This is a genomic window from Streptomyces sp. NPDC045287, assembly GCF_056432325.1.
Genome location: NZ_JBWKJG010000010.1, coordinates 135,157 through 249,874, shown reverse-complemented (window position 1 = coordinate 249,874; position 114,718 = coordinate 135,157). Strand labels below are relative to the sequence as shown.

106 protein-coding genes and 4 pseudogenes (1 of these 110 cut by a window edge) are annotated in these 114,718 nt (G+C 72.2%); 63 read left to right on the top strand and 47 right to left on the bottom strand.

From position 1 onward, the window contains the following. From AC07D6_RS18905 to AC07D6_RS18885, 5 genes are all read right to left on the bottom strand, one after another. A protein-coding gene (locus AC07D6_RS18905) for a hypothetical protein (protein ID WP_479045688.1) crosses the window boundary here: on the bottom strand, positions 1-238 show its 5' portion. Its footprint begins 446 nt before the window's first position; the window shows 238 of its 684 coding nt (coding positions 1-238); its start codon is at positions 236-238; its stop codon lies off the left edge, out of view. After that, the gene (locus AC07D6_RS18900) at positions 235-888 is read right to left on the bottom strand and encodes a DUF3631 domain-containing protein (RefSeq protein ID WP_479045685.1); all 654 of its coding nucleotides are present in this window, start codon (positions 886-888) and stop codon (positions 235-237) included. The genes AC07D6_RS18905 and AC07D6_RS18900 overlap by 4 nt, the downstream gene beginning before the upstream one ends. Further along, positions 885-1,385: a hypothetical protein gene (locus AC07D6_RS18895; protein WP_479045683.1), complete on the bottom strand. Its 501-nt coding sequence runs from the start codon at positions 1,383-1,385 to the stop codon at positions 885-887. The genes AC07D6_RS18900 and AC07D6_RS18895 overlap by 4 nt, the downstream gene beginning before the upstream one ends. Beyond that, positions 1,382-2,008 (bottom strand): DUF4913 domain-containing protein, encoded by a 627-nt coding sequence (locus AC07D6_RS18890; protein ID WP_479045768.1) that lies wholly within the window; start codon positions 2,006-2,008, stop codon positions 1,382-1,384. The genes AC07D6_RS18895 and AC07D6_RS18890 overlap by 4 nt, the downstream gene beginning before the upstream one ends. Positions 2,009-2,184: 176 nt before the next feature. Continuing rightward, the gene (locus AC07D6_RS18885) at positions 2,185-2,940 is read right to left on the bottom strand and encodes a DNA-methyltransferase (protein WP_479045680.1); all 756 of its coding nucleotides are present in this window, start codon (positions 2,938-2,940) and stop codon (positions 2,185-2,187) included. Between the two features lie 744 nt (positions 2,941-3,684). Here AC07D6_RS18885 and AC07D6_RS18880 point away from each other — a divergent pair. The 30 genes from AC07D6_RS18880 (at position 3,685) to AC07D6_RS18735 (ending at position 27,942) form a co-directional block, all read left to right on the top strand. Beyond that, positions 3,685-4,794 (top strand): C40 family peptidase, encoded by a 1,110-nt coding sequence (locus AC07D6_RS18880; RefSeq protein WP_479045678.1) that lies wholly within the window; start codon positions 3,685-3,687, stop codon positions 4,792-4,794. 158 nt (positions 4,795-4,952) lie between these two features. Then, the gene (locus tag AC07D6_RS18875; protein ID WP_479045765.1) at positions 4,953-5,255 is read left to right on the top strand and encodes a DUF6112 family protein; all 303 of its coding nucleotides are present in this window, start codon (positions 4,953-4,955) and stop codon (positions 5,253-5,255) included. Further along, positions 5,255-5,935, top strand: coding sequence for a hypothetical protein (locus AC07D6_RS18870; protein WP_479045676.1), 681 nt, complete (start codon positions 5,255-5,257; stop codon positions 5,933-5,935). Before AC07D6_RS18875 ends, AC07D6_RS18870 begins: the two co-directional genes overlap by 1 nt. A 29-nt stretch (positions 5,936-5,964) precedes the next feature. Beyond that, a complete protein-coding gene (locus AC07D6_RS18865) occupies positions 5,965-7,275 on the top strand; it encodes an SCO6881 family protein (RefSeq protein ID WP_479045674.1) in 1,311 nt (436 codons plus the stop codon). Positions 7,276-7,342: 67 nt separating this feature from the next. Continuing rightward, entirely contained in the window at positions 7,343-8,803 is a 1,461-nt protein-coding gene (locus AC07D6_RS18860) for an SCO6880 family protein (protein WP_479045671.1), read from the top strand. 25 nt (positions 8,804-8,828) lie between these two features. After that, positions 8,829-9,392: a hypothetical protein gene (locus tag AC07D6_RS18855; protein WP_479045669.1), complete on the top strand. Its 564-nt coding sequence runs from the start codon at positions 8,829-8,831 to the stop codon at positions 9,390-9,392. A 27-nt stretch (positions 9,393-9,419) separates the two neighbouring features. Continuing rightward, the gene (locus AC07D6_RS18850; RefSeq protein WP_479045667.1) at positions 9,420-9,848 is read left to right on the top strand and encodes a DUF6238 family protein; all 429 of its coding nucleotides are present in this window, start codon (positions 9,420-9,422) and stop codon (positions 9,846-9,848) included. Between the two features lie 16 nt (positions 9,849-9,864). Then, complete coding sequence (locus tag AC07D6_RS18845) at positions 9,865-11,388, top strand: ATP-binding protein (RefSeq protein WP_479045664.1); 1,524 nt, start codon at positions 9,865-9,867, stop codon at positions 11,386-11,388. Positions 11,389-11,603: 215 nt separating this feature from the next. Further along, positions 11,604-12,002, top strand: coding sequence for a hypothetical protein (locus tag AC07D6_RS18840; protein ID WP_479045662.1), 399 nt, complete (start codon positions 11,604-11,606; stop codon positions 12,000-12,002). An 11-nt stretch (positions 12,003-12,013) separates the two neighbouring features. Further along, positions 12,014-12,784, top strand: coding sequence for a glycosyltransferase family 2 protein (locus AC07D6_RS18835; RefSeq protein ID WP_479045660.1), 771 nt, complete (start codon positions 12,014-12,016; stop codon positions 12,782-12,784). Between the two features lie 5 nt (positions 12,785-12,789). Then, a complete protein-coding gene (locus tag AC07D6_RS18830) occupies positions 12,790-13,956 on the top strand; it encodes a hypothetical protein (protein WP_479045658.1) in 1,167 nt (388 codons plus the stop codon). Positions 13,957-14,039: 83 nt separating this feature from the next. After that, entirely contained in the window at positions 14,040-14,423 is a 384-nt protein-coding gene (locus tag AC07D6_RS18825) for a hypothetical protein (RefSeq protein ID WP_479045656.1), read from the top strand. A gap of 2 nt (positions 14,424-14,425) precedes the next feature. After that, entirely contained in the window at positions 14,426-14,734 is a 309-nt protein-coding gene (locus AC07D6_RS18820; protein WP_479045654.1) for a hypothetical protein, read from the top strand. A 57-nt stretch (positions 14,735-14,791) separates the two neighbouring features. Then, entirely contained in the window at positions 14,792-15,556 is a 765-nt protein-coding gene (locus AC07D6_RS18815; RefSeq protein WP_479045651.1) for a hypothetical protein, read from the top strand. A 233-nt stretch (positions 15,557-15,789) separates the two neighbouring features. Then, positions 15,790-17,064 carry an MFS transporter gene (locus AC07D6_RS18810; protein ID WP_479045649.1) on the top strand — a complete coding sequence of 425 codons (1,275 nt, stop codon included), beginning with the start codon at positions 15,790-15,792 and terminating at the stop codon, positions 17,062-17,064. Between the two features lie 44 nt (positions 17,065-17,108). Continuing rightward, positions 17,109-17,606, top strand: a complete 498-nt coding sequence (locus AC07D6_RS18805; protein WP_479045647.1) for a hypothetical protein — start codon at positions 17,109-17,111, stop codon at positions 17,604-17,606. Between the two features lie 106 nt (positions 17,607-17,712). Beyond that, entirely contained in the window at positions 17,713-18,132 is a 420-nt protein-coding gene (locus AC07D6_RS18800; RefSeq protein WP_479045644.1) for a hypothetical protein, read from the top strand. 96 nt (positions 18,133-18,228) lie between these two features. Next, positions 18,229-19,122 carry a relaxase/mobilization nuclease gene (locus AC07D6_RS18795; RefSeq protein ID WP_479045642.1) on the top strand — a complete coding sequence of 298 codons (894 nt, stop codon included), beginning with the start codon at positions 18,229-18,231 and terminating at the stop codon, positions 19,120-19,122. Beyond that, positions 19,119-19,769: a hypothetical protein gene (locus tag AC07D6_RS18790; protein WP_479045640.1), complete on the top strand. Its 651-nt coding sequence runs from the start codon at positions 19,119-19,121 to the stop codon at positions 19,767-19,769. Before AC07D6_RS18795 ends, AC07D6_RS18790 begins: the two co-directional genes overlap by 4 nt. A 25-nt stretch (positions 19,770-19,794) precedes the next feature. Further along, on the top strand, positions 19,795-20,565 hold the full coding sequence (locus AC07D6_RS18785; RefSeq protein WP_479045638.1) for a hypothetical protein: 771 nt from the start codon (positions 19,795-19,797) through the stop codon (positions 20,563-20,565). Continuing rightward, a complete protein-coding gene (locus AC07D6_RS18780) occupies positions 20,562-20,807 on the top strand; it encodes a hypothetical protein (RefSeq protein WP_479045636.1) in 246 nt (81 codons plus the stop codon). Before AC07D6_RS18785 ends, AC07D6_RS18780 begins: the two co-directional genes overlap by 4 nt. 40 nt (positions 20,808-20,847) lie before the next feature. After that, complete coding sequence (locus AC07D6_RS18775) at positions 20,848-21,234, top strand: hypothetical protein (protein ID WP_479045634.1); 387 nt, start codon at positions 20,848-20,850, stop codon at positions 21,232-21,234. Continuing rightward, the gene (locus AC07D6_RS18770) at positions 21,231-22,007 is read left to right on the top strand and encodes an SPDY domain-containing protein (RefSeq protein ID WP_479045632.1); all 777 of its coding nucleotides are present in this window, start codon (positions 21,231-21,233) and stop codon (positions 22,005-22,007) included. The genes AC07D6_RS18775 and AC07D6_RS18770 overlap by 4 nt, the downstream gene beginning before the upstream one ends. Continuing rightward, positions 22,004-22,180 carry a hypothetical protein gene (locus AC07D6_RS18765; protein ID WP_479045630.1) on the top strand — a complete coding sequence of 59 codons (177 nt, stop codon included), beginning with the start codon at positions 22,004-22,006 and terminating at the stop codon, positions 22,178-22,180. The genes AC07D6_RS18770 and AC07D6_RS18765 overlap by 4 nt, the downstream gene beginning before the upstream one ends. After that, the gene (locus AC07D6_RS18760; protein WP_479045628.1) at positions 22,177-23,001 is read left to right on the top strand and encodes an SPDY domain-containing protein; all 825 of its coding nucleotides are present in this window, start codon (positions 22,177-22,179) and stop codon (positions 22,999-23,001) included. Before AC07D6_RS18765 ends, AC07D6_RS18760 begins: the two co-directional genes overlap by 4 nt. Before the next feature lie 133 nt (positions 23,002-23,134). Next, entirely contained in the window at positions 23,135-23,668 is a 534-nt protein-coding gene (locus AC07D6_RS18755) for a hypothetical protein (RefSeq protein ID WP_479045626.1), read from the top strand. Positions 23,669-23,670: 2 nt separating this feature from the next. Continuing rightward, positions 23,671-24,423, top strand: a complete 753-nt coding sequence (locus AC07D6_RS18750; RefSeq protein ID WP_479045624.1) for an SPDY domain-containing protein — start codon at positions 23,671-23,673, stop codon at positions 24,421-24,423. 33 nt (positions 24,424-24,456) lie between these two features. Next, positions 24,457-26,241, top strand: coding sequence for a type IV secretory system conjugative DNA transfer family protein (locus tag AC07D6_RS18745; protein WP_479045621.1), 1,785 nt, complete (start codon positions 24,457-24,459; stop codon positions 26,239-26,241). A 172-nt stretch (positions 26,242-26,413) separates the two neighbouring features. Further along, entirely contained in the window at positions 26,414-27,241 is an 828-nt protein-coding gene (locus AC07D6_RS18740; protein ID WP_479045619.1) for a hypothetical protein, read from the top strand. 191 nt (positions 27,242-27,432) lie between these two features. Then, positions 27,433-27,942: a hypothetical protein gene (locus AC07D6_RS18735; protein WP_479045617.1), complete on the top strand. Its 510-nt coding sequence runs from the start codon at positions 27,433-27,435 to the stop codon at positions 27,940-27,942. 138 nt (positions 27,943-28,080) lie between these two features. On the opposite strand, the gene AC07D6_RS18730 is transcribed toward AC07D6_RS18735, so the two are convergent. Continuing rightward, positions 28,081-28,392 (bottom strand): hypothetical protein, encoded by a 312-nt coding sequence (locus tag AC07D6_RS18730; protein ID WP_479045614.1) that lies wholly within the window; start codon positions 28,390-28,392, stop codon positions 28,081-28,083. Positions 28,393-28,409: 17 nt separating this feature from the next. Between AC07D6_RS18730 and AC07D6_RS18725 the strand changes: the two genes are divergently transcribed. From AC07D6_RS18725 to AC07D6_RS18695, 7 genes and pseudogenes are all read left to right on the top strand, one after another. Continuing rightward, entirely contained in the window at positions 28,410-29,027 is a 618-nt protein-coding gene (locus AC07D6_RS18725; RefSeq protein WP_479045612.1) for a hypothetical protein, read from the top strand. Between the two features lie 40 nt (positions 29,028-29,067). After that, positions 29,068-29,526, top strand: coding sequence for a hypothetical protein (locus tag AC07D6_RS18720; RefSeq protein WP_479045610.1), 459 nt, complete (start codon positions 29,068-29,070; stop codon positions 29,524-29,526). A 100-nt stretch (positions 29,527-29,626) separates the two neighbouring features. Beyond that, a complete protein-coding gene (locus AC07D6_RS18715) occupies positions 29,627-30,481 on the top strand; it encodes an adenine nucleotide alpha hydrolase family protein (protein WP_479045762.1) in 855 nt (284 codons plus the stop codon). Beyond that, positions 30,478-31,767 (top strand): DNA cytosine methyltransferase, encoded by a 1,290-nt coding sequence (locus AC07D6_RS18710; RefSeq protein ID WP_479045607.1) that lies wholly within the window; start codon positions 30,478-30,480, stop codon positions 31,765-31,767. Before AC07D6_RS18715 ends, AC07D6_RS18710 begins: the two co-directional genes overlap by 4 nt. Continuing rightward, positions 31,767-32,906, top strand: a complete 1,140-nt coding sequence (locus AC07D6_RS18705; protein ID WP_479045605.1) for a DnaB-like helicase N-terminal domain-containing protein — start codon at positions 31,767-31,769, stop codon at positions 32,904-32,906. The genes AC07D6_RS18710 and AC07D6_RS18705 overlap by 1 nt, the downstream gene beginning before the upstream one ends. A gap of 14 nt (positions 32,907-32,920) precedes the next feature. Beyond that, the gene (locus tag AC07D6_RS18700) at positions 32,921-34,213 is read left to right on the top strand and encodes a DUF317 domain-containing protein (RefSeq protein ID WP_479045603.1); all 1,293 of its coding nucleotides are present in this window, start codon (positions 32,921-32,923) and stop codon (positions 34,211-34,213) included. Between the two features lie 846 nt (positions 34,214-35,059). Then, positions 35,060-35,812, top strand: a pseudogene (locus tag AC07D6_RS18695) (SDR family oxidoreductase). A 488-nt stretch (positions 35,813-36,300) separates the two neighbouring features. Here the strand turns inward: AC07D6_RS18695 and AC07D6_RS18690 are convergent. Continuing rightward, the gene (locus AC07D6_RS18690; RefSeq protein ID WP_479045601.1) at positions 36,301-37,473 is read right to left on the bottom strand and encodes an FAD-dependent oxidoreductase; all 1,173 of its coding nucleotides are present in this window, start codon (positions 37,471-37,473) and stop codon (positions 36,301-36,303) included. Between the two features lie 423 nt (positions 37,474-37,896). Between AC07D6_RS18690 and AC07D6_RS18685 the strand changes: the two genes are divergently transcribed. From AC07D6_RS18685 to AC07D6_RS18670, 4 genes are all read left to right on the top strand, one after another. Further along, positions 37,897-38,448, top strand: a complete 552-nt coding sequence (locus tag AC07D6_RS18685) for a TetR/AcrR family transcriptional regulator (protein ID WP_479045599.1) — start codon at positions 37,897-37,899, stop codon at positions 38,446-38,448. Continuing rightward, positions 38,445-39,977, top strand: a complete 1,533-nt coding sequence (locus AC07D6_RS18680) for an MFS transporter (protein WP_479045596.1) — start codon at positions 38,445-38,447, stop codon at positions 39,975-39,977. The genes AC07D6_RS18685 and AC07D6_RS18680 overlap by 4 nt, the downstream gene beginning before the upstream one ends. A 278-nt stretch (positions 39,978-40,255) precedes the next feature. Further along, complete coding sequence (locus AC07D6_RS18675) at positions 40,256-42,019, top strand: phosphatidylglycerol lysyltransferase domain-containing protein (RefSeq protein WP_479045594.1); 1,764 nt, start codon at positions 40,256-40,258, stop codon at positions 42,017-42,019. A gap of 263 nt (positions 42,020-42,282) precedes the next feature. Beyond that, positions 42,283-43,452 carry a cytochrome P450 gene (locus AC07D6_RS18670; RefSeq protein WP_479045591.1) on the top strand — a complete coding sequence of 390 codons (1,170 nt, stop codon included), beginning with the start codon at positions 42,283-42,285 and terminating at the stop codon, positions 43,450-43,452. 340 nt (positions 43,453-43,792) lie between these two features. On the opposite strand, the gene AC07D6_RS18665 is transcribed toward AC07D6_RS18670, so the two are convergent. After that, positions 43,793-45,187, bottom strand: a complete 1,395-nt coding sequence (locus AC07D6_RS18665) for a cation:proton antiporter domain-containing protein (protein ID WP_479045589.1) — start codon at positions 45,185-45,187, stop codon at positions 43,793-43,795. A 389-nt stretch (positions 45,188-45,576) separates the two neighbouring features. Between AC07D6_RS18665 and AC07D6_RS18660 the strand changes: the two are divergent. After that, positions 45,577-46,127, top strand: a pseudogene (locus AC07D6_RS18660) (hypothetical protein). Positions 46,128-46,351: 224 nt separating this feature from the next. On the opposite strand, the gene AC07D6_RS18655 reads toward AC07D6_RS18660, so the two are convergent. From AC07D6_RS18655 to AC07D6_RS18600, 12 genes are all read right to left on the bottom strand, one after another. After that, a complete protein-coding gene (locus tag AC07D6_RS18655) occupies positions 46,352-46,807 on the bottom strand; it encodes a TIGR02611 family protein (protein ID WP_479045587.1) in 456 nt (151 codons plus the stop codon). Between the two features lie 612 nt (positions 46,808-47,419). Further along, entirely contained in the window at positions 47,420-48,634 is a 1,215-nt protein-coding gene (locus AC07D6_RS18650; protein ID WP_479045584.1) for an FAD-dependent monooxygenase, read from the bottom strand. A 331-nt stretch (positions 48,635-48,965) separates the two neighbouring features. Then, a complete protein-coding gene (locus AC07D6_RS18645) occupies positions 48,966-50,321 on the bottom strand; it encodes a flavin monoamine oxidase family protein (RefSeq protein WP_479045582.1) in 1,356 nt (451 codons plus the stop codon). Positions 50,322-51,192: 871 nt separating this feature from the next. Then, complete coding sequence (locus AC07D6_RS18640) at positions 51,193-51,747, bottom strand: TetR/AcrR family transcriptional regulator (protein WP_479045579.1); 555 nt, start codon at positions 51,745-51,747, stop codon at positions 51,193-51,195. 488 nt (positions 51,748-52,235) lie between these two features. Beyond that, entirely contained in the window at positions 52,236-53,336 is a 1,101-nt protein-coding gene (locus AC07D6_RS18635; RefSeq protein ID WP_479045577.1) for a DUF475 domain-containing protein, read from the bottom strand. A gap of 32 nt (positions 53,337-53,368) precedes the next feature. Further along, on the bottom strand, positions 53,369-53,860 hold the full coding sequence (gene rraA, locus AC07D6_RS18630; protein ID WP_479045575.1) for a ribonuclease E activity regulator RraA: 492 nt from the start codon (positions 53,858-53,860) through the stop codon (positions 53,369-53,371). 56 nt (positions 53,861-53,916) lie between these two features. Beyond that, the gene (gene otnC / locus AC07D6_RS18625) at positions 53,917-54,561 is read right to left on the bottom strand and encodes a 3-oxo-tetronate 4-phosphate decarboxylase (RefSeq protein WP_479045573.1); all 645 of its coding nucleotides are present in this window, start codon (positions 54,559-54,561) and stop codon (positions 53,917-53,919) included. Beyond that, positions 54,558-55,829: a 3-oxo-tetronate kinase gene (gene otnK, locus AC07D6_RS18620; protein ID WP_479045571.1), complete on the bottom strand. Its 1,272-nt coding sequence runs from the start codon at positions 55,827-55,829 to the stop codon at positions 54,558-54,560. The genes otnC and otnK overlap by 4 nt, the downstream gene beginning before the upstream one ends. A gap of 90 nt (positions 55,830-55,919) precedes the next feature. Then, on the bottom strand, positions 55,920-57,002 hold the full coding sequence (locus tag AC07D6_RS18615) for an isocitrate/isopropylmalate dehydrogenase family protein (protein ID WP_479045568.1): 1,083 nt from the start codon (positions 57,000-57,002) through the stop codon (positions 55,920-55,922). Positions 57,003-57,052: 50 nt separating this feature from the next. Beyond that, a complete protein-coding gene (locus AC07D6_RS18610) occupies positions 57,053-57,889 on the bottom strand; it encodes a sugar phosphate isomerase/epimerase family protein (protein WP_479045566.1) in 837 nt (278 codons plus the stop codon). Then, positions 57,886-58,590, bottom strand: a complete 705-nt coding sequence (locus tag AC07D6_RS18605) for an aspartate/glutamate racemase family protein (RefSeq protein ID WP_479045563.1) — start codon at positions 58,588-58,590, stop codon at positions 57,886-57,888. Before AC07D6_RS18605 ends, AC07D6_RS18610 begins: the two co-directional genes overlap by 4 nt. Before the next feature lie 239 nt (positions 58,591-58,829). Next, a complete protein-coding gene (locus tag AC07D6_RS18600; RefSeq protein WP_479045560.1) occupies positions 58,830-59,543 on the bottom strand; it encodes a FadR/GntR family transcriptional regulator in 714 nt (237 codons plus the stop codon). Between the two features lie 351 nt (positions 59,544-59,894). Here AC07D6_RS18600 and AC07D6_RS18595 point away from each other — a divergent pair, with 351 nt between their 5' ends. From AC07D6_RS18595 to AC07D6_RS18585, 3 genes and pseudogenes are all read left to right on the top strand, one after another. Beyond that, positions 59,895-61,187, top strand: coding sequence for a CitMHS family transporter (locus AC07D6_RS18595; RefSeq protein WP_479045558.1), 1,293 nt, complete (start codon positions 59,895-59,897; stop codon positions 61,185-61,187). Between the two features lie 395 nt (positions 61,188-61,582). Then, complete coding sequence (locus tag AC07D6_RS18590) at positions 61,583-61,975, top strand: DUF6087 family protein (RefSeq protein WP_479045556.1); 393 nt, start codon at positions 61,583-61,585, stop codon at positions 61,973-61,975. Positions 61,976-62,153: 178 nt separating this feature from the next. Beyond that, positions 62,154-62,525 (top strand): annotated as a pseudogene (locus tag AC07D6_RS18585) (TIGR03618 family F420-dependent PPOX class oxidoreductase); the annotation flags it as partial. A 151-nt stretch (positions 62,526-62,676) separates the two neighbouring features. Here AC07D6_RS18585 and AC07D6_RS18580 read toward each other — a convergent pair. The 3 genes from AC07D6_RS18580 to AC07D6_RS18570 all read right to left on the bottom strand — a co-directional run bounded on the left by AC07D6_RS18580 (position 62,677) and on the right by AC07D6_RS18570 (position 66,613). Then, on the bottom strand, positions 62,677-63,528 hold the full coding sequence (locus AC07D6_RS18580) for a DUF5655 domain-containing protein (protein WP_479045554.1): 852 nt from the start codon (positions 63,526-63,528) through the stop codon (positions 62,677-62,679). A gap of 375 nt (positions 63,529-63,903) precedes the next feature. Further along, a complete protein-coding gene (locus tag AC07D6_RS18575; protein ID WP_479045551.1) occupies positions 63,904-64,551 on the bottom strand; it encodes a recombination directionality factor in 648 nt (215 codons plus the stop codon). A gap of 496 nt (positions 64,552-65,047) precedes the next feature. Then, positions 65,048-66,613, bottom strand: coding sequence for a recombinase family protein (locus AC07D6_RS18570; protein ID WP_479045549.1), 1,566 nt, complete (start codon positions 66,611-66,613; stop codon positions 65,048-65,050). A gap of 65 nt (positions 66,614-66,678) precedes the next feature. Between AC07D6_RS18570 and AC07D6_RS18565 the strand changes: the two are divergent. Together AC07D6_RS18565 and AC07D6_RS18560 are read left to right on the top strand one after the other, a co-directional pair. Beyond that, a pseudogene (locus AC07D6_RS18565) lies at positions 66,679-67,626 on the top strand (MsnO8 family LLM class oxidoreductase); the annotation flags it as partial. A gap of 193 nt (positions 67,627-67,819) precedes the next feature. Next, complete coding sequence (locus tag AC07D6_RS18560; RefSeq protein ID WP_479045547.1) at positions 67,820-68,419, top strand: NAD(P)H-dependent oxidoreductase; 600 nt, start codon at positions 67,820-67,822, stop codon at positions 68,417-68,419. Between the two features lie 389 nt (positions 68,420-68,808). Here the strand turns inward: AC07D6_RS18560 and AC07D6_RS18555 are convergent, their stop codons facing one another. The 4 genes from AC07D6_RS18555 to AC07D6_RS18540 all read right to left on the bottom strand — a co-directional run bounded on the left by AC07D6_RS18555 (position 68,809) and on the right by AC07D6_RS18540 (position 74,900). Further along, positions 68,809-70,956 carry a laminin G domain-containing protein gene (locus tag AC07D6_RS18555; RefSeq protein WP_479045545.1) on the bottom strand — a complete coding sequence of 716 codons (2,148 nt, stop codon included), beginning with the start codon at positions 70,954-70,956 and terminating at the stop codon, positions 68,809-68,811. 461 nt (positions 70,957-71,417) lie between these two features. Beyond that, positions 71,418-72,164: a succinate dehydrogenase/fumarate reductase iron-sulfur subunit gene (locus AC07D6_RS18550; protein WP_479045543.1), complete on the bottom strand. Its 747-nt coding sequence runs from the start codon at positions 72,162-72,164 to the stop codon at positions 71,418-71,420. Continuing rightward, entirely contained in the window at positions 72,161-74,167 is a 2,007-nt protein-coding gene (locus AC07D6_RS18545; RefSeq protein WP_479045541.1) for a fumarate reductase/succinate dehydrogenase flavoprotein subunit, read from the bottom strand. Before AC07D6_RS18545 ends, AC07D6_RS18550 begins: the two co-directional genes overlap by 4 nt. Position 74,168: 1 nt before the next feature. Next, positions 74,169-74,900: a succinate dehydrogenase cytochrome b subunit gene (locus AC07D6_RS18540; RefSeq protein WP_315881557.1), complete on the bottom strand. Its 732-nt coding sequence runs from the start codon at positions 74,898-74,900 to the stop codon at positions 74,169-74,171. Positions 74,901-74,997: 97 nt separating this feature from the next. Here AC07D6_RS18540 and AC07D6_RS18535 point away from each other — a divergent pair, with 97 nt between their 5' ends. Further along, a complete protein-coding gene (locus AC07D6_RS18535; RefSeq protein ID WP_315881556.1) occupies positions 74,998-75,885 on the top strand; it encodes a LysR family transcriptional regulator in 888 nt (295 codons plus the stop codon). 22 nt (positions 75,886-75,907) lie between these two features. Here AC07D6_RS18535 and AC07D6_RS18530 read toward each other — a convergent pair whose 3' ends face one another. Then, positions 75,908-78,076: a putative bifunctional diguanylate cyclase/phosphodiesterase gene (locus tag AC07D6_RS18530; RefSeq protein WP_315881555.1), complete on the bottom strand. Its 2,169-nt coding sequence runs from the start codon at positions 78,074-78,076 to the stop codon at positions 75,908-75,910. Continuing rightward, the gene (locus AC07D6_RS18525) at positions 78,073-78,885 is read right to left on the bottom strand and encodes an SAM-dependent methyltransferase (RefSeq protein ID WP_315881554.1); all 813 of its coding nucleotides are present in this window, start codon (positions 78,883-78,885) and stop codon (positions 78,073-78,075) included. Before AC07D6_RS18525 ends, AC07D6_RS18530 begins: the two co-directional genes overlap by 4 nt. Positions 78,886-80,085: 1,200 nt before the next feature. Here AC07D6_RS18525 and AC07D6_RS18520 point away from each other — a divergent pair. Both AC07D6_RS18520 and AC07D6_RS18515 read left to right on the top strand, forming a co-directional pair. After that, the gene (locus AC07D6_RS18520) at positions 80,086-80,850 is read left to right on the top strand and encodes a bestrophin-like domain (RefSeq protein ID WP_315881553.1); all 765 of its coding nucleotides are present in this window, start codon (positions 80,086-80,088) and stop codon (positions 80,848-80,850) included. Positions 80,851-81,014: 164 nt separating this feature from the next. Beyond that, positions 81,015-81,536: a hypothetical protein gene (locus AC07D6_RS18515; protein ID WP_315881552.1), complete on the top strand. Its 522-nt coding sequence runs from the start codon at positions 81,015-81,017 to the stop codon at positions 81,534-81,536. A gap of 95 nt (positions 81,537-81,631) precedes the next feature. On the opposite strand, the gene AC07D6_RS18510 is transcribed toward AC07D6_RS18515, so the two are convergent. Next, entirely contained in the window at positions 81,632-82,117 is a 486-nt protein-coding gene (locus AC07D6_RS18510) for a hypothetical protein (protein WP_479045535.1), read from the bottom strand. 311 nt (positions 82,118-82,428) lie between these two features. On the opposite strand from AC07D6_RS18510, the gene AC07D6_RS18505 reads away from it, so the two are divergent. Then, positions 82,429-83,106 carry a class F sortase gene (locus AC07D6_RS18505; RefSeq protein ID WP_479045533.1) on the top strand — a complete coding sequence of 226 codons (678 nt, stop codon included), beginning with the start codon at positions 82,429-82,431 and terminating at the stop codon, positions 83,104-83,106. Between the two features lie 51 nt (positions 83,107-83,157). Here the strand turns inward: AC07D6_RS18505 and AC07D6_RS18500 are convergent, their stop codons facing one another. Both AC07D6_RS18500 and AC07D6_RS18495 read right to left on the bottom strand, forming a co-directional pair. Next, positions 83,158-84,033, bottom strand: coding sequence for a polysaccharide deacetylase family protein (locus AC07D6_RS18500; RefSeq protein WP_315879504.1), 876 nt, complete (start codon positions 84,031-84,033; stop codon positions 83,158-83,160). Positions 84,034-84,128: 95 nt separating this feature from the next. After that, positions 84,129-85,322, bottom strand: a complete 1,194-nt coding sequence (locus AC07D6_RS18495) for a CapA family protein (protein WP_479045529.1) — start codon at positions 85,320-85,322, stop codon at positions 84,129-84,131. Between the two features lie 314 nt (positions 85,323-85,636). Here AC07D6_RS18495 and AC07D6_RS18490 point away from each other — a divergent pair, with 314 nt between their 5' ends. The 3 genes from AC07D6_RS18490 to AC07D6_RS18480 all read left to right on the top strand — a co-directional run bounded on the left by AC07D6_RS18490 (position 85,637) and on the right by AC07D6_RS18480 (position 88,151). Beyond that, a complete protein-coding gene (locus AC07D6_RS18490) occupies positions 85,637-86,224 on the top strand; it encodes a sigma-70 family RNA polymerase sigma factor (protein WP_315879506.1) in 588 nt (195 codons plus the stop codon). Between the two features lie 193 nt (positions 86,225-86,417). Continuing rightward, on the top strand, positions 86,418-86,900 hold the full coding sequence (locus AC07D6_RS18485) for a hypothetical protein (protein WP_479045527.1): 483 nt from the start codon (positions 86,418-86,420) through the stop codon (positions 86,898-86,900). Between the two features lie 150 nt (positions 86,901-87,050). Next, a complete protein-coding gene (locus AC07D6_RS18480; protein WP_479045524.1) occupies positions 87,051-88,151 on the top strand; it encodes a carboxylate-amine ligase in 1,101 nt (366 codons plus the stop codon). 13 nt (positions 88,152-88,164) lie between these two features. On the opposite strand, the gene AC07D6_RS18475 is transcribed toward AC07D6_RS18480, so the two are convergent. The 9 genes from AC07D6_RS18475 to AC07D6_RS18435 all read right to left on the bottom strand — a co-directional run bounded on the left by AC07D6_RS18475 (position 88,165) and on the right by AC07D6_RS18435 (position 98,288). Beyond that, positions 88,165-89,367, bottom strand: coding sequence for a sensor histidine kinase (locus tag AC07D6_RS18475; RefSeq protein ID WP_479045522.1), 1,203 nt, complete (start codon positions 89,365-89,367; stop codon positions 88,165-88,167). After that, a complete protein-coding gene (locus tag AC07D6_RS18470; RefSeq protein ID WP_479045520.1) occupies positions 89,364-91,097 on the bottom strand; it encodes a sodium/solute symporter in 1,734 nt (577 codons plus the stop codon). Before AC07D6_RS18470 ends, AC07D6_RS18475 begins: the two co-directional genes overlap by 4 nt. A gap of 9 nt (positions 91,098-91,106) precedes the next feature. Further along, entirely contained in the window at positions 91,107-91,508 is a 402-nt protein-coding gene (locus tag AC07D6_RS18465) for a hypothetical protein (RefSeq protein WP_479045517.1), read from the bottom strand. Between the two features lie 136 nt (positions 91,509-91,644). After that, positions 91,645-91,929: a hypothetical protein gene (locus AC07D6_RS18460; RefSeq protein WP_315879512.1), complete on the bottom strand. Its 285-nt coding sequence runs from the start codon at positions 91,927-91,929 to the stop codon at positions 91,645-91,647. A 203-nt stretch (positions 91,930-92,132) separates the two neighbouring features. Further along, positions 92,133-92,879, bottom strand: a complete 747-nt coding sequence (locus AC07D6_RS18455; protein ID WP_315879513.1) for a LytR/AlgR family response regulator transcription factor — start codon at positions 92,877-92,879, stop codon at positions 92,133-92,135. 51 nt (positions 92,880-92,930) lie between these two features. Continuing rightward, positions 92,931-93,794 carry an amidohydrolase family protein gene (locus tag AC07D6_RS18450; RefSeq protein WP_479045514.1) on the bottom strand — a complete coding sequence of 288 codons (864 nt, stop codon included), beginning with the start codon at positions 93,792-93,794 and terminating at the stop codon, positions 92,931-92,933. After that, positions 93,791-94,756: an aldo/keto reductase gene (locus AC07D6_RS18445; RefSeq protein ID WP_479045759.1), complete on the bottom strand. Its 966-nt coding sequence runs from the start codon at positions 94,754-94,756 to the stop codon at positions 93,791-93,793. The genes AC07D6_RS18450 and AC07D6_RS18445 overlap by 4 nt, the downstream gene beginning before the upstream one ends. 112 nt (positions 94,757-94,868) lie before the next feature. Then, complete coding sequence (locus tag AC07D6_RS18440) at positions 94,869-97,004, bottom strand: SpoIIE family protein phosphatase (RefSeq protein ID WP_479045512.1); 2,136 nt, start codon at positions 97,002-97,004, stop codon at positions 94,869-94,871. A 75-nt stretch (positions 97,005-97,079) separates the two neighbouring features. After that, the gene (locus AC07D6_RS18435) at positions 97,080-98,288 is read right to left on the bottom strand and encodes a DUF6777 domain-containing protein (RefSeq protein ID WP_479045510.1); all 1,209 of its coding nucleotides are present in this window, start codon (positions 98,286-98,288) and stop codon (positions 97,080-97,082) included. Positions 98,289-98,479: 191 nt separating this feature from the next. On the opposite strand from AC07D6_RS18435, the gene AC07D6_RS18430 reads away from it, so the two are divergent. The 3 genes from AC07D6_RS18430 to AC07D6_RS18420 are packed head-to-tail and all read left to right on the top strand — an operon-like array spanning position 98,480 to position 101,336. Next, positions 98,480-99,337 (top strand): YndJ family protein, encoded by an 858-nt coding sequence (locus AC07D6_RS18430; RefSeq protein WP_479045508.1) that lies wholly within the window; start codon positions 98,480-98,482, stop codon positions 99,335-99,337. Further along, positions 99,334-99,885, top strand: coding sequence for a DUF1990 family protein (locus tag AC07D6_RS18425; protein WP_479045506.1), 552 nt, complete (start codon positions 99,334-99,336; stop codon positions 99,883-99,885). Before AC07D6_RS18430 ends, AC07D6_RS18425 begins: the two co-directional genes overlap by 4 nt. An 11-nt stretch (positions 99,886-99,896) precedes the next feature. After that, positions 99,897-101,336, top strand: coding sequence for a lipase maturation factor family protein (locus AC07D6_RS18420; protein WP_479045503.1), 1,440 nt, complete (start codon positions 99,897-99,899; stop codon positions 101,334-101,336). 234 nt (positions 101,337-101,570) lie between these two features. Here the strand turns inward: AC07D6_RS18420 and AC07D6_RS18415 are convergent, their stop codons facing one another. From AC07D6_RS18415 to panD, 5 genes are all read right to left on the bottom strand, one after another. Continuing rightward, entirely contained in the window at positions 101,571-101,738 is a 168-nt protein-coding gene (locus AC07D6_RS18415) for a hypothetical protein (RefSeq protein ID WP_315879520.1), read from the bottom strand. A 286-nt stretch (positions 101,739-102,024) separates the two neighbouring features. Continuing rightward, positions 102,025-103,491 carry an SDR family NAD(P)-dependent oxidoreductase gene (locus AC07D6_RS18410; RefSeq protein ID WP_315879521.1) on the bottom strand — a complete coding sequence of 489 codons (1,467 nt, stop codon included), beginning with the start codon at positions 103,489-103,491 and terminating at the stop codon, positions 102,025-102,027. Positions 103,492-103,542: 51 nt separating this feature from the next. Next, positions 103,543-104,322 (bottom strand): (2Fe-2S)-binding protein, encoded by a 780-nt coding sequence (locus AC07D6_RS18405; RefSeq protein ID WP_315879522.1) that lies wholly within the window; start codon positions 104,320-104,322, stop codon positions 103,543-103,545. A gap of 105 nt (positions 104,323-104,427) precedes the next feature. Further along, positions 104,428-105,708 (bottom strand): peptidoglycan DD-metalloendopeptidase family protein, encoded by a 1,281-nt coding sequence (locus AC07D6_RS18400; protein WP_479045499.1) that lies wholly within the window; start codon positions 105,706-105,708, stop codon positions 104,428-104,430. Positions 105,709-106,522: 814 nt separating this feature from the next. Continuing rightward, positions 106,523-106,948: an aspartate 1-decarboxylase gene (gene panD, locus AC07D6_RS18395; RefSeq protein ID WP_479045496.1), complete on the bottom strand. Its 426-nt coding sequence runs from the start codon at positions 106,946-106,948 to the stop codon at positions 106,523-106,525. 329 nt (positions 106,949-107,277) lie between these two features. On the opposite strand from panD, the gene AC07D6_RS18390 reads away from it, so the two are divergent. Then, a complete protein-coding gene (locus AC07D6_RS18390) occupies positions 107,278-107,724 on the top strand; it encodes a hypothetical protein (protein ID WP_479045493.1) in 447 nt (148 codons plus the stop codon). A gap of 292 nt (positions 107,725-108,016) precedes the next feature. Then, positions 108,017-108,721 (top strand): 4'-phosphopantetheinyl transferase family protein, encoded by a 705-nt coding sequence (locus AC07D6_RS18385; RefSeq protein ID WP_479045490.1) that lies wholly within the window; start codon positions 108,017-108,019, stop codon positions 108,719-108,721. Positions 108,722-108,749: 28 nt separating this feature from the next. On the opposite strand, the gene AC07D6_RS18380 is transcribed toward AC07D6_RS18385, so the two are convergent. Continuing rightward, positions 108,750-109,523 (bottom strand): thioesterase II family protein, encoded by a 774-nt coding sequence (locus AC07D6_RS18380; protein WP_479045488.1) that lies wholly within the window; start codon positions 109,521-109,523, stop codon positions 108,750-108,752. Between the two features lie 335 nt (positions 109,524-109,858). On the opposite strand from AC07D6_RS18380, the gene AC07D6_RS18375 reads away from it, so the two are divergent. From AC07D6_RS18375 to AC07D6_RS18360, 4 genes are all read left to right on the top strand, one after another. Further along, positions 109,859-110,077 carry an MbtH family protein gene (locus AC07D6_RS18375; RefSeq protein ID WP_479045485.1) on the top strand — a complete coding sequence of 73 codons (219 nt, stop codon included), beginning with the start codon at positions 109,859-109,861 and terminating at the stop codon, positions 110,075-110,077. A gap of 15 nt (positions 110,078-110,092) precedes the next feature. Further along, entirely contained in the window at positions 110,093-110,350 is a 258-nt protein-coding gene (locus AC07D6_RS18370; protein ID WP_479045482.1) for a phosphopantetheine-binding protein, read from the top strand. A gap of 197 nt (positions 110,351-110,547) precedes the next feature. Continuing rightward, entirely contained in the window at positions 110,548-111,507 is a 960-nt protein-coding gene (locus AC07D6_RS18365; protein ID WP_479045480.1) for a fatty acid desaturase family protein, read from the top strand. 35 nt (positions 111,508-111,542) lie between these two features. Then, positions 111,543-114,560, top strand: a complete 3,018-nt coding sequence (locus AC07D6_RS18360; protein WP_479045478.1) for a non-ribosomal peptide synthetase — start codon at positions 111,543-111,545, stop codon at positions 114,558-114,560. The last annotated feature ends 158 nt before the right edge of the window (positions 114,561-114,718 follow it).

Below are 114,718 nucleotides of genomic sequence, written 5' to 3'. Positions count from 1 at the left end.
CCAGCAGGGCGCTGTCGACGGGGTAGGAGCCCGACGACAGGCGCATCAAGACGTTGCGGTGGTAGGCGACCGCGCCCTCCGCGACCGCCAGTTCCCGGTGGGCGGTGGCGAGTTCGGCCCGCTCGCTGGTGAGCAGGCCGGCCTCGTGGTCGTGGTGCAGAGCGGCCAGGTCACCGACGGTCTGCTCGATCGGCCCGTCCAGGGCCGTCGGTGCCGAAGCGCGCGTGGGCGTGGTCATGCCGGCCGGCAGGCGCAATCGGCCGGGACGGCGGCCAGCAGGGCCGAGCGCCGGTAGGACTTCCGGCGCCGTCCGTGAGCCAGGGTGACGTCGCGGCTGGCGACCTCGTAGGGGCGCAGCAGTGCGGCGAGGCGGGCCTGGGTGAGGTCCGCGTACGCCCAGCGTCCTTCCGCGGTACCCGGCAGGCTGCGCAGCCCGGCGACGAGGTCGGCCGAGGACATGGCGTCCGGGGAACCGCAGGCGTCGAAGACGTGCAGGCAGGCGGCCACGACGCACGGCGCGGGACGCGGTCCGGTGTCGGTTGCGAGAAAGGGGTCTTGGGCCGGTGCGAGGTCCGCCTGCTCGTCCTTGACCGGGGTGGACGCGGTACAGCAGGCGTCCGCGCCCAGCAGACGTGCCACCTGCCGGCCTGCGTCGAGGCGCTCGACGAGCAGTGCCACCAGGTCCTCCAGTTCCTGCTCCGCGTCGTGTGCGTTTACCGGCAGGGGGCGGTCGGTGAGAGCGGCGAGTTCCTCATCCAGCTCCAGTTGCCGGGCCTTCGCCTCCAGCAGGGCCTGGTGGCGCGGGTGCGGTGCCGGGGCGGGCCCGAGCACGGCGGCGACCAGGACGTCGAGCAGGCCAAGGGGGGTGGCGAAGGTGGGGGGTGTCATCGACGGTGACCCTTCTGGACGGGAGCGAGTACGGGGGCCGGCACGGGCAGGTCCGGGACCGGGAACGGTGCGGCCTGAGCCTGGGGCACAGGGGTGCGGCCGTGCAGCTGGGGTGAACGGGAACGGGCCGCGTGGGCACGGGGGCCTACCGCGGGGCGGGGGCGGTTCACGCGGGACCGGACGGTGTCGTAGATGTCGTGGTGGGCGCGTGGGCGCACGGCGACGACGTGGATGTCGGTGGGGTGGCTGGATCCGGCCGGGGCGGGCCGGTGGGTGTAGACGATGCGCCACTGGGAGCGAGAGCCCAGGTAGAGCTTGCGGTAGCCGGTCAGTTCGGCGGTCAGTTTGCTGCCGGCCTCCCGGGCACGCACCACGTCCTGGATGCGGGCCAGGGCCACATCGCGCAGGTCGCCGGGAACAGCGAGCAGGTCGGTCAGGGCCTCGGGGTGGAAGGACAGTCCGAACGCCGCCGACGATGACTTCGGTGGAAGGGTCACGAGGCGTCCCCGCCCGGCGCCGAGGCGGCGGCCTGCTGCGCTTCGGCGTCGCGGGCGGCGGACCGCGCGGACGGGCCCGGGCCGCGCAGCAGGCGGTGCTCAGGCCGTTCCGGATCGGTCTGGCACGCGCTCAGGGGACCGCCGGGCGCTCGGACGTGGGCCATCGCGTGGGTGAGGAAGTCGCGGTGCCACACGAACATGCCGGAAGGGCCGGCCTCGGGTTCTTTGTGCTGCTGGTAGGCCATCCACAGCGCGTGCAGCCAGGCCACGACGTCGAGGTGCTCCTGCCACTGATCGCACCAGGGGGCGGCGGTGGTGATCTCGGCGCCGTAGACGTCCATGAGGTGGTCGTCCACCCAGTCGGTCAGCGCCGCGAGTTCGTCGTCGAACTCGTCGCCTTCGAGTTCCAGGATCGGCTTGGGGTCAGGCGGCGGGACCGGGGCGGTGAAGGCCGGCATGCCGGGGAACCCGGCGAAGGGCATGCTCGCGGCCATCGGGTCCGCGGGCGGGGCGGCGGCCAGGGTGTCGATCATGCGGGCCTGCTCGGCCGACTGATCCAGCAACTTGCGTACGGACGCCTCGATCGATTCGAGGTCGGCGTCCGGCAGGCGGACCGGTTCCATTTCCCCGTTATCGCGGGGCTCGGTGGATTCGGGCACGAAAAGGGATCTCCTTGCAGCCGGGGCCGGTAAGTCGGTGGCCCCGATGGTCCGGAGAATCTCCGGTTTCGGAAACCGGGGATCGGCCGCTATATTGCGCCCGCCCCCGGACGGCGAAATGCTCTACCGGGAGGTTCTGCTCAGGAGGTCAGAGCGAAGTCGTCCTGGGAGTGCACCTGCTGGACGGCCTCGGTGAGCCGGTCGGAGGCCACGGCCGTGTACTCCCTGGTCTTCTCGATGCCAATGAAATCCCGCCCCTCCAGCAGGGCCGCGACACCGGTCGAACCCGACCCGGCGCAGAAGTCGAGCACGGTGCCGCCCGGCGGAGCGATCCTGACCAGCTGCCTCATCACCTCGACCGGCTTCTGGGTGATGTGCTTGCGGGCCTTGCCCGAGGGCTGGGAGGCGCTGTAGAGGCCGGGCAAGTAGATCGGGTTCACTGAAGCGTCGATCTTGCCCTTGGCGCCCCAGACGATGTACTCGCAGTCCTGGCGGAACTTGCCCTTTTGCGGTCTGGCCTGCGGCTTGTGCCAGGTCAGCACCCCCAGCCACAGCCACCCGGCTGCCTGGAACGCGTCCGTCGTGGCCGGCAGCTGCCGCCAGTCGGTGAACAGCAGACCCGTGCCGCCGACCTTCGTCACGCGATGGGCCTCGGTCATGATCTGGGTCAGCCAGAGGGTGTACGAGCGCTGGTCCATGTTCTCGCCCGTGAAGTCCGGCAGTGCGTGCCGGGCGTCGGCGGAGACGTACTTCTGGCGGGCCGATCGGCTCGTGCGCTCCTTGGCGGTCCGCCCGCCCGAGTTGTACGGCGGGTCGGTGATGACGGAATCGACACAGCCGTCGGGCAGCGTCGCGAGCACGCTCAGCGCGTCGCCCTGGTGGAGGGAAAACGGCAAAAGGGAACCCCAATTCGGTGAGGGAAGCGGTGGGAATGCTCCAAACCGCGCACAGGCCCACAGCAGGACATGCCGATGGGCGCGCGGGGAGGCCCAAACTGTAGGTCACAATCCCCGGTCGAGACGCATCACGGGCCAAAACCCCGGAAAACTCGCGGGTCGTGGTCCGCGATTTCGGTGACCGGGGATTCGGGCTTACTGTCTTGTCACTGCCCGGCGGACACCGCCGATGGCGCACCCTCCCCCTTCCCCCTCTCCTGCCCAGAAGGCCCCTGTGCTCCGTCCGTGACCCCACACGCGGCCCGCACCGCCGCCCATCGCTTCCACCATCTACCTCAAACCCCTGACACAAAGGCCGCGCATGTACCGCCCCTGCTGACTTCACCCGCACGTCCAAGGCTGCCCGCCGGCGAAGGAGGTCCCCCTTTGATGTCCCGTCCGTAAGGCCCGTCGGCACGCCCGGCGCACCGCCCTGTTCCCGGCCCGCCCCGCGGGTCACATCCGGCCTGCCCGAGGAGGTCAGCCCATGTTCCGCCCGTAATCCCCTCACCCGGCCGGGTGCGTGAGGCAACGCGCGCCCGGCCCGGGGCCCCTTGATCCGGTTTCACCGCTCCGGCCGCACGGCCCTTCCCCTCGCACACCGTGCGGCCGGAGCTCCCACCCCCCGAGGAACTCTCCCGTGACCCGCTCCTTCCCGCCCCCGTGCGACCTCCTCGCAGCCCGCCGACCGGAGGCCGTCCGGGAGTGAAAGGCATCGTCGCCACGATCGGCGCGCTCTGCCTCTGCCCCTTCCTTCTCGTCGGCACCGCCGTGCTCGCCGCCGCCGCGGGCGACACCGCGGGCCCCGGCGCCTCCTGCGCCGCGGGTCCGGTCGACACCGCCGCCGTGCAGCGCCAGGTCGCCGCCGTCCTCGACGGCTCCGGTGGGCAGGACGTGCACGTCGAGGGTCTGGACCTGCCCGACGAGCAGATCCCCCACGCCCGCACCATCGTCGCCACCGGCATCACTCTCGGCGTCCCCGCCCGCGGCCAGATCGTCGCGCTGGCCACCGCCATCCAGGAGAGCCGCCTGCGGAACCTCGCCTACGGCGATCGTGACTCGCTCGGCCTGTTCCAGCAGCGCCCTAGCCAGGGCTGGGGCACCCCTGCCCAGATCCGCGATCCGGTCTACGCCAGCACCCGTTTCTACCAGGGCCTGTTGAAGGTGCCCGGCTGGCAGCAGATGACGATCACGCAGGCCGCACAGGCTGTCCAGCTCTCCGGTTTCCCCGATGCCTACGCCCAGTGGGAACCCCTCGCCCGCGCGCTGCGGCAGGCCATCGTCGCCACCCTCAAGGTCACAGGCCCCGCCGGCGGCCAGGAACCGGATGGTCCGCCGACCGACCCGTGCTCCCCGCTCGAAGACGGCAGCGGATCCGGCCCCATCCCCCAAGGGGCGACCCCCAAGGGCTACGCCATCCCCGCCGGCACCGACCCGCGGGCCAAGACAGCTCTCACCTGGGCGATGCACCAGCTCGGCACCCTCTACCAGTGGGGCGGCACCTGCACGGCGCCCCACGGGCCGGATCCGATGGGCCGCTGCGACTGCTCCAGCCTGGTCCAGCAGGCGTACAAGAAGGCCGGCATCACCCTGACCCGGACCACGTACACCCAGGTCAACGAGGGCGACGCCGTTCCTTTGAGCGCGCTGCACCCCGGCGACCTGGTGTTCAGCCGCGGCAGCGCCGCCCGCCCCGAGCACGTCGGTCTCTACGCCGGGCACGGCTACGTCATCGAGGCACCGCGCACCGGCAAGCCGGTCCGCTTCAGCACCCTCGCCGATTACGCCGCCCACAGCGCGCGCCGGGTCCTGTGACACCGCTCCGCCCGACAACCCCGTAAGGCACCGGGCGGACCGGGCCGCCTTCGCGCCGCACAGCGCCGTCCCCTTCTTCCTGTTCCCCGGCAGGACCTGCCCTGTCCTGCACATGCAAGGAGCGCACCACCATCACCCCCGCCACCTTCACCCCCTCCCTGTCCGAGCGCCTCGTCCACCTCGCCTACGACCCCGGCGTCTCTCCCCAGGGCGGCGGCCTGCCCGGCCTCAACGTCCTGCGCACCGTCGTCAACAGCATCAACCTCTTCGGCATCGTGGCCGTGGTCGGTGCGCTCGCCGTCAGCCTCGGCGTGTGGGCCTGGGGCCATCACACCGGCGGCCACCAGGCCGAAGCCAACGGGAAGAAGGGCGCGGTCGTCAGTGCGGGCGCGGCCCTCGGCCTCGGTGCCGCCAACGGCATCGTGGCCTTCTTCAGCGCGCTCGGTTCGCAGGTTCATTGATGAAGAAACGCTCCCTCGACGCTCTGGGCGTCGGCTGGCCGCCGCCCCGGCGCCTGGCCCTCGTCGCCGGTGCACTCGCCGTACTGCTGGTCCTCACCGGTGCCGTCGCCTGGTGGACCGGCCGCGGCCAGAACACCGACGCGCTCCCCGCGAAGGCCGGCCCGCCCGCGCTGCGGGAGAGCGCCTCCTCGCCCGGGCCGACATCGGGCTCGGACACCGCGCCGGTCGCCGGTCCACCGCCGATTTCCGACCCTCTCGCCTTCGCCCGGGCGAGCGCGGTGATGCTGTGGACCTTCGACGCCCGCACCGCCAGCCACGCCGACCAGCTCGCCGGCATGCGCGCCTGGATGACCACCGAATCCGCGTACGCGGACTGGGACTCCGTCCAGGCCCAGGTCCCCGACCCGGTGCTGTGGTCGCGGTTGAAGGACAACGGCCAGCACGCCAGCGCCACGACCTCCCAGGCGCACTTCCCCTCCGCGTTCAAGCAGGCCCTGGCCGAGGACCCGCAGGCCATCACCGAGGCGTACATCTACGCCGTCACCGTGCGCGGCAAGACGCACCTGGCCTGGTCCGGAGGCGGGGGCGGCGCCGAGGACCGCCAGATCACCCTCGCCGTCCAGTGCCGGCCCGGCAAGGACTGCCGTCTGGTCGCCGTGGCTCCGCGCGTCGCCCTGTAACCGCTTCCCCCTCGAAAGGACCGCCCGACGTGGGCTTCTGTGACCTGCCCGTCGCCGGCAGCCTCTGCAAGGCCGGCGACGCGATCGACTTCGCCTCCGATCCCGTCGGTGCGATCGGGGAGTGGATGGCGGAAAGCGCCGGCGACCTCGCCGCCGCTGCCGCGGACCTGGCCGCCAAGGCCATCGACCGGACCACCGACATCGACCTCGGCGCGGGATGGTTCCGCGCCAATTATGAGCTGATCCTCCCCATCGGCCTGGTCCTGCTGGTCGCGACGTTCTGCGCCCAGTTGGTGAGAGCCGCGATCAAGCGCGACGGCCAGGCCCTCACCCAAGCGCTGACGGGCACCGCGGAAGGCGCGCTGTTCGCGTTCTGCGCCATCGCCTTCACCACCGTCGCCGTCGAAGTGGTCGACGCCCTGTCCGACGGCCTGTTCGCGGCGGCCGGAACGGACATCTCCTCCGCCGTGCGGCGGATCGTCAAGGTCTCCCAGATCGGGGCCATCGCCGGATTGGGCTGGCTCGTCGCCGTCACCGCCGCCCTCGCAAGCGCGGTCGGAGCGTTCCTGTTCTGGTGCGTCATGATGGTGCGCAAGATCGGCATCCTCATCCTGGTGACGCTGGCGGTGTTCGCGGGAGCGGGCGGCGGCTGGGAGGTCGCCCGCCGCTGGCGGCGCGGCTGGCTTGAAGCCACCGCCACCCTCGTGGTGTCGAAACTGCTGATGACGATCATCTGCGTACTCGGCATCGCGGCGATGGGCAAGACCGACAGCAAGGACGGTGTCGCCGCCCTCGCCGACGTCGCCGCAGGCATGGTGATCATGCTGTTGGTGCTGCTCTGCCCGTACATGTGCTTCAAGTTCATCCACTGGGCATCCGAGAACACGGATGGCGAGGCGATCCACCGCGCCGGTGGCGCCGGAGCGCAGATAGCCCGCCAGCACGCCGAGAACATCGCGCGCAAGGCCACAGCCGCGGCGGCGACCGCCGGCACCGGCGGCGCGGCGGCCGGAGCTGCGGGCGGTGTCCAGGCCGCAGGAGGCGGAGGCTTCCCCGGCGACATCGCAGCCAACCCCACCGGCGGCATGAGCGTGGAGAAGGACGGTTCCGACGGCAACCCCGGAGACGACCTCCATGACCTGCTGAAACAGGCCGGACCCCCGCACGCCCACAACAGCACCAGCCAGGACGGCGGTCCGCCGAGCTGGAGCGGCGCCGACACCGGTGCCCAGCAGACCAGGTGGGTCCACAACGCTCCGTCCGACCCGATGCCGCCGGCCCACGGTGCCCCGTCCGCCGGTGACAGCGCCCCCCACTCCGGATCACCGACCGGTCAGTAACTCCGCCCGCTCGGGGCAGGATTCGCCGCCCCGCGCGTCCTGCCCCGACCCGACCCGGAAGCGCTCCTTGTCCTCCGAAGTCCTCCCCCTCACCGTCAAGTTCCCCACCCGGTCACGGCGCGGCATCCTCCTGGGCCTGACCCTCCCCCAGTTCGTTCTCGTCTCCTCCACGCTGGCACTGCTGCTCGTCACCGTCGTGACCGCCGGTCTCGCAGGCGCCATCATCCTGGCCCCGTTGTGGATCACCACCGCGGTCCTGGTCGGGGTGCGGCGCGAGGGCCGGTCCCTGATCGACTGGGCACCGCTCGTGCTGCGATACGCCCACCGGCGCCGCACGGGGCAGACGGTATGGCGGGCCCGGCCCGTCTCCCGCCCCCAGGCAGAAGGGCTGCTGCACCTGCCCGGCACCACCGCGTCACTTCGCGTGGCCACCGCCGACTCCGGGGCCGCCGCCGTCCACGACCCCCACCGCCAGACCCTGACCGCCGTCGCCCGCGTCACCTCCCGCGCCTTCGCACTACTCGACCCGGCCACCCAGAACTCCAACGTCTCCGCGTGGGGACGGGCCCTCGCCGGCATCGCCCGTCCCGGGCACGTCGCCACCGTCCAGGTCCTGGAGCGCACGGTGCCGGACTCCGGCGACAGCCTCGCCCGCCACTGGGCCGAGCACGGCAACCCCGAGGCTCCCGTCGCCGGGCAGATCTACTCCGCGCTCGTCGACTCCGCAGGCCCGGCCGCCGCCCCGCACGAGGCGTACCTGGCCATCGCCCTGGACCTGAAGGCCGCCAAACGGCTGATCAGCCAGGCTGGCGGGGGCCTGACCGGAGCCTTCACCGTCATGGAGCAGACCACCGCCGCCATCGCCCAGGCCGCCCGCAGCGCCGGCCTCACCGTCACCGGGTGGCTCGGCGCCCGCGAGATCGCCGCCGTACTGCGCACCGCCTACGACCCGGCCTCCACCGCCCGCCTGCAGCAGTGGTCCTCCACCGGCCGCGCCGAGGCCGACCCCGCCGCCGCCGGCCCCGTCGCCCAGGTCGAGGAGACCGACCGGGTAATCACCGACTCCGCCCGGCACGCCACGTACTGGATCGAGAACTGGCCCCGCACGACGACGAACGCGGGCTTCCTGCACAGCATCATGTTCAGCACCGGGGTGCGCCGCACCTTCTCCCTTGTATACGCACCCCAGGACATCGACTCCGCCCTGCGCGACGTCCAGCGCAAGAAGGCCGCGATCATCGCGGACGCCTCCGAGCGCCGGCGCCGCGGCCAGGTCGAGTCCGAGGCCGACAACGTCGAGTATGCGGATGTCAAGACCCGCGAGAAGCAACTGATCTCCGGGCACGCGGACGTTGCCTTGACCGGCCTGCTGACCGTCTCTGCCGACACCGACCAGGCCCTGGACGCGGCCTGCGCCCAGATCGAAACCGCCGCTGCCGGAGCCCAAGTGGACCTGCGACGCCTGCTGTTCCAGCAAACGGATGCCTTCACCACCAGCGCGCTCCCCCTCGCCCGCAACACCCTGTAGCCACCTCTCTTCACCGCGGAGGCCCATGCCCGTCGACCCCGACCAGCTCATCACCGACCTACGAGCCCTGCTCGCGTCCTGCCGGGCCCTGGCCGCCAGGCACCAGGCCACCTTGGACCAGTACCGCACCGAGGACGGCGAGGTACCCGACGACCGGTACGCCGAGTACGACGACGCCCGCATCACCGCGGCCATCGAGGCCAGCGACCGGCTCGACACCGTCATCGAGCACCTCGCCCGCCTCACCGGCCCGTCGCCCGCTCCGTTCACTCTCGTCTTCGCCGGAAACGAGCGCTATGACGGTCATGCCCCGTTCTCCTTCGTCGTCCGCGCCACCGACCTCCACGAGGCCCGCCAGGTCATCGACCGCCTCCCCGGCTTCCAGCAGTGGCGCCGCGACCAGGTCTCCCTCGACGACCCGGACGGCACCCCCGACATCGAGTACCTGGCCGACCAGAGCCATCCCGGCCTGCCCACCTTCGGTGACTACATCGACCTGCGTCAGCAAAGCCCCCACGCCCCCCGCACCGCTCCACCCAGCGCGCTGCCGGCCCCCGCGCCGCCGAGCCCGCGCCCCCCGCGCCGCTGAACCACCGCCCGCGGCAGCAAGGACCCCGTGAACATCTCGCCCGATACCAGCGACGGCTCCGCCCGCCCCTACCTGCGCGCCGCCACCGCCGGTCTGCGCCACCACAGCCGTCGCACCCTCCAGCCCGCCGACCGCCCCTACCTCGACACCCTGCACGCCCACCTCACCGCCGCCCACCAGTTCCTGAACCAGCTGGCCGAGGCGACCCGCCCCCCGTACCCCGCCGCCGGCCGCCACCTCGCCACCGCGCACACCCGGCTGTGGCAGGCAGCCACCGAGATCCACTGCGCCTTCCACCTCCTGCCCTCCCTCTCGCCCCCGGACCATGCGGACGGACCGCAGTGCCACCCGGAACGGCTGCCCGAAGGGCCACCGGTCCTGACCATCTGCCAGCGCCACCTGGCCGCCGTCCACGCCGTCCGGCGCAAGACCACCCCCGCCGACCTCGCGTCCTGACCCTCGGAAGCGACCCGTGTCCCACCGCCGCGCCAGCGCGTCCCCCCTGTTCACTCCCCACGGCATCGACCGTTCCCAGCGCCGCGCCCTGCGCGAGCAGACCGCCCGTGCCAAGGCCCGGGCCCGCGACGTCGCCGGCACCACCGAACAGCAACCGGTCCAGACCGCCTTCCCCGACGCCGTCTACCCTCCCGCCGGACGCCCAGGTCCCGCCTCCGCCCGGGGCAGCCGCCTCAAGCTCCCGGCCCACCGCATGACCACGGCCGTCGCGTCGGCGGCATACCCGTTCCTTGCCGAAGGCGGACTCGGAGCGGACGGCATCTACATCGGCCGAGACCTCCACGCCGAGGGATCCTTCACCTTCGACCCGTTCGCCCTGTACGGCAAGGTCGACGGCTTCACCAACCCCAATGTGCTGCTCGCCGGTGTGATCGGCCAGGGCAAGAGCGCGCTCGCCAAGAGCCTGGCACTGCGCAGCGTCGCGTTCGGGTACCGGGTGTACGTCCCGTGCGACCCGAAGGGCGAGTGGACACCCGTTGCGCAGGCCCTGGGCGGCGCGGCCATCACCCTCGGCCCCGGCCTCCCCGGCAGGCTGAACCCTCTGGACGCGCCCCGGCCGACATCGGTGCCGGAGACGGAGTGGGAGGGCGAGGTCCGCAAGCGCAGGCTGCTGCTGCTCGGCTCGCTGGCCCGCACGGTACTGGGCCGGGAGCTGCTGCCCATGGAGCACACCGTGCTGGACATGGCGCTCGACGCCGCGGTCACCCTCGCGGCAGCCTCCTCCCGGCCTCCCCTGCTCGGCGACGTCGCCCACGCCCTGGCCGACGGCCCCGGCCTCGAACTCGCGGGCGGCCTGCTGGCCGGACGTCTCGGGGACGCCGCCCGCGACCTTGCCCACGCCATGCGGAGGCTGGTCTTCGGCGACCTCGCGGGGATGTTCGACGCCCCTTCCACCACGGCCTTCAATCCGTACAGCCCGATGCTGTCCATCGACCTCTCCCGTCTGGGCGGCACCGACGACACCGCCTTGGTCCTGGCGATGACGTGCGCGTCGGCCTGGATGGAAGCCGCGCTCACCGACCCCTACGGCGGGCGACGCTGGGTGATCTACGACGAGGCATGGAGGCTGATGAGGCATCCGGCGCTGTTGACGCGCATGCAGGCCCAGTGGAAGCTCTCCCGCGGCCTGGGCATCGCCAACCTCATGGTCATCCACCGGCTGTCCGACCTTCTCACCGCCGGCGACGCCGGATCCCAGGGCCGCGCCCTGGCCGAGGGCCTGCTCGCCGACTGCAGCACGCGCGTGATCTACCGGCAGGAGACCGACCAACTGCACGCCGCCGCCGGGCTCCTGGGGTTGACCAGCGTCGAAAGCGCGGCCCTGACCCATCTGACCAGGGGGCGCGGTCTGTGGAAGGTCGCAGGCCGAAGTTTCGTGGTCCAGCACCAGCTGCACCCCGCTGAGCTGCAACTGTTCGACACCGACGCCCGCATGCACACCACCCGCGACGTATCCGCCCCGCCGGGCCTCCCCCGCTGAACCCACCCACCAAGGAGCCTCCCACCATCGGCACCCGCAGCTTCATCGCCCGCCCCACTGACGCCCTCACCGGATCCCGGTACCACGGGATCTACTGCCACTTCGACGGCTATCCCGACCACCAGCTCCCCCTCCTGCTCGGAGCCCTGCGCTACCGCTTCACCGGCGACCTCGACGCCCTGCGCCGACATCTGGTCGACGCACCGCACGACTGGGTGAATCTCGGTCTGGACCTCCTCGACGGGGCCCCCGACCACGTGCTGGACCACCTCGCCCCCGCCGGGAACCGCTACCAGAGCGAGTACTTCGACAACGTCATCACCATCGGCGACGCCCCCGCGCACCCGATCGCCATCACGGAGAACAACACCGAGGGCCTGGAGTGGGGATACGTCCTGCACGACCAGGGAATCGAGGTCATCTCCCTGACCCGGTACGACCGCGGCCCCCTGGTGAGCTGGGACACCGACCCCCTCGCACGCATCAGCGACAGCCCGGCTCAGTGGGTCCCGGACCGGCCCGCCCCCGTCCAGGCCCCCCGCGCCCCGCTGAAGACGGCCAAACCAGCCGGCCGCCCGGCACCAGCGTCGGCCCGGCCCCGCACCACCCGCTGAAAAACCCGCCCATGGCCCGCACCACAGGAGACGCTCTGTCCGCTCCGCAGATCACCGTCGTCATCACCACCCAGCTGCGTCCCGAACGCCTCGGCTACCTGCAGGAAATGCACGCCAGCCTCACCCGGCAGACCGTGCCGTGGGAAGCGGTGCTCGTCCTCGACGGCACCGACCCGAGCCTGCTGCCCGCGCCGCTCGCCACCGATCCGCGCGTGCGCGTCCTGGCTCTGCCCCGGCCGGTCGGCACCGCCTGCGCCCGCAACCTCGGCCTGAACGAGGTGCGGACCGAGTTCGTGAACTGGGCCGATGACGACGACAGCTTTCACGACTGGAGCCTGGGCGTGCGACTTGAGTCGTTCACCGACCACCTCGGGTGGGTCGCAGGGTACAGCGAGGACTGGCTGCCCGACGGTTCCACCCGCCTGTGGGAGTGCCCGGTTCCGCCTGGCTTCCACGCTGCCGGTGACGTGGTCACCTACTGGCCCCTGCCGCAGGACACCATCCCGATCGGGCCGACGACGATCCTGGCCCGCACCCGTCTGGTGCGCGCGGCCGGCGGCATGGGGGGTCTGGTCCAAGGAGAGGACTACTGCGCGGCTGTCGGCGTCACCGCCTTGGCCCCCGGTGTCCTGCTTCCCCTGCCCGTGTACAAGTACCGAAAGCACAAGGGGCAGATGACACAGGGTGAGCGGTACGACGAGCTGGAGCTCGCCGCCCGGCGTCACGCCCATGCCTTCGGCCACGGGCTGCGCAACGCCTTCGCCGCTGCCCGGGCCGCGTGAGGCGCGTGAGCGACCGGACACGGGAGTACCCGCGCGCCGCCGGCCGGCCGGGGCGGGCCAGTCCGTCCGCCCAGATCATCCTCACCCTCAGCGTGTCCTTCGGCCTGGTCGCCTTCCCCGTGGGGGAGCAGTACCGGTGGGCCGATACCGCTTTGCGCGTCACCGACGGGTTCGTGCAGCTCGGACCCGGCATCTACGTCCTGCGTGATCTGGACGCGGCACAGCAGGTGCTGCCCGTTCTCGCCCGCACCGCGGCCCGGCACAGGGTAGCCCTGTTCGCCAGCATCCGCCCGTACCTCGGTGACTACGCCACCGCCCTGGCCCGCCGACTGCCCGGCTCGTGGACGGTGAAGGTCGAGATCTGTTCCCACCCGGTGTGGCAGGAAGACCTCGTGCCCCTGCTGTGGGACGCCGGCGAACTGATCGAGGCGGTGGAGAACAGCCGCATCCCCTACACCGTCGGCCTCACCGACGGCACGGGCAGGGAACTGCTGCTGGTCGAACGTCCGGGCAGCACCCACGAGTACCTGCTCGGCGCTTTCGCGAGCAGCACCTTCGACGACAACTACGACAATCCCTACGCGCCCACCGCGGCGGTGTTGCCGTCCGATCCCGTACGTGCCGCCGCTCTGGTAGCCGACACGTTCCTGCCCTCGTACGAGCAGGCGGTGCACGAACGGCTGCTGGACGCTGTTGAGACCGGGCACTCGCGGCTCGAAGAACTCCACGCGGCCTGGACGGCGATCGAACAGTCCGGGCGCTACAGCGACGGCACACCGCTGGACCGTGCCACGTTGGCCCACACGGCGGACCAGTACCTCGAGCAGAGCGCTGCGGAGTTCCGCCGCCTGCGCCCCCATGCCGCACAACTCCTCGACCGCATCCGGCCGACCGCCGGCACCGAGGACGCCGCCGTCCGGGAGCGGCTTTACGAGCTGCTCCGCCCGTCCGAGACCGCTTGCTCCTGGCCGGCGCGCCGGCCGAGACCTTCTGCGTGGCTGTCGTCGGTCTCGGCCGAGGAGATCCGGCGGTGGCGGGCCGACGCCCCGGCCCTGCTGAGACAGGCCCGGTCCGCCCGGCAGTCCGGTCCCGGCACCGGCCTGCGACCCGCGCTCCCCCCGTCGGCCGGGGCACTGCCTGCTCCGGCGCCCCGAGCGCCCCACGGCAGGTGACCTTCCCGAACCGTCCGTTCGACCATGAGGACGCACCCCTGCAACCGCACTTCCGCTTCCGCCTTCACCCCGAGCACGGAGCGGTGGCCCACACCACCGCGGCCATCACTCCGCACCTCGCCGCCTGGTACCTGGAGCGCGAACAGTTCGAGCCCGTGCCCGGCCGACCGGACCTGTACCGCCTCACCCGCCCCGACCAGGACCTGTGGCGCCGCGCCCGGCAAACCGTGCATGACCTGCGGCGTCACGGCTTCACCGTGCACGCGGAGGTCTCCCTCGACCCGGCAGTGTCCGACGTGCCTCCACACCCGGGCCAGCGCGACGACCTGACCGAGCGCCGAGCCCGCGTCGCACAGGCAGCCGCCTCCCGGTCCCCGCAGCACCGCACGGGCACGAACCCCCAGGTCGCCTCACCTCCCGGGCCCGCCCTCGGCACCCGTTCCCCTGCCGCAGCACGGACACGGTGATCATGGCCGGCTCCCCCTTCCACATCACCCGCGGTCCCGGTGGCGAAGTCGAGGTCGAAGGTCCTCTGGACGAACTTGCCCTCGCCCTGCTCAAGCGCGCGGACTTCCTGATCGAGCCGACCTTGCGCGGCGTCTGGGTACGGCTCCCGTTCGACCGGGGTGAAGCCTGGGAGAACGACCGCGCCCAGTGGGCCGCGGCGATGCTCACCGCCGCCCGCTACCCCGTCACCCTCGCCGAGAGCCTGCGCCCAGCCGCGAAGGGACGGCCCCGCCTACCGCCTTCCCCTGCCGCAGCCCCCCGACGCCGCTGAACCACACTCGCCCGGAGAACACCGCTGACTTCCTCCATCGCCCAGATCACCCTGTACGTGAGCCCCGAGGACGGGCTCGTCGCCCTCCCCCACGGCCCCGGCGCCGACTGGGCCCGCACCGTACTCGACCTCGCCACGTTCGAGGAGACCTACGAAGGCGTCCACGTCCTCCCGCTGACCGACCCGACAGCGGCGCAGAAGGCGATCGAGACCCTGTACGACAACGCCCGGCGCTTCGGGATCACCGTGGACACCACGCAGCGGCCCTTCATCGCCGACACCGCACGCCTCATCGCCCGAGCGCTCGCCGGGACGTGGGAGATGGAGGTCGGCAACCCCCGGCTGCCCGACTCCGATGTCCGGCGCCGCCTGCACTGGACGTGGTGCCACCCCGAATCCTCCATGGGATATGCCCTGAATTCGACATACAAGGATCACATACCGGCCGTGGCGTTCCTCACCCACGAGGACGGCCGGGAGCTGGTGGTGGCCGGACGGCCTTGGGACGACAAGATCCTCGTCGGCGTCCTCGCTCCGGCCCTCGACTTCCTCTCCCTGGATATCCGGCCGCCGGCCAGCATCGTCGCCCCCGCCGTGCCGGAGGCTCTGGCGAAGACCACCCAGACCCTGCTGCCCTCCTACGACCGTGCCCTGGCCCAGGGCCACGTACGGATGCTGGAGAAGACCTTGACCCAGGTGCGGGAGGCGCGTGGCAGTGCGGACCGGCCCGATCTCCTGCCGCTGGCGACGGCACTTCGGTGGCACGTTCCCTACCTGATCCGGCATCTGCGCGGCGCTGGAACCTGGCCCCTGTCCGCGTAGTCGGCCGCCGTCCTGGACCGGGCCGGGGAGATCCTCTCCGCCGATCCGCCCTCGGACGACCGGCCCGCCGCCGAACTGCTGGAGCAGTGGCTGGAGTACGGCGTGCGCGTGGCCGAGATGGCCCGCTCGCTCGATCGCCACCAGGCCGAGCCTGTCCCCGGGCACCACGCGCAAGCCGGGCTGCCGCCCCAGCCGCCGGTCGGTCCCGCCGACCCGCGCCCGGGACGACGACCGTGACGAGCACCACCGCGGTCGGCCTTCCGGGTGCGGGACCGGTACTACGCCGGCCCCACGTCGCCCGGCTCTTGGCGGGCACCATGATCGGGCGGCTGCCCACCGGCATGGTTCCGGTCGCCCTGCTGCTCCTGGTCGCGGACGGCGGGGGGTCTCTTTCCACCGCCGGAATCCTGTGCGCCGCCTACGGGCTCGCCTCCGCTCTCGGCCAGCCGGCCCTCGGACGCCTGGTGGACCGGCACGGCCAGACCACCGTGACCTGGGCAGCCGCCACTACCACCAGCCTTGCGCTGCTTTCTCTGCCCCACCTCGACTCCGCCGAGCACACGGTCCTGTTCGCCGCCACGGTCGTGCTCGCCGGTGCCTCGACGCCCCCCATGGAGGCGAACCTGCGGGCGCTGTGGCCAAGCGTGCTGCCCGATCGCGCCCAGCAGCGAGCCGCACTCGCCCTGGACACCGGCAGCCAGGGACTGATCTTCATCGCCGGCCCCCCGTTGGTCGCCGCCCTCACCACGCTCACCGGGCCGACGACCGTGATGACCGCAACCGCTCTCCTCGGCCTCCTGGGAGCCGTCACCGTCCTGACCGCCGCTCCCTCCCGCGCCTGGCTGCCGAGCACCGCGAAGCCGTCGGGGTTCCTCGGGCCGCTGCGCTCTTCGGGGCTGGTCGCCCTGTTCGTCGCACTGACTGGAACCGGCATCGCGCTCGGCGCCCACACCGTGTGGGCCGTCGCGCTGACCGACCGCACCGGCACCTCCCTGCTGTCCGGGCTCGTTCCCGCCGCGCAGTCGGTCGGCAGCCTGGTCGGCGGCGCCGTCTACGGGCGCCGGGCCTGGCCCGGCAACCTCACCGTCCAACTCACCACCGCAGCCCTCGCCTTCGCCCTGGGCTGGCTGCCCCTGCTCACCAACCCGCACCCCGCCACGGCCGTCGCCCTCTCCGTCCTCCCGGGCCTGTTCCTGACCGCGCTGGTCACCTCCAGCTTCCTCACCGTCGACGACCTGGCCCCGGCCGGCACCGTGACCGAGGCGTACGCCTGGCTGATCGCCGCCATCAGCATCGGCCAGGCCGCCGGTACCGCCCTCGCCGGGTCCTTCGCCCGCCACCCCCGGCTCGGCGCCGCGCTCCCCGCCGCCGGCGCGATGTTCACCGCCTTCGTGCTCTCGGTGGCCCGCCGCAGGATCCGCGTCCCCGTCACCTCCGTACGGCGCGGACGGCACCGCCGCGTTTCCCTCCGCGCCTCGGACCGTCACCGCGCCGCCCAACCCGCCTGACCCGCTCCCTCCCCCGATCATGCATCTGATGCAAGGAGAACTTCATGGCCGTGCCCACGTCCTTCGAGGTTGCCCACAGCTGTGGACACACCATCACCCATGACCTGTCGAACCGTTCGGCAGACCAGCGCGCCGGATACGTCCGCTGGCTCGCCGCCCGCCAGTGCACCGGCTGCTGGCGCTCCGAGCAGCAGGCCGACGCCGCGAGCACGGCGGAGTGGCTGGCGGCCAAGCGCGCCGAGGAACAGGCCGCTGCGTCCGCCTGGGCAGCCCGGTTCGACATGCCGCCCCTGGAGGGGCCCGAGAAAATCCTGAGCTGGGGCGAGCGCACCCGCCACCAGCTGGTGACCCGCGCGTACACCGAGCTGGTCACCGAGGGCACCTGGGACGAAGGCGACTGGGCCCGGCTGGAGGAGCAGATCCGGCTGCTGGCCCGAGCGGGTTGGTGGGTCGACCAGCGCGACGCGGCCGGCGCCGATCTGCCCGAACTGCTGGACGCGGCCTCGGACGCGGATCGGCCCACGGAGAACCCGTTCCGGTAGGCACGCGGGGCGCAATATAGCGGCGAAGTCCCGGTTTCCGAAACCGGGGATTATCCGGACCCTTTGTCTTCCACCCGCTGACCAGCGCTTCCGTGGAAGGACCACCGTGCCCGAGACCCGTCCCGTCTATCTGCCACCCGACATCCTCACCCCCAGCCGGGACATCACCCACGGCCACTTCCGGCCCGGCGAGCACATCGTGGTCCTCAAGGGCGCCGCGGGCGGGGAGCTGTGGGGGGACGCGATGAAGGTCATCACACCCTCATGGCACACCCCGACCGACGAGGACGGATGGCGTCTGCTCGACCCCCGCGGCGGGGACCGCTCGTACGTCACCGCCCACCCCCGCTACATGGTGCACCTGTCCAGGCGGTGCCCGGAGTGCCTGGTGCACCAAAGAGCCCTGCGGGAGTACCTGGTACCGCGTGTCGGAAGGGGCGAGGAGGCAGTGGACTGCCGCTGGTACTCCCTGTCCACGCTCAACCAGCTCGTCCACGTCGCCGATTCCGGCCGCGCGAGCCGATAAGCGCCGCCCGGCCCAGCCTCGCCGGCAGCGGCATCGAGCGTCTCTTCCCTTCTCCCCTTCTTCGTCCGGCTCTTCGCGCCGGCACCGAGCGAGATCATGATCATTCACGTTCACCGACGCGGCGCCGACGTCGCCGCTGCCCTCGCCGACGCGCTCGGCCGCCCGGTCAGCAAGGACGAGGGCCTGACCACCGAGCCGGGCGGCGACGTGGTGGCCCACTGGAACCAGCTGGACTACTACACCGACGAGCACAGGATCTGGACCACGCCAGAGTGGGCGGAGCACCTCGCCGGCCCGCTGCTGGAGCACCCCTTCGTCTCCGGCCCGGACAGCGACCGGCGGGCGATCCTCCACCTGACCGTTCGGCTGCACCCGCTCGACCGGGAACTCTCACCGGCCGAGTGGTCCGAGATCGGCCACCGGATCGCGCGGATGGCGGGCCTCGCGCCGCCCGGCGACGAGCAGGCGTGCCGCTGGATCGCGGTGCGGGGCAGGCCCGACCGCATGGACGTGATCGCCAACCTCATCCGCCTCGACGGCGTCTGGGCGAGCACGCCTCACCGTCTCGCGCAGGTCCTGGACGCGGAAGCTCGGCGCATCGAGGCCGACCTCCTCCTCCGCGTACGCCACCCCTCGGTGGAGAACAAGCCCACCGGGCCTGCCCCGGCACCGGCCGCCGCACCGCCGCTCGTGCCGGCCGCGACCAGCCCGCTCGCGGGGATCTTGAGCCAGCTCGCGGCCGAGCAGGCCGGGCCGATCGCAACGGTGCGGAAACTGATCGAGCAGGTCGGCAGGCAGGCGGCAGCCCTGCCCGGACACCAGACCGCCGCTGCGGGACGCGACCTGTTCTGGGCGGCCCGCCGTCTCCACGGTGTGCAAGAACACCTCGGGCAGATCGCCGCCCGCCTGAACCCGCCCCTCCCGCCAGCGCCCGAGCGGGCAACCCTGCCCGTGACGGCGCCCGCCTCCTCCGCAGCGGTGACGCGGTGAGCACGCCGGACACGAGCGCCGGGCGGACCGTGACCATCACCCGCGCCCAGGACACCGGGCAGATCATCGCCCGCGGCGGCGACGGTCCGGCCCACGGCATCCTGGAACGCACCTTCTTCCTGCGCGAGGCGCACGGCACCACCTGGCACCGGCTGTCGCCCACGATCAAGCCCGAGGAAGAACCGCATGTGACCCGCCTCGCCGTCGAACGGCTCCAGGGCGCCGGGTACGGCGTGGCGGCCGAAGCGGAGTTCGCCTCCCCGCTCCTGGGTTTTCAGTACGTGACCACAGGCCGGTCCATCGCCAACCTCGCCGTACGCGTCCGCGAAGCGCCCTCCGCCGCCGAGGCGTCCGACCTGCTGGAAGAAGTGACCGCCGCCCACGACGGCATCCTCGCCTCCCTCGACCAACTGCTGCACGCGCTCGCCGACGTCTACGACCGCCTCGGCGGCCCCGCGGACCGCCATTCCGCGGCCCGCATGCGCTACCTGGCCGCGCACCGGCTCGGCACCATCACCGCCGACCTGCTGCACACACGCGCCGAACTGGCCGACCGCAGCGCCCAGCCCTCCCAGTCGGGGCCGGCCAACCCCGTGCCCGCCCCACCGGCCGCGCCAGCGCCTACCGCCTCCGGACGGATCCGATGACCCCCGCCCCTTCTTCGAGGAACCCATGCCCGCCCCCCGCGCCCTGCCCGACGACGGCCGCGACCTGGAGTCGTTCGCCACCATCCTCTCCGAGGAACTCCCCGGCACCTGGACCGTCACCCACCACTCACACCAGAACCACCAGGCCCAGCTCGCGCACGCCGAAGACGTCTGGGACCTCAACCTGGTCAGCGAAGCCATCGCCGAGTTCGCCCTGGGCGAGGACGCCCACCTCACCCGCGACGACGGAACCCGCCTGTACGTCACCGTCCGCCCGCTGCACGACGAGGAGTTCCTCGTCGCCGCCATGGCACCCGCCGGCATCGCCCCGGAGGCGTTCGCCGGAGTCCGCGAACCCGACGGGATCGCCGTCCCCGGCGCCCCCGAGCGCGCCGCCCGCGCCGTCGCCGCCGACCTCCTGCCCCGCTACGACATCGCCCTCGCCCAGGTCCGGCACAACGCGATGAACCCTCCCCAGCCCGTTCCCACCCCCGGCGCGAAGCCGGAGCAGGTGGTGATGACCTGGCGCGACGACGGCACCCTCGCGGCCGTCACGGGCGCACGCCCCGCCGCCGAGATCCTGATCGCCGAAGGGTTCGTATGGGAGACATCGTCGAACGCGTACGTCCTCTCCGGCGACGACACCCAGACCCAGGCCCACGCGGTCCAGGCCGCAGGCGCCCGCCTCGCCCGGCTCGGCATCGGCACCGTGCTGCGCGCCGCCACCCGCCCGACCGCCGACACCACGGTGCCGGCACCGCCGCCCGGTGCCCGAAGCACCGCGCGCGCCCGGTGACCGACACCCCCCGCCACCCCGCGCGCTCCCAAGAACCCCTCGCCGGCACTCCGGCCGGCCACCCGCGCGTTCCCCCGCTCGATGCCGCTCTCAGACCCCGGCTCGCCGCCTTCCTGCTGCGCCGCTACCTGCGCGATGTCGTCGTCAAGGCTGCGGGCCCCGACCGGCCCCGGCCCGCCGTATCGCCGCTTCAGTCCCACGCCGGCGCCCAGGCCGCCCCCATCCACCGCCACACCCGCTGACCGCTGTCGTGGGTAGGGCACAGCCCTCCCTGGACCACCTATGCCCCCACCCGTCACCGCCGCCCTCGCCCACAGCATCACCCAGCAGCTCGACCAGCTCTCCGAGCACTTGGCCCAGGCAGGCCCGCAGCAGGCCGCGCAGATCCTGCTGAAGGTCCTGGACGCCGAGGACGGCGTCCTCGGCAGGTTGTCGGCCCTGATCGTCACCGGCACCTACGTCACCAAGCACCACACCCAGAGCGGTGTGTTCCCCGCGGAGATGTGGCTGGCGCTGGGCCGCACCGCCAACACGCTGCACGACCTCGCCCTCGACCTCGACGAGCACCAGGAGGTCTTCGAAGAAATCGCAACGCAGCGTGCGACAGCCGCATCCGCCGCGGTACCGCCGCAGGCCACCGCGCTGGTGGCACGCGGGAGGCACCGGTGAGCAGGCGGCAGCAGCGGTGGACCGGCTGGGGCCAGGCCCAGCAGCACTACCAGATCGAACCCCGCCACCTCGCCGGCGGCGGAGACCTGCGGCACGTCACGGAGTACCTGCGCGCCTCCGGGTGGAAGGACACCACCCGCCGCACCGGAGCCGTCTTCGCCTTCGACTCCCCCGACCAGCTGGTGCGCGTCGCCTACCGGCCACCGGGCGGATGGCAGATCCGCGGAGCCGCTCAGGGACATCAGCCGGCCTGGCAGGTCACCCTCACTCCGCAGACCCCCGTGGAGATCGTCGCCGGGTTCACCGACGCCCTGACCAAACCGCGCTCCGCGCACGCCCCGGACGTGTGGGCTCCGCTCGCCGCACACCGCTGGAACACCGAGCCCGGCCAGCCCTACACCGCCACCAGCCCGAACCGGGACGCGTTCGTGCAGTACGTCACCGGCGAACACGACCAGCAGCACTGGTGGGTCGGGGCCCGGAATGAGTTCGGCCCCGTCTGGAACGCGCAGGCCACGGCGAGCACCCCGCTGCACCTGATGCAGGCGCTGACCACGGCCTTGGCCGATCCGGAGCCGGTGATGCGCCCGCGCGGACACGTCCCGCTCAGCAACCGCATCCGCACCACCTCCGTCTCCGTGCTCCCCGACCAGCTCACCGCCTGGCAGCAGGCCCGGATCAACGCCGCCCGCGCCGCCGCCTGGGGCCGCACCTGGACCTCATCCCGCAGCCGTACCGCGCCGGCCGCGTCCCGTTACGCAAGGACCCGATGAAGCGCCTCGACCCTTCCTCCCCCAACCAGCAGACCCACCTGTCCCTGGAGCTCGCCCATCCCGACGCCCGAGAGACCGCCTGGAGGTTCCTTCCCGCCAGGGGCATCAGCCAGTGGCAGATCGGCTTCGCAGCGGAGACACCAGTGGAGGTCACTGCCGGGGCGGCGCCGTGACCGTCAGCCCGGCCCAGCGGGCCTCCTACGCCAACGACCATCACACGAGCATCCCGTTCGCCACCGCGCCCCGGCACCTCGCCGGCCCCGGCGACCCCCGCCACGTCACCCACGCCCTGCTCGCCGGCGGCTGGAGCCTCACCTCCGTGCCGGGAGACCCCCGGACCGTCCTGACCGGTACCGATCACGCCCACCAGCTGGTGCTCGACCCGTTCTCCAACGACCCTTGCTGGCGGCTCCATTCGGCCGACTGGTCGTGGGACGTCTCGTTCGACCGGATGGTGCCGGTCGAGATCATCGCCGGCGTTACCGACCGCCTCGTCGAAGGCCCGCGCCGCGGCGACATCGGCCCGTGGGAGCGCATGGCGCAGGTGGGCTGGGCGGTGGAGCGCCGCCCCGACAAAACCGGCGAGGCCCTCTCCCCCGGCCCCTACCCTGTGTACGCCGAACTTCGGCCGGTCAGCGAGGAGGACCCGGACCGGTGCGCCTGGCGCATCGAGGCCCTGCCCGAGTACGGCGGCCCGCGCATCTGGCACATCTGGATCAGCGGTCCCGTTCCCGACCACCTCATGGCCGGCCTCGTCGAGCAGCTCACCTCCACTGTGCCCGTTCTGCGCAGGATGCACGATCTCACCCACTACGGTGCCCGGCAGATCCCGAGCCTGCTGAGTCCCGAGCAGGCGGTCGACGCCCACTTCGACCGCGTCGACGCCGCCCAGCAGCGGGCCCGCGCCCAGCGCCGCACGCGGCTCACAACGGCTCACCCCGCCCCGGCCACACCGCCCGCGGCGTCTGCTCCGGCTGCCGCCTCCCGCCGCTGACCCGGCGAACGACCCCACCGACCGGCATCTGAAGGACCCCGCCATTCCCGCACTCCCCGACTTCCACCGCGCCGCGCTGGAGCAACTCGACCACTTCCTGCGCGAGAGCGAGAAGATCTCCGCCGCCTGGGAGGTGTACTCCGAAGAGCACACCGGCCTCGACGGCTGGCCCTACGACCAGCACACCTACGACCTGCGCGCCGCCCAGCGCACGGCCGGCATCGCCGAAGCGTTCGACACCGTCCGCGACGCCGCGCACCATCTCCTGGCCACCGCCGAAGCCCAGCTCGCCGCGCTGCCCGCCCGCACGGTGCAAAGCCGGTGGACCTGGCAACTCGGCACGCTGCACGACGCGCTCACCCGCCTCGACTCCCTGCACGAGCAGTGGCTGGAGACCCGCGACAGCCTGCCCGCCAGCGCCCGCCCGGGCACCGACGCCTACGACGACGCGCTCGCCGCCCACCACGCCCGGGCGTGGAGCTGCCTGTACGACTGGGCCACCCACGGCCAGGCCATCGTCGACATCCACGCCGCCGCCCGCCGCGCCCTCTCGACCCCGGCCCCGCGCACCGCCGCCCCGAAGGCCGCGCCCCGCTCCGCGGCCGGCCCGCGGCCCGTCGCCGGCGCGCACACGACCACGACGGCCGCCCCCGGAAGGGGACGGTGAGCATGGGCATCTCCCTCTTCGTCTCGCCCCGCCACTTCGCCGGCCCCGGCGACCCGCAATGGGTCACCGTCCCCCTGCACCGCGCCTGCGGCTGGAGCCACGGCCACGACCCCCTGGCCCCGCGCGTGATCCTCTCCAGCCCTGACCAGAAGGCGCTCCTTCGGCTGCAGCCCGAACCCGACGGGCAGTGGTGGACACTGCGGCACGCCGCCGCCCCCGACCGGCCCGCCTGGTACGCGAGCTTCGGCGCCCGCACCCCGGTCGAGTTGATCGCGGCCGTCACCGACACCCTGACCGACCCGGCGGCCCTGGCTGCGGACACCGATCCGTACGGGACGCTCCTTGAGGCCGGCTGGACGCTCGCACCCGGCCGGGACGGGCTCGTCTCGCCCGACGGCAAGGCGCACGTCGAGCACGTGGTCACCGACGCCTCCGACCACTGGGTCGCCACCACCACGCTGGACCAGGGCCCGGTGTGGCAGGTCCGCTTCGGCCAGCACACCCCGCCGCACCTCATCGCCGCGTTCACCCGCGCGCTCGCCGACCCCAGCCCCCTGCTGCGCGAGGGCCTCCCGTCGAGCATCCCGGCCTACGGCACCAGGCTCGTCACCCTCACCTCTCGGGAGATTCCCGCCGTGCAGGTCGCCTCCGCGCTGGAAGACCGCGTCCGCGCCCTCACCGCCCGCCGCGCCGCCCCGCCGACGACTCCGCCGCCCTCGCGGCGCCCCCCGTCCAACCCGGGCCGCACCCGCTGACCACCACCCCCTCCCCCTTACGGAACAGCGCCTTTGTCCCAGCCCAGCTCCTCGTCCGACGGCTACGACATAGCCTTCAAGATCCTCCTCGGCGTTCTCGGCGTCGTCGTCCCCCTGTCCCACCTCGCCTGGCTGTCCGGCAATATCACCAACTGGCTGACCGGTACCGGCTCCTGGGTGCCGTACCAGCCGACCGCAGCCCTGCTCCGCCCCGACCGGCTGTGGCCGCAGGCCAGTGAGATGTCCCTGCTGATCGGCACCCGCATCGTCCCCGCCGCCGTCCTGCTCGCCCTCGGCGCCGCGGCCGGCGCGGTGTGGTCCCGCCGCAAGACCAGCGGCGGCCGGAAGAAGAAGATCAGCGGGATGGCCAAAGCGAAGGACATCGAGCCGCTGCTGGCCAAGGCGATCACCACCAAGGCCCGCTCCCTGCGGCCGAGTCTGAAGACCGCCAAGCACATCGCACCGCGGGACACCGGCATCCTCCTGGGCAACCTCCAGGGCACGAAGCACGAGGTCCGCATGGGCTACGAGGACGTCGCCGTCGCGATCATGGCCCCGCGCTCGGGCAAGACCACCTCCCTGGCGATCCCCTCGATCCTCAACGCGCCCGGCCCGGTCCTGCTCACCTCGAACAAGGCGGCCAGCGACGCCTACACCGCGACCCTCGACGCCCGGGCGGCGGTGGGACGGGTGTGGTCGATGGACCCGCAGCAGATCGCCCACGCGGCCCGAAAGATGTGGTGGAACCCCCTCGCCGACGCCAAAACCCTCGACGGAGCGGGCCGCCTGGCCGGGCACTTCCTCGCCGCCTCGGTGGACGCCTCCCAGCAGGGCGACTTCTGGTCCAAGGCCGGATCCAACATCCTCAGCCAGCTCTTCCTGGCCGCCGCGCTGGACGAACGGCCGATCACCGACGTGATGCGGTGGCTCGCCTTCCCCGCCGACCGCACCCCGCTCGACATCCTGCGCGACCACAAGTTCACCGCGGTCGCCGCCCAGCTCAAGGGCACCGTCGAAGGCCCGCCGGAGACCCGCGACGGCATCTACGAGACCGCCCGCCAGTACGCCGCCGCCCTGCTCAACTCGGAGATCGCCGCCTGGGTCACCCCGCAAAAGGACGTCCCCGAGTTCAAGCCCGCTGAGTTCGTCACCTCCACCGACACCCTCTACCTGCTCTCCAAGGACGGCGGCGGCGGCGCCTCCGCCCTGATCGCGGCGTGCGCGGACTCGGTGATGCGGGCCGCGACCGCCCAGGCCGAACGCGCCGGCGGCCGACTCGACCCGCCGATGCTCGCGATCCTCGACGAGGCCGCCAACGTCTGCAAAATCAGCGATCTGCCCGACCTGTACTCCCACCTCGGCTCCCGCGGCATCATCCCGATCACGATCCTGCAGTCCTACCGCCAGGGCCAGAAAGTCTGGGGGGACGCGGGCATGGACGCCATGTGGTCCGCCTCCACCGTCAAGATCATCGGTTCGGGCATCGACGACCCGGACTTCGCCGACAAGCTGTCCCGGCTGATCGGCGACCACGACGTGGAGACCACCTCCACCTCGCACTCGGAGTCCGGCAAGTCGACCTCCGTCAGCATGCGGCAGGAGCGGATCCTGCCCGCCGACGCGATCCGCGCCCTGCCCAAGGGCACCGCGCTCTGCCTGGCCACCGGTATGCGCGTTGCCATGCTCGACCTGCGCCCCTGGTACGCAGAGCCCGGCGCCGCCGAGCTGTCCGCCGCCTCCGCCCGCGCGTCGAAGGCCATCACCGCCCGCGCGGTCGCCAAGCACCCCCAGCAGGGCGACTTCGGGACGGCGGCGTGAACCAGACGCACCTGCACCTGCACCTGGTGCCGGTCCGCTCCCGGCAGCGAAGGACTTCGTCCGCGCCTGGCACCGCCACCACCCCCCGCCGGTACACCCCCTCCCCGTCCGCCGCGCCGCCCCCGCGGTGCAGCCGCTGACCACCGCCCTGATTCACCTGGAGCACCGCACCATGCGTCAGATCGACCTTTCCGTCCAGATCGACCACCTCCGCCGGCTCGGAGGCGACTTCGGCGCCCTGCACGACGCCGTCAAAGCTCTGAACCCCGAGCCGGGCAGCGAGGTGCTGCAGCAGCTCGCCCCGAAGATCCTCGCCGTCCACGAGTTGGTCGACCGCACCCTGGTACGGCTGTCGGCTCTCGCGGGCAGCCAGTACACGGCCGTTCCCGGCAGCCGCGCTTCCCTGGACGCGCTCAGCTCCGTCGTCCCGCTGGCGTCGCTGGCCGCCACCAGCCTGTCGACGGCGGTGGCCGCCAACCCCCTGGACGCCGCAGGGCTTCCCGGCGGTCCGCCGGCGGACGAGGCGGCCGTGCGCCGGGCGCGGCATGCCGAAGCCGCGCCGCAGCTCGCGGAGAGCTTGTCCGATGCCGCCCAGCAGCTCGACCTGTGCGCGACCACCTGCCGGTACACCGCCTCCGGGATCGCCCGGGACCTGAAGAACCACGCCGAGCACCAGCCGGAGCTCCCGAAGCTGACCTCCGCCCAGTACACGGCCCTCGCCAAGATCGCCCGAGGCGGTGCTCTCCGCTACCAGTCCACCTGGGGCAAGGAGAGCGTCAAGGACCAGGACGGCAACACGATCCACTCCAAGCCGTTCGGCGTGCTGCTGCAGCACCGCCTGGTCCGGATCGGCCCCCGCACCTCCGTGCTGGCGGGCCAGGACATCACGGTCACCGCCGCCGGGGAGCTCGCCTTGGAAACGCAGCGGCCGGGTCGCGCGCAGCCCGTCGCGCCGGCCACGGTGCACGCCATCGCCCAGGCGCCCAGAAGGAGCCGGTGACCGCCTTCGCTCCCACCCGGCCCGCCCCCTCTCCCCCTTCTCCGCCACTGTCCCGGTCGCCTTCGATGACTTGGCGTTCCCCGTGCAGCACCACAGCGCCGCGGCCAGCCGTCCTGCCCGCTCCTGGGCCCCGCGCGGAGCCGCCCGCGCCTGTGGGAAACCTCCCCTCCCTGCCATCGTGAAGGATCCGCATGCCCTCCCTGCCTGACCTCCCCCGTCCGGGGATCCCTTACGAGCCGCACGACCTCGACGACCTCACCCCCCGAGAAGCGATCGACGCCGTCGCCGCCGACGTCCGCGCCCTGAACCCGCTGCCCGCCGACGTGCACGGGCACTTCACCGCCACCCGGCACATCGCGTTGCTCTCCGCCTTGCTCGCCAGCCTGGCCGGGGATGCCCACTACTTCGGCTGCCAGCGCCACGGCCACAAGGACGCCCGGCTCAGCGACCGGCTCGCCGCCGCGGCCGTCCCCGTCGCCCAGGCCCTGGCCCACTACACGCAGGCGCTGGTCCCGCTGACCCGCCTCACCCGCTCTCCGCTTCCCGCGAGCGCGGCCCTGGACCAGATCGCCGTCCACCGGCACCTGACCGCCGCCACCGACGTCCTCAGCCAGGCCCAGAGCGCAGTGCGAGCCTCTCCCCGAGCGGTCGCGCCCACCCCGCCGGCACCGACCAAGCCCACCAGCACGCCCACCCGCTGACTCTTCACACCCCACTTCGGAATCCGCCATGTCCCACCCGTCCACCGCATCCGCCGTCCAGCCACTGACCGCCGCCGACCTCGTCGGGCTCGGTGTGCTCCACGCCATCGACAGGGTCCTGTTCGACGTGCGTGCCCATCACCCCGGCGCGGACCAGCCCTGCCCCGGTTCCTGGGCGACGATCGGCACGCCGAGAAAATCCCGCTGGCGGCCCAGATCGTCGCCGAGATCGCCGGCATCAACGGCTGGACGGTGGACGGGACATCCATCACCTCCCTTGACGGGCACTGCACCGCGCGCCACCAGCCCGGCACCGACAAGCCGGTCGAGCACGCCTTCGGTGACCTTCCGTTCCTCGTGCAGCAACACGGCGATGCGCTCATCACGCCCGTCCGCAACGAGGCGGTCAACCCTCACGTTCACCAGGCCATCCAGGCTGCCCGCGCTCATACCACCAGACGGCGCTGATGTTCCTCGCACGCCAACCGACCAACACGGAAGGTGACTTTGGAGGCACCACGTCCACCGAATCCCTCACAGCCCATGACCTCGCGCTCGCTCTCGCCCATCTGCTCGATCCTCGTGCCGCACCCCGGGACGTGACCGTCAGCTTCGGCGTCCGCCGGCAGGCGTCGGCCGACTACGCCCACCGCTCCCGCGGCGGGCCCGTAACGGTCTACGCCCAGGCACTCCACGCCCAGCTCTTCGGCCTTCCCGCCGACGACGACCCGCTGCCCACGGCCCTGGACGCGCTCCTGCAGGCCACACACACCGCCACCGCGCCCGAGCAGCAGGCCGCCATCCTGCACCAGCTCGCCGAGCAGCTACGTAACGCCGGCGAGATCATCCAGCGTTACCAGTACCGCGCCCAGTGGGACCAGCTCCCCTCCGACGTCGCCGAACGGCTCCGCGACGCCCACGACCAGGTCCAGCAGATCGCCCAGGCCCTCGACGACCTCGTCACACCCGCCTTCCGCAACGCTCCCGCCGCGTCCGTGCCACCCGGTCCGCAACCGCCCCACGCCCGCAAATCGAGCGTCGCCACACCCGCGCCCCCCGCCGCACCGGCCGGTCGACGCCGCTGACCTTCTCTCCCGCCGAGGGCCCCTCTTGCATCCCTTCCACTTGTTCGCCCTGCAGCTCGCCGACCGCCTGCCCGGTGCTTGGACGAGCTTCTTCCACCCGTACACCCGCGCTGCCGACGGATTCGGTGACGCATACCGCGTGTGGACGCCGCCGGACGCCCGGCCGGCTATCGCCTTCCGCAGCTGCGGTGGCACCCTGCGGCGTGACGACGGCCTGGAGCTCTACCTCGTCGAGCACCAGCAGGACAAGGTCCTGGTCTGCCCCGTGATCCCCCACGCACTGCACGAGGACGTCACCGACCGCATCCCCGCACCACCGTCCGTCGCCGGCCCCCTCGATCCGGCCCGCGCCGCCTGGCGGATCACCGACCGCGTCCTGCCCCACTACACCGCTGCGGTCGCCAGTGCCCGGAAAGCCACCGCCGCCCTCACCGCCCGGCGCTCCTCCACCCCCGTTCCCCTGCCCGTCCCGCAGCTCGGCGCCGCCCGCGCCCGCTGACCGGGCTACCCCGCCCCACTGCTCCGCCCAAGGATTTCCCATTTCCCCCTCCCCCCAATTCCGTGCTCTTTCTCTGGGTGCCGGCGTCCAGTCCAGCACCCTGCTAGCCCTGTCCGCCGAAGGCATCCTCCCGAAAATCGACTACGCGATTTTCGCCGACACCAGATGGGAACCCAAATCCGTCTATGCCCATCTCGACCGCCTCGAACGTGAGATAGCGAACCCTGCCGGTATACCCGTCCTGCGCGTCTCTTCCGGAAACATCAGGAAGGACGCACTCGACCCGGAACACCGGTTCGCCTCCATGCCGCTTTACATCCTGAACAAGGATGGAAAGCAGGGAATGACCCGGCGCCAGTGCACCGGGGAATACAAGGTCAAGCCGATCAAGAAGGCAATCCGGAAGCTCCTCGGATACCCGTACCCGACCCGCGTACCGAAGGGCACCTTCATCGAGCAATGGATCGGCATATCCACCGATGAATTCCACCGCGCCAAGGACGCCGACGTCCAGTACATGCGGAACGTTCATCCCCTGATCGAGATGAACTGGTCGCGCTCCGATTGTGTCGACTATCTGACGTCCCTCGGTCTCGCAGACACCCCGAAGTCCAGCTGCCTGGGGTGCCCTTTTCACGGGAATGCCCAGTGGCGGCACATACGTGACACCTCCCCTGCGGAATGGGAGGACGTCGTGGAATTCGATGCGGCCATCCGTAAGGGGAACGCACGGGCCAACGCCACGGGGAACGTCCTGCTCGGCGAAGCCTTCCTCCACCGCTCGCGCGTCCACCTCGACCTGGCCCCGATCGACCACGTCACCGCCGCCGAGCGCGCCGCACTCGGCGAGGACGCCGCAGCCGAGCTGGAGGACGACGTCGTCAACGGCTGCTCTCCGTGGGCCTGTCGCAGTGAAGTCGAGGCGGTACAGGACACGTTCGGGCTGATGGCGTGATCACGAGCCGCGATCTCGTGGTCGACCTGTTCGCGGGCCCGGGCGGCTGGAGTGTCCCCCTGCACCGCTTCGGCATCCGGGACGTGGGACTGGAGTGGGACGAATGGGCCTGCAAGACGAGGGCGGCGGCCGGGCTGCTGACCATCCGCACGGACGTAGCGATGTATCCGTGCCGGGTCTTCGTCGGCCGCACGCGCGGGTTCATCGCGTCGCCGCCCTGCCAGGCGTGGAGCAGAGCCGGCAAGAGGCTCGGTCTCGTCGACCAGCCGCTCGTCCACCAGGCGGTCGCCGACCTTGCCGCCGGCCTCGACACGCGCAGGAAGCTGCTGGCCGCCTGCCGTGACGAGCGTTCCCTGCTGGCGGCTGAACCGATGCGCTACCTCCACGCCCTGAACTCCGTGGGTGAGCCGGAGTGGGTGGCGATGGAGGAGGTCCCCGACGTCCTGCCGCTGTGGCTCCAGTACGCGGCGATCCTGCGCGGCTGGGGGTTCTCCGTGTGGACGGGCATCCTGAACGCGGCCGACTACGGCGTCCCGCAGACCCGTCGTCGGGCGATCCTGCTCGCCTCCCGCGTCCGTACGGCCGCGCCTCCGGCACCGACGCACGCCCGCGTTGCCGAGCCCGAGTCGCTGTTCGGGCCAGGCCGCGCGAGGTGGGTGTCGATGGCCGAGGCTCTCGGCTGGGGCGCGACCGACCAGCCTGTGCCGACGGTCTGCGCCGGCGGCGGACCCGGGGGCGGGCCCGAACCCTTCCCGTCCGGCGCACGCAAGACGCTGGCCGACGCCCGCGAGCGCGGAACCTGGGCGGTTGCACCCGTAGTCGAGGGCCTCGTCCTCAAGCCCCAGACCCGTGGGACGGGCTGGAGCGCCCGGCACGGCACGCGCGGCGACAGCCCGGTCTCCGGGCCCGCCCCGACGTTCACCAGCAAGGCGACCCACTGGACCTGGGCTCTGCGCAGCAACAACCAGACCAACGCCACCGTCCGGGAGGTCACCGAGCCTGCGGGCACACTGTTCTTCGGGCACCGCGCGAACGAGTGCACCTGGGTTGCCCGGCCGACCACCGCCGCACAGGACCCGGAGAGCCCGCCGCCGGATCCGATCCGGATCACCGCCGCCGAGGCCGGCATCCTGCAGACCTTCCCGGCCAACTACCCGTGGGCCGGGAACAAGGGCCAAGTCTTCGGCCAGATCGGCAACGCCGTCCCCCCTCGTCTCGCCGCACACCTCCTCGCCACGCACCTCGACCGCACCTTCTGCGCCGACGACTTCACCCTGGCTGCCTGATGCCCCACGCTCCCGACCTCTCCGACGAGGAACCGCCGTACGAGCCGGACGAACGCGAACCGGTGTACTACGCCGAGCAGGCGCTGCTCGGCGCCCTGCTCCTGCGGCCCGCACACCTCTCCCAGGCCGACGCGCTGGAAGGCGACGCCTTCTCCCACCCGGCGCATGGAGCGCTCTTCGCCGCCATGCTGACCGTGCGGGCACCGGAGCTCCCGAGCCCGCCGGACGGTCTGGACTGGCTGCAGGCCGTCCTGGAAGAAGCCCGCCAGGAGGCGCCGGCCCTGACCGCCGCCCACCTCCACCTGCTGATCTCCGCCTGTCCCCGCCCCGAGCACGTCGGCGCGTACGCGGCGATGGTGCGCTCCGGGCATGCCCGGCGCTCCATCCGGCTCCATGCCGAGGCTCTGGCCCAGGCCGCCCAGGACGTCACCGTGCCCGACCGGCCGGTGCACGTCCTCGCCGCGGCCGACGCGCTCACCCGCCACCTCGACACCCTCGCCCGTACCGTTCCACCCCACCCCGGCTCGCTGCCCCGCACACCTCTGCCGCCCCCGCCCGTGTCACCGCAGGACGACGAAGCCGAGGACCAAGAACGGATGCTGCTGGCCAGCGCCGTTTCCGCTCCGGCGTCCGTAGGCCAGATGCGCTGGCTCGCACCGGAGGACTTCACCGACCCGCTGCACGCGGGGCTGTGGCAGTGCGTCTCCGCGCTCGCCCACCGCGGGGAGCCGCTCGATCCGGTCACCGTCATGTGGGAGGCACAGCACCGCGGGCTCCTCGCGGCCGGCGTCACCGCGGCCGACCTGGTCGTCCTGCTGTCGACAGCCGCCCTTCCCCCGGAGCACTGGGGCCTCCAGATCGTCGAACGCGCCCTGCTCGCCCGTGCCCGGCACACGGCCGGCCGGATCACCGCCTACACCGAGGACCCGGCGAACACCGTCCACCAGCTGATCACGGGCGGACGCCGGGTCCTGGCCGACCTCACCGCGGTCCGCCGCCGCTGGCAGCAGGCCACCCGCCCGCTCGCCGAACCGGACGCACCCATCTCCTCACGCGCCGGCCCGCCCAGCCGCGCCCCCACCGTCACGCACCCGCCCGCGCCCCCCGCCGTACGGGCCGCCGCCGGTCGAACCCCGTAACCGAAGGACTCCTGATGCCGTACGCACCCGTCGACGCCCACATCCGCTTCACCCTGCACCCGGACCACCATCCCGCCGTCATCGCCACCACGTCCGGGCCGACGAGCGACGCCGCCCGCTCCCACCTGCACGACCTCGGCTTCCGCAGCACCGGCGCGACCACGATGGTCCTGGCCCGCATCGACCGCGAGGAGCCCTACTACACCGCCAAAGCCGCCGAACAGCTCCGGCAGTACGGCTTCACCACCGAGATCGCCCCCGCCCTCCAGGAGGAGATCGACACTGAGTGGACCTGGGCGAACTACCCCATGCCGTGGTGCACCCGCGACGAGATTCGCGAGGTCGGTGCCGAGGCCCAGCGCATCCACGACGACATCGCCGCAGGCCGGCTGGTGATCCACCTGCACGCCGACGACGGCCAGAGCACTGTGGCTGTCGGCTCCTACGCCACGGGCGTGCGGCGGCACGTGCACCTCCATGGCGAGAACCACCTCCGGCAGATCGCCACCTCGTACGACACCGAAGCGGAGGCCGTCGCCGAGTTCCACAAGCTCTACTCCGTCGCCGTCCGCCCCGGCCCCGCCCCGCTCACCGACCTCGAACAGGCCGTCCGCCAGCTCCTCGCGGGCAAGCCCCCGGCCACCACCGAGCAGACCTCCGCACCCGCAGCGGAACCGCCGGTCGCAGGGCCCGGCGAGCACGAGACGTTCCTCGCGGCCCTGTTCGACGAGGAGCGCCAGTGGGAGAAGTACCACCCCTTCGACGAGACGACCATCGCCTCCCACGAATCGCTCACCGTACGGGTCGAGTTCGACCACGAAGCCCGACATCGCACCGATGTCGCCTGGACCATCGCCGAGTACGACGGCCCGGTGGGCGAACGCCTCTGGCACGCCACCCTCACCGCCGGCACCCCCGTGCCCCTCATACGCGCGATACTCCAGTACCTCGACGCCCCGCCGCTCACGACCGCCGACGGCCCGGACGACGTCCTCCACGACGCTGTCTGGCACCCGGCCAGCCACCCCGCCCGTACCACGTGGTCGACACCGGGCCGGAGCATCGTCTTCGAGTCCACCCCGCACGCCGTGGCGGACCGGTGGCTGCTGTACGGCGGGGAAGACCTCGACCGAGCAGCCTGGAACATCCGCCTGTCCGCCGGCGTTCCCCACGATCTCTTGGCCCAGCTCGCCGACACCGCCGTCGACCTGTTTCCGTCACCCACACGGCCGAGCCCTAGGCCGCTGCCGGCGCCCGCCTGCGGGCTTCCCGCAGTCGTGCCCGCCCAGCCCGCCCGCGGCCGGTAACCGGCCCCGGCCCGCCTGCCGTCGACGCTCAGCGCTTGCCTCACCGACTCTGACCTGCACAGATGCGACTCCATGCCGGTTGACACTGTCTGGCGAGCTAGCTTTCGAGGAGCGCGAAAGCTAGATTAGGAGTGACCCAAATAAGTTGACGCATACGCCACTATGCGGCAACTTATTTGCGTCACACTAATGGCGCTTAATTAACAGCGCAGATTACGACGCCAACTTTCGACGCGGAAAGATTAGCAATGTTGCTCGCGGCGCAGATTAGCAATCTCGTCGCCGCAAAGGTTTGGGGCCGGCGTGGACGAGAGCGTCCAGCCGGCCCCTCCCGGACGGCCGTCCGGGACCGGAGCTGACCCGGTCCCGGGCGGCGTCAGGCCCTGAGGAAGGCCAGCAGCGTCACGCCGCTGGCCACAACAGACATCATCGACGCCACGATGGCGCAGATGACCTTCGCCCTCTGAAGCCCCTTCGAGGGGCTACCTCCTGACGAACCGTCGGGCTCTCGTCCCGATGAACCACACATGGGTCCACCTCCCTGTGAGGGGCACGCCGGTTGCGTGCTCCGAACAGGGCAGCTCGGCACACCGAGTAACCCGTGCGAAGCACGAGCCAAGCCCCCCGCAAGGAACGGGGCGACAGCACCCCAACGATAGCCGTTCGCGAACCCTCCACGCGACCTTCTGGATAACGCCTCGAAAAGAAAGCCTCGGCGCGCGTACTCGATGCGTACGCACGCGCCAGAACGCAGCCGACTTCCACTCTCGTTGCTTATTGGGGTTTCAATATGCACTGTGATCGGCAGGGGCCCAGAGGAGCTGTCCTGCACTACGGTGTAACGGCATGACGGTGCTGATCATCGGCGCCAGCGGGTTCCTCGCACCGAGCTGGTGCGACAGGCGCGCGCTGCGGGCCGGACCACGGCCGCGACGTTCAACTCCCGCCCCGGCGATGCTGCCCATGCCTCCTGGCACCAGCTGGACCTGTGACGCCGACTGGGCGGTCACCGCCAACGGTTCCCTCCGCCTCGCCGTGGCAGCGGCGAGCAGGGGGGTCCGCCTGGTGCACGTGTCCAGCGACGCGATCTTCTCCGGTACCGACGTGTACTACGACGAGACAGCCCTACCCGACCCCCTCACCCCCTACGGGGCCGCGAAGGCCGCCGCAGAGACGGCCGTACGCCTCCTCCACCCCGGCGCGGTTGTCGCCCGCACCTCGCTGATCATCGGCGACGGCGGATCCGCGCACGAACGCATCGTCCACGAACTCGCTTCCGGCAGGCGGGAGGGCGTCCTGTTCACGGACGACGTCCGCTGCCCTGTCCATGTCGCCGATCTGGCGGCTGCCCTGTGGGAGCTTGCGGTGAGCGGCGCGACCGGTGTCTTCCACCTGGCCGGCCCCGACGCCATCAGCCGCTTCACCCTCGGCGTCCTCATTGCCCGTCGGGACGGACTCGACCCCGCTCACCTGCCCACTGGCCGCCGGGCGGGCCGCAACCTGCCCGGCGCCCTCGATGTACGCCTCGACAGCCGTGCCACTCAGCGACGGCTGAGCACTCGGCTCCGCGGAGTACGAGAGTTCCTGGGGAAAGGCTGACGAGGGACAGTCTTCTCCGGCTGGCGTCATGGCCCTGCTGTGGACGTTGCCGCCCGGCCTCCTGTATCAGCGGTTGCCCATCCAGACGATCCGACCGGCGAAGCTGCCTCGCTCGCCCGCCCGCCTTCGCGACGCGGATCGTTTCCAGCCGTTCCGGACCGACGCCGAGATCAGCAACGAGCGCGAGCAGCACCTCCGCCACGTCGGCAAGCTCACCAGGTGCCGATCCCTCGTCCGCGACCAGGAACTCCGCGGCCTCCTCACGCAGTTTCTCCCGCAGTCGGGCCCGGTACTCCTCGGGCCCTGCAATGTAGATGACCGGTTCGGCCCCGTCGTTCCGGATGACCTGCGGGATCCGGTCCCGCACCAACTTGTCTGCCCCAGGGCTCGTCTCGGTTTCATGTGCAGTAGCGGCATCGCTTGGCGACCAGCGTGCCCGGTTGTCACGCGACCTGATGGTGATCGGTGACCTGCCAGGGGCTGGGGACTTATGCCCGGAGGGCAGCCCGCCTCCGGTTGCTGCGCCTCGTCAGCGTCGCCGGGATGGTGGCCAACAGGTCACCGACCCCTCCGGCCAGGGTGGCCACACGGCTGCGCCCCTCCGCTCTGGTGCTGAACTCCACGGTCCGTGCCGTGATGCTCTGCGCCGTCCTGGCGAAGGGCCGGACTTCGGCCTCGAACCGTGCGAAGGCGAGAGTGACGTCATCGGTGTCCCGCAGGGATTCGGCCAGCACCTTAGCGCCCGGCAACGAGGCGTGCGCCCCCATGCCGGACACCGGGTCGATGCAGTGCGCGGAGTCGCCGAGGAGCACGACGCGGCGGGTGTACCAGCGTGGCAGCCGCACCTGCGAGAACCGGGTCAGTTTGGTGTCCGCGGACTGCCGCGCCGCGGCTGCGACCGCGCGCAGGTCCGGGCCCAGGCGTTCGACCATGTCACAGACCCGCTCGACCAGCATCGGCTCGTCGGGTCTGGCCGAGGCCGGCACGGGAACAACCGCCATGACCGACGTCTGGCCGGTGTCCAGGAACGGGTAGATCAGCGACAGCATCCCCTCGCGGGACGCGATCACCGCACGCCCGTCGGGCAGGGGCGCGTCGGCGTTGATCCACACGTGCGTCAGGCCATTGCGGTACACACTGTGCGCTTCGGACGCCAACGTCAGCCGGCGCACCGTCGAGTGCAGCCCGTCCGCCCCGACCACCATGTCGAACGACTCCGTCGAACCGTCGCTGAACCTGGCCAGGACGTCGTCGCTACGGTGCTCCAGCGCCTCGAGGCCGACGCCCAGCCTCTTCTGAACCGTGGCCGGAAGGTGCGCAAACAGCCTCGACAACAGCACCGAGCGGCGGGCGAGGCGCCACTCGCTGTCGCCGTCGATCTTGAGTTCGCGGACCTTGCGCGTACCCCACCGCACCGACATCGCCGGCGCCGCGAAGGTCACCTGGTCGATGATCTCCTCGCCACCCATGAGCCGCAGGACCCGCGTCGCCTGGGCGTCCAACTGCAGTAGGTAGCTGCTCGGGTACGGCTCGACTTCCTTGTCGACGAGCACGACCTCCCATCCCTCATGCGCCAACCACCACGCCGCTGCGCACCCAGCCATTCCGCAGCCCACCACAAGGGCCCGCCGGCGAACCGGCCCCACGGCCTCGGATGCCATACACTCCTCCAAAACTAGTCTGACTTGTCAGTACAGTAAATGGCGAGGGTAACGGCGTGTCAACGTCGGCGGGAGGCCTCGACCGGAGGTGCAGCCCCCGCCAAGGCATGCCGGGGCGGATGCAAATGCGACACAAAGGACGAAAGGCGGGCGGTCGTGAGCACCAGACCTCGCGAGAGCACAGCGCGCACGTACGTGACGGCTGGCGGCCGCATGAGCGAAAGGACCCCGGGTGCGGAGCCGTCGCATCCGATGACGCGAATCCACGCGTCACCCGAGCCGGGTCGGCAAGCACCTGCCGGATCCCACGCAGGCCCCGATCGCAGCGGCGCAGATCGTGCGGGCTGCTCACGCCACCTGACCGGGGGAGGCATTCATGTCGCACGTGAGACATGAATGTCTCGCGTGAGTTAGTGTTGACTCATGAGCTTTGATCGTGATCATGTACTACGGGCTGCGGCTGATGTACTGGCACGCAAGGCCACGGCGACCACGGAGGAGGTTGCCCGAGCCGCCGGCATCAGCCGCGCGACCCTGAACCGGTATTTCCCCGGCCGTGACGCTCTTGTACGAGCCTTGGAGGACTTCGGCCTCGCCGAGTGTGAGGCGGCACTGGACGCAGCGCGTCTGGAGGAGGACGCGGCTGATCAGGCGGTACGCCGCTTGGTCCGTGCGATGGAGCCCTGCGTGGGCCTCGTCTCTTTCCTTTACTCCGAGAGCCAGCTCTTCGAGGGAGACGAGCAGAACGAGGGCTGGTCGCGCATCGACGGGCGGCTCACCGCCCTGTTTCGCCGCGGCCAGGAAAGCGGTGCGTTCCGCATCGACCTGAGTGCCGTATGGCTCACCGAGGCCTTCTACGGCCTGCTGACCGCCGGCAGCTGGGCTGTCACCGAAGGCCGGGTGGCCCGCAACGACATCACCCACATGATCGTCGAGCTGCTGCTCGGCGGCGCGACGCGGAGGGACGCGACATGACCCACTCCCTGCAGGCTGGCGAACAGGACAGCACACAACGCGCTCCGGGACGCTGGATCGCCCTGGGCGTCCTGGTCCTGGCCGTGCTTCTCATCGCGGTGGACGCCACCGTTCTCGGTCTGGCCACCCCCTACCTCAGCGAAGACCTCCAGCCTTCCGGCACTCAGCTGTTGTGGATCGGCGACGCCTACTCGTTCGTGATCGCCGGCCTGCTCATCTCCATGGGCAGTCTGGGCGACCGTATCGGCCGAAAGCGGCTGCTGCTCATCGGAGCGACAGCGTTCGGGCTGGTCTCGGTACTGAACGCCTACGCGAACACCCCCGAGATGATGATCGTCGCCCGGGCGCTGCTCGGTGTCGCCGGCGCCACTTTGATGCCGTCCACCCTGGCGCTGATCCGCAACCTCTTCCAGGACCCGCGGGAGCGCAGTCTTGCCATCGGTATCTGGAGCGCCGCCGCCTCGGCGGGCATGGCGGTCGGCCCGATCGTCGGCGGGGTGCTGCTGGAGCACTTCTGGTGGGGCTCGGTCTTCCTGATCAACCTGCCGGTGATGGCGCTGCTGGTCGTCGTCGGGATCAAGACGCTGCCGGAGTCGCGTAACCCCTCTCCCGGGCCCTGGGACCTGCCGAGTGTCTTCCTGTCGCTGGTCGGCATGGTCGGTGTCGTGTATGCGATCAAGGAAGTGGCCGCTGACGGGTTCGCCCTGCCCTCCGTCGCGGCGGGTGTGCTCGGTGCGGCCGCTCTCTACGGGTTCGTCCGGCGCCAGCGCACTCTGCCTGTGCCGCTGGTGGATGTCCGGCTGTTCCGCAACAGCGGCTTCAGCGGTGCCGTTCTGGCGAACATGCTGACCATCCTCGGGCTGTCCGGTCTGCTGTTCTTCCTGTCCCAGTACCTTCAGCTGGTCCAGGACCGGCGGCCCATCGAAGCGGGCATCGCCGAGCTGCCAGCCGCCGCGGGCGCGGTCGTGGCCGGCCTGATCGCCGGTGCGGCGGCGCGACGCTTCTCCGTGCGCGCGGTCGTCTCCAGCGGCCTCGCCGTCATCGGCCTGTCCCTGGCCGCGCTGACCACGATCACCCAGTCCACCGGCTACCCCTTGATCGGCACGACTCTGCTGATCGTGGGCTTCGGCGCGGGGCTGTCGTTCACCGTCACCTCGGACATCGTCCTGACCGCCGTGCCGAAGGAGCAGGCCGGTGCTGCCTCCGCGGTCTCGGAGACCGCGTACGAACTGGGCACCGCATTGGGCATCGCCCTGCTGGGGTCCGTCGTCACCAACATCTACCAGGACTTCACAGGACCGGCCGGAACCCCGGAAGCCGCCCACGAATCCCTGGCCGGAGCCGTCGTGTCGGCCGCGCACATGCCGGCCGACGCCGCCGCGGCGCTGCTGGAGACGGCACGCGAGTCGTTCGTCGACGGCATGGCACTCGCCGCCGCGGTCGGCGCCGGTCTGCTGCTTCTGGCCTCTGCTGTCGCCTGGTTCCTGCTGCGCGGCCAGAAGCTGGCCAACGAGCCCGTCGAGCACTGAGGACGACGAGCACCACGAGAACAGCATCTGCTGCCGCAGACCATGCCGACAGACAGACCCGGGAGCCGGGGTCTGCATTCCCCGGCTCCCGCGGCGGCAGATGCTGCCTTCGCAGCCCTTCCCCAGCCCCCTCCCAGGGATCGGACAGGTCCCCTGGCCGACCGCCCGAGCACCTCATGCGCGGCACCGCGCCGTACCTGGCCGCCGAGATAGCCCTGCACGCCGCAGCGGACCGCCGCCCCGTGGCCTGACCCTGACAGCACGCCCTGGAAGTGACGATGAGCGACCGCACCCCACAGCAACAGACAGCCCTAGCCCACAAGCCTTCGCTCTCGCAGCGCGCGGCCGCCTACGCTGTGTGGTACCTGCGGATCGTCACCTTCATCAACTTCCTCAGCGTCCTGTGGGTTTCCCTCGGCCAGGACGTGCGTCAGCACAACCAGCAGAACCTGTTCACGCCCTACCTGCTGTCCACCGGCTTCGCCTCCGGTGTGATCACCGCGTTCCTCGCGGTGACGATGCGGCGCCGCAAACGAGCCGCCTGGATTCTGAACCTGGCGCTCAGCGGGCTGTTCATGGTGTTCGTCTGTGTTGCCATGTTCTTCCCTCAGATGCGCCAGCACCCCCAGAACTGGATCTCCGCGCTCCTCACCACCACGTTCTTCACCGCCCTGTTGATGGGCCGACGGGAGTTCTCCGCCAAGGGAGACCGCTCCAACCCCAAGCTCGCCGCCGTGGTGGCCGCCGGGGGCCTGCTGGCCTCGTCGCTGCTCGCCCTGCTGCTGGTGACCGTCACCAACCAGGCGTCCAACGCACCCACGCTCGTAGAGCGCTGGCTGTACGGAAGTCTGCAACTGGTCACCATCACCGCGGACGAATCACGCTTCCCGACCATCGCGGTGCCTCACTGGACCGACGTCACCATCAACACCCTGGGCACCGCGCTCGTCATCGCCATCGCCTACGCCGCGTTCCGGGCCCGTCGCACCGTCGACCCGCTCACCGAGGATGACGACACACGGCTGCGCGCCCTGCTGGAACTGCACGGAGGGCGCGACTCCCTCGGCTACTTCTCCCTGCGCCAGGACAAGAGCGTGATGTGGTCACCGACGCAGAAGGCGGCCGTGGCCTACCGCGTGGTGGGCGGCGTATCCCTGGCATCCGGGGACCCGATCGGTGACCCGGAAGCCTGGCCGGGAGCCATCGCGCCGTGGCTCGCCGAAGCCCACGCGCACGGCTGGACGCCCGCGGTCATGGGGGCGAGCGAGGAAGCAGGCATCATCTACGCCCGGCACGGACTGGACGCGCTCGAACTGGGTGACGAGGCGATCGTCGAAGCCGCCGCATTCACCCTGGAGGGCCGTGCCATGCGCACGGTCAGGCAGGCGCACAACCGTGTGAGGCGGGCCGGATACACCGTACGCATCCGACGTCACCAGGACATCGCCCCCGACGAGATGCAGCACCTCGTCCAGCGGGCGGACCACTGGCGCGACGGCACCACCGAGCGCGGCTTCAGCATGGCCCTGGGACGGCTCGGAACGCCGCAGGACGGGCGGTGCGTGATGCTCGAATGCCACGACTCCGACGGCGAGCTGCGGGCACTGCTGTCCTTCGTCCCGTGGGGCCCTGAGGGACTCTCCCTCGACCTGATGCGCCGCGACCGCGACGGCGACAACGGCCTGATGGAGTTCATGGTCATCGAAATGCTGCTGCACGCCGGCGAGATCGGCATCACCCGTGTATCGCTGAACTTCGCGATGTTCCGCTCCGTGTTCGAACGCGGAGCCCGGCTCGGCGCCGGACCTGTCCTGCGGCTGTGGCGATCGCTGCTGAGCTTCTTCTCCCGCTGGTGGCAGATCGAGTCTCTCTACCGTGCCAACGCGAAGTATCGCCCGCAGTGGAAACCCCGCTTCCTGCTCTTCGGAAAGGCCTCCGACCTGCCCCGCATAGGACTGGCAGCGGCCCGGGCGGAAGGCTTCCTGAACGCTCCGGGAGTACCGAAATGGCTCCATCGACAGCGCCTGCACACCCACCCCTAGCCGTGGCCGGCCACCAAGCCCCAATCGTGAACCACAAACGGATCCAGCACCCCATTGAGGGGAACACGATGAGCGACCGTCCCACCCAGATCACGCACTTTCACACCGGCCCTCACCGCCTACGGTGGTGGTTCCTGGCACGCACCGGTGACCCTGTGGCGAAGCTCCTCGCACCAGGCTTCCGCGGCGACCCCTACGCGCTGTACGAGCACATGCGCGCTCACGGGCCCATCCACCACAGTCGCACAGGGCTGAGGGCTGTCATGTCGTACGACGCCTGCAGTGAAGTTCTCCACAACCCGCACCTCCAGGCGCCGGAGGCATCCGCTCACCTCATCGAACGTGCGCCCATTCTGCAGGCGGCGGCTCTCGTCGGCGACCTCCCCGGAATCCGGGCGACTGCCTCCGATCAGGCCCAGGCAGTCGCCTCTCCCCTGCTGCGGCCGGTACTTCACCCGTCGCTGCCTCGAATCGAAGCCGTCGCCCACGGCCTGCTTCGCCGCCGCGCCGAGGCCGGCTTTCTGGACGTCGTCGACCACTTCGCCTTCCCACTGGCCGTTGCCTGCCTCGGCGAGCTGCTTGGCGTTCCAGCAGCCCACTCGGCTCGCTTCACACAGATCTGCCACACCTTGGGGCGACCACTCCACACTGCGCCCTCCAGCGCCGAAGCCGAAGCACTGTACGACGCGAAGGAGGACCTGGCCGCTCTGGTCATCCGGCTGGAACTCGAACGACAGCAAAGTCCGGGTGACGACCTGATCAGCAGACTGAGCGTTCCGCGCCACGGCAACCAGACGAGGGACGACGTACCCCGCCTGCTTGATCACATTCACCGGCAGGATCCCCAGGAGGGAGCGAACCCGGGTACGCCAGGGATGCCAGGCGCTACCACGGGGCAGCTGACTCTCGTAGAAGTCGACGGAGTGTGCGCGACGTTGGCCGTCTCCGGTTTGGATACAGCAGTCTGTTTGATCAGTAACGCGGTTGCTGCACTTGGCGCCCACCAGGAGCAATGGCAGACGCTCCGGACGGCGCCGCAGCTTGCAGGTGAGGCGATCGAAGAGACCCTGCGCTTTGATCCTCCCCGCCAATTCGCCCTCCGTGTCGCCGGCGAACGTGTGCAGGTGGCAGGCCACACTGTTCCACCGGGCAGCGGACTGCTCGTCATGCTCGCCGCTGCCCAACGCGACCCTGCCCGGTTTCACGCCCCTGACCGCTTCGATCTCACCCGTCGGGCCGAGCCCAGTCACCTCGCCGCTGACGGCGACATGACGCTCGCCACCTCATGGGCCCGTTTGACAGCTGAGATCGCTCTACGAGCTCTGGCAAACCGAATGCCACACCTGCGTCCCGCAGGGCCGGCAGTCCGTCGGCCGACAGGAGTCGTCCGCGGCTTCACCCATCTGCCGGTGCACGCATCGCTGAAGGCATGAAGCGCCCGACGGATTCCTCAGCGGATCCGTCAGGCAGACAGTCGCGCTTGGGCACGCCAGTGGTCGGCGTCGTGAGGATCGCCAAGCCAGCCGGCCAGAGGCTCAGCGCCGGCACGGAATTCTCCGGTTACGAGCTCGCCGACCACGACTCTCAGGGCGTCGATGTCATGGGGGGCATGATCGGTCTCGCACCAGCAGGCCGCGTTCACCGCCGCGTCGACTACGAGCTGGCCCAGGTGGATCCACACCACCTCAAGCTGGAACCCCAGCTGATCCCCCGCGTCCCGAACGGGAGCGAGTGGCGGTGCCCGTCACGGGGAAGGCCGGCGACCAGGCGGCCTCACTCGTGGGGCGGGTCGGCCGCCGGGCGACGGGTGGCCCGGCCGCCGTCCTCGGCCGTTCCGGCTACGGGCTCGGCGGCCCCGGGCGCCACCGCTTCGCCAGCGCTGGAAGAGGCGTGATGGGGGGTGGTCTTTGCCGCGGGCTCGGTACCGGGAGTGAGGACTGTGCGCTGTCGCGGCTTGGCGCGCAGCAGGCGGGGGATGGCCATCGACCCGCCGCCGTGTAGCAGAAGGCTGCCGAGTACAACGAGAACCGTAGCTTCCAGCGCGCTGTTGGCGCCCGGTCCGTCCGGGATGGTGTTGAAGGCGAGCAGGCCGAACACGATCGAGGTGGTGCCGCGTGGTCCGAGCGCGCCGACCAGCAGCCGGTCGCGCCAACCGAGCCGGGAGCCGAGCAGGGCCAGGAGGACCGGCACGATCCGCAGCACGGTGAGCGCGGCCGCGCACAGCAGCAGGACCGACCAGTCGAGGCCGACGACGAAGGTGAGCACCACCGCGTTGCCGAAGAAGAACCACATGACCATGGTCATCAGGGCACTGGTGTCCTCGACCAGCTGGAGGTCGGAGCCGGCCGGTGCCGCGCCGCCGTGGCGCTGGCGGGCCTGCCGGACGTAGCGGAAGGCGACACCGGCCACGAACGCGGCGACGAAGCCGTTGCCGTGTACCGCGACCGTCGAGGTGTAGGTCAGCAGCGGGATGACCAGCCCGATGATCCGCCGGGACTGGCCGGTCATGAAGTTCGCACGCTGGGCGAGGTTCATCAACCAGGCGAGTAGCGCGCCGACCAGGGTCCCGATGACGAGGGCCTTGACCGCGAACGGCACGGTGGTGGCCAGTGCCTGCAACGGTATGCGCTTCTCGGTCGTGGACCCGGCGAGCACCAGCGCGAACAGGAAGATCGGTGAGACGATGCCGTCGTTGTACCCGCTCTCCACGTTGAGCACGTTGCGCACCCGCGCCGGGATCCGCCGGTCGCGGACAAGACTTTCGGCCGGAGCGAAGTCGGTGGGGATGACGACGCAGGCGATCAGCAGCAGCACCGCGCCCGGCAGCTCGGGCAGCAGCAGGCCGCCCAGCAGGACTGTCGCGCCGAGGCTGAGCGGCAGGGCCACCAGCAGCAGGCGGGCGGCGGAGCCCGGGTCTCGGCCGAACAGCCGCCCGCCCCGCAGCTCGGTGGCGTCCACGAACAGCAGCACCGCCAGGATGATCTCGGCCACGTGCTGGGCGATCTTGGAATTCAGTGCGACGGCGATCTCGCTGTGTGTGAACAAGCCGGTGGCCACGCCTGCGAGCACCAGCACCAGCGATGCCCGTACGTGCAGTCGCTCCAGCCGCCCCGCGAGGAGAGACCAGCCGGCCATCACGGCGGTGATCACAATCAGGACTGGGATCAACAAAGGAAGGTCGCCTTCGAAGGGGAACGAGCCGCGGACACCCTGCTAACCGGCTAGGCGAGGGGGGTTTCCGTAGGCGTCCAGTACATCTTGAGCCCGGCCCGGAAGGCCGCAGGCGCCGCAGTGCGCCCGTTCGTGTTGTGGCTGGCCGACCGTGCCCTCCAGGGTGCCGCCGATCCGGCCGACGCACGAACTTGCCGAAGCAGCGCTGGCTCAGCCCCGTGACCGGGCCTATCCAGGACGGCTGCGACGCCGTAAACGCACCAGCCACGTCAAGGTCGTCCCACTACCCCGGAGCCCAGGATTGCGAAGATCAGTTGCCAGAATTCTGTTGGGCGCCCTCGTCACCGGCCGGTACGGTTCCACGCACGCAGAACCAAGGGGATGAGCTGGTGCACCCAGTGCTGCTGGTGGAAGTGGACGGACCGCTGAACCCGTATGCCGCGAAGCCGCACCGTCGGCCCGAGGGCTATCAGACGTACCGCCTGCTGACCCTCGGTCGGAGGCCGCCGAGCGGCGCCGGCTGACTGAATGGGGGCTGCCGCACAAGCCCGTGAAGCCGCTGCGGGTCTAGCTCAACCCGGGTCACGGCCCGGCACTGGACGCACTTCCCTTCGACCTGGTGTGGGCGACAACGTGGGAGGAAGAAGCCAACATCTTCGTCGCGCCAGTCTTGGGACTGCCCGAACTGCCCTCCATCCCCTGGCCCTCGCCGCGGCCCGAGCCCAGGGGCGGTGTGTTCCGGAAGACGCCCGAGATCGTCGCCTGGGTGAAGGGCCGTGCGTTCGCCTGGGTCGACGACGAAATCACAGAGGCAGACCGTACCTGGGTGAAGGAACACCACGACGGCCCCGCCCTACTGCACCGGATCGACCCACGACGCGGCCTTATCATCGACGACTTCGCCACGCTGGCAGCATGGGCGACCGACCTCGACTGACTCTGCAGCCGGTCGACAACCGGCTGCGACGCCTTCCTCTGTGATCCTTTACGGGACAAGTCTTAGTTACCCCACCTCAGACCTGCTGCGTGTCTCACCGAAGTCGAGCACCGCAACCGGCAACGGAAGACGCCTCACCTCACAACTCGCGACTTCGAAACCAGGTGATTAGACGAAAAATAGACACTCTCCCTTGCCAGCGGCACCGCCGGACCCTTACTGAATCACTGCTTGATTTTCCACGGTACAACTATGCCGAACTTCCAGAGGTAGATTCCTGCCAGCGCCGTGACGATCATGAGCCCCGCCGTGGTGAGAATCATATTGCGCCGCCGCACCTTAGGATCGAGTGCGCGCTGGGCGGTTTCGGTGACCTTACGCCGGCTCCAGCGTAGGACAATCTGCGCCCAGGCGAACTCGGTCGCCCAGATGGCCATGCCACCGAAGATCACCAGCCAGCCCGGGCCGGGCAGCACCAGCATCGCGACACCAGCCCCAATTACGGCGAGGCCAACGACGAAGATTCCGACCTGCCAGCCCAGGCGGAGCAAACTTGACTTCCGGATGAACCCGGGGGCCCGCGAGCCCAGTTTTCGCTCCGCCACCCCCTCGTCCCCCAAAGCGGAATCAGCGGTCACCGTCACGGCGACTTTCCCCTGCTTATCATTCTCCGCATTCATAGAGTCCAACCTATCGGAACCGGGACCTTGACCGGAATGGAGGTATGGCCCAAAGGGTCACACGTGAAAGCGAACGGCTTGAAGCACCGCAAGGTGCACACGGCGGTGGACACCTCTGCGCGGAACGGGACTTGAACGAGGGCGAGTCCTCGCCCGGTCGACCCAACCGGCTGACTCAACCCCCAGACCAAGACGCCCATCCCACTGCTCTGAGGCCCTGGTTCGCGTAGTGATGATCGACCTCACGAGCCGGAGGCTGACCCGAGAATGCACCCCAGGACCGGAAAGCCACAGCGGGCCCAGTAAGGGGCCGCTACTACCAGGCGGGCTTTCTCGGAAATTCCTGACCCGAAATCGGTCGACCTGGCACAGCAACAGATTGTCCAACTGGACGACCTGAGCCGTTTCGATCGGCTCCTCGAAGCCAACGGTGCGATGACTGGTGGGGTTCGTGGAACTACTCTTGGCTCCGGCGAACGAAGCGAAGTCTGACTTCTGTTCGTGACATCAGCGCGACGTCGACGAGGGAGCTTATCGAGCCCGAAGGCGTCGCGGCCGGCGACCTCGATCGCCTTCATGGCGGCGAAGCCCGCGGTCTCGTGGTAGGGGCTGTCAGACGGCGGCGATGTCGATGGACATCTCCTTGAACGCCTTGTCCATCATGGCCGTCATGACCTTCTTGCCGACGCGGTTGGTCAGCACCTTCTGCATGGCGGTGCGTACGATTTTGTCCTTGCGGGTCTGGGGGACGAATGTCGGCAGGCCCTCGGTGCGGGCGGACTTCTGTTGGAGTGCCATGAAGGGGCGCAGTTTCTGGTCCCATTCGCGCAGGGCGCGGGGGGTGTTGCCGGGGTTGCGCTGGAGCAGGGTGCCCAGCAGGTCGGCGCCGGCCATTGCGGTGGAGGCGCCCATGCCGGAGTACAGGGTCAGGCACCAGGCGGCGTCGCCGAGCAGGACGATCCGGTCGGTGTGCCAGGTGTCCATTTCGATCTGGTGGGCGGAGTCGAAGATGTAGTCGTCGGCCTGCTCGAACTGCCGGAGCAGGTGGCCGAGGACGGGGCCGGTGGGCTCGGGTCCGAAGGCGGCGCGCAGAGACTCGATGGGCGGGCGGCGGAACTGGGCGTCCTCGTCGTCGGTGCGGTAGTTGAACAGCAGGCCGGGATGGTGGTCGGTGAAGGGGAAGGTCCACACGGAGCGTCCGGGTTCGGCGAGGACGATGCCGTCCTGGGGCCGGTAGCCGGGGACGGGTTCCTTCATGGTGGTGGCTGCGACGATGTGGTGCAGCGGGCGCATGAACCGGCTGTCGGGGCCGAACACGAGGCGGCGGACGGTCGAGCGCAGGCCGTCGGCGCCGACCACGAGGTCGAAGTGCTCGGTGGTCTCCGAGGCGTCCTCACCGGTGGTGCGCAAGGTGACGTCGACTCCCGTGGAGTGTTCGTCGAAGGCCGTGGGTGTGGTGCCGTAGCGGATTTCGGTGCGGGGGGCGACGGTGTTGTAGAGGGCGGTCTCGATGTCGCCGCGCAGGATCAGGCGAGGGCCTCCGGGCAGGTCGCCGTACCCCATGCCGGGGCGCCGGCGTCCGTCGCGTTCCACGTCGTAGGTGACGCTGGTGGGGTCGGTGCGGTTGCCGATGGCGTCGAGGACGCCCATGCGCTGTGCGGTGGCGCGGCCGGTCTCGAAGAGGCCGATGAAGTAGCCGGCGGCACGGCGTGCGGGCGCGCGCTCGACGATGACGGGCTCCCAGCCGATCTCATTGAGGCGCATGGCGGTGGCGAGGCCACCGATGCCCATGCCGACGATAAGGGCTCGGGGTGTGTGGGTGTTCAAGGAGTGTCTCCTCGTGCGTGCAGATTCGTGACTGCGGGGTCGCTGTGGGAGGGGCACGGCGGGTGCGGCGCCTGGGCCGGCTTGGTGGACGTGGGCGCGGAGCCGAGACGAAACGCCGGGCACGTGGGCGGCTTTTGGGGGCGTGGCTGCCACGCCGGAGCGTGCTGAGCGAGCAGGCTGGGTATATGGCCGACCAGGCGGTGGCTGTCTCCAGCCACCGCCCTGTTCGAAGAGCTGCCGTGTGGAACCAGGCCTGCGGGGCCGTACCCGGCGCCGTGCGTATGGTCGAAGGCCAGGTCCCGCCGTTGAGGACCGATGCGGGTGGGTGTCGCTACTGCCCTGCTTCGAGGCGGGCCGCCACCTCGCTTGCTGCACGCTGGCCGGACAGCATCGCGCCGTTCATGCTGCCCGAGGTCTCGTCGGCTGTCTCGCTGCCGGCCCAGTGCACCAGGCCGACCGGCTCGCGCAGGTACGGGCCGAAGGTCGTCCATGCCTTCGGTCCGACTGCCGGGTTGGGCCCGCCCGCAGCGAAGACGTCGTTGCCCCAGGAGAAGTCGGTGTAGTCGACCGCGTGCCGCGCACGCTCCCCGAACATGTGGACGAGGTGCTTGACGACACGGCGACGGCGCTCGTCCTCGTCGTACGCGTCGAAACCGCGTGCGTCGCAGAACACCATGAGGATGCCGGGGCCATCGGCGCTGGGACTGACGTCGAAGGTGAGGAAGACGGTCTCATTGTCGGACATCCCCTCCCCTGACAGCCCTTCGCTCCTCCAGAAGGGGCGGTCGTAAGCGACGAAGGCCTTGCTGAGCGCGCCAAGCCGCCAGCTGCGGGAGAGTCCGTAATGACGCTGCGGGAGTGCGGGCGTGAACTTGATCGTCGAACGGTGGGTGGGGGACGCCGTCACGATGACGTACCGGGCTTCGATGGCGTGCCTGCTGGTCTCGACCGTCACGCGGTCGCCGACCGTGGTGATGCGCTCGACCGGGGAGTTGACGATCACCCGGTCTTCCAGCGTGTCGGCGAGCTTGCTGACCAGCGAGTGCGTCGTTCCCAGCACTCGGTCCTGCTGGTCGCCGCCCTCGACGGTGAGCATGAACTCGATACCGCCCAGGTTCTTGATGTAGCGCAGGGCGTTGAAGAGCGACACGTCGCTGACGGGCGCACCCCACTGCACCAGGCTGAACATGGTCAGGAATTTCCGGGTGTCCTTCAGGGCATGCTTCGCGGTGAGCCATTCGCCGAGCGACATCGAATCGAGCTGCGCGGCCTGGGGGTGCTTCCAGGGAGCCGAGACGGGAAGGTCGTCGACCATCTTCTGCAGGTCGTTCAGGATCCGCGTGATGTCGAGCATTCCCCAGGGTGCCATGGAAGTGGCGCTCTCGATCTTGCGCTTGCCCCCGAAGGACATGACTCCCTTGCCCTGGTGGAACTGGGGCACGAACTCGCAGCCAAACCGGCTCACGAGATCGCGTACCGCCGCGTGATGCGGTGCGACCCAGGTCGCTCCGGCATCGACGGGGACGCCCGCGACCTCGACCGTATGGATCCGTCCGCCGACGCGGTCACGGCCCTCGACGACGACGACGTCGTACCCGGCTCGGGAGAGCTGGTCCGCGGCCGTGAGTCCTGCGAGCCCGGCACCGACGATGACGACGTCGACTTGGCGGGTGGGGGGAGTGTTCATGATTGCGCTCCGTTCCTCGCGACTGATCAGCCGCTTGTCCCATCACCAATACTGTACTGACACGTCAGTGCAGTTTCAAGCGGGTGGGGCTCCGCGCGGGAGCGATCGCCGCGGGCGGCCATCAAGGGGAAGAGCAGACGCGGTGATCGGCCTCTTCATGAGGCCCGGTCGGCGACACAGCCCCCTCGGACCAGCCGGGGGCGCGTCGTTGATGCCGGATTGAGTTCGCCCGCCATGACTGCTCGGGGCATCGGGTGATCAGGCCGGACCTGGCCATGCAGTCGAGACCGGGGCACGCGTAGCCGAGCGCGAAGGGCACGTGCTGCCCCTGGAGACCGGATCTGTGCACGACGTCCAGGAGGGCTTCCCGGCGCGTCAAGGCGGCCCGCCAGCGGGCGGGTCCGCGTCTGGGAGCGCATGGACTCAACGGGCAGGGCAGAATTGGGCTGCGGCAGGCGGTTCCTCGAACGCGACAGCCCGCCGCGGCTCGATGTGCCGTACGCAGCTCGCAGAGCAGCGCCCAGCAGTCTCGGCGCGCTGGGTGTACTGCCGAAAACGGGAATCCGCCAGTGCGGCCGGTCGCCGACCGGCTGCGGTCGACAGCTATGCCCGTGAAGGCTGCGAGGGCCGGGGACCTGGATGCCAAAACCACGGCGCCCTGCCGAGAACCTTCACGGAGCGGCGTCGCGCTGAACGGGAAGGTTCCAGCGGAGCCTCCGTCGTCGCTGACGCGCCCCCTCTCTTGCCTCGGCAGCTCCAGTCAGCGAAGGGGGCACGCGTCGCATCGGCCGGTCTGCCCGCACGGACTCGCGACAGCAGGCCAGCCACAAGAGGGAGCAGCACACGGATGCCTGCCCATGTCGCAGGAGCACTAGGAACCCGGGGTGGTGAGGCGCTCCAGCTCCGCTCGCAAGGCGACGAGCTCGGCACGGTCGTACTTCAGCCCCCACCCGGCCATCAGGCCGGCACCGTCGACAGCGTTGAGAATGACGGTCCGCGCCCCGACGGAAATCCCGTCCTCAGCCATTTCGGCCTTCCAGCGGTACCCGTCTTCGGCCACGATCTCGGACACGCCGGGGGTGACAGCAAGAGCAGCCAAAAGGAAGAGCCGCTCGCCGACAGCCTCGATCGCATCCCCTTCCAGTGACGCGCGAATGAAGGCCCTTGCCAGGCGTCCAGGCGCCTGGCCGTCCTCAAGGAGCTCCTGCACCGTCCGCCGGAACTGCTCGAGTACATCGCGGGCCAGTGCGACCCACAGCGCGTTCTTCGAGCTGTAGTGATAGATCACCGCTCCGCGAGTCACCCCTGCTGCGGCGGCGACGTCGTCAAGGGTCGCCCGGGCTCCCTGCGCCACGACGACATCCCTCGCGGCATCCAGGAGCAACCGCTTCGTGTCTTCGGCCCCTCGCCCTGCTGTGCGTCCCATGATCTCTCTTACGTCTTCGCCCTACGGGGTAGTGGCCAGTGTGCCTGACCGCCACGCAGCCTCCTGACAGTCGGCGACGGCTGACGGGAAGGCTCGGGTCGGGCAAAAGCCCGCCCGGGATGATGGACTTCACTGGCACCCGTCGGTCCCGTCAGTTTCCGGTCGCACTGCCGCCACCCAAAACTACACTGACTCGTCAACACAGTAAATGCTGTCGCCCTGTGCCGCCCTCGCCGCAGACGTCCAGAGGGAACCGGCGCTCTACCGTTGTCACCCTCGCCCGTCCTCCGGAATGTCTGACGGCATTCCGGAGGACGGAAGGCGCAAGGCGAACGAGGGATGCCTCCACGAGGCCGACGCGCTGAAGGTAGGCGCCAGACTCGCGGAACATCAGCGTGCACTACGCACCAGCTTCGTGACCGCCAGGCCCGGTGTTCACACGGGACTGCGGTGGTTTTGGGGCAGGCCTGTCGCCTGGGCAGCCCGGGTCAGCCTTCGGCGGCCGCCAGCGCGCGGTTGCGGCGGACGGAGGACCAGAAGGACCAGGCGATCAGGACGACGCCGATGAGGCCGGTGATGACCTCGTTGATCTCGTACCGGATGGTGACGAGGAGGAGGACGGCGAGGGCGCCGATGGCGTAGTGGGCGCCGTGCTCCAGGTAGACGTAGTCGTCCAGGGTGCCCTGCTTGACCAGGTAGACCGTGAGAGACCGGACGTACATGGCGCCGACGCCGAGGCCGAGCGCCATCAGGACGATGTCGTTGGTGACGGCGAAGGCGCCGATGACCCCGTCGAAGGAGAAGGAGGCGTCGAGGACCTCCAGGTACAGGAACATGAAGAAGGCGGCCTTGCCGGCCAGCTGGATCGCGGAGACCTTCTTGCCGCTGCGCCTGGCCTCTTCCTCGGCCTCGTGCTCGCGCTCCTCCTCTTCGAGCTTGCCCTCGAAGAAGCCGGAGAGACCGCCGACGACCAGGTACGTGATGAGGCCGGCGATGCCGGAGATCAGCACCGTCTGCGTCTTGTCGACGTGCATGCCGCCGTGCTGGTGGGCCTGGGTCGCGACGGTCATCGAGGCGACGAGCAGGACGATCAGGGCGATACAGACCGACAGCATGTCGACCTTGCCGAGCTTGGCCAGCGGGCGCTCCAGCCAGCCGAGCCAGTTGATGTCACGGTCCCCGAAGATGAAGTCGAGGAAGATCATCAGAAGGAACATGCCACCGAAGGCGGCGATCGACGGATGCGCGTCGGTGACGAGCTCCTGGTAGCGGTCGGCGTCGTTGAACGCCAGGTCGACGGCCTCGATCGGGCCGATCTTGGCGCTCACCGCGACGATCACGACGGGGAAGACCAGTCGCATTCCGAAGACGGCGATCAGAATGCCGATGGTGAGGAAGATCTTCTGCCAGAAGGCATTCATCTTCTTCAGGATGCCCGCGTTGACCACCGCATTGTCGAAAGAGAGCGAGATCTCGAGGATGCAGAGGATCGCGACGATCCCGAACGCCTCCCACCCCCCATAAAAAACCGCGGCGACCAGGCCGAGTGCGGTGATCGCGAATGACCAGCCGAAGGTTTTCAGAACCACGTGTTGCCTTATCTCGGTGGGGTGGTCGGTGGTCAGGCGGGGGTGGGCAGGAGGGCGATGCCGTCGTCGTCGGCGTGCAGGATGTCGCCGGCGTGGATGGTGATGCCGCCGAAGGTGACGGGGAGGTCGATGGCTCCGGTGGAGTCCTTGGCGCTCTTGCGGGGTGTGGTGCCGAGGGCTTTGATGCCGAGCGGGAGTCCGGCGAGGGTGGCGCTGTCGCGGACGGCGCCGTGCAGGACGAGGCCGGCCCAGCCGTTTTCGTGGGCGGCGCCGGCGATGAGGTCGCCGACGAGGGCGGTGCGCAGGGAGCCGCGGCCGTCGACGACGAGGACGTGGCCGTTGCCGGGGGTGCGCAGGAGGTCGCGGAGCAGGCCGTTGTCCTCGTGGCAGGTGACGGTGCGGACGGGGCCGGCGAAGCTGCGGTGGCCGCCGAACTGGCGGAATTGCAGGTCGCAGACGCGCAGGTCGGTGCCGTGCTGGTCGACCAAGTCGGCGGTGGGGACGGGTGTGATGGGTCCGGGCACGGGTGGCCTCTCGTGGAGAAGAAGGGCTGCCGCGCTCGCGTTTCCTCTTCCGGCCGTCAAGCGGTTGGGGGTGCGAGCGCGGCAGCCTGCTCGGGGGTGAGGGGGCGGGTGGTGTGCCCCTGGAGCAGGAGGTGGAGTTTGGCGGTCTCTTCGAGTTCCTCGATGGCGTCGGCGGCCTGTTCGAGGGAGGTTCCGGCGACGATCGGGCCGTGGTTGGCGAGCAGGACGGCGTGGTGGGTGCGCGCGGTGTGCTCGGCGAGCGGTTCGAGGGCGGGGTCGCCGGGGGCGTGGTAGGGCAGGAGGGGCAGGCGGCCGACGCGCATGGCGTAGTACGCGGTCAGCGGCGGCAGGACGTCGCCTGTGTCGGGTACGGCGAGGCAGGAGACGGCGGCTGCGTAGGTGGAGTGCAGGTGTACGACCGCGTGGGCGGCGGGGCGGGCGCGGTAGAACGCGGCGTGCAGGAAGGCTTCCTTGGTGGGGCGCGGGCCGTCGAGGTGGCGGCCGTGGACGTCGGTGCGGGACAGGCCGGTCTCGGTGAGGGTGCCGAGGCTGGAACCGGTGGGGGTCAGCAGCAGGGTGCCGTCGGCGAGGCGTACGGAGAGGTTGCCGGTGGAGCCGTGGGTGAGCCCGCGGGTGAACAAGGAGCGGGCAGTGCGGACGATGAGTTCGCGGGCGACCTGCTCGTCTTCGTAGGCGCTCACCGGTCGCCCGCCGGGGTGGCGAGGGCGCGGGTGAACAGGTCCGGGGCGCCGAAGTTGCCGGACTTGAGCATGAGGGCGAGCGGGCCGTTCTTCGTGTCGGCGGTGGTCCAGGGAACGCCGGGGTCGGCTTCGTCCCCGACGAGGACCGCGCGGACGCCTAGGGCGGTGGTGACGGCTCCGGAGGTCTCGCCGCCGGCTACGAGGAGGCGGCTGACGCCGCGGTCGACGAGGTGGACGGCGAGAGTGCCGAGAAGTTCCTCGACCTGGGCGGCTGCTTCGGCGACGCCAAGCTGGGCCTGGACGGCGGCGAGCTCCTCAGGGGAAGCGGAGGCGTAGATCAGGACGGGGGCGGCGGGGTCCTGTGCGTCGTACCAGGTGAGGGCATCGGTGACGACGTCGCGGCCGGTGGCGGCGGCGAGGACGTCGAGGTGGAGGGAGGGCAGACCGGCGGCGTAGAACTGGGCGATCTGTTCCAGCGTGCGGGCCGAGCAGCTGCCGGCCAGGACCGCAGCGCGTCCGCCGACAGGCAGGGGGACGGGGGTGGCGGCGCCGGTGGCGTGGTAGGCGTGGCCGAGCCCTTCGGCGAGTCCGGCGGCACCGGCGACGACGGGGAGTTCGAGGGCGGCGGCACCGAGGACGGCGAGGTCGTCGTCGGTGAGTGCGTCGGCGATGACGTGACGGACGCCGTTGCGCTGGTGGGTGAGCAGGGCGTCGCGGACGGCGGCGGGGCCCGAGCGGACGGTCGCCCAGTCGACGAGCGCGACCGGGTGGGTGGTCTGAGGGGTGAGAAGACGGAGCAGGGAGGGGTCCGTCATGGGGTTGAGCGGATGGTGGCGCAGCGGCGAGTCGGACAGCAGCTGGTCGTGGACGAAGAGGTGACCCTGGTAGACGGTGCGGCCGTTGGCGGGGGAGGCCGGGGTGTGCAGGGTGACGGTGGCGCCCGCGGCGTCCAGGAGGGCGTCGGTGACGGGGCCGATGTTGCCGTGCGGGGTGGAGTCGAAGGTGGAGCAGTACTTGAAGTAGATCTGTGCGGCGCCCTGGGCCCAGAGCCAGTTCTGGGCGGTGGTGGAGTCGGCGACGGCTTCGGCGGCCGGGGTGGAGCGGGACTTGAGGGCGACGACGGCGGCGTCGCAGTTCGGCGGGAGGGTGGTGGCCGCGTCCGGGGTGCCGAAGACCAGGGCAGTGCGCAGGCCGGCCCGCCGGAAGGCGGCGGCGACGTCGGTGCCGCCGGTGAAGTCGTCGGCTATGCAGCCGATGCGCAGGGTCATGGTCGGGCTTCTCCTTGGGCGTGCGGTGGAGCGGAGGCAGGGTCCGGGACGGGAAGGGTCGGGGCTTCCCGTCCCGGACGGTCTGCGGGGTCAGTTCTGGCGGGAGCCGATGGCCTTGATGACGGCGGCGGTGAACTCGGTGGTGGAGGCGGTGCCGCCGAGGTCGCGGGTGGAGGTGCCTGCGGCGATGGTGTCGGCAACGGCCTGCTCGATGACCTGCGCGGTGTTGATGAGCGCGTCGTCGCCGTGCTTGGCGCCGAGCCACTGGAAGAGCATGGCGCCGGACAGGATCATGGCCACGGGGTTGGCGATGTCGCGACCGGCGATGTCGGGGGCGGAGCCGTGGGACGCCTGGGCCATGGCGGTGGTGGCGGAGGCGTTGATGGACGGCGCGGTGCCCAGCGAGCCGGAGATCTCGCCGGCGAGGTCGGAGAGGATGTCGCCGAACATGTTCTCGGTGACGATGACGTCGAAGTCCTGGGCGCGGCGGACCAGGTGGACGGTCATGGCGTCGATGTGGAAGTCGTCGACCTGGACGTCGGGGTAGTCCTGGGCGACTTCCTGGCACACGGTGCGGAACAGGCCGGTGGTGAGCTTGAGGACGTTGGCCTTGTGGACGATGGTGAGCTTCTTGCGGCGGGAGCGGGCCAGGTCGAAGGCGACGCGGGCGACGCGCTCGGTGGCCTCGCGGGTGATGATGCCCAGCATGATCGCGGTGTCGGGGGTGGGCATGAACTCGCCGGTGCCGGCGAAGGTGTTGCGGTCGGCGTAGAAGCCTTCGGTGTTCTCGCGGACGATGACCAGGTCGGCGTTGTCGCACACGGCCTTGGCGCCGGGGAAGGACTTGGCGGGGCGGATGTTGGCGAAGAGCTGGAAGTGCTTGCGCAGGGTGCCCGAGGGGTTGAGCGCGGACTTGTGCGGCTCGGGGTAGCTGACGGAGTCGTGCGGGCCGAGGTACCAGCCGTCCAGATCGGCCAGGGCGGCCTTGGTCTCGTCGGGGACGGGGTTGCCGTGGCTGGTGATCGCCTCGGCGCCGAGCGGGAGGGTGACCCAGTCGATGGAGGCGCCGGCGGCCTGGGCCGCGGCGGTGGCGATCTCCACGGAGGAGGGGACGATCTCGGGGCCGATACCGTCGCCCTGGAGGACGCCAAGGCGGTAGGTGGTGGTGCTCATGGGGGGGGTTCCTTTCAAAACGGGAAGGTGAGGGTCTTCGCGGGCGGCGGTCAGGTCAGGTGGGTGGCGGCGTCGGTGAGCGCGGTCCAGGACCGGGCGGCGGCCTTGCGGCTGTCGCCGTCCTGGGTGTGTTCCAGCGTCAGCCAGCCGGTGAACCCGCTCGCCGCGAGGGCCTGGAGCAGGGGGACGATGCGGTGGTCGCCGACCTGAAGCGGGCCGCGGGTGAGCGGACTCGCGAGCTGCACGGCGCCGGTGAGCGGCGCGTGCTCGGTGACGGCCTGGAGCGGGTCGGTTCCCTCGGCCTCCAGGTGGTGGGTGTCCAGGACGAGTCCGGCCAGGATCGCGAGGGAGTCGATCACGTCGAGGGCCTGCTGGGGGGTGTGCCACAGCGAGGTGTTGGCGCGGGACTGGGGTTCGATCAGAAGCCGTGTGCCGTTGGCGGCGGCCTCCTCGGCAAGCCGTGCGACGGCCTGCTCGGCCCAGGTCCGCTGGAGATCCTCCAGGCCGGGCAGGAAGGTGCCACGGGTTTGTCCGAGCGTGATCGGCACGCCGATCGCGCCGGCCAGGCGGGCGGCGCCGAGCAGCCGGTCGAGGGCGTGGCGGCGTACGTCCGGTGCCGGGTCGGTGAGCGTCAGCCCGTCCTGCGCGGCGATGGGGCCGGTGCCGATCCCGTAGACCTTCATCCCGCCGGCCTCGACGGTGCGGACCAGACCGTCGGCGTCGCGGGCGGTGCTGTCGCGGACCTGGACCTCGACGCCGTCGTAGCCGAGTTCGGCCAGATCGCGCACGGCTTCGGAAAGCGGGGCGGCGTAGCCCAGCGGCATCGGTGCCGTGCAGTCGTCGGCGGAGACGGTGTAGGCGAGCGGCCAGGGCAGCCGGCGGGTCACGGCGTGCCGCCTGTACGGGCCGGGGCCGGGGTGGCGGTCAGGAGGTCGCGCAGCTCGCGGGCGGCGGCTCCGGCGCCGTCGAGGACGGGCAGCCCGATCTGTGCGGCCAGGTGGTCGCGGGCCGGGGACAGGGAGTACTGGGCGAGCAGCACCACGTCGGCGTCGGTGCCGCCGGAGGCCCGCAGGGCCCCGGCGAGGTGCCCGGCGGTGGCGGCCGGGTCGCGCTCGGCCGCGGCGGCCTCGCTCAGGGCGGTGACGATCTCGACCGGGCGGCCCGGCCGCACGGCGGGGATGAGGGCTTCGAGCTGGGCGAGGGCGGCCGGGACGGCCGGCGGCGTGGAGGCGACGACGGCGATGCGCTCGTAGGGGCCGGCGAGCGCGGCCTTGAACATGGCCTCGTCGGACTTGAGTACCGGTGCCGGCCACAGGGCGCGGGCGGTGTCGACGACCTCGCCGTAGGAGGAGCAGGTCAGCAGCAGGCCCTGCGCTCCGCCGTCCATGGTGTGCTCGATCAGGCGGAGCATGCGGCGTCTGAGGGCGTCGGTGAGGCCGCCGGCGTCGCGTGCGTCGTCCAGGAGACGGTCGTCGAGGACGTTCCAGACGGTGGCCTGGGGAAACTCTCGGGCGAACGCCTCCTGCGCGATGCGGGCTCCGGCCGGCACGGCGTGGATCATGGCGACCAGGGGTCGGGGTTCGATCACCGGGGTTCATTCCTTTTCCGGTAACGGGGCCGGCAGGGGCCCCGGCCCCCCGCGCCCGCTCCGTGTCCGGGGGCGGGGACGGCCTTCGCCAGCAGGACGGATGGGCCTCGGGGGTGGGCTGGGCAGCGGGATGTTGCGTTGCCGCGCCGCCACTGTAGGACCAACCGGTCAACCGGTCAACCGGTTGAGGATGCGGATCACCCCGGACCGCCAGGAAAGCCCCGGCGGCCGGGGCCGGATCAGGACTCGCGCTGTTCGAGGGCTTCCATCAGACGGCGCGAGGCACCGCCCATGTGCCGGGCCATGGCGGCACGGGCCGCTTCCGAGTCGCCCTTCGCGACGGCCTCGAAGATCGGGACGTGGTCGGCGTAGGCGACCTCACGGGACCGCACGGCGCCAGTGCGCTCGACCCAGCCGCGCTGGATCATCGCCCGCATACCCTTGAGCATGTCCCGCAGCACCGCGTTGCCGGCCATCTCGCCGAGCGCGGCATGGAAGGCCGTGTCCGCCTCGGGGAACTCCTCATCGGAACAGTCCCGCATGGCCGCGAGGCGGGTACGCAGCAGCTCCACGCCCGCCTCGTCGCGGGCTTCGGCGGCAAGGCCGGCGACGACGACCTCCAGCTCGGCGCGCGCCTGGACCATGTCCCGCGCGCCCCGCTCGCCCAGGACCAGGCCCAGCTCGAAGAGCCGGTAGAGCACGTCGGAGTCGGCGCCGCGGAAGTAGGTCCCACTGGACTGGCGGATCTCCAGCAGGCCCAGGAAGCCCAGTGACTTGATCGCCTCGCGCACGGTCGGCCGGTTCACGCCGAGCATCTCGGTCAGCTGCCGTTCCGAGGGGATGCGGTCGCCGGGCTGCACCTCGCCGGACATCAGGTAGTCGATCAGTCGGCGGGAGACCTCCGAGGCCATCGGTTCACGCGGCTCGACCGTGATCCTGGCGAGTTCGGCCATCGAAATCCTCTTCTCGGTATTGACGTGATGGCTGGATTCTAGTTACCTACCGGCAATCCGGTAAACCGGTTGTCCGGTTCCGAAGAGCCGTCCACCCCCGGTACGTCCCGCTGGTGATTCCGGCCACGCCAGGCCCGCCCCCTGATGCATCACACCAGGTCAAGCCCGCCTGCCCGTGCACACCGAGCCCCAGCCGTACAGGAGCCGCACGTACGATGACCGACCAGAAGCGCGAGCCGAGAACCGCGGCGTGCCTGCCTGGTCACTTCCCGACCTGACACGCCCCACCCCGCGCCGCACCGGGCCGCCCCCACGCCGGCGGCCCCCAAAGCCCTGTCCCAAGGAGCAACGATGCTCGCCGCCCTCGGCTTCGCCACCCTGGCCAGCTTCATGCTGCTGGTGATGCGGAAGTACCTCTCCGCCTTCACCGCCATCATGCTCACGCCAATCGCCGCCGCCCTCATAGCCGGCAAAGGAACCCAGCTCGGCGACATGATCATGAGCGGCCTCGAAACGGTCGCCCCCACCGCCGCCCTGCTGCTGTTCGCCGTCCTCTACTTCGGCCTGATGATGGAGATGAAGCTCTTCGATCCCGTCTGCCAGGCCATCATCCGAGCCACCAAGGGCGACCCGGTCCGCATCGTCGTCGGCACCGCCGTGCTCTCCATCTGCATCGCGCTCGACGGCGACGGCACCACCAGCTACATGATCGTCTGCTCGGCGTTCCTGCCGATCTACCGGCGCCTGGGCATGAACCCGCTCATCCTCGCCACCCTCGCCGCCATGGCGCTCGGCACCGTCTCCGGCACCACCCCCTGGGGCGGCGCCGCCACCCGCGGCATCAGCGTCCTGCACCTGAGCGCCACCGAGTACTTCGTCCACATGATCGGCCCCATGGCCCTCACCAGCCTGGCCATCATCGCCGTCGCCTACTGGCTCGGCCTGCGCGAACGCCGCAAGATCGACAACGAGAAGCTCAACGCCTACAAGCTGGAGATCGTCTCCGGCAACGCCTTCGAGCCCGTCAAGGCCGACTGGCGCATGTGGTTCAACGCCGCCCTCACCGCCGTCCTCATGGTCCTGCTCGTCCTGGAGGTCGCCGACCTCCTCGTCCTGTTCATGGTCGGCTTCGTCATCGCGCTCCTCGTCAACATCCGCGTCATCGCCGACCAGCAGGAACTCATCAAGCGGCAGGCCGCCAACGCCGTCCCCGTCGTCATCCTCGTCCTCGCCGCCGGCGTCTTCACCGGCATCATGACCGACTCCGGCATGATCAAGGCCATGGCGAACGCCGCCCTCGCCGTCGTCCCCGACGGCATGGGCAACCTCATCCCGCTGGTCACCGCCGTCCTCGCCCTGCCGCTCGGCTTCTTCATGTCCAACGACGCCTACTGGTTCGGCGTCGTCCCGGTCCTCGCCGAGTCCGCCTCCCACTACGGCATCAGCCCCAACGAGATCGCCCGCGCCGGCGCCATCGGCCAGATCCTCCACATGATGGGTCCCACCAGCGCGCCCCTCTGGGTCCTCCTCGGCCTCGTCAAGGCAGAGCTCGGCGACTTCCAGCGGCACGCCCTGCGCTGGGGAATCCTCGTCTCCCTCGCCTACATCGCCTTCGCCCTCACCACCGGCGCCATCAGCATCTGACCCGCACAACACCCAACCCCGTGGGCTGCACAGCAACTGTGCGGCCCATGCGGCTGGTACAGCCACGAACCCGACCGCCACCCGGACACGCCGCGGAAAAGAAGACACCACTCATCGCCCGGTGCCCGAGACCGGTTCGCCCCAGTCGCCTACCGCCGTCTCCGGGACAGGACCACGCCGTACGATATAACCCGAAACGAAATCCCCCCGGCTCTGTCAGCCGCTGGACCAGGGCCGACCGACCGGGCGCTTCCAGAGACCCTCCCCGAGGTCCCGGCCCCGGTCACCCGAGCTTCGTCGGTTACTACCGCACCGTGCGCGGCTTCGACCCCCGCTCGATCAGCTCCACCACCGAGTAGAGCGCGACCACGCTCACGGCGTCCTTCGCCTTCTCAATGATGTCGAACATCGACATGCTCGCCCCTGCCCGGCCCGCTTGGTCACAGAAGCCGATAGAGCGACCCCGAGGACCCGCTGGCCAAGTAGGAGCGGCGCCGCGAGGAGCGTCTCGCGGAACGGAGAGGGCGCCGTCGCGCCCTTCCTGTGGCCGATGGCCCGCTTCGGGAGCAGCCACCTCGCTCCGTCGGCACCCCGCGCGATCGAGGAGTACGACGGGCCTGGCCTGGGTGTCGCTCGCGATCGTGGCGAATTTGGCCAAAGCACAGGCTCTGCTGTATCCGCCTCCGCCGGAGCCTGCTCGACCGCCGGAGTGGGACCGGCCGGCCCTCGGCGAGGGACGGGGCCGGCACCGGCGCACGCCCTCGAAGCCCGGCGACACCGGGGCCTGATCCTCCCCGCTCTCACACGGAGGGAACCCGGCGCCGGGGCTGGGGCCGCTCCGCGTTACGGTCGAAGCGGCCCGGCGCCGTTCCGGCGCCCGGGCCATCGTGCCGAAGCCGCTCGCACCGAGGAGACCGTCCGTTGGACACCGACGCCCTGCCCACCGACGGGGACACGTTCTGGTAGGAGCGCAGAACCTGCTTCCTGACCACCCTTCGGCCCGACGGTTCCCCTCGCACCACTCCTGTCGGCGTCACGTACGACCCCGAGACACGGATCGCCCGCGTCATCACCGACGGCGGCAACAAGAAGGTCCGCAACATCCGCGCCGCCCTGGCCGCCGGCACTGAAGCCCGCGTCGCCGTCAGTCAGGCGGAGGGCCGGCGGTGGCCCATCCTCGAAGGCACCGCGGTCATCAAGGACGACCCCGCCTCCGTCGCCGACGCCGAGCGCCGGTACACCGAGCGGTACAAGACCCCGCGGGTCAACCCCAACCGGGTCGTCATCGAGATCACCGTCACCCGCACCCTCGGCCCCACCAAGCCCTCAGGCTGGTGAGCCGCCCGGCGCCCGCGCGGGCGGAATATAGGCGAGGATCCCCGGTTTCCGAAACCGGGGATCCATGCGGAGGATGGACGACACCACCGCCACTTCCCCGATCCTTCGTCGAAAGGCACCTCCGACCGCGACATCCACGCCCTGCCGACCGCTACGCCGCCGCGTACGACAGCCGGAACAGCTCCAGCGCCCGCTCCACGTCCTTCTCCGAGCGCAGCTGGACCTCCAGGTCCCCCGTGCCGTGGTGCCCCAGCCCTGTCACGTCCCGGGTGAAGCCCTCCACGAGGTCGACGTTCGCAGGCGCGGCCTTGAGGTAGACGAGGAGCTTGTCCTGCCGTCCGGTGACGCAGGCGAAGTTCCGCAGCCGCTGGTACGCGTCGTACTGCTTGCGCGGCACCTTCGTCACGTCCTCGCCCAGCCCACGCAGGACCTCGTCGACGACCGCCGCCAACTCCGTCATGGCGTCGGCCTGCCGACGGGGCACCTGCCGTTGCCCGCCGCCAGTACCGGCGCGCTGGGGGGCCGACCTGCCCTGGGCAGCGACCGAGGCGACCGTCTCCAGCGCGATGTGGTGCTCGCCGAACAGCCGGTACCGCACAAGATCGATCGACCGGCGATGTTCGCGCACCGCGTGCAGGTCGTACCGCGTGAAGTCGCCGGCGATGCAGATCAGCCGTGGAGCGCTCCACAGCACCGCCGAGGCCGCGGTCACCCCGAGGCGCTCGCGAACCAGTGCCTGGAACTCGTCCCGGTGGTCCATCAGCCACGCCATGTAGTACAGGCCCTGCGACAGGACACCGGGGTCGGTCGCCCGCTTGTACTCGACGATCACCGGAGAACGGTTCTCATCCAGCCCGAGCGAATCGATGCGCCCGCCATGGACGGGGCCGGTGCTGTACTCGGTCGCCAGGTAGCGGACGCCGAGCATCGGCTCCATCGCGCTCTCGACGAGCGCCTGCACATCAGCCTCGGCCTCGGCCAGACGCGGCGTGACCTCGGTCACGCCGTTCGTCGTATCGAACAGCTTCAGAGCCAGACACCCCCACTCTCGCGATTGCCGAGCGGGAACGCCGTCAGTGCTGGGATTATTTCCAGGGATGCCCCCCGCCTCACGAGAGTGGACGATTCTCTCAGAACACCGATTTGGGTCAATTCACCCCCCTGGGACATACCTGGGACCGATCCCTTAACGCCCCGCCAGGAAGCCCTTTGACCTGGGGAAACGCCGGAAAGGCCGACGGCCTCCGGAGCCGGGGCTATTGGGTGTGGACCATCTCGCGACCGGGACTCGAGACGTCGCTGCGAGTCGGTGACCGTATGACCCCATCAGTGGCTTTACGGCCCCACCCGCACGGAGCCTCCGGCCGACGAATCGACGTCACGCCGCAAGCTGTACTGAGTCCTGGACAAGGGCCCTGTCGACCTCCACTACTGGACGCCGGAAGCTCACGGCTATCCCGGAGTGCGTGGTGAACTCCACCAGCTCGTACCGCAGCACACCCAAGGCCGGTGTAGCCGCCACCTCCAGAGCAGCGGCCACCGCAGGCAGCTCGGTAGCAAGTTCCCATGAATTCGATACGAGACAGAACACACCCAACTCGGGAAGATCCGCCAGCCGGAAGCGGATGAGGACCTCCGGCATCGGTCCACGACCAGCCTGGGCTGCTGCCTTGCGGTCGGCCAGGCCTGCCGGACAACCACACAGCGATCCACGTACCCCGGACGGCTCCAAGAACCGGGTTCCGTCGCAGACATGGAGAGTTCCACGCGCTCCCCGCATCACCATGCGAAACGAGATCGCCCCACTGTCTTCCAACAGGATACGGACGCGATCACAACGTGTCTGGACCTCAAGGGCATGTTCGTCGCCGGTTTCCAACAGCTGCGGTATGCCTCCCAGAAGCCCGCCCAAAGCTTCAGCCACCGCCCGGTCCTCAGTCGTGACGCGCCACGCCGATACTGCAATGGGCTTTCCGCCTTGCCGACCCGCAACACTGAACCGCCCTACGGGACGACCTCCGGACATGCGAGGAAGATCTGGCGCCTCATCCGGAGCCTCCAAATCCGAACCAGAACTCTGTAGCAAGTGAGCCATACGTTTCCTTCGTGAGACAGCGGCCGTGCGCTCGTATACGGGTGATGGGGTTCTTCTTGTTCATCCAACAGTTTTCGACAGCCCGGGCCGAGTAGTTCCTTTTCGGCAGGGAATCGCGAACGGACGGCCTGACAACATCAGCAGGTCGCCACGCAGCCGGCACGGCGCTGCGGCACAGCTCCGACAGGGGCCAGGAAGGGCATCGAGCACGAGTCAGGCGACGCCGCTAGACGCACAGTGCCTTCTCCGGACTCGCGTCCGTAGGTGAGAGGGGCATACGTCAGGACAGCGTCGTCCGCTTCCGGTCCACCGCCGAACAACCGGTTCGAACGGTGTCTATGGTCCACAAAATCGCCGGTTACGCTAACCGGCGATCGCGATGTATATTCCGCGCACGTTGGGCCCCGTCCGACCGCCGGACCGCCCCTCAGCGGGTCAGGCGGGCCGCGTCTTCGTCGTCCACAGTGGCCCAATGGATGACTGCGCGGGTCTCGCCATTGAACGGTCGGCCGTACTCCGCTTCGCTGGCCTTGCGGACGGTCACACGGTCGATTGCCAGCCGCAACAGGTCTCCCCTGTCGCTCTCACTGGCAGCCTCCCACATGTCCCGGAACAGCTTGGGATCGTCGAACGCCGTCAGGTCGATGGAGGGTCCGCGCAGCTCCGCCAGCCGCTCCTCGGCGGCGGTGAGCCGTTCTTCCGCCTCTTGCTTGGCGGGCATCCTGTAGCGCGCTGACCGGCCCTTGTAGAAGCCTGCGCGGTCGTCCGCATGGAACTGGTCGAGCGCTGCCTCAGCGGCCTTCACGGCGGCCACGGCCTCACGGATTCCCTCAGTCTCTTGCGGGGCTGTGAGGGCCTGCCAGCGCGCTGCCACCACGACCATGAGAGGGTCGCCCAGTTCCAACCGTCCCAGGCGTGCCGCCCACTCCCCGAACACGTACCGTTCAATGGCGCTGCGGTACACGGACGCGGGTTCCGCACAGGCACCGCCCTGCGGCTTGAGCTGACATCGGTAGTTGGGACCGTCGGCCACCATGCGCAGGTTGCACGACGCGCAGTAGAGCAGGCCGGCGAGCGGGTACCAGCGGCGGCCCTCGGGACGTTCTGCGGGCCGCACGGCGTGTCCGGCAAGGACTGCACGCGCCTTGTCGGCGGTCTCCTCCGGAATCATCTTCGGCACCGTGTCCGGCTCGACACAGCGGACCGGTTTTCCCTTGTCGTCCAGGTACTTGGCGGGCTTGTGTCCGTTGCCGGACGCCACGGTGAGCCACCCGCAGTAGGCGGGGTGGTGAACGATCCGGCCAATGGTGTTCGCTCGCCACGTCTTCCCGGATGGAGACGGGATGGCCTCCGCGTTGAACCTTTTCGCCAGCGCGCGCGACGACGTACCCCCGGCGATGCTGTCGAAGATCCACACAATGACCGCCCAGGGCGACAACTTCTCTCCCTTGCGCCGAGTGGTGTCCGGCGACAACTTGCGGGTGACGGGGTCGACCGTCAGGCCGTACGGGGCCTGGTTCAGCCACTTCCCCTCGCGCTGCTGTCGAGCCTTCGTCGTCCGTACGGTGTAGCTGAGCCGCTGGGAGTACTCGCGGGCGTCCTCGGCCCGCTGGATGATCCAGCGGCGATCACGCTCGATGGAGCTGTCCAGCTGTTCGTAGTCGAAGATCACACGGGCGCGGCCGAGGATCGGCACGATGGCCTCTACGCCCTTCCGGGTGAATCGGTCCAGCGCGTACACCCACAGGGCGGGCACCTCTCCGTTCAGCACGGCGTCCATGGCGGCGTCGTACTTCGGCCGCTGGATGTCGGACCACGCGGACAGGTTCTCCTTCCAGACCTTGCGGACCCGGTATCCCTCCTGGTCAGCCCACTGGCGACCCCGGTCCTCCTGCGCCCGGATGGACAGGGCCTGCTCCCCTTCCCGGACAACCTTGGACTTCCTCAGCAGGAGGTCGACCTCCGGCCTGTCGTCCGTGCTGCCTGCGTACATACGACCAGCCTCTGACCTGCAGGTTCGGCCCGCATCCCGGGTGGTAGCAGGGTGTACTACCGACCTGGGTGTCCGAGCACCACGGCGTGCCCGGGGTGGCCGGTTCGGCGCCGACGGTCCTGGCGGCCGCCGTGGCCGCGGCGACCTCGTCCATACGGGTGGGGACCGGCGGGGTGATGCTGCCGAACCACCAGCCGATCGTGGTGGCCGAGCAGTTCGGGGTGCTGGAGTCGCTGTTCCCCGGCCGGATCGACATGGGGGTGGGCCGTTCGGTGGGGTTCACCGACGGGGTGCGGCGGGCGCTGGGGCGGGGCAAGGAGGACGCCGGGGACTTCGCCGCGCGGCTGGACGAGCTGCTGGGCTGGTTCCGGGGGGCGCCGGAGGCCCACCCGGGGGTGCGGGCCCTGCCGGCGGAGGGGCTGCGGGTGCCGCCGTTCGTGCTGGCGACCGGCGCGGGAGCGGGGATCGCGGCGGCGGCCGGACTGCCGCTGGTCATCGGCGACCTGAAGGACCGCCCGAAGTTGCTCGCGGCGATCGACCGGTACCGTACCGGCTTCCGCCCGTCCCCGTGGGCGCCGGAGCCGTACGTGGTGGTGGCGGGCACGGTCGCGGTGGCCGGGACGGAGGAGGAGGCGGCACGGCTGCTGCTGCCGGAGTCCTGGTCGATGGCGTACGCGCGGACGCACGGCTCGTTCCCCCCGCTCCCCCCGCCCGGGGCGGTGGCCGCGCGGCCGATGACGGCACGGCAGCGGGAGCACTTCGAGTCGGGGCTGCGCGGACACGTCCACGGCACGGAGGAGCGGGTGCGGTCGGCGCTGGAGCGGATCGCGGCGGAGACCGGCGCGGACGAGCTGCTGGTGACGACGAGCACGTACGACCGGACGGCGCTGCGCGACTCCTTCCGCCGCCTGGCGCGCCTCGCGGGCCTGTGGCCGCCGCCCCGGACGGAGGAGCCGGCCGGTGGCCTGCGGCCCGGGCGCGGGACGCCCGTCGCGGAACACGGCCGTCCCTGACGGGTGCCGGCCGCCGTGGGGACCGCGGGAGGACGCCCGCGCGGGACGGCGAGCCACGGCGGGCGGCGGTTCCGCCCGGATCCCGTCGACCGGTTCCGCGAACGGTGCCCCACCCGCCATGATGATCAACTGGGTGGGGCCCGGCGCGGGTTCCCGCCCGGTCGACGACCGCCGATGTCCTTTTGGGGGATGAATGCCGCGCATAGGGGTCTACCTCGCGCACCCACGTCCGGGAAGCTTCAACCACGCGGTGTTCGACACCGTGGTGCGACACCTGCGCGACCTCGGGGGCGAGGTCCTCGCGCACGACCTGTGCGCCGAGGGGTTCGCGCCCGGGTTGTCCGCCGACGAGACGGAGACGGTCCAGGCCGCCACGGGCACCCTCGATCCGCAGGTGGCGCTGCACCGGGCGGAGGTGGCCACCCTCGACGCCCTGGTGTTCGTCCACCCGAACTGGTGGGGCATGCCGCCCGCCGTCCTCGCGGGCTGGGTGCAGCGCGTCCTCGTGCCCGGTGTCGCCTACAAGCTGGGAGCCGCGGAGGGAGAGCCCGAAGGGCTGCTGAAGGCCGGCCGGGCCCTCGTGCTGAACACCTCCGACACTCCGGCCGACCGCGAGGAGTCCGAGTTCGGGGACCCGCTGCACAGGATCTGGTCGGCGTGCGTCCTGCCGTACGTCGGCGTCACCGACGTCCGCCGGGTGGTCTTCCGGACGGTCACCGACTCCTCCGACGGGACCCGCGCGTCCTGGCTGGAGCAGGCACGCCACCACGCCGCCGCGCTCCTGGCCGACTGACGCACGGACCGCGCCGCGCGGGCGGAGGTGGCCCGCGCGCGTGGGCCGCCCCCGTCACGGACGCCTGCGGCGGGTACGGCACGCCGGACGGCCCGCGGGCCGGTGGCGTGTGCCGCCTCCGGGTCCCGACAACCGCCGAGGAGCCGGAGCGGCGGAGGACGCGGCTCCGGACGGCACAGGGCAGGCGGAAAGCCCGGGCAGGGCTGTGCGGAGCCGCCGGCCCGGGGCCGGAAACACGACGGGGCCGGAAACACGACGGGGCCGGAAACACGACGGGGCCGGAAACACGACGGGGCCGGAAACACGACGGGGCCGGAAACACGACGGGGCCCGCCTTCCCGCACGAGTGCGGAAGGCGGGCCCCGGGGCGATCGACCGGGCGGCTCCGCTCAGCAGAGGCAGGGGACGGTGCCCCGGCCCAACTGGAGGACGTCACGGTCGCGCAGCGCTCCTGCGTACGCCTGCACCTCGTCGACGTCGCCGCGCAGGTACTCGCCCCAGCCGTCACCGGCCTTCGCCCGGCCGATCTGCAGGGCGCCGGAGCTCCGCAGGCCGTCGGGGAGGGTCGCGGTCGCGGCCTCGCTGGTGTAGCCGTCGAGGTAGAGCTTGACCTGGTCGGTGGTGGCGTCGTAGACGACGGCCAGGCGGTGGCCCTGGCCCTGGCCGCCGTCCGCGGCGGCGATCTGGGACACCACCGTCTCCGCCGCGCCCGCCTCGTCACGCTGCGGCACCACCAGTTGCCAGGCCGACGCGGACGGGTCGTAGCGCACCTTGAAGACGTCCGTGTGCTCACCGGCCTGGGACAGCACGGTCATCGGGTGGGCCGGTTCGGAGTCGGCGAGGCGCACGACCGCACCGACGGTGAAGCTGTCCTCGGTGTCCACGACGGCGGTACCGGTCGTCGCGTACCCGGTCGCGCCGTCCAACTGCAGGTGGCCGTCGCCGACGAGTGCGTAGGGCACGTCGGGGCAGTCGGGGTCGAGGCCCGGGATGCAGGAGCCGTCCGGTCCGCGGTGGATCGTCGCGCCGGGGCCGAGGGCCAGCGGCTTCCCGCCGCTCCGCTCCGGGCTGGTGCCGCCCGCGGCGTTCTCCAGGGACCAGTGGCCGAGCGGAGCGGGCTTGCGGTGGGCGAGTTCGGTGATCTCGTCGGGTACCACGACCCGGTCGTGGGCCCGGACGTCGCCGATCTCGCCGTGCCAGTGGTCGTGGTAGCCGTCGCCGTCGCGGGCGCGGCCGATCTGGAAGGCGCCGGCGGTCCCGGAAGGCTCGGCTCCGGCCTCGGTGCCGACCTCCTGACCGTTGACGTACAGCCGCGCGTGGCCGGTCTCCGCGTCGTACAGGCCGAGCACGTGGGCCCATTCACCGGTCTTCGGGGTGCCGCCGCCGACGTGCGCGCCACCGGCGGTGAAGGACCAGAGGGGCCCGTCGTCCCCGGTGCGCACGCCCAGCGTGAACCCGGCGGCGCCGCCCGCGTCCTGGCTTGCGACGGTCATGTTCCGGTCCGTGCTCGCGGGGCGCGCCCAGGCGCTGACGGCGAAGGTCCCGTCGAGGCCGAGGACCGGGGCGTCCGGGCTGAGGAAGCCCTGGTCGCCGCCGTCGAGGGCGGCCACGGAGGTGACCGACGTGCCCCAGGGGGCGTCGGCGCCGAAGGCCACGCCGGAGCCGGCGCGGGCGGCGGGCCCGGACCGGGCGGCGGCGGTGGTGGACCCGGGCGCGTCGGACAGGGTCCAGTGGGCGACGGGGGCGCGGCCGGCCTCGACCATGAACGAGTACGTGGCGGCCCCGCTGACGCGGCCGGCCCGGTCGACCGCCTGGACGCTGAGCCGGTCCGGGCCGGGCCTCAGCGGCAGGTGGCGGATCGTGGCGGGGCCGCCCGGTTCGTCGGGGCGGACGGTGAGGGACCGGCCGCCGATGAATTCGTAGCGGTACGCGACGACGTCGTCCGACGGGGAGTCCGCGGTGAAGCCGGCGTACACGCCGACGCCGTCGTGGTACCTCTCGTCCGGGTAGTCGGCAGAGGTGACGACCGGTTCCTGCGGGCTGGTGTCGTCGTGGACGAACTGGCAGAGGGAGCCGTCGCCCTCGTCGCTCCAGTTCGAGACCGCCGTGCCGTCGACGGCGCGCACGTGCCACGAGACCACCGTGTTCGCCGGGACGTCCTCCGGTGCCTGCCAGGTCTGCCGCGTTCCCGACAGCGTCTCGTACGTCGTGTACGTCCGGCGCTGTTCGGTTCCGGCCGCGTCCGTCCACCACGCCTCGAACTCGCCCCTGACCACGTTGCCCTCGCCCGGCCGGTCGTCCTCCTCCGGGTCGTGCAGCACGGCGCTGAGCGCGGGCGGGGCGTCGACGTACGGCCGGTCCTCGCCCGCGGCACACGGCTGGATCCCGGTCCGCAGGTCCTGGACGAGCGGCTGGTGCGGCGGCAGGTCGGCAGCGGCCCAGGCCGTGCCGGGCGCGGCCAGCAGGGCGGCGGCCAAGCCCCCCACGACGAGGCCCCGGGCCCCTCTCCGGCGCGCTCCGCTTCTCGCTGTTCTCATGGTTTCCCTCCCCTGGGGCGCCTGCGGATCACAGGCGCCGCAGGAGGCTAACAGGACCCACTGACACCTGCTGCGTCGTTTTTCGGAGGGTCTCGGGCGATGGCCTGGAATCGTCACCCGCTCCCGGTCGGGCGCGCCGGTGGGCCCGCGGGGGCCGCGGCGGGGTGGTGCCGCGCGGGGCCCGAAGGGACGCCGCGGCCGGGTGCCGGACTGTGGTCGACGGCCCCGGCGGGAGCCGTGCCCGCCGGGAGGGCGCGGCCGGAGGGAGGGCCGTTCGGCCGCGGGCGGCCGGTGAAGGGGGACTCGCCGTGAACGGGGAAGGACCGGGCCCCGGGGGTCCTGCCGGGGCGCGGCCGCGCGGCCGTTCCTCGGCAGGACCCCCCGCGGAGCGCGACCGCCGTACGGAGGTCCTTCCGCCCCGGGGCCGGCTCCGCGGCGGGTGCCGCGGGGCGGAGGCGTCCTCAGAGCGCCCGGCGCCGCGCGGCCCGCAGCCACTCCTTGTTCATGGCGGAGATGGACGGCAGCGGGATGCCCTTCGGGCACGCCGTGGCGCACTCGCCGGTCAGCGTGCAGCCGCCGAACCCCTCCGCGTCCATCTGCGCCACCATGTCCAGCACCCGGCTCTCCCGCTCGGGCGCGCCCTGCGGCAGGACGTTGAGGTGGTTGACCTTCGCCGAGGTGAACAGCATCGCCGAGCCGTTGGGGCAGGCCGCCACGCAGGCGCCGCAGCCGATGCACTCGGCGTGCTCGAAGGCGCGGTCGGCGTCGGCCTTCGGCACGGGTGTGGCGTGCGCCTCGGGGGCGGAGCCGGTCGGGGCGCTGATGTACCCGCCGGCCTGGATGATCCGGTCGAACGCCGACCGGTCCACGACGAGGTCCTTGACGACCGGGAACGCGGCGGCCCGCCACGGCTCGACGTCGATCGTGTCGCCGTCCCGGAACGACCGCATGTGGAGCTGGCAGGTGGTGGTGCGCTCCGGGCCGTGGGCGTCGCCGTTGATGACGAGGCTGCACGCCCCGCAGATGCCCTCGCGGCAGTCGTGGTCGAAGGCCACGGGCTCCTCGCCGCGCAGGATCAGTTCCTCGTTGAGGGTGTCGAGCATCTCCAGGAACGACATGTCCGGGGAGATCCCGTCGACCTCGTACGTGGCCATGGCGCCGGGGGCGTCGATGTTCTTCTGGCGCCAGACGCGCAGGGTGAGCCTCATGCGTAGCTCCGCTGGGTGGGGTGGACGTACTCGAAGACGAGGTCTTCCTTGTGGAGGACGGGGGCCCGGCCCGTCCCGGTGAACTCCCAGGCCGCCGCGTACGAGAACTCCTCGTCCTTGCGGGCGGCCTCGCCGTCCGGGGTCTGGGACTCCTCGCGGAAGTGGCCGCCGCAGGACTCGGTGCGGTGCAGCGCGTCGAGGCACATCAGCTCGGCGAGTTCGAGGTAGTCGACGACGCGGTTGGCCTTCTCCAGGGACTGGTTGAGCTCCTCGCCGGTCCCGGGGACCCTGACGCGCCGCCAGAACTCCTCGCGGATCTCCGGGATCCGGTCCAGGGCCTCGCGCAGGCCCCGGTCGGAGCGGGCCATGCCGCAGCGGTCCCACATCAGCTCGCCGAGCTCCCGGTGGAAGGAGTCCGGGGTGCGGTCGCCGTCGACGGCGAGCAGCCGCCGCAGCCGGTCCTCGGTCTCCGCGACCGCCCCGGCCACCGCCGGGTGGTCGCCGGTGACGGGTTCGAGGGCGGGGACGCGGGCGAGGTAGTCGTTGATGGTGGACGGCAGGACGAAGTAGCCGTCCGCGAGGCCCTGCATCAGCGCGGACGCGCCGAGCCGGTTGGCGCCGTGGTCGGAGAAGTTCGCCTCGCCGATCGCGAACAGGCCGGGGACGGTGGTCTGGAGGTCGTAGTCGACCCACAGGCCGCCCATCGTGTAGTGCACGGCGGGGTAGATCCGCATCGGGACCTCGTACGGGTTCTCCGCGGTGATCCGCTCGTACATGTCGAAGAGGTTGCCGTACTTCTCCTCGACCTTCTTGCGGCCCATGCGCCGGATGGCGTCGGCGAAGTCCAGGTAGACGCCCTCCCGTCGCCCGCCCCCGCCCTCGACGGGGGAGCCTGCGGCTCCGCCTCTCCGGTTCTGCCCGCCGGGGCCCACCCCCCGGCCCTCGTCGCAGACGTTCTTCGCGGCGCGGGAGGCGATGTCGCGCGGGACGAGGTTGCCGAACGACGGGTAGATCCGCTCCAGGTAGTAGTCCCGCTCGTCCTCGGGGATCTCGTTCGGCGGGCGGGTGTCGCCCGGCGCCCTGGGGACCCAGATCCGGCCGTCGTTGCGGAGCGACTCGCTCATCAGGGTCAGCTTCGACTGGTGGTCGCCGGTGCGCGGGATGCAGGTGGGGTGGATCTGGGTGAAGCAGGGGTTGGCGAAGTACGCGCCGCGACGGTGGGCCCGCCAGATCGCGGTCGCGTTGGAGTTCATGGCGTTCGTCGACAGGTAGAAGACGTTGCCGTAGCCGCCGGACGCCAGGACCACCGCGTCCGCGACGTGGGTGGTGATCTCGCCGGTGACCAGGTTCCGGGCGACGATGCCGCGCGCCCGCCCGTCGACGACGACGAGGTCGAGCATCTCGGTGCGCGGGTGCATCTCGACGTTGCCGGCGGCGATCTGCCGGGACAGCGCCTGGTACGCACCGAGGAGCAGTTGCTGGCCCGTCTGGCCGCGGGCGTAGAAGGTGCGGGAGACCTGGACGCCGCCGAAGGAGCGGGTGTCGAGGAGGCCGCCGTACTCGCGGGCGAAGGGGACGCCCTGGGCGACGCACTGGTCGATGATCTGGACGGAGATCTGCGCCAGGCGGTGGACGTTGGACTCGCGGGCCCGGAAGTCGCCGCCCTTGACCGTGTCGTAGAAGAGGCGGTGGACGGAGTCGCCGTCGTTGCGGTAGTTCTTGGCGGCGTTGATGCCGCCCTGCGCGGCGATGGAGTGGGCGCGGCGCGGGGAGTCCTGGTAGCAGAACTGGACGACGTGGTAGCCCTGTTCGGCGAGGGTCGCGCCGGCGGAGCCGCCGGCGAGGCCGGTGCCGACGACGATGACGGTGTGCTTGCGGCGGTTGGCCGGGTTGACCAGCTTCGCCTCGAAGCGGCGGGTGTCCCAGCGCTCGGCGATGGGGCCCTTGGGGGCCTTGGTGTCGGCGATCGGCTCGCCGGTCGCGTACGAGGTGTAGGGGTTCATGTCAGCTCACGACTCCGGTCATGACGGCGACGGGTACGGCGACGAAGCCCGCCGTGAGGACCAGGGCGAGCGTGGTGGCGGCGGCCTTCAGGGCGCGGTCGCGGCGCGCGCTGCCCGCGCCGAGGGTCTGGGCGGCGCTCCAGAATCCGTGCCGGACGTGCAGGCCGACCGCGAGCATGGCGACGAGGTAGATGACGTTGCCGTACCAGGTCGAGAAGGTCGCGACGACGTTCTCGTACGGGTGGCCGGGCTGCGCGTTCTCGTTGACGGTGAGCGTCGTCAGGTCGAGCAGGTGCCAGACGACGAACAGGGCGATGATGACGCCGCCCCAGCGCATGGTGCGGGTCGCGTAGCTCGCGCGCCGGCGCTTGTGGACGTAGCGGGTGGGGCGGGCCTTCCGGTCGAGCCGGCTGAGCTGGTACGCCGACACGCCGTGGGCGATCACGGCGGCGAGCAGGCCCACCCGGACGATCCACAGCCCCCACCCGTGGTGGAGGACCGGGGCGCCCATGGTGCGCAGCCAGTGGCCGTAGGCGTTGAACTCGTCGGGACCGAAGAAGACCTTGAGGTTGCCCATGACGTGGGCGACGAGGTAGCCGAGGAGGATCAGGCCGCTGACGGCCATGACCGCCTTCTTGCCGACGGTCGATCCGAGGAGGGTGCGCCGGGGAGGGCGCCGGGGGGAGGGGTGCCGCTCCGTTCCCGAGGGGTGCGTCCGCGTTGCCAGAGCCATGTGACCGGACGCTAGGGCCGGAAGGCCCCAGAGGTCCAAGACATGGTCCGGCTGATCTCCATAGTCTTTCCCTATCACAGCCGCTTATGCTGGGAGCATGCAGTTCCAGCAGCTCGTGTACTTCGTGGCCGTCGCGGAGACGCGGCACTTCACCCGGGCCGCCGAGCGGGTCCACGTCTCGCAGCCGTCGCTGTCGCAGCAGATCCGGGCGCTGGAGAAGGAGCTGGGCGCCGAGCTGTTCAGCCGGGCGCGCGGCAACATCGCGCTGACGGACGCCGGCGAGGCGCTGCTGCCGCTGGCCCGGCGCATCCTGGCCGACGCGGACACGGCGCGGCACGAGGTGCAGGAGCTGGCCCAGCTGCGGCGCGGGCGGGTGCGGCTGGGGGCGACGCCGAGCCTGTGCACGGGCCTGCTGCCCGAGGTGCTGCGGGCCTTCCACGACCTGTACCCGGGGATCAGGCTCCTCATCGAGGAGGGCGGCTCCCACGACCTGGTGCGGGAGCTGGCCCGCGGGGCGCTGGACCTCGCGCTGGTGGTGCTGCCGCTGCCGACGCCGTCGCCCGCGCTGACCACGGTGGAGCTGCTCCAGGAGGACCTGGTGGTCGTGTCGTCGGCGGCGGACCCGGCGCCGCGGCGGCCGGTGCGGATCGCGGACCTGGAGGGGCGGCCGATGGTGATGTTCCGGCACGGGTACGACCTGCGGGAGCTGACGGTCGCGGCGTGCCGGGCGGAGGGGTTCGAGCCGTCGTTCACGGTCGAGGGCGGCGAGATGGACGCGGTGCTCGGGTTCGTACGGGCCGGGCTGGGCGTGGCGGTCGTGCCGAGCATGGTGGCGGCGCGGGCGGGACGGGACCTGCGGGTCACGGCGCTCGCGCCGCCGGGGCTGCGGCGGACCATCGCGCTCGCGCACCGGAGCGACGTCGCACCGCCGCGCGCCGCCCGCGAGCTGCAGCGGGTGCTGCTGCGGTCGACCTCGGGGGGCTGAGCGGCCGGCCGCGCGGGGCCCGCTACACCGCGTCGGCGAGGAGCAGCGAGTGGATGCGGTCCGGGGCGCCGGGCCGGGCGTAGTACCAGCCCTGGGCCGTGTCGCAGCCCAGGGCGCGCAGCTGTGCGGCCTGCGCCGCGGTCTCCACCCCCTCGACGGTGACGGCGAGCTCCAGGCTGTGGGCCAGGGAGACGATGCCCTCCACGATCTTCATGTCGACCGGGTCGGCCGGGTGCTGCTGCATCCCGCGGGTGAAGGAGCGGTCGAGCTTCAGGACGCTCACGGGGAGGCGGCGCAGGTTGGCCAGGTTCGAGTAACCCGTGCCGAAGTCGTCGAGCGCGATGTCGACGCCCATCTCGGCCAGGTGCCGCAGCGGCTTGAGGAGGTCTTCCTCGGCGCCGATCAGGGCCGACTCGGTGACCTCCAGGCACAGGGCGCGGGGGGCGAGGCCGGAGCGCTCCAGGATGTCGGTGATCTCGCCGACCAGACCCGGGTGGTGGAGCTGGGTGGGCGACAGGTTGACGTTGATGCGCAGCGGGCCGCCGTCGGCGTGGCGGTGCTTCCAGAACCTGGCCTGCCGTACCGCCTCCTCCAGGACCCAGCGGCCGAGCGGCACGATGAGGCCGGTGTGCTCGGCGAGCGGGATGAACCGGTCGGGGCCGAGCACGCCGTGCTGCGGGTGGCACCAGCGGACCAGGGCCTCCGCACCGTGCACGGTGCCGTCGCCGAGGTGGACGAGCGGCTGGTACTCGATGAAGAACTCGCCGCGGTCCAGGGCGGCGGGCAGCGCGGTCGTCAGGCCGTGCCGGGTGATGGCGCGGGCGTCGGCCTCCGGGTCGGCCCGCTCGTACCGGTTGCCGCCCGCCGACTTGGCCCGGTACATGGTGATGTCGGCGCTGCGCAGCACGTCCGCCGGGCCGCGTTCGCCGGCGCGGCCCTCGACGATGCCGATGCTGCCGCGCACGGTGATCTCGCGGCCGTCCAGGCTGATCGGGGTGGACAGGGCGCCCAGGATCCGGCAGGCGAGCTCCTCGGCGTCCCGCGCGGTGACGTCCGGGCCGGTGGTGAGCGCCACGAACTCGTCGCCGCCGAGCCGCGCGACCATCTCGCCGGGCGCGGTCGCGCAGGACTCCAGGCGGTCCGCGACCTCGACGAGGAGCCGGTCGCCGGCGGCGTGGCCGAGGCTGTCGTTGATGGCCTTGAAGCCGTCGAGGTCGAGGTAGCAGAGGCCGAAGCGGGTGTCCTCGCCGGCCGCGAGGGCCTTCTCCAGGCGCTCGGAGAACAGGCTGCGGTTGGGCAGCCCGGTCAGCGCGTCGTGGGTGGCCTCGTAGCGCAGGCGCAGGTTCAGCAGCCGCCGCTCGGTCGTGTCCTCCATGAGGGCGAGCTGGTACTGGGGACGGCCCTCGGGGTCGCGGAGCAGGGAGACCGTCAGGTTGGTCCACAGGACGGTGCCGTCGGAGCGGTAGAACGGCTTCTCCACGCGGAAGTGGTCGCGTTCGCCGCGCACCAGCTCCCCGTACAGGTTCCAGACGTGCGGGGCGTCCTCGGGGTGGACCCACTCGGTGACCTTGCGGCCGCGGACGACCTGCTCCAGGCCGCCGAACATCCGGGTGAGGGCGCCGTTGACGTCGAGGACGTTGCCCTCCAGGTCGGCGATTCCTATGCCGATGGCCGCGTCCTCGAAGACGGCGCGGAAGCGGGCCTCCGTGGCGTGGAGGGCCTGTTCGGCGAAGGCCCGGGCGGCGAGCGCGGACCGGGCGATGGCCTCCTGCTCGCTGAGGGTCCGCTCGCGCAGCGCCCGGGCGAACCCGGCGGCCAGGGCGTGCTGGAGGCGGGCGCAGCGGGCCCGCAGGTCGTCGACGGGCGTGTCGGCGCCGGTGCCGCAGTAGAGCACCAGGTACGAGTCGACGACGCCGAGCGTACGGCTCAGGGCGTCCGGGTCCGTGCAGTGCGCGGCGACCAGGGCGGCGCCGACCGACTGGGCGGGCGCCACGTCGAAGGGCCGGGCGCGCAGCGCGGCGCTGAGCCGCCGGGCGAGCGGCAGCAGGTGCTGTTCGAATTCGGTGCGGGTCATCGACGTGGCCGTGACCGGGAAGATGGCCCGGCTCCATATCGTCGCGAACCGCTGGAGTCTGTCCTCCAGGCCGTCGGGTTCCGCCGTGGAACCCGACGCCTGCGCCGGCGTGTTCACCCCTTGCGCCCCACCCCGGCGAAACCCGAGAAGGCGTAGGGGTCCTCCTGCTCGGGCGGGGTGTCGGGCCGCCAGTGCGGCATCGCCACGAGCCCGGGGTCGACCATCTCGCAGCCGTCGAAGAACCGGGCGACCTCGTCGCGGGAGCGCATCACCAGCGGGTTGCGGATGTCGCGGTACACGCCGACGGTGCCGCCGGCCTGCTCCTGCGGCACGGGGATGCCCTCGAACGACGCGTGGGTGAGGATGATGAGACTGCCGGGCGCCAGGGCGTCGCGGAGCTCGGCGACCGCCTCGTACGGCTGGTCGGAGTCCTCCAGGAAGTGCAGGACGGCGACGAGCAGCAGCGCCACGGGTCGGTCCAGGTCGAGGAGCCGGGCCACCTCGGGGCTGCGGAGGACGTCCTGCGGCTTGCGGAGGTCGGCGGCGGCGATGTCGGCGCGGTCGTTCCCGTCGAGCACGGCCTTGCTGTGGGCGACGGCGACCGGGTCGTGGTCGACGTACACGACGCGCGCCTCGGGGTCGGCCTGCTGGGCGACCTCGTGGACGTTGCCGAACGTCGGGATGCCGGAGCCTATGTCGAGGAACTGCGCGATGCCCTCGCCGACGGCATGGCGTACGGCGCGGCGCATGAACGCCCGGTTGGCCTGCATGATCTTGGGCAGGCCCGGCAGGAACTCCATGGCCCTGCGGGCGGCCTCGCGGTCGACTTCGAAGTTGTGGGAGCCGCCCAGGTAGTAGTCGTAGATGCGGGACACGCTCGGCACCGAAAGGTCGATGCCCGGCGGGGCCCAGGCGGGACGGTCCATCGAATCTCCAACAGTCGCCACAGTGTTCGGCCTTGGTGGGGGCCGGTGTTCGAGCCGAGGCTACTGATCGCCCGCCTGGAGGGCGAGGGGAAACGGAAAAATGCGGTCCGTTCTTGGTCACAGGCCACTGGCACGTGCGCCTACCGGTCGGTCGCAGCCCGGGCCGGAGTCGCGCGTGGGGGACTCTACCGGGGCGCCCCGACCGGCTTCCCGCGGGGCGGCACGGGGTACCGGGCACCACGACCGGCCGCCCCGGGTCGTCCGCCGGTGCGGGCGGCCCCTCGGGGGACGGGCGGAGCCCCGGCGAACCGGCGCGCAGCGGTGCATCGGCCGGCCGGCAGCGGTGAGCCGCCCGGCGCCGGAGCGGGTGGGGCGCCGCGTCACGACGCCGGGCCGACGCGGACACGGGCACGGGTACGGGCACGGGTACGGGTACGGGGGGCCAACGTGGAAGGCATATAAGGGAGTTCGTCCGGAGCGTGGTGGCGACAGGCGTTCGAGCGGTCTCCACCATCAGGCGAATGGGCACGCTTCCCCGCGCGGTGCGCCGTCGGTCCGACCATGCTCATCGGCGTGTACGGAACCTTTGTCGCACGGGTGTTGGCGAGCGTGGCGCTCGCCTGGCCGCTCGCGCTCTCCCCCGCCGTGTCGACGCCGGTGTCGGCGCACAGCTGCGCGTACGCGTCGACCGGCCCCGGCGGCCGTGCGGAGGTGGTGGCCGTCGCGGGCGGCTCGCGCTGCACCCCCTCCCCGGCGCCTTCGCCGACGCCCTCGGCCTCACCCTCACCGTCGGCCTCACCCTCACCCTCGCCTGCGCCGTCGGCGACACCGACGCCCGGTGCGACGCCGTCGCCGACGCTGGGGCAGCCGCCGACCCCGAGGCCGGCGCCGCCGCCTCCCCCGCCCGCGCCGCCGGCGACGAGCGCGCCCCCGGCGGTCCCACCGGGGGTGCGATCGTCGCCGGTGCCCTCTCCCCCGGCGCCCGCCGTACCCGCGCCGCCGCCTCCCCCACCTGCGCCGCGTCCGTCGGCGGTGCCCGCCTCCCCGCCGCTTCCGCCGCCCGGTTACCGGAGCGCGCGGCGACAGAAGGCGGAGGACGGGCCGTCCATGGTGTCGGTGATGCTCCTCCTCACGGTGCCCGCCGTATTCGCCGCGGTCGCCCTGCGCCCCCGCTCCCGCTGAGACAGAGAGGGAATCCCCGTGTCGGAATGGCTTGTTCTCGCCCTTGCGATGGCCGCCGCGTGCGCGGTCGTCCTCACGATCGCCGTCATCAACAACCGCCGGGTCGGCGAGGACGACGACCCGACCGAGACGCCGGACGTCATGGAGTACATGACGATGATGATCGGCGTGGTCTACGCGATCGTCCTCGGGCTCGCCATCGCCGGCGTCTGGGAGGGCCGCGGCGCCGCCCAGGAGAGCGTCCGCCAGGAGGCGCAGGCGCTCCACGAGGTGGTGGCGCGTTCGGAGGTGTGGCCCGCCGACGTGCGGGGGCGGATCGCCGCCGACGTCGACGCGTACGTACGCCACGTGATCGGCCCCGAATGGCGGGCCATGGCCGAGCGGGGCGAGGTCACCGCGGAGGGCGACGCGCTGCTGCACCGGGTGCGGCGCGCGGTCGCCGGCCACCGGCCGGCCGACGCGCACGAGGCGGAGGCGTACCAACCGCTGGTCGACCAGGTGGCGGCGGCCGACGACGCGCGCAGCGCGCGGGCCGCCACGGCGGGCGAGACGATGCCGGGCGTGGTCTGGTTCGGGCTGGTCACGGGGGCGCTGATCGCGGTGGGGTTGATCTTCGCGCTGCAGATCCGGCGGACGTTCCGGGAGTTGCTGCTGGCGGGGCTGTACAGCGCGCTGATCGCGTTCCTGCTCTTCCTGATCTGGGCGATCGACGCGCCGTTCGGGCGCGGCGTGTCGGCGACGACGGAGCCGTTCCTGCACCACTTTCCGCATCTGGGCAACTGAGCGGGACACGGATGCGAGCCGGACGGGTGAACGAATGCCCCATTCGCCCGTCCGGAGTCGCGGGTGTGGTAAGGCGCTTCTAGCGTTCCGGTCATAGAGGGTCATGTCACAGCTTGTGCGGAAGTCGGTTCCGCAGTGCCCCTCGGGACCGGAGGACTCATTCCATGCGTGCGATAGGTGCCGCTTCCGCCGCTCTGCTCGGAGCGGCGGCTCTCGCCCTCACCGCTCCTCCCGCGACCGCGGCGGACCGGTTCGTCGTCTCCCCCTCGACCGTCAACCCGGGCGGCCGCGTCGTGCTGTCCGCGCCCGGCTGCCCGGGCACCGCCATGGCCTCGTCGGGCGTCTTCGACACCGCGACCATCCCGGCGGGCGGCTCGACCGTCGCCACCGTCGACTGGGACGCCCGTCGGGGCACGGTCTACACGGTGTCCTTCACCTGCGCCGGGGGTTCGCCCGGCTCGGCGCGGCTGACCATCGCGCCCGCGAGGACCGGCTCGACCGCGGTGCCGACCGTGACCCGGACGACCACCGTCACCGTCGCCCCCTCGGGTGTCCGGGGCGGCCTGGGCGGCAGCGTGGGCACCTGGGACGCCGGCGAGCTGGCCGCGGGCGGGGCGCTGGTCGCCGCGGCGGGCGCGGGCGCGGTCTACGTGGTGCGCCGCAGGACCGCGGGCCGCCGCCACTGACGCCCCCTCGCGCCGCGCGGCTGCGCCCGTCGCCCCGAGTCCCGGCCGGGACTCGGGGCGACGGGCGTAGTCGGCCGACCGGGAGGTTCGGCCGGTCAGGCCTTTCCGCTGCTCGGGCGGCGGCGACGGTTGACGAACACGGCGCCGCCGAGGGCCGCGGTGCCGACGAGCGACGCCCCGACGGCCACCTCGGTGGAACTGGGGGCCAGGGAGCCGCCCAGGCCGCCGTCCGTACCGCGGCCACGGATGACGGTGAAGGACGCGGTGGCGACCCGTGGGCTGTCGCTGCACCTGACCGCGAGGTTGTACCTGCCCGGCGTGGCGTGGTCATAGATCCGCGGCGTGGCGGCGGAGTGGCCCGAGGCGTTGACCGTGAGGGCCGTCTTGGGGAACGCGTTGGACGAGACGGTGCCGCCGTGGCCGCACCCCATGGCGCTGACCGCCAGGCTGCCGCCCTGGTGCACCTGGGTCGGGGAGACCGTGACGTTCGTCGGTCCTTTGGTGGCGTTGGCGAGCGGGGCCGCGAACCCGATCACCGCGCAGGCGGTGGCGGCCACCGCGAGGGCGCGTGAAGCACGCATCGTTGAACCTCCAGCGGAAGACGCCCCGAAGCGGCGCTCCGGGAAATCGACGGATGCGCCTCCCATGACGAACCCTCACCGGACATTTCGAACCTCGCATTTCGGCGGTGCGCCACCCCGGTGAGGCGACACGCCCGGAAAGCGGGGCCCTTGTCTGACGGATCCGCAGGTCACGCCCCGTCAGGCGGATCCCGTAGATGACTCGGACGGGTCATCACCCGTCTGCCGCACCGCCACCCGTTCGCCGCTCTGTGATCGCCGGGTCCGCGGTCCGCGCTTACCGTGCGGGAAGAGGCCACGAAGGGAGAAGCATGGGCCTGGAGCGCAGAGGCGTCGCGGACCGAAGTGCCTGGGACGTGATCAGGGGACGCCGACCGTGGGGCGCGCTGGCGCTCGTCATGCTCACCGGCCTCGCCATGATGCGGAACGGGGTCGACGCGTCGTCGGGGCCGCCCCAGCCGGCCGGCGCGGTGTCGGTGGAGCGGGGGCGCACGGTGGCGGCGCCGAAACCGTCGGCGGGGCTGCGCCCGCTGGAGTACGCGCCCGCGTCCCGGGTGCGGATCGAGGCGCTGAAGGTGGACGCGCCGATCATCGACGTGGGCCTGGACGGCGAGGGCTGGATCAGCGCGCCCCCGCCGCAGGACCCGAACCTCGCGGGCTGGTACCAGAACGGCATCTCGCCGGGACAGTCCGGCACGTCGGTCATCGTCGGGCACGTCGACAACGAGTCGGGGCCCGCGGTCTTCTACTCGCTGGGCACGCTGAAGCCGGGCGACCGGGTGGAGGTGACCCGGTACGACGGCCGCGTGGCCGTGTTCCAGGTGTACGGCGTCGAGGTGTACGAGAAGGAGGACTTCCCCGGCGTACGCGTCTACGGCGACACCGGCCATCCCGAGCTGCGGGTCATCACCTGCGGCGGGGAGTACTCGCGGGCCGGGGGCTACGACGGCAACGTGGTGGTCTTCGCCCGGCTGGTCGCCACCCGCTGAGCGCCGCCGCCCCCGCCGCGGCGGGCGGGGGCGGCGGCTTTGCGGCCCGCGTCACCGGCGCGGCACGGTGAGGTGGTACCCCTCGTCGAGCAGCCTCGGCAGGTACGTCCGCAGGGCGCGCACGGTCTGCGAGCGGTCGCCGCCCGCGTCGTGGGAGAGCACGACGACGCCGGGCGCGGCCCCGTCCAGGACGCGTCGCACGATGGTCGCCGTGCCGGGCTCCTGCCAGTCGAGGGTGTCGACGGTCCAGGCGAGCGGCTCCATGCCGAGTTCGGCGCCGATCTCGAAGGAGAGGCGGTTCCAGGCGCCGTACGGGGCGCGGTACCACAGGGGGGCCGAGCCGGCCGACTGCTCGATCACCTCGCTCGTCGAGCCCAGCTCGTCGCGGATGCGGGAGGGCGGCAGCTTCGGGACCAGGGGGTGCGACCAGGAGTGGTTGCCGACGACGTGCCCGTCGTCGACCATCTCCCGCAGCAGGTCGGGGTGGTGGACGGCCATCTCGCCGCAGACGAAGAACATGGCCCGCACCCCGTAGTGGCGCAGGGTGCTCAGGATGTCCGGGGTGTAGCGGGGGTCGGGCCCGTCGTCGAAGGTGAGGACCATCGTGTTGCCGGCGCCGGAGACCCGCAGGAACGGCCGCTGCCGCACCGGCGGCAGGGCACGCCGGAAGCGGGGCGGGGCGTACGAGGTCATGGGGTGGAGCCGGTACGGGGAGGACGCCACGGGTCGGCTCGCGGCGGGTCCCCCGGCGGGGGCGGGTGCCGGGGGCCGCGGCGCGCGCGGCGGTGAGAGGCGCGCGGGCGGCGCGGTGGTGCCGGGCGCGCCCGCCCGGTCCAGGCTGAAGAGACCGACGGTGGTGGTGGCCCCGAGCGCGGCGGCGATGCGCAGCACCATCCGCCGCCCGGAAGGCATCTGGTCTTTTTTCATGACCAATGCTCCGCACGGGCGACCCGCGGAACAGGTGCGCGACACCGGGCGCGCGGGGCGAAAGCACCCGTTGGGACGAGCGGCCGGGCAGCCGGTCACGGGGCCCGGACGAGGCCCTGGGCGCCCGCGCCGCGGCTGAGGACGACACGGGTGATGCGGTCCCGTACGGGGGCGAGCGCGGTGTTCCCGGACGCGACGGCGGCGTTCAGGTCGACGACGCGGTGGGCGGCGGTGTCGAACCACTGCGGGACGAACTCGGCCCGCGTGACCTCCCAGCGGCCGCCGGGGGTGCGGGGCGGGGTGAAGGTGAAGCGGGCGATGGTCCCCTCGTTGCCGCGCGGGTCGTGGGCGCCGGAGTGGTTGACCATGGCCCCGGCGACCTGGTCGCCCATGCCGTAGACGACCCAGGTGCCGTTGACCTTCTCGTACGCCTGGGGGACGTGGGCGTGGGTGCCGAGGACGAGGTCGACGTCGGGGCGGCCGTCGGTGGTGGCCGCGGTGAGGGCGCGGCCGAGGGTGAGCTGCAGGCGGTCGGGCGCGGTCTGCCACTCGGTGCCCCAGTGGAGGCTGATGACGACGACGTCCGCGCCGGCCTCGCGGGCGGCGCGGGCGTCGCTCAGGACGCGGCTCTCGTCGATGAGGTTGACGGACCAGGGCCGGTCGGCGGGGACGGGGGCGCCGTTCGTGCCGTACGTGTAGGCGAGGTGGGCGACCCGGGCGCCGCCGGCCTCCAGCAGGGTGGGGGTGGTGGCCTCCTCGGCGGTGCGGGCGGAGCCGGCGTGTGCGACGCCGACCCGGTCGAGGTGGTCGAGGGTGCGGCGGATGCCCTCGGGGCCGTCGTCGAGGGTGTGGTTGGAGGCGGTGGAGCAGGAGTCGTAGCCGGTGGCGCGCAGGGCGTCGGCGATCTGGGGCGGGGACGTGAAGGACGGGTAGCCGGTGAAGGGGCCGCCGTCCTCGCCGTACACGGTCTCCATGTGGCAGAGGGCGAGGTCGGCCGCGGAGATGACGGGGGCGACCCCGGCGAACATGGGCCGGAAGTCGTATCCGGCGCCGTTCGCGTCGGCGCGGGCCGCCCGGATGACCGAGGCGTGCGGGAGGACGTCGCCGGTGGCGGCGAGCGTGAAGGGCCTGGCCGCGGGGGCGGCGCGGCCACCGGTGGCCGGGGACGCGGGGAGCGGGAGGGCCGGGAGCCGCGGGGCGGCCGTGCAGGCCGCCGCGGCGGCGCCGAGCAGGGCGGTGGCGGCGAGGGCCGTCCGGCGGGTCGTGCGCCGCGTCGTCCGGTGGGGCATGGGGGCTCCCTGGGGTTCGGGGCGGGGGAAGACAGAGGAAAGGGGAGGGAAGGCGAGGGAAGCCGGGGGAAGTCAGGGGAAGGGGGCCTCTCCGAATCCACAACCGGGCATAAGGAACAGTCAATAATTCAGTGGCATAAGTACGATAAATTCGCCTCATTGGCCTCATGTCCTCGCGCCGACCGTTCGGCGCACCACTCGCCGCTCGGTGCGACCGCTCGTCGCAGACCTCGGTGCGCCGCCTGTCCGGACGGGCCCGGATGCGTTCGGATACCGCTCGTGGGTCCTGGAGCCGGCGGGAAGGGATGTGAACGATGACGACGGCCACGACGACCACCGACGAGCGGGCCTTGGAGGAGCTCCAGCGGGAACACGGACCGGCGCTGCTGAGCTTCCTCCTCGGGCTCACCTACGGCGACCAGCAGCGAGCCGAGGACCTGCTGCAGGAGACGCTGGTCCGGGCGTGGCAGCACCCCGAGGCGTTCGAGGCGCCGTACGAGTCGATGCGGCCCTGGCTGTTCACGGTCGGCCGGCGGTTGGCGATCGACGCGCGGCGCTCCCGCATGGCGCGCCCGACGGAGATCGGGGACGGGGTCCTCGCCACCACCCCCGACCCGGCCGACCCCACCGAGTCCGCGGTCGCGGCGCTCGACATCCGGGCGGCGGTGGCCGGGCTGAGCCCCGCGCACCGCGCCGTGCTGGAGCGGATCTACTTCGACGGGCTGACGGTCAACGAGGCGGCCGAGGAGCTCGGCATACCGGCGGGGACGGTCAAGTCGCGGTCGTACTACGCGCTGCGGGCGCTCGGACGGTGCCTGCCGGGGTACAGCCGGGCGTTCCCGGGCGCCGGCAGGGGCGCCGACAGGGGCCGGCTGCCGTCCGCCGGGCGGTCCGGCGCCTGAGCCCGCCCGTCTCCGGGGGCCCATCGGATGCGTTCCTTCCCAGGCGTAACGGCACGGACGGGAACGTATGCGAAACCACACCGTGAAGTTGTGCAAAGAGCGGCCTCTCGCCCGGCCTTTCGGTGGAGGCTCGTCGTCTAGGGGTGCGTGGCCGAGTGACGCGCGCGAGAACGTCCGGGAGAAGGTGGGAACGTTGCGGCCCGAGAGCACGAACGGCACCGGCGGGGGCGGCCTGGCCGTCCCGATGGACTGGCTGTGTGCCGAGTACCTGGCCGACGAGCTGCTGCGGAAGGGCGGGCTGGTGGAGACCGGCTCCCTGGAGTACGTGGCGGGCCGCCGGACGCTCGCGCTGACGGTCTACCTCAGCGACGGCGCGGGGCCGGAGGAGCAGGTGGAGGAGTGGCTGGACCGCACCTCGTACGACCACCCCTGGCCGGAGTGGGTGCGGGAGCGGCTGGCCGCGCGGCGGGAGCGCGAGGGCGAGGGCGAGCCGGGGGTGGCCCTGGCGCTGGAGACCTGGCGGCTGCTGGAGGAGACCCAGTTGTTCGCGGCGGACCTGGGAGCGCTGCCGGCGCCCTCGGCGGCCGGGGTCGCGGTGGACGAGTCGGCGCGGGCGTGGCTGCCGTCGTGGCAGCTCGGCCTGCCGCTCTGCCACCTGGCGCTCCACCTGTACTGAACCGGGACGGCCGCGCGGGTCCCGAAGTGCCCGAAACGCGCCGTTGCCGAGGGCGACCGCGCCGGTCATCCTGTGGGGGGCCGCCGGTGCCTGCCGGCGCCGCACCGAGCGCGTGTCCGTACGGCTGGGGCGGAAGTGGTGGTGGTCCTGATGGTCGCGGTGCCCGCGGCTGGCGAGGTGACCCTGGGCGTCGAGGAGGAGTTCCTCCTGCTCGACGCGGTCGGCGGCAATCCGGTGGGCGGCGGCGGTGACGTCCTGGACGCCGACCGGGCGCGGCACCGGCCGGACGGCGGGCCGGGGCGGGCGCTCCAGCGCGAGCTGCTGACGACGATGGTGGAGACGGCGACCGCCGTGTGCACCGACCTGGCGGGGCTGCGCGCCGAGCTGGCCGCGGCCCGGGACCGGCTGGGCCGGGCGGCCCGCAAGACCGGTCTCCGCCCGCTCGCCAGCGGCACGGCGCCGATGGCCGCGCCGGCCCGCACCGTCACCCCGACCCGTCACTACCGGCAGATGGCCCGGCTGTACGGGCGGCTCACCGACGAGACGGAGACCTGCGGCTGCCACGTCCACGTCGGCGTGCCCGACCGGGAGTCCGCCGTGGCCGTCCTCAACCACCTGCGGCCCTGGCTGCCGGTCCTGCTCGCGCTCTCCGCCAACTCCCCCTATCACCAGGGCGCGGACACCGGTCACGCGAGCTGGCGCGCGCTCGTCCTGTCCCGCTGGCCCACCCACCAGATCCCGCCCCGCTTCGCCTCCGCCGAGCAGTACGACCGGACGGTCGCCGCCCTGCGCCGCACGGGCGTGCTGCCGTCCCGCGCCACCAACGCGTACTGGTTCGCGCGCCCCTCGAACCACCTGCCGACCGTGGAGGTGCGGGTCGCGGACGTCACGCCCAGCGTGGACGAGGCCGTGCTCCAGGCCGGGCTCACCCGCGCCCTGGTGACCACCGCGCTCGACGCCGTCGTACGGGGCCGGCCCGCGCCGCGGCTGCCCGACCACGCGGCGGGCGCCGCCCTGTGGACGGCGGCCCGGTACGGGGTGCGCGGCCCCGCCCTGCACCCGGTGACCGGCGACCGCGTCCCGGCGGCCGAGGCGGTGCGGGCCCTGCTCGACCGGGTGCGCCCGGCGCTGGAGGCGAGCGGCGACGAGGCGGAGGTGCGGGATCTGGTGGAGCGGGTGCTGGCCCACGGCACGGGCGCCGACCGGCAGCGCCGCCGCGCGTCCCCGGACACGCCGTGGACGGCGCTGTAGGGGCGCCGGGCCGCTAGGGCGCGTCGCGGTGGACGCCCGCCCGGTACTTGGGGACGCGGACGGTGACCTTCATGCCCGCGTCGATGCCCGTCTCCACCACCAGGCCGTACGCGTCGCCGTACACCTGGCGCAGCCGCTCGTCGACGTTGGGCAGGCCGATGCCGGACGACTGCGGGCGCTCGCCCGCGAGGATGGCGCGCAGCACGTCCGGGTCCATGCCGACGCCGTCGTCCTCGATGGTCACGACGGCCTCGGCGCCCGCGTCCCGGGCGGCGATGGTGATCCGGCACGTCCTGCGGGAGTCCTCCAGGCCGTGCTTGACGGCGTTCTCCACCAGCGGCTGGAGGCACAGGAACGGCAGCGTCACCGGCAGCACCTCCGGCGCCACCTGGAGCGTCACCTGGAGCCGGTCGCCGAAGCGGGCCCCGGCGAGCGCCAGGTACTGCTCGATGGAGCGCAGTTCGTCGGCCAGCTGGGCGAAGTCGCCGTGCCGGCGGAACGAGTACCGGGTGAAGTCCGCGAACTCCAGCAGCAGCTCCCGCGCCCGCTCCGGGTCGGTGCGGACGAACGACGCGATCGCGGCGAGCGAGTTGTAGACGAAGTGCGGGGATATCTGGGCGCGCAGGGCGCGGATCTCCGCCTCGATGAGCCGCGTCCGGGACAGGTCGAGCTCGGCCAGTTCGAGTTGCACGGAGACCCAGCGGGCGACCTCCGTCGCGGCCCGCACGAGGACGGCGGACTCGCGCGACCCGTACGCGACGAGCGCGCCGACGACGCCCTCCTCGCCGGTGAGCGGGGCGATGACGGCCCAGCGCAGGGGGCAGCCGGGGTCGGCGCACCCGGCTCGCACGCTCTGCCCGCGGCCCGACGCGAGGACCCCCGCGACGTGCTCCATGACCTGCTCGGCGTGGTGGCCGCCGGTGCCGTCCCAGGCGAGGACGGCCGTGCGGTCGGTGAGGGCGAGGGCCTCGGTGCCGAGGAGGGGGCGCAGCCGGCGGGCGGCCTTGCGGGCGGTGTCCTCGGTGAGCCCGGCGCGCAGGGGCGGGGCGGCGAGGGACGCCGTGTGCAGGGTGTGGAACGTGGCGCGTTCGACGGGCGTGCCCAGGTCGAGGCCGTCGCGCCCCTCGCGCCGGGCGGCGAGCCGACCCAGGGCGAATCCGGCGGCGAGCAGCAGCGTCCCGGCGGTGGCGAGCGCGGCGAGGAGCGTCCCGGTCACCGCTGGGCCCCCTCGGGCTGGGGGCGGCCGATCAACCCTTCGGGCAGGTGCAGCCGGGCGAGGGTCGCCGGGGTGCCGGGCGGGATGTGGCGGGGGGTGGCCAGCGACACGCAGACCATGGTGAGGAAGCCGAGCGGTACGGACCACACGGCCGGCCAGGCCATCAGGGTGTGCGGCCAGCCGTCCGGGGCGAGTCCGGCACGGGTCGCCATGACGGCCGTGAGCGCGGCGCCCCCGCCCGCGAGGAGCCCGGCGACGGCGCCCGGCGGGGTGAGGCGCCGCCACCAGATGCCCAGGACGAGCAGCGGGCAGAAGGAGGAGGCGGACACCGCGAAGGCGAGGCCCACCGCGTCGGCGACCGGCACGTTCGACGCGACGAGGCTCAGCCCGAGCGGCACGGCCATGGCGATGGGGGTCGCCAGCCGGAAGTGGCGCACGCCCCGTGACGGCAGCACGTCCTGGCTGAGGACACCGGCGACCGACATGGTCAGCCCGGACGCCGTCGACAGGAACGCGGCGAACGCGCCGCCCGCCAGCAGCGCCCCCAGCAGCTCCCCGGCCAGGCCGCCGACGAGCCTGTCCGGCAGGACCAGCACGGCCGCGTCGGCGTCGCCGGTCAGGGCCAGTTCGGGCGCGTAGATCCGACCGAGCGCCCCGTACACGGGCGGCAGCAGGTAGAACGCGCCGACCAGGCCGAGGACGACGAGGGTGGTGCGGCGCGCGGCGCGCCCGTGGGGGCTGGTGTAGAACCGCACGGCGACGTGCGGCAGGCCCATGGTGCCGAGGAAGGTGGCGAGGATCAGCCCGTACGTCGCGTAGAGCCGCTGCCCGTCGGGCTCGCCGGACAGGGAGCCGGACCAGCCGAGCGGGTCGCCCGGGTCGGGGACGCGCTCGGGGACGGGGACGCCGGACGGGAAGCCGAGGACGGTTCCGGCCTCGACGCGGTGCAGGCCCTCCCCGAGGGTGGTCCGCCGCCCGTCGTACGCGGTCGTGTCGACCGTGCCGGAGACGGTGACGGTCAGCGGGGCGTCGAGGGAGAGGCGGACCGTGTCGTCGACGCGGACGGAGGTGTGCTCGCGGAAGACGGCGGGCGCGTCGAACCGGGCGCGCGGCGCGTCGTCCGCGGCCCAGGCGGTGACCAGGAAGAGCGCGGGGACGAGCAGCGCGGTCAGCTTGAGCCCGTACTGGAACGCCTGGACGAAGGTGATGCTGCGCATGCCGCCCGCGGCGACGGCGCCGGTGACGACGAGGGCGACGAGGAGGCCGCCGAACCAGTCGGGCGCGCCGGTGAGGACCTCCAGGGTGAGGCCCGCGCCCTGGAGTTGCGGCAGCAGGTAGAGCCAGCCGATGCCGACGACGAAGAGGCTGGCGAGGCGGCGGACGTACGGCGACTCCAGGCGGGCCTCGGCGAAGTCGGAGAGCGTGTACGCGCCGGAGCGGCGCAGCGGGGCGGCGACGAGGACCAGCAGGACGAGGTAGCCGGCGGTGTAGCCGACCGGGTACCAGAGCATGTCGGGGCCTTGGAGGAGGACCAGGCCCGCGATGCCGAGGAAGGAGGCCGCCGAGAGGTACTCGCCGCTGATGGCGGCGGCGTTGAGGGCCGGCTTGACCGTCCGCGAGGCGACGTAGAAGTCGGAGGTGGTGCGGGAGATGCGCAGGCCGAGGGAGCCGATGAGGACGGTGGCGGCGACGACGACGGCGACCGCCGCCATCGCGTAGTTCTGGTTCACCGGCCCGGCTCACCTGCCTTCGACGAGGCCGGTGAAGTCGCGCTCGTTGCGCTCGGCCCGGCGCACGTACCAGCGGGCGACGAGCCACAGGACCGGGTGGACGGCGACGCCGAGCGCCGCCCAGAGGAACGGCTCGGAGGACGGGGCGGCCCCGCCGGGGGCGAGCGCGGCGGGAAGGGTGAGGAGCAGCGGCAGGGAGCCGACGAGCAGGGCGAGGGCGGCGAGGGCCCTGAGCGCGGCGCGGAGCTGGCTGCGCATCAGGGACCGGACGTAGGTGTGGCCCAGGGTGGTCTGCTCGCTGATCTCGGAGCGGGCGGGCGCGTGGCCCGGCGGCCGGCGGCCGGAGCGGGGCACTCCGGTGACGGTCTCGCGCCGGGGACGGCGCGGCGCGGGCTGCGGCTCTGGGGGCATCGGTGTCCGGGGGTCGGCGGTGCGGTGGTGGCCCGGAGGACTTTTCAGGAGGTCCCCGGGGGCTCGGGGGGTGGAGTTTACGCAGATCCCTCCCGTACGGGTAGGCGGATTGTCCTACCCGTGACCTGCGGGTCGCCTACTCCGCCCGGGTGATGTCGCCGAGCGCGATCTCCAGCTCCACGTACGACTCCTCGGCCCTGCGGAACGCCAGTTCCAGGGCGGCGGCGGCGCGCGGGCCGACCAGGCCCCGCGCCGTCCCGCGGAGTTCGTCCAGCACGTCCGCCCAGCGCCCGGCGGCGCTCCTGGCCCCGGCGAGGAGCGCGGCGAGCTCCTCGGGGCGGGCCGGGTCCGGCGCGGGCAGGGCGCGCAGGGCCCTCAGCTCGCGCCGCAGCGCGTCGATCTCCGCTTCGAGTTCCGGCACTCCGCCGCCCCCTCCCAGCTCCGGATGATCAAGGGTAGGCGCGGTACCGCCCGCCGGTGGGGCCGTACCGGCGGGGCGTCGGTGAACGGCGCGATCCGCGCGTCGAACGGTCGGCTCCGCGCGTGCGGCCCGGAGGCCGGCGACCCGGGGGCCGGCGGCCGGCGCCCCCGCGGCCGGTGCCCCGGTGACCCGGTGACCCGGGGCTAGCCGCGGACGTGCCGCATCAGCAGCTCGCGCAACTGGCGGGCGTGGCGGCGGCTGACGGACAGTTCGGCGCTGCCCACCCGCACCGTCGTGGCACCGCCGTCCAGCCGCAGCTCGTCGATGCGGCCGAGCGCGACGAGGTGGCTGCGGTGGATGCGGACGAAGCCGCGTGCCGCCCAGCGCTCCTCCAGCGTGGAGAGCGGGATGCGGACGAGGTGGCTGCCCCCGTCGGTGTGCAGGCGCGCGTAGTCGCCCTGCGCCTCGACGTACGCGATGTCGTCGACCGGGACGAACCGGGTGACGCCGCCCAGCTCCACGGGGATCTGCTCGGCCACCGCCTGGGCGGCCGGGGCGGGCCCGGACAGGTCGCTGGCCCGGCGGACGGCCTCCGCGAGGCGCTCCTTGCGGACGGGCTTGAGGACGTAGTCGACCGCCTTCAGGTCGAACGCCTGCACGGCGAACCCCTCGTGGGCGGTGACGAACACGACGAGCGGCGGCCTGGCGAACCCGGCGAGCAGCCGTGCGACGTCCAGTCCGGTCAGCCCGGCCATGTGGATGTCGAGGAAGACCACGTCGATGGCGTCCTCGCCGTCCGGTCCCGCCTCCAGGGCCCGGCCGATGCGGCGCAGCGCCTCCGTCGCGTCGGTGGCGCCCTCCGCGCTGCGGACCCGGGGGTCGGAGCGCAGCAGGTACAGCAGCTCCTCCAGGGCGGGCTTCTCGTCGTCGACGGCCAGTACGCGCAGCATGCAGCGGAGTGTAGGCGGGCGTCCGTCGGGCGGGAAACGGCCGCCGGGCGGTCAGGCCGGCGGGGCCGGCAGGCCGTAGACGCGGGTGGCGGTGTCGGCGAACACGGCGGCGCGCTCGGCGGGCGAGAGCCGGGCGGTGAGGTCGCGGGCGGCGGTGACGACCTCGTCGTACCGGGCGGCGAGGAGGCACACGGGCCAGTCGGAGCCGAACATCAGCCGGGCGGGGCCGAAGGCGTCGAGGACCGTGTCGGCGTACGGGCGGAGGTCCGCGGTGGTCCAGGTGGCGTGGTCGGCCTCGGTGACGAGGCCGGAGAGCTTGCAGACGGTGTTGGGGAGCGCGGCGAGGGCGCGGACGTGCCCGGACCACGGTTCGAGCGCGCCGGACGCGACGGGCGGTTTGCCGAGGTGGTCGAGGACGAAGGTCAGTCCGGGCAGCAGGGCGGCGGCGCGGGTGGCGGCGGGCAGGTGAGGGGGGCGGACGACCAGGTCGTAGACGAGTCCCGCGGCGGCGACGGCGGCGAGGCCGCGCAGCACGGCGGGGCGGAGCAACCAGTCCGGGTCCGGCTCCTCCTGGACCTGGTGGCGGATGCCGGCGAGGCGGTGCCCGCCGGGCAGGGCGCGCAGCGCGGCGAGCCGGTCGGCGACGTCGGGCGCGGTGAGGTCGGTCCAGCCGACGACGGCGCCCACGAGGGGGTGGCGGTCGGCGAGGGCGAGGAGCTCCCCCGTCTCGCCGGGGACGGTGACGGTCTGGACGACGACGGTGGTGCGGACGCCGGCCGCGCGGGCCGCGGGCGCCAGGTCGTCGGCGGTGAAGGTGCGCCGCAGCGGGGCCGTGCCGGGCCCGTCGAGCCACGGCTGGTCGCGTACGGCGAGGTCCCAGACGTGGTGGTGGGCGTCGACGAGACCGGCGGTCACGGCAGGAGCCCCTCGGCGCGCAGGTCGTCCCAGACGGCGTCGGGCACGGGGTGGCGGTGGTGGGCGACCGCGTCGCGGACCTCGTCGGCGGACCGGCAGCCCAGGAGCACGGAGGCGACGGCGGGGTGCCGCAGCGGGTAGCGCAGGGCGGCGGCGCGGAGCGGTACCCCGTGCCGTCCGGTGACGGCCTCGGTGTGCAGGGCCCGTTCGAGGAGGGCGAGGGGCGCGGCGCGGTAGTCGTAGCGGGCGCCCGGCCGGGGGTCGGCGAGGAGGCCGGAGTTGAAGACCCCGGCGGCGAGGACGCTCCGGCCGCGCGCGGCGGCCTCCGGGAGGAGCGCGTCGAGGGCGGACTGGTCGAGCAGGGTGAGGCGCCCGGCGCACAGCACGACGTCCACGTCGGTGTCCCGCACGAAGCGGGTGAGCATGGCCGTGCTGTTCATGCCGACGCCGATGGCGCGGACGACGCCTTCCGCGCGCAGCCGCTCCAGCGCCGGGTACGCCTCGCGGAACGCGGCCTCCTCGTGGTCGTCGGGGTCGTGGAGGTGGACGACGTCGACCCGGTCGAGGCCGAGCCGTACGAGGCTCTCCTCGATGCTGCGGCGCACCCCGTCGGCGCTGAAGTCCCACACGCGCCGGTGCGTGGCGGGGACGGCGAAACCGTGCGCCAGGTCGTCGCCGGCGGGGTCGCCGTCGTACGGGACGAGGAGCCGCCCGGCCTTGGTGGCGACGGTGTACGCGTCGCGGGGGCGGTCGCGCAGGGCTTCGCCCAGGCGCCGCTCGGAGAGGCCGAGGCCGTAGTGCGGGGCCGTGTCGAAGTGGCGGATGCCCGCCTCCCAGGCGGCGTCGACCGCGGCGGCGGCCCCCTCCGGGGTGACCGGCGTGTAGAGGTTGCCGATCCCGGCCGCCCCGAACGACAGCTCGGTGACCGTGACCCCGCTCCGCCCGAGCGTGCCGCGCCGCATGCCCCTCCCCCACTCCCGTACCGGTCGGTCGGCGTCCGCAGCAGGACCGCCGACCGCACTATTCATCCGAGGGATGGCAGGCGTCAAGACCTCCCGTGTCCCGCCACTCCCGTCACATGGGGCTCCTGGCTTCACGGCCCGGGCCGACTGATCCGATGTCTCGCCGGATCTCGTGAGCGTTCCCAGGCCGGTCCGGCAGGGCGAACTCGCACCACACGCACTTCCCGCTGCCACGCGACTCGACGCCCCAGACGTCGGCCAGCCGGTCCACGAGCAGCAGGCCGCGCCCCGACACGCCGCTCGTGTCCGCGTCGCGGCGGCGCGGCAGGACGCTGGAGCGGTCCTCCACCTCGACGCGGAGGCGCCGTTCGTGCCCGGTGAGCATCCGCAGGGTGAGGATGGCCCCGCCGTCGGTGTGCAGCAGCGCGTTGGTGATCATTTCGTCGGCGGCCAGCTCGATCTCGTCGGACCGCTCCCGTCCGCCCCAGGCCCGGACGGCCGCACGGATCATGTGGCGGGCGGAGCGCAGCGCCTCGGGGTCGTTCTGGGCGACGTGCTGCTGGAGCCTGCCGCCCGCCTGCGGGGTGTAGCCGCCCCGGCGGCGCAGCAGCAGGACCGCCACGTCGTCGTCGCCGCCCCGCTCGTCCACCACGTCGCAGAGCTGGTCGGCGAGTGTCTGGAGGTCGGCGGGCCCGTTGCGGACGAAGGCGGTGAGCCACTGCATGCCCTCGTCGAGGTCGGCGCCGGGCTGCTCGACGAGGCCGTCGGTGTACAGGACGAGGGTCTGCCCGGGATCGAGTTCGAGGACGCTGACCGGGTAGTCGAGCACGCCGAACTCGGCGGAGAGCCCGAGGGGCAGAGCGCCCTGCACGGGCACCCGCCGGCAGTCGCCGTCCGTGTCGCGCAGCAGGGGGTCGACGTGGCCGGCCCGGACGGCCTGGACGACGCCGGTCGCCAGGTCGACCTCCATGTAGGTACAGGTGGCGAAGCGGTCCGTGTCCAGTTCGCGGAGGAAGACCGACGCGCGGGCCATGACGGTGGCGGGGGTGTGGCCCTCGGCGGCGTACGCGCGCAGGACGATCCGGAGCTGGCCCATGACGGCGGCGGCGTGGGTGTCGTGGCCCTGGACGTCGCCGATGACGGCGCCGACGCGGCCACCGGGGAGCGGGATCACGTCGTACCAGTCGCCGCCGATGTCCCGGCCGAGCCGGGCGGCCCGGTACCGGACGGCGATCTGCGCGCCGGGGACGTCGGGGATGCGGCGCGGGAGCATGGCCTGCTGGAGGCCCTCGGCGAGGTCGTGCTCCTGTTCGAACAGCATGGCGCGCTGGAGGCTCTGGGCGATGCTGCTGCCGAGGGCGATGAGGACGTTGCGCTCGTCGGGCGTGAAGCCCTTCTTCTGGCTGTACAGCAGCCCTATCGCGCCGATGGGCCGGGCCTGGGCGATGAGGGGCAGGTACGCGGCGGCGGTGATCCCGAGGTGGGTGATGTGCGGCCAGAGGACCGGGTACGAGTCGGCGAAGTCCTCGGGCGACTCGATGAAGCGGGGGGCGAGGGTCCGGACGACTTCGCTCATGGGGTACTCCTCGTCCACGCGCGTGTAGCGGGTGCCGGGGACGAAGGAGCCCTCGGGGCCGTCGGCGACCAGGTGGATGCGGCCGGCTTCCAGGAGGCCCATGACGACGCTGGTCGCGCCGAGGTGCTCCAGGCCGTGGGAGTCCCTCAGCACGTCGATGACGTCCTGGACGGTGCGGGCGTGGGCGAGGGCGGCGGTGGTCGACTCCACGACGCTGGTCTGGCGGCGGCGTTCGATGTCGACCTCCCGCCGGCTGGTGGACTCGGCCAGCTCCTGGGTGGCGTCGCGGACGATGCCGATGATCCGGTGGGGGCGACCGTTCTCGTCGCGGCGGATGAACCCCTGGGTGTGGGTCCAGCGGAGGCCGCCGTCGCGGGTGCGGATGCGGAAGTACGCGCCGTAGTGCGTGCTGCCGTTCTTGAGGGCCTGCGCCACCATGCCGTCGAGGCGCACGGACTCGCTGGGCGGGACCCTCCGCCCCAGGCTCCCGGGCCGCCCGTCGTACTCGTCCGGGTCCATCTCGAACACGGCGAGGGCGACCTCGTCCATGTGCATCAGCCCGGTGTCGAGGTCCCAGTCGAAGCTGCCCATGCGGTTGAGGGACAGACTCAGATCCGGGTGGGCGGGCCAGTCCTCGGGAAGCGACAGGGCATCCGCTGCCGGATCAACCATGGAGCCACTCTGCCATCATTTGTCGGGTTTATCGACTGATGAGAAGTCGTACGAGAGGACGGGGCGCCCCTCCCCTCACTCCTCGGCGGCCACCGGGTCCGGGAGCGGGCCGTACAGGGCGTCGCCCTCGGGCGGCGCGTCCGGCAGGGGTTCGTCCGGCACGGGCCCCTCCAACCCGGCGGACTCGTCGGACGGGGGCTCGCCGGACCCGGCGGGCCCGTCGGACGGCGGCCCGTCGGGCACGCCCCCGCCCCGGGTCGGCGCGTCGGGCACCACGGGGTCGGGAGCCACGGGGTCGGGAGCGGGGGGCCCGGACGGCCGGCCGGGCGGCGGCGTCCGCGTCAGGGCCGGCGGCGGTGCCGGGATCCGGCCGGCGGACGGCTCCCGCGGGGAGGCGGGCGCGCCCGCCTCCGCCCGGTCGCCGTCCGGTACGGGTCCGTCCGCGACGTGCCGGTCGCCGGGGTCGTACGCCGGGGGCACGGCGGGCTCGCGGTCCTTCTCCCCCCGGGTGCCGGCCCCGCGTTCGAGCCAGGTGCCGTTGAGGACGTTCACGAGGAGGAGGCTGTCGAGGGCCCGCCGCGCGGGGCCTACCAGCACGACCCGCTCGGGACGGAACCCGGGCCAGGGGTCGCCCCGGTACCCGGCGGTCGGCCGCACGTCCGCGGGAACCCGCAGCGGGTTGCCCGCGGCGCAGCGGACGCGGGGCGCGCCGTACCGGTCGACGAGGACCGCGGTGCCCGCCTGGAGGACGGCCTGGTACGGGGCTGCTGTGCCGTCGCGGTAGCCGTGGCCGGTGACGCGGGTGTCGGCACGCAGCATCACGGGCGTGAGGCCGCGCACCCAGGCGCCGAGCCCGCCCGGGGTGACCCCGGCGGCCTGGGCGAAGGCGCGGGCCTTGTCCTCGTCGGCGGTGAGGAACCGCGCCTGCTGGTCCACGTCGCAACTGGGCAGCGAGTGCGTGCCGCCGTACAGGCCGGGGGTGGCGCCGTCGACGGTCCGCGGCGGCCGGGCGGCGGCCCCGGACGGGCCGCCGGACGCGGTGGGGGACGGCGGGCGGGGCGCGGCGGCGCGGTCGGCGGTGAGGGCGGTGGAGGGGGTGAAGGGGTGCGGTCCGGGTTCGGCGGCCGGCTGGAGGAGGGGTACGGAGTCGGCCGCGGCGGTGGCGCGGGCGGCGGGGCGGCCGTCGCCGCAGCCGGCGGCGAGCAGCCCGGCGAGGACGGCGAGGGAGGCCGCGGCGAGGGGACGCCGGGAACGCGCCGAGGGGCGGCGTGAGGGTGGACGCACGCGAACCTCCCGCCTCTCCACCGATCTGACCGGACAAGTCCTTCCATGTCTGCCGGACCCGGGGGCGGGCCGCAACCGGAGGTCCGCCTCCCGAGGGCCCGGGCAGCCGACTTGAACACGTTCAAGTCGTAGCGCTACGCTCCGCACATCATTATTGAACGCGTTCAAAGCGCGGGAGGGGGTGCGTCGCGGTGACGGTCCTGGTGGATCTGGTCGTGATGCTCGGCATGCTCGTGGTCGTCCCGATGGGGCTGCGGCTGGCGCCCGCACCCGGGACGGCCGCCGCCGCCCGGCTCTGGCCGCTGTTCGCCGTACCGGGTGCGGTGTCGCTGTGGCTGCCGCGCGGCGCCCTCGCCACCGCCCTCGCCTGCTGCTACGCGGCGGGCACCCTCCTGCCGGCGCTCGCCGCGCCGCTCCGCCTCGCCGCGACGCGCTCCCTCGCGCCCGCCGAGGTGGCCCTGTGCACCGCCCTGGTGAGCCCCGCCGTCGCCGCGACCGCGCTGGTCGCCGAGCGGTGGGGGCACCGGCTGTTCGGGTTCGATCCGGAGATCCTGGACCTGACCGTGCCGCACTTCCACTTCGCCGGGTTCGCCGCCGCGCTCGTCGCGGGACTGGTGCACCGCGCCGCCCCCGGCCGTCCGCTGGGCCCGTTCGCCGCCCTGAGCGTCCCCCTCGGCACCTTCCTGGTACTCCTGGGGTACTTCGTCAACGACTGGACCGAGCTGGCCGGGACCGTCGTGCTGACCGCCGGGATGTGGGCCGTCGCCCTGCTCACCTGGCGGGACGTGCGCTCCGGCACCGGCGACCGGCTCACCGGGGCGCTGCTGGCCGTCTCCGCCGGCGTGCTGGCGGCGACCATGCTGCTGGCCCTGAGCTGGGCAGTCGGCGAGGCGACCGGGCTGCCCCACCCGAGCCTGGCGTGGATGGCCGCCACCCACGGCCTCGCCAACGCCCTGGGCTTCGCGCTCTGCTCGCTCCTGGCCTGGCGCCGCCTGGCGGCCCCCCGACCCCCCACCACCGCTCCGGACCACGAGGAGGTCCCCGCATGACCCGGTTCGTCCGCGGCCCCGGCCGCACCACCGCCGCGCCCCCGCTCCGCTTCACCTACCCGGACGTCGGCGCGACCCGCTCCCCCGCCCTCCCGGACGGCTACCACCACCTGCGCCACCGCACCCCGATCGGCCACGGCCGGGACGTCTTCGAGGCGGCGGGCGCCGCCGTCACCACCTGGCGGATGCACCGCGCCTCCGGCGCCCGCCTGCGGTCCGAAGCGGTCCGGGCGGCACCCGGCGTGCGCGTCCGGGTCTGCGTGGGCGTCGGGCCGCTGGAGTACGGCGTGCCGTGCGAGGTCGTGTGGACGGCGTACGAGGAGGGGCGCACCGGTTTCGCGTACGGCACCCTCACCGGGCACCCCGAGAGCGGCGAGGAGGCGTTCGTCGTCGAGCAGCTGCCCGACGGCTCGGTCTGGTTCACGGTCACCGCCTTCAGCCGCCCCGCCCGCTGGTACGCGCGGATGGCCGGGCCGCTCGTCCCCGTCGCCCAGCGGTGGTACGCGCGCCGCCTCGGCCGGACGGTGCGCCGGATCGCGCGCGGCTGATACTGGAGGGGATGGAGTCGTTCGCCTGGTTCGCCTCGTCCGACCACTGGCTGGGCCGCCTGCTCTTCCAGCGGGGCCTCGCCGGCCTCTACCTGGTCGCGTTCCTGTGCGCCGCGCTCCAGTTCCGGGCGCTGATCGGCGAGCGGGGCATGACCCCCGTGCCGGAGTACCTCCGGAGGGTGCCCGCGCGCCGGGCGCCCAGCCTGTTCCGCCTGCACTACTCCGACCGGTTCTTCGCGCTCTGCGCCTGGACGGGCGCTGCCCTCGCCCTGGCGCTGGCCGCCGGCGCGGGGGACGCCGTGCCCCTGGCCGTGTCGATGCTGATGTGGGCGGCGCTGTGGGGGCTGTATCTGTCGATCGTGAACGTCGGTCAGACCTGGTACGGCTTCGGCTGGGAGTCGCTGCTGCTGGAGGCCGGCTTCCTCGCGGTCTTCCTCGGCAACGACGAGACCGCGCCGCCCGTGCTGGTGATGTGGCTGCTGCGGTGGCTGCTGTTCCGCGTCGAGTTCGGCGCGGGGCTGATCAAACTGCGCGGCGACCGGTGCTGGCGCGACCTGACCTGCCTGTACTACCACCACGAGACCCAGCCGATGCCGTCCCCGCTGAGCTGGTTCTTCCACCACCTGCCGCGCCCCCTCCACCGCGTGGAGACGGCCGCCAACCACGTGGCACAGTTGGCCGTCCCCTTCCTTCTGTTCACCCCGCAGCCCGTGGCGACCACCGCGGCCGGGCTGATCGCGCTGACCCAGCTGTGGCTGGTCCTGTCCGGGAACTTCTCCTGGCTGAACTGGCTCACCATCGTCCTCGCCCTGTCCGCCGTCGACGGCACCCTCGTCGCCGCCCCGCCCGACCTGCCGCGGCCACCGCTGTGGTATGCCCTCCTGGTCGTCGCCCTGACCGTCCTGGTGCTGGCGCTGAGCGTGCGCCCCGTGCGCAACCTGCTCTCCCGGCACCAGGCGATGAACCGCTCCTTCGACCCGCTGCACCTGGTCAACACGTACGGCGCCTTCGGCACGGTGGGCCGGGTCCGGTACGAGATCGTCGTCGAGGGCACCGACGAGCCGGTGGCGCACGCCGGGACCGTGTGGCGCGCCTACGAGTTCAAGGGCAAGCCCGGCGACGTGCGGCGGATGCCGCGCCAGTTCGCCCCGTACCACCTGCGGCTCGACTGGCTGATGTGGTTCGCGGCGCTCTCCCCGGCGTACGCGGCGGGGTGGTTCGGGCCGTTCGTGGAGCGGCTCCTCGAAGGGGACCGGGACACGCTGCGGCTGCTGCGCCACAACCCGTTCCCCGACGCGCCCCCGGCGCTGGTCAGGGCACGGCTGTACCGGTACCGCTTCACGACCTGGCGGGAACTGCGGTCCACGGGCGCGTGGTGGCACCGGACCCTCGTGCGGGACTTCCTGCCGCCGACGCGGCTGGAAGGGGCGCCCCGCCGGCCCCGGAACTGACGCGCCGGGTGAATCCTTGGTCAAAGCTGGTGGGCCCGGGGGCTCTCCGCTACGTTTCAGCGACAGTGAGCCGGGCCGAGCGGATGCCGATGACGTTCGGCCCGGCGGTCTGCCCGTCGAGGCAGCCCCGTCCGGTGTGCTCTCCCGTGTCGGCACCGGGCGGACGGACCCCGTGTCCCCGCCGCCGTCGCGGCGGGGACACGGGGCGGGGCCCTGCGGGCCGGCCGGTCCGGCTCAGTCGATGCCGCGCAGGATGTGCGGCTCCGCGAGGTCGTCCTCGTACCCGGCGAGGCGGATCGGGGCCGAGCGGGCCCACACCTCCAGGCTGCCGAGCTCGCCCGGACGGGTGGACCGGGCAGGGGGTTCCGCCGGCTGCTCCTGCGTGGTCGCTTCTGGTGTCACCGCGCACTCCTTCGTGTCGCGAACCTATGGGACGTGTGTTGCCGTTCGGTCGCGGTGGCGCCGGTCTCCGGGCGGGGCCGCGGCCCCTCGGTGGCAGGCCGGTCCCGCGGTCGGCGCCAGGGAGTTCGTGGATCCCGGTCGGCCGACCGTTCGCCTCAGAGTAACCAAATGAGCACGGTGCCGCTCGATGGAACGCATCACACTGTCGACATCCGGACACAATGGCCCGGAGTGCCCCATCCGGGGCACTCCGTGTCATCACATCGGGTGTGCGGAGCGCCGGCCCCTACCACTTGCCGGGCGCGTAGTCCTTCAGGAAGCAGCCGTACAGGTCCTCGCCGGCCTCGCCGCGGACGATCGGGTCGTAGACCCGCGCCGCGCCGTCGACCAGGTCGAGCGGGGCGTGGAAGCCGGCCTCCGCCAGCCGCATCTTGTCCGGGTGCGGCCGCTCGTCGGTGATCCAGCCCGTGTCGACGGCCGTCATGAGGATGCCGTCCGCCTCGAACATCTCCTGGGCGCTGGTGCGCGTCAGCATGTTGAGCGCGGCCTTCGCCATGTTGGTGTGCGGGTGCCCCGCGCCCTTGTAGCCACGGCTGAAGACGCCCTCCATGGCGGAGACGTTCACCACGTACTTGCGCCGGGCCGTGGAGGCGGCCATCGCCGGGCGCAGACGGCTGATCAGGATGAACGGCGCCGTCGAGTTGCAGAGCTGGACCTCCAGCAGCTCGACCGGGTCGACCTGCTCGACGGTCTGGATCCAGCTGTTCACCGGCGCCAGGTCGGGCACCAGGCCGCCCGCGTCGATGGCCGTGCCGGCGGCGATCCTCGCCGGGGTCGCCGAGCCGCTCACCAGCGCCAGGTCCGTGACGTCCTGCGCGGTGAGCCCGTCGCCGCTCCGCGCGGAGGGCAGGGCGGCCACGCTCTCGACGGCGCCGCTGCCGAACGTGCCGATGACCTCCGCGGCGGGCAGCTCTCCGGCGGGCAGCGGGGCCGACTCGGCGGCGACCAGCTCGCTGTACGCCCGGCGGGACCGGCGCACGGTCTGCGCCGCGTTGTTGATCAGGATGTCGAGCGGACCGGCCGCGGCGACGGAGTCCGCGAGGGCGACGACCTGCGCCGGGTCGCGCAGGTCGATCCCGACGATCTTCAGCCGGTGGATCCACTCGTCGCTGTCCGGCTGCGCCTTGAAGCGGCGGATCGCGTCGTTGGGGAAGCGCGTCGTCACCGTGGTGTGCGCGCCGTCGCGCAGGAGCCTCAGAGCGATGTACATGCCGATCTTGGCACGGCCGCCGGTGAGCAGCGCCCGGCGACCCGTAAGGTCGGTGCGGGCGTCGCGGCGGGCGCGGTTCTCCACCGCGCACGACGGGCACAGCTGGTGGTAGAACGCGTCGACCCGCACGTACCGGTCCTTGCAGATGTAGCAGGACCGGGGGCGCTGCAGGACGCCCGCGATCTCGCCCGCGGCGGAGGAGCTGGGCAGCAGGCCCTGCGTCTCGTCGTCGATGCGCTCGGCGGAGCCCGTCGCGGTGGCCTCGGTGACCGCCCGGTCGTGCGCCGTCTTCGCGGCCCGGCGCTCCTGCCGGCGGCGCTGCTTGACGGTCCGGTAGACACCGGCCGTCGCGCGCCGGACGGCGATCGCGTCCGGGTGGTCGATCTCCAGCTTGTCGAGCTCCTCGAGCACGCTCAGGCAGACGGCCAGACGCTCGGGGTCGATGCCCGGCCCGTACGCCTGGTTGTCTTCTGTCACCGTCATGGCCGCTGCCGTTCCTCGATCACTCGTTTGCCACGTTCCAAAAGTGGCACTTTACGGAGCCGACGCCCCACCCGCCAAACCCGGGCCGGCCGCGGTGCTCCGCGGCGGTGCGTCGAAGACGCAGTCGCCGCACAGTCCGCCGCCCGGGCAGCGGTAGTACAGGCAGCAGGTGCGGCGCCGGAGCGCGGGCCCCTGGAGGGTTCCGGCCAGGTCCGGATGGTCGAGCAGCGCGGCGGCGAGCGCGGCGGCCCGCTCGGCCGCGTCGACGCGGCCGTGGCGGCGCGCCCAGCGGGTGAGCTCGCGTACGGCGCCGCCGAGCGCCGAGCCCGCGTTGCCCCACAGCAGCCGCGGCGACACGGGCCCGGCGGCCCGCAGGGCGTCGCCGAGCGGGGCGAGGTGGCCGTCCTGGACGACCCGCCGCAGCTCCCGCGCGGTGCCGGGGCGGGTGGCGGTGCCCGACCACCACAGCTCGTCGGGCGTGGAGCGCGTCGGGTCCCAGTGCAACGTCGCGGGCGACACGTCCGGGAAGACGCCGTGCAGGGCGGCGGCGCCGAGCGTCACCGACCAGAGGCGCGCGGCGAGCCCGAGCTGCACCATGGACGCGGCGACCCGGTACTCGGGGGTGCGCAGGCCCTCGGCGACCCGGGCGACCCGTACCGCGAGGGGGGAACCCGGGTCCGGGGCACCGGCCGCCGGCCGGGGGGCGTACGCCCGGGCGAGCGGGGCGTACGCGCCGGGGCCCGGTGGCTCGGCGGGAAGCACGAAGAAACCGCCGACGTCGCCCACGGCCCGCAGTTCGGCGGGGGTGAGCCCCCGTGCCTCCGCTTCCATCCCGCTCGTCCCTCCCCCGCCCGCCGGCGTTCGGCCCGGCACCACCGTAACGGTGCGCGCGGCCGGGTCGCGCCGCTCCCGCCGGGCCGGTGCCCGGCTCGGCGGTCAGAGGCCGACGCCGCCCCTCCTCAGGTAGGCGAGGGGGTCGATGTCGGAGCCGTAACCGGGTCCGGTGCGCACCTCGAAGTGCAGGTGCGGGCCGGTGCTGTTGCCGGTCGAACCGGACCGGGCGATGCGCTGGCCGCTGCTGACGGTCTGTCCCTCGCGGACGGTGAGCGCGGACAGGTGCGCGTACTGGCTGTACTTGCCGTCGTGGTGCCGGATGACGATCTGGTAGCCGTACGCCCCGGCCCACCCGGCGGAGACGACGCGACCGGAGGCGACGGCCTTCACGGGGGTGCCGGTGGGCACCGGGAAGTCGACGCCCGTGTGGTAGCCGGAGGACCAGGAGGAGCCGGCCTTGCCGTACGCGGTGCCGGGCGCGGAGTCGACGGGCGCGCTGAGAACCCCGATGCGGGCCTTGGCGACGGCGGGCTTGGCGGCGGGCTGCGTCCTCGGCTTGGCGGCGGGCTGCGTCCTCGGCTTGGCCTTGGGCGGGGACTGCGTCGCGGGCTTCGGCTTGGCCTGGGGGGCCGTGGGCTTCGGCGCGGACTGCGGCTTCCGCTGGGTCCCGGGCTTGGGCTGGGCCCGGTCCTTGGACGTGGGGGCCGCCGTGGGCTTGTCCGGGGCCTTCGTACCCGGTCCGGTGCGGGGCTCGGGCTTCGCGGGCGCCGTCGCGCGGAGCGCCAGTCTCTGGCCGGGGAGGATGAGGTCCGGGTCCTCCCCGATGACCGTGCGGTTCTGCGCGTACAGCCGCTGCCAGCCGCCGGGGACGCGCTCGTCGGCGGCGATCCGGGACAGCGTGTCGCCGCGGGCGACGGTGTAGCTCTCGCGGCGCTGGTTCGGGATGGTGGTCGGCGTGGCGGGCCGGTCGGTGCGGTCGCCGCGGGTCTCCGTCCGCACGGCGGGCGCCTCGCCGCCGCGGGTGAGCCCGGCCCGTTCGGAGCAGGTGGGCCAGGCACGCGGGCCCTGGCGGTCGAGCACCTTCTCGGCGACGGCGATCTGCTGGTCCTTGGTGGCCAGGTCGGCGCGGGGCGCGTAACGGGTGCCGCCGTACGCCTCCCAGGTGGACTGGGTGAACTGGAGCCCGCCGTAGTGGCCGTTGCCCGTGTTGGTCTGCCAGCGGCTGGTGGACTCGCAGGCCGCGACCTTCTCCCAGACGTCGACGGACGCCGCGTGGGCCGTCCCGGCGCCGATCAGCGGCAGGGCGCTGCCGATCGTGACGGTTAACGACGCGCGGTTGAGACGGCTCGGCTGCTGCCGGCGGTGTCGTCCCCGTACGGCCATGGCGGTTCCCCCCTGTGCACAGGTCAGCAGCCGCCCAAGCTAGAGGCGGGGCCGAGGCGTGACAAGGGGGCGCACAGAGCACAGGGGCGCGGAGTGCCCCTCGAATGGCCGGAAGCCGTGGCATCGGGGCGGCGCGCGGGCGGGGGGAGCCCGCTGCATCCGCACGCGGGCGCCCGCGCGGGCGCGCGGTCCCGGTCCGGCGCGGCGGGCTCTCAGACGCGGCCGGCGGGGCCCGGTGCCGGGTCGGGGTCGGGCACCGGATCCGGGCCGGACGGCCTCGGAACGGGGTCCGGGGTGGGCACCGGCCCGGGCGCCGGGTGCGGCGGCGTCGGCGCGGGCCCGGGGTGCGGCGGCGCGGGGACGGGCCCGGGCCCCGGGGCGGGCGGCTCCGGCACGGGCGCCGGGTCGGGCATGGGCGGCACGGGGTCGGGTCGGGGCTCGGTCATGACCTCTCCCTCGGGATCTCTTCACTCCCTGTCGAGATTCTCGTACCGCGCGTTCCCCCGCACGCCGGAACCATGCCGCTCCGTCCGTGAAGGGCACCGGAGACGGCACGGAGCCACCGCCGGGCCGCAGCGCTCCCGACCGCGGGGTCCACGTCCGCGGCGCTCCCGGCGCAGGACCCGTATCCGCGGCGCTCCCGACCGCGAGACCCGCGTCCGGTTCGGGGACGCGTCGGGGACCGTCCCCTGGCGGCGTCCGCGGGGCTCGCGGTCCGGGTGGCGTACGGGATCCGCCCGGCGGGGCGGCCGTCCTCACGCCCACCCGCAGGCGACCGCTCCCCCGCCCTCCTCGCCCCCTTCCGCCCTCCGCGTCAGCGGGCGGCCGGTACGGCGTGCGGGCTGCGCGCGGTGTCGCTGCCCGGCACCGGGGCGGAGGCGTCGGAACCCAGCTCCACGATCCGGTTGGCGGCGTCGACGTGGACGACGCGCGGCACGAGGGCACGGGCCTCGGCGTCGTCGACCTGGGCGTAGCTGATGAGAATGACCAAGTCACCGGGGTGGACCAGGTGCGCGGCGGCGCCGTTGATGCCGATGACCCCGGAGCCGCGCTCGCCCTCGATGACGTACGTCTCCAGACGGGCGCCGTTGTCGATGTCGACGATGTGGACCAGCTCACCGGGCAGGAGGTCGGCGGCGTCCATCAGATCGGCGTCGACGGTGACGGATCCCACATAGTGGAGGTCGGCCTGGGTCACCGTGGCCCGGTGGATCTTGGACTTGAACATCGTACGCATCATCGAGGCACTCCCGGATCTCAGCTCCCTGCCTGCGTTTTTGCAGGTCAAGGGCGGTTTCCCTACCTTACAACGAGTCGCATGTGCGGGCAGCGTTCCCCAGGTTCTTCAGGACTCATGCTGACCGCTTGCCGACTTCGCTGATACGTCGCCAGACGGGATCGAGAGGGCTTGACCACTCCCTTCGCCTCCCACCACGACGACGGCACCAGCCTACGCAACGCCCCTCGAAGGACGTCCGTGATCATCACCACTCCGGCGCTCCGCCCGGGAGCCAGGCGCGAAGGCGGTCAGCCGACCCCCAAACCGCGCACTGCCGCAGAGCTGGTGAGGTGGGCGGTGAGATCCGGCTGTGGACCGAACGCACCGGGGCACCCGCGCTCCCCGGCCACCTGCCCGTGCACGAGGCGGCGGGCACGGGTCCCATCAGCGCCGACGGCAGACTGCTCATCACCAAGGAGGACCAGCCGGACCTCTCCACGACCACCCGGATCTGGACCATCGACGGCAACGGTTCGCCGAAGCGGCGCCACACCCTCCCGAAGGGCTGGGAGGCGAACTGGTTCCTGACCGGCCGGGACGGCGACCCGGTCCTCCTGGCCCACCACTGGGCGGGAGGACTGGACACGCCCTCCAGCTGTGGCGGTTCGGCGCCGAGGGCCCGCCGCACCGGAGCACGAGCATCCGGTACACCGCCGACGGCCGTCACGCTCGGCCCTGTCGGAGGTCCCGGAGTTTCCCGGTGCGGCAGCGCGGTCGGGAAGGGGCCTCGACGATGAGACTCCCGTCCGGGCCGTCGGCGTCCAGAGGGTCCGCATCGACCGTTCCGCCCGGCCGTGCGAACACCGGACCACCCGGCTCGATACCTCCTGGCTGCCCGTTGGCCCGCGGGCAGACGGAGTCAGGGTGGCAGCGGCGCGGGCTCCTCGCTGGTCGTCCCCGGGCGTTGCCCGGAGTTGGCCCGGTCCCGCCGGATCCGGACTGGGTGAGCCCGAGTCCAGGACGCCCGGTCGGGCCGAACGCGGGGCCGCGCCCATCGGATGCGGCTCGGCGTCTGGGAACATGACCGCCATGGGGACGGCAGCGACTTTCCGCAGTGACGCCAGGGCTCAGGGCCGGGGCGAGGTGCAGGTGTGGGTGCTGCCGGCCCCGACGGCGGCCTCGCGCACCACGCTGGACCTGACAGTGCTGGACGAGCGGGAGCGGCAGCGCATGAACGCCTTCGTCCGGGACGGGGACCGCGTCCTCTACGGCTTCGCCCACGGCGCGCTCCGCACGGTCCTGTCCGCACTGACCGGCGAGGCGCCCGCCGCCCTCCGCTTCGCCCGAGCCCCCTGCCCGTGCTGCGACGAGCCGCACGGACGGCCCGTACTCAGCCCTGCGCGGCTGGAGTTCTCGCTGTCCCACAGTCGGGACCTGGTCCTGATCGGCGTCGCGCCGACCCCGATCGGCGTGGACACGGAACCCGTGCCGAAGCCCGGGACCGCGGAGCAGCTCGCGAGGATGCTCCACCCGGCGGAACGCGAGGAGGTGGCGGCTGCGCTTCCGGAGCACCGGGCGGCGGTCTTCGCCCGCCTGTGGGTGCGCAAGGAGGCTTACCTCAAGGGCCTGGGGACCGGCCTCGGCCGTGACCTCGCGGCGGACGACGTCCGGGGCGCGGTCGCGGGATGGCACCTCACCGACCTCCCGGTGGGTGCCGGCCAGGCGGCCGCCGTCGCGGTCGCCTCCCCGGCACCGTGCGGGATCCGCCTCCATCGGGCCCTCCCGGTGAAGTGATCCGCCCCCCGTCCTCCGTCCGGTGGGTTCAGGCGTGCGTCTTCGCCGTCCGGAGGATGGACTCGGTGACCTGGTCCGCGCATGAGGTCAGGTAGAAGTGGCCGCCGGGGAACAGTTCGGACGCAAAGCCGCCGGTGGTGAACTGGGCCCAGGCCAAGGCGTCGTCGACCGGCACGACGGGATCGTCGTCGCCGGCCATCACCACGATCGGGCAGGCGAGGGGCTGCACCGCCGGTCGCGGCTCCGTGTAGGCGGCCAGGGCCGCGTAGTCCGCACGCACGGTGGGCAGGAGCATCCGCACCAGTTCCTCGTCGCCCAGCAGGTCTCCCGCGGTGCCGCCCAGCCGCCGCAGCTCCGCCAGCACCCCGGCGTCGTCGCGCAGGTGGACGGAGCCGGGCCGCAGTCGGGACGGTGCGCGGCACGCGGAGACGATCAGCGCGGCCGGCCCGCCGAGCGGTCCGCGCTCCAGGCGCCGGGCGACCTCAAAGGCGACCACGGCACCCAGGCTGTGTCCGAACAGCACCAGCGGACCGGCCCGGCCCTCCTCCCGGTCGGCCAGCGCCCCGACCACCCCGTCGGCCAGTTCGGCGATCGAGCGGGCCGGCGGTTCGGCCAGCCTGTCGTGGCGGCCCGGGTACTGGACGGCAAGCGTCTCGACCGTGGGCGAGAGCTTCCGGGAGAAGGGGAGGTAGAAGTTGGCCGCGCCTCCCGCGTGCGGAAAGCACAGCAGCCTGACCGCCCCGGGCCGGGCCTCGCGGTAGCGGCGGAGCCACACGTCGGCCCGCACGGTCTGATTGCTCATCGCCGCCTGCCCTTTCGTTCGCCGGAGGAATGGCATTCTCCATCCTGCCGCATCCCCGCCCTGACAACACAACCAGGCTTTACGCCACTCACCTCATGAACACGTTGGTCCTATGGGGGAGTCACTCTTGACGACAGGCCACAGAAGGTAACGCAGGCCGCCCCGACATACACCCTCTCATCGAGCTGGTTCCGGGGCGGCGTTCAAGTCGCTGACCTGGATGGGGACGTGCACTAGGTTTCAACCCACGTGTCTCGCCAGCGAGACACGCCCCGTGCGAGCCCCAAAACCGCTGTTACGATTCCGGCCGTTTGATTGATCCCTCAGGAGAATCCGTGGCAAATCCGTTCGACGACGAAGATGGCATGTTCCTGGTCCTGGTCAACGACGAGAACCAGCATTCGCTGTGGCCTGCGTTCAGTGACGTACCGGCCGGCTGGACGGTGGCGCACGGCGAGGACACCCGCAAGAACTGCCTTGATTATGTGTCGACGCACTGGACGGACATGAGGCCGACCAGCCTGATCAGAGAGATGGGCGATGAACCGCGTTAGAGAGGTACCGCTTACATGGTGATCGGCAGCGAGTTCCGCAACCCCATGGACGCGTTGGTGGTCGACAGCGTGCGGCGCCTCTTGGGCGACACAAGCATCGGCATCGACGACAACTTCATGGACATCGGCGGCAATTCCATCATCGCCGTCCGCCTCGGGCAGATCCTGAGCGAAGAACTCGGCATATCTCGCACCGCCCGCATCATTTTCAAGAACCCCGTGCTCAGGGACCTCAGCGACAAGCTCAGCGCCCTGGTCGACGACGCGGCCTGACCGCACCCTGGTCGTCGCGCTCCGGGCAGCACCCGGAGCGCGGCGACACCGGCTCCCGGATCATCCGGTGGGGCCCTCTCGCCGTTTCCGCACGCATTCAACGCTTCCACGCCGAAGTCGCTGACGCCTGCCCGGCTGCCCGGCCGCCCGGCCGCCGCAGCGATCTCGCAGAAAGCTGCCACAGGGGAAGGTGTCACATGACTACCGACGCAAGCACAGCGCCACCACAAGACCTGTTCAGACGGACCAAGGTCAATGCCGCCGACGAGCGGACGTTCCTCTTCAAACTTCTTGTCGCATGTCTCATCTGGGCGCTCGGTGTGGCGCTCGCACTGCTGCCCGTGCTGTGGCCACTGCGGGTGCTGGGTGTCATATTGATCGGCGCGATGTACGCACACTGGCTGGAATTGCAACACCAGTGCCTGCACCACTCGGCATTCCGGCGTGCCCGCTGGCACCGGATCGCCGGCTTCCCGCTGGGCATCCCCCTGCTGGTCTCCTACAGTCACTACCGCGTCCGGCACCTGCAGCACCACCGCTACCTGGGCACCGACCAGGACTCGGAGTTCTTCGGCTTCGACTCCCGTCAGCCCGTCACCTGGGCGGGCCTGGTCCGCGAGGCCCTGGCCTTCGGCAGGCTGGGCGGTGCGGTCGCGGACATCGTGCGTGCCTGGACCGGCTCCTGGACCTACGAGGCCGGTCAGATCGCACCGGCCCGCGAGCGCGAAGTCGTCGCCGAGTACCGGCTGTTCGCGCTGCCGATCCTCACGGCCGCCGCGCTGGTCGCGCTCGACCAGGGCGCACTGGTGCTGTGGGTGTGGCTGCTCCCCCTGCTGGTCGCGGTGCCCCTGCACTTCCTCGTCGAACTGCCCGAGCACATCATGTGCGACAACACCAGCACCGACGTGCTGCGCAACACCCGTTCCATCACCGGCAGCCGGTTCAGCACCTGGTACACCAACGGCAACAACCTGCACATCGAGCACCACGCGGCCATGGTCGTCCCGATCAACCGGCTGCGCCAGCGCCACGATCTGACGCTGGCGCACGCGAAGCACACCTGCCCCAGCTATCCGCAGTTCTTCCGCGCCATCGCCCAGGAGGCCGCCGCCAACCGCCGTACGGCCCGTGCACGGGCCGGCGCCCGTGCCGAATAGCACCCCTCTCCACGCATTCAAGAAGGCAGGACGGCATGAACGACACCTCTGAGCCCGTGGCGACGCCGACCGGGATCACCCAGCGTCCGGCGGGCGCGGGCGCCCCTTTGTCCTTCGCCCAGCAGCGCCTGTGGTTCCTGGACCAGCTCGGCCTCGACGGCACGGCGTACCACCCGCCGTACGCGCTGCGACTGCCGGGCCCGGTGGACCTCGATGTGGCGGCCCGGGCCTTCCAGGCCCTGGTGCGACGGCACGAGACCCTGCGGACCACCTTCACGTCCGCCGACGACGGGCCGGTGCAGACGATCGCCTCGGCGGACGGCTACGCCTGGGAGCCCCGCAGGGTCGACCTGCGCGCCGCGGACGACGCCGAGGAGCAGGTGCGGCAGCTCGCGGCGCAACAGGCGCAGGCGCCGTTCGACCTCGCCCGGGGCCCGCTGCTCCGGGTGACGCTGGTGGCGCTCGCCGAGCAGGAGACCGTCGCGTTGATCAACCTGCACCCGACGCTCGGCGACGACGGGTCGATGACGGTACTGACGGACGAGGTCGGCCGTTTGTACGAAGCCTTCCTCGCGGGCGGTGTCGATCCGCTGCCGCCGCTCGCCGTCCAGTACGCCGACTACGCCCACTGGCAGCGCGTGCGGTTCACGGAGGGCACGGCGGACCGGGAGGCACGGCAGGGGCTGGCGCACTGGCGCGAGCGGCTCCGCGGCAAGCTGCCCACCCTGCGGGTGCCGACCGACCGCAACCGCTCGCGGCCGCCCGTCCGGACGTACGCGGCAGGGACCCGCTCCTTCACCCTGTCCGCCGACCTGACCGCCGGACTGAAGCAGGTGGCCGAGCACGCGGACGCCTCCCTGTTCGTCACGCTGCTCGCCGGATACTCGGCCCTGCTGCACCGCTACTCGGGCCAGGACGACATCGTGGTGGGCACGCCGGTGGCGGGCCGCGACCGGCCGGAGACCGCATCGCTCATCGGCCGCCTGGCGAACGCCCTGGCCCTGCGCGTGGACCTGACCGGTGACCCGACGTTCCGGGAGCTGCTCTCGCGCACCCGGCAGGTGTGCCGTGCGGACTTCGCCCACCAGGACGTTCCGTTCGAGCGCGTGGTCGAGGAGGTGCGGCAGGAGCGCGATCCCGGCCGTGCCCCGCTGTTCCGGACGATGCTGTCGCTGCACACCGCCGCGCGGACCGCACCGGGGCCGCGCACCGGCCCGTTCAGCGGCGAGAACCGGGCCACGGCGATGTACGACCTGAGCCTGCGTGTCGTCGACGAGGGTCGACTGCTGCGCTGTGACTGGGGGTTCGACGTCGACCTGTTCGTCGACGCCACCGTCGAGCGGATGGCGGGTCACTTCGAACGGCTGCTGGCCGGCGCCGTGGCCGACCCCGATCTGCCGCTGTCCCGGCTGCCGCTGCTCTCGGAACCGGAGCGGACCGAGGTGCTGACCCGGGACAACCTGATCTCCGTCGAGGTCTCCCCCGACCTGTGTGTGCACCACCTGTTCGAGGAGCACGCCCGCGCCACTCCCGACGCCGTGGCGGTGGTGGACGGGGAGGACCGGATCAGCTACCGGGAGCTCGACCGGCGGGCCGGGATCATCGCCGACCGGCTGCGCGCACTCGGCGTCGGCCCGGAGTCCCGGGTGGGGCTGTGCGCACCGCGCTGCCCCGACTCGGTGGCGGCTCTGCTCGGCATCCTCAGGGCGGGCGGCGCGTACGTGCCGCTCGATCCGGACCACCCGGTGGACCGCCTGCGGTACGTGCTCTCGGACGCCTCCGTACGCCTGCTCCTGACGCGCCACGACGTGGCGGCCGCGATACCGGGGCTCACCGACGGGCTGAGCGTCGGCCACTTCGACGACTGGCTCGCCGAGGGCGTCGACGCGGCGGAGGCCGGGCCGTCCGCCGCCGCGCGGGCCCCGTACGCCGAACCGAACGCGGACAACCTGGCCTTCCTCGTGTACACCTCGGGATCGACCGGCCGCGCCAAGGGTGCGATGCTCACCCACGGCGCCCTGATGAGCGCCTTCCGCTCCTGGGAGCGGGTCTACCACCTGGGCACGGTGGTGCACCGGCACCTCCAGGCCGCGAACATCGGCTTCGACGTGTTCACCGGTGACATGGTCCGCGCGCTGTGCTCCGGTGGCACGCTCGTGCTGTGCGACCGTGAGACGCTGCTCGATCCGGCACGGCTGTACGCGCTGCTCCAGCGGGAGCGGATCGACTTCGCCGACCTCGTCCCGGTCGTCGTCCGCCGGCTCAGCGCCTACGTGGCCGACCAGGGGCGGCTGCTGGACAACTTCAAGGTGCTGGCCGTCGGCGCGGACATCTGGTTCATGCGGGACTACTGGGACCTGGCGAAGCTGTGTCCTCCCGGCACCCGTCTGGTCAACTCGTACGGCATCACCGAATCGACCGTGGACAGCGGCCTGTTCGAGACTCCGATGCCCGAGCGCGGCGACGAGGAGCCGGTCCCGATCGGCCGCCCGCTGCCCAACACCGAGTTCTACGTCCTCGACAGCAGGCTCCAGCCCGTGCCCGTCGGAGTGAACGGCACCCTCTACATCGGCGGCCTGGCCCTGGCCCGCGGCTACGTGGGGCGCCCCGCGCTCACCGCCGAGCGGTTCCTCGCCCACCCCTTCTCGGACCGGCCGGGTGCCCGCCTGTACAACACCGGCGACCTGGCGCGGATGCTGCCCACGGGCGACGTGGAGGTGCTGGGCCGGGTGGACCGGCAGGTCAAGCTGCGCGGGTTCCGGATCGAGCTGGAGGAGGTCGAGTCGGTACTCGGCCAGCACCCGGACGTCCAGGCCGCCGCCGTGATCGTCCGGGAGGACACCCCGGGCGACCGGCGTCTGGCCGGCTACGTCGAGCCGCGGCCGGGGTTCAGCCCCGACCCGGTCGCTCTGCGGAAGTACCTGCGCACCCAGCTGCCGTACTACATGGTGCCGTCCACCATCACCCTGCTCCAGCGGATGCCGCTGAACGCGAACGGCAAGCACGACCGCAAGGCGCTGCCCGCTCCGGTCCCCGTGGCGAACACGGTCTAGGTCCGGAGCCGCTCGCCGGTTTCACACTGGGGGCGGCCCCCCCCCGGTGGCTGCGGTGGTCCCGCCCCGCCGTTGGTCGCGGGTAACGGGCGCCCGGGGGGAAACGTCTGGGGGGGGGGTGGGGGCCGGGGGGGTGAGGGGCCAGCGCGTCCACCGTA

Coding starts and splice junctions, on each gene's coding strand:
- AC07D6_RS18685 (WP_479045599.1), top strand. CDS start 37,897: ATGAGCTTTGATCGTGATCATGTACTACGGGCTGCGGCTGATGTACTG.
- AC07D6_RS18765 (WP_479045630.1), top strand. CDS start 22,004: ATGAAGCGCCTCGACCCTTCCTCCCCCAACCAGCAGACCCACCTGTCC.
- AC07D6_RS18490 (WP_315879506.1), top strand. CDS start 85,637: ATGACGACGGCCACGACGACCACCGACGAGCGGGCCTTGGAGGAGCTC.
- AC07D6_RS18675 (WP_479045594.1), top strand. CDS start 40,256: ATGAGCGACCGCACCCCACAGCAACAGACAGCCCTAGCCCACAAGCCT.
- AC07D6_RS18590 (WP_479045556.1), top strand. CDS start 61,583: ATGATGTCGAACATCGACATGCTCGCCCCTGCCCGGCCCGCTTGGTCA.
- AC07D6_RS18525 (WP_315881554.1), bottom strand. CDS start 78,885: ATGGACCGTCCCGCCTGGGCCCCGCCGGGCATCGACCTTTCGGTGCCG.
- AC07D6_RS18655 (WP_479045587.1), bottom strand. CDS start 46,807: ATGAATGCGGAGAATGATAAGCAGGGGAAAGTCGCCGTGACGGTGACC.
- AC07D6_RS18900 (WP_479045685.1), bottom strand. CDS start 888: ATGACACCCCCCACCTTCGCCACCCCCCTTGGCCTGCTCGACGTCCTG.
- AC07D6_RS18805 (WP_479045647.1), top strand. CDS start 17,109: ATGGCCGTGCCCACGTCCTTCGAGGTTGCCCACAGCTGTGGACACACC.
- AC07D6_RS18670 (WP_479045591.1), top strand. CDS start 42,283: ATGTCGTACGACGCCTGCAGTGAAGTTCTCCACAACCCGCACCTCCAG.
- AC07D6_RS18820 (WP_479045654.1), top strand. CDS start 14,426: ATGGCCGGCTCCCCCTTCCACATCACCCGCGGTCCCGGTGGCGAAGTC.
- AC07D6_RS18600 (WP_479045560.1), bottom strand. CDS start 59,543: ATGGCCGAACTCGCCAGGATCACGGTCGAGCCGCGTGAACCGATGGCC.
- AC07D6_RS18785 (WP_479045638.1), top strand. CDS start 19,795: ATGCCCGCCCCCCGCGCCCTGCCCGACGACGGCCGCGACCTGGAGTCG.
- AC07D6_RS18540 (WP_315881557.1), bottom strand. CDS start 74,900: ATGGCTCTGGCAACGCGGACGCACCCCTCGGGAACGGAGCGGCACCCC.
- AC07D6_RS18680 (WP_479045596.1), top strand. CDS start 38,445: ATGACCCACTCCCTGCAGGCTGGCGAACAGGACAGCACACAACGCGCT.
- otnK (WP_479045571.1), bottom strand. CDS start 55,829: ATGACCCTGCGCATCGGCTGCATAGCCGACGACTTCACCGGCGGCACC.
- AC07D6_RS18775 (WP_479045634.1), top strand. CDS start 20,848: ATGCCCCCACCCGTCACCGCCGCCCTCGCCCACAGCATCACCCAGCAG.
- AC07D6_RS18495 (WP_479045529.1), bottom strand. CDS start 85,322: ATGCCCCACCGGACGACGCGGCGCACGACCCGCCGGACGGCCCTCGCC.
- AC07D6_RS18545 (WP_479045541.1), bottom strand. CDS start 74,167: ATGAACCCCTACACCTCGTACGCGACCGGCGAGCCGATCGCCGACACC.
- AC07D6_RS18730 (WP_479045614.1), bottom strand. CDS start 28,392: ATGAGCGCGGGCAGCCTGGATGGCCTGGTGAACGTGAGGGTTGACCGC.
- AC07D6_RS18510 (WP_479045535.1), bottom strand. CDS start 82,117: ATGCGTGCTTCACGCGCCCTCGCGGTGGCCGCCACCGCCTGCGCGGTG.
- AC07D6_RS18420 (WP_479045503.1), top strand. CDS start 99,897: ATGGAGTCGTTCGCCTGGTTCGCCTCGTCCGACCACTGGCTGGGCCGC.
- AC07D6_RS18480 (WP_479045524.1), top strand. CDS start 87,051: ATGGTCGCGGTGCCCGCGGCTGGCGAGGTGACCCTGGGCGTCGAGGAG.
- AC07D6_RS18550 (WP_479045543.1), bottom strand. CDS start 72,164: ATGAGGCTCACCCTGCGCGTCTGGCGCCAGAAGAACATCGACGCCCCC.
- AC07D6_RS18445 (WP_479045759.1), bottom strand. CDS start 94,756: ATGCGGCGCGGCACGCTCGGGCGGAGCGGGGTCACGGTCACCGAGCTG.
- AC07D6_RS18835 (WP_479045660.1), top strand. CDS start 12,014: ATGGCCCGCACCACAGGAGACGCTCTGTCCGCTCCGCAGATCACCGTC.
- AC07D6_RS18365 (WP_479045480.1), top strand. CDS start 110,548: ATGACTACCGACGCAAGCACAGCGCCACCACAAGACCTGTTCAGACGG.
- AC07D6_RS18385 (WP_479045490.1), top strand. CDS start 108,017: ATGGGGACGGCAGCGACTTTCCGCAGTGACGCCAGGGCTCAGGGCCGG.
- AC07D6_RS18555 (WP_479045545.1), bottom strand. CDS start 70,956: ATGAGAACAGCGAGAAGCGGAGCGCGCCGGAGAGGGGCCCGGGGCCTC.
- AC07D6_RS18705 (WP_479045605.1), top strand. CDS start 31,767: ATGCCCCACGCTCCCGACCTCTCCGACGAGGAACCGCCGTACGAGCCG.
- AC07D6_RS18380 (WP_479045488.1), bottom strand. CDS start 109,523: ATGAGCAATCAGACCGTGCGGGCCGACGTGTGGCTCCGCCGCTACCGC.
- AC07D6_RS18400 (WP_479045499.1), bottom strand. CDS start 105,708: ATGGCCGTACGGGGACGACACCGCCGGCAGCAGCCGAGCCGTCTCAAC.
- AC07D6_RS18370 (WP_479045482.1), top strand. CDS start 110,093: ATGGTGATCGGCAGCGAGTTCCGCAACCCCATGGACGCGTTGGTGGTC.
- AC07D6_RS18425 (WP_479045506.1), top strand. CDS start 99,334: ATGACCCGGTTCGTCCGCGGCCCCGGCCGCACCACCGCCGCGCCCCCG.
- AC07D6_RS18410 (WP_315879521.1), bottom strand. CDS start 103,491: ATGACGGTGACAGAAGACAACCAGGCGTACGGGCCGGGCATCGACCCC.
- AC07D6_RS18575 (WP_479045551.1), bottom strand. CDS start 64,551: ATGTCCGGAGGTCGTCCCGTAGGGCGGTTCAGTGTTGCGGGTCGGCAA.
- AC07D6_RS18725 (WP_479045612.1), top strand. CDS start 28,410: ATGTTCCTCGCACGCCAACCGACCAACACGGAAGGTGACTTTGGAGGC.
- AC07D6_RS18640 (WP_479045579.1), bottom strand. CDS start 51,747: ATGGGACGCACAGCAGGGCGAGGGGCCGAAGACACGAAGCGGTTGCTC.
- AC07D6_RS18465 (WP_479045517.1), bottom strand. CDS start 91,508: ATGCCCCCAGAGCCGCAGCCCGCGCCGCGCCGTCCCCGGCGCGAGACC.
- AC07D6_RS18500 (WP_315879504.1), bottom strand. CDS start 84,033: ATGAAAAAAGACCAGATGCCTTCCGGGCGGCGGATGGTGCTGCGCATC.
- AC07D6_RS18890 (WP_479045768.1), bottom strand. CDS start 2,008: ATGGAACCGGTCCGCCTGCCGGACGCCGACCTCGAATCGATCGAGGCG.
- panD (WP_479045496.1), bottom strand. CDS start 106,948: ATGATGCGTACGATGTTCAAGTCCAAGATCCACCGGGCCACGGTGACC.
- AC07D6_RS18735 (WP_479045617.1), top strand. CDS start 27,433: ATGCCCTCCCTGCCTGACCTCCCCCGTCCGGGGATCCCTTACGAGCCG.
- AC07D6_RS18535 (WP_315881556.1), top strand. CDS start 74,998: ATGCAGTTCCAGCAGCTCGTGTACTTCGTGGCCGTCGCGGAGACGCGG.
- AC07D6_RS18855 (WP_479045669.1), top strand. CDS start 8,829: ATGCCCGTCGACCCCGACCAGCTCATCACCGACCTACGAGCCCTGCTC.
- AC07D6_RS18740 (WP_479045619.1), top strand. CDS start 26,414: ATGCGTCAGATCGACCTTTCCGTCCAGATCGACCACCTCCGCCGGCTC.
- AC07D6_RS18750 (WP_479045624.1), top strand. CDS start 23,671: ATGGGCATCTCCCTCTTCGTCTCGCCCCGCCACTTCGCCGGCCCCGGC.
- AC07D6_RS18360 (WP_479045478.1), top strand. CDS start 111,543: ATGAACGACACCTCTGAGCCCGTGGCGACGCCGACCGGGATCACCCAG.
- AC07D6_RS18645 (WP_479045582.1), bottom strand. CDS start 50,321: ATGAACACTCCCCCCACCCGCCAAGTCGACGTCGTCATCGTCGGTGCC.
- AC07D6_RS18440 (WP_479045512.1), bottom strand. CDS start 97,004: ATGGTTGATCCGGCAGCGGATGCCCTGTCGCTTCCCGAGGACTGGCCC.
- AC07D6_RS18505 (WP_479045533.1), top strand. CDS start 82,429: ATGGGCCTGGAGCGCAGAGGCGTCGCGGACCGAAGTGCCTGGGACGTG.
- AC07D6_RS18595 (WP_479045558.1), top strand. CDS start 59,895: ATGCTCGCCGCCCTCGGCTTCGCCACCCTGGCCAGCTTCATGCTGCTG.
- AC07D6_RS18515 (WP_315881552.1), top strand. CDS start 81,015: ATGCGTGCGATAGGTGCCGCTTCCGCCGCTCTGCTCGGAGCGGCGGCT.
- AC07D6_RS18870 (WP_479045676.1), top strand. CDS start 5,255: ATGAAGAAACGCTCCCTCGACGCTCTGGGCGTCGGCTGGCCGCCGCCC.
- AC07D6_RS18690 (WP_479045601.1), bottom strand. CDS start 37,473: ATGGCATCCGAGGCCGTGGGGCCGGTTCGCCGGCGGGCCCTTGTGGTG.
- AC07D6_RS18700 (WP_479045603.1), top strand. CDS start 32,921: ATGCCGTACGCACCCGTCGACGCCCACATCCGCTTCACCCTGCACCCG.
- AC07D6_RS18560 (WP_479045547.1), top strand. CDS start 67,820: ATGCCGCGCATAGGGGTCTACCTCGCGCACCCACGTCCGGGAAGCTTC.
- AC07D6_RS18455 (WP_315879513.1), bottom strand. CDS start 92,879: ATGCTGCGCGTACTGGCCGTCGACGACGAGAAGCCCGCCCTGGAGGAG.
- AC07D6_RS18570 (WP_479045549.1), bottom strand. CDS start 66,613: ATGTACGCAGGCAGCACGGACGACAGGCCGGAGGTCGACCTCCTGCTG.
- AC07D6_RS18615 (WP_479045568.1), bottom strand. CDS start 57,002: ATGAGCACCACCACCTACCGCCTTGGCGTCCTCCAGGGCGACGGTATC.
- AC07D6_RS18795 (WP_479045642.1), top strand. CDS start 18,229: ATGATCATTCACGTTCACCGACGCGGCGCCGACGTCGCCGCTGCCCTC.
- AC07D6_RS18405 (WP_315879522.1), bottom strand. CDS start 104,322: ATGGAAGCGGAGGCACGGGGGCTCACCCCCGCCGAACTGCGGGCCGTG.